The organism is Stappia sp. ABD4_338, assembly GCF_056312175.1.
This window is the reverse complement of record NZ_CM149982.1, coordinates 1,081,222-1,189,207: the sequence shown is the minus strand read 5'-3', so window position 1 is coordinate 1,189,207 and position 107,986 is coordinate 1,081,222. Positions and strand designations below refer to the sequence as shown.

General features: G+C 65.1%; 122 protein-coding genes and 5 tRNA genes (2 of these 127 running past the window's edge). 32 read left to right on the top strand and 95 right to left on the bottom strand.

Annotated features, from left to right (window positions below; all coding sequences use genetic code 11):
• From ACYX4S_RS05440 to ACYX4S_RS05375, 14 genes are all read right to left on the bottom strand, one after another.
• Positions 1 to 719 carry the 5' portion of a major capsid protein gene (locus tag ACYX4S_RS05440; protein ID WP_476362156.1) on the bottom strand. It extends 334 nt beyond the left edge of the window, so 719 of the gene's 1,053 nt are visible here — the first part of the coding sequence; it begins with the start codon at positions 717 to 719; its stop codon lies off the left edge, out of view.
• Positions 720 to 784: 65 nt separating this feature from the next.
• Positions 785 to 1,495, bottom strand: a complete 711-nt coding sequence (locus tag ACYX4S_RS05435; RefSeq protein ID WP_476362155.1) for a head decoration protein — start codon at positions 1,493 to 1,495, stop codon at positions 785 to 787.
• Positions 1,496 to 1,620: 125 nt separating this feature from the next.
• A complete protein-coding gene (locus tag ACYX4S_RS05430; protein ID WP_476362154.1) occupies positions 1,621 to 2,961 on the bottom strand; it encodes a S49 family peptidase in 1,341 nt (446 codons plus the stop codon).
• Positions 2,962 to 2,975: 14 nt separating this feature from the next.
• The gene (locus ACYX4S_RS05425; protein WP_476362153.1) at positions 2,976 to 3,224 is read right to left on the bottom strand and encodes a hypothetical protein; all 249 of its coding nucleotides are present in this window, start codon (positions 3,222 to 3,224) and stop codon (positions 2,976 to 2,978) included.
• A complete protein-coding gene (locus ACYX4S_RS05420; RefSeq protein ID WP_476362152.1) occupies positions 3,221 to 4,846 on the bottom strand; it encodes a phage portal protein in 1,626 nt (541 codons plus the stop codon). Before ACYX4S_RS05420 ends, ACYX4S_RS05425 begins: the two co-directional genes overlap by 4 nt.
• Positions 4,847 to 4,849: 3 nt before the next feature.
• Entirely contained in the window at positions 4,850 to 6,832 is a 1,983-nt protein-coding gene (locus ACYX4S_RS05415) for a phage terminase large subunit family protein (RefSeq protein WP_476362151.1), read from the bottom strand.
• Positions 6,829 to 7,557, bottom strand: coding sequence for a hypothetical protein (locus tag ACYX4S_RS05410; RefSeq protein ID WP_476362150.1), 729 nt, complete (start codon positions 7,555 to 7,557; stop codon positions 6,829 to 6,831). Before ACYX4S_RS05410 ends, ACYX4S_RS05415 begins: the two co-directional genes overlap by 4 nt.
• 184 nt (positions 7,558 to 7,741) lie before the next feature.
• Positions 7,742 to 8,257 (bottom strand): thermonuclease family protein, encoded by a 516-nt coding sequence (locus ACYX4S_RS05405; protein ID WP_476362149.1) that lies wholly within the window; start codon positions 8,255 to 8,257, stop codon positions 7,742 to 7,744.
• 214 nt (positions 8,258 to 8,471) lie between these two features.
• The gene (locus ACYX4S_RS05400; protein ID WP_476362148.1) at positions 8,472 to 9,149 is read right to left on the bottom strand and encodes a hypothetical protein; all 678 of its coding nucleotides are present in this window, start codon (positions 9,147 to 9,149) and stop codon (positions 8,472 to 8,474) included.
• 289 nt (positions 9,150 to 9,438) lie between these two features.
• Positions 9,439 to 10,056 (bottom strand): hypothetical protein, encoded by a 618-nt coding sequence (locus tag ACYX4S_RS05395; protein ID WP_476362147.1) that lies wholly within the window; start codon positions 10,054 to 10,056, stop codon positions 9,439 to 9,441.
• A gap of 12 nt (positions 10,057 to 10,068) precedes the next feature.
• Positions 10,069 to 11,334: a helix-turn-helix domain-containing protein gene (locus tag ACYX4S_RS05390; protein WP_476362146.1), complete on the bottom strand. Its 1,266-nt coding sequence runs from the start codon at positions 11,332 to 11,334 to the stop codon at positions 10,069 to 10,071.
• Positions 11,331 to 12,014 (bottom strand): hypothetical protein, encoded by a 684-nt coding sequence (locus ACYX4S_RS05385; RefSeq protein WP_476362145.1) that lies wholly within the window; start codon positions 12,012 to 12,014, stop codon positions 11,331 to 11,333. Before ACYX4S_RS05385 ends, ACYX4S_RS05390 begins: the two co-directional genes overlap by 4 nt.
• Positions 12,011 to 13,282, bottom strand: coding sequence for a DNA-methyltransferase (locus ACYX4S_RS05380; RefSeq protein ID WP_476362144.1), 1,272 nt, complete (start codon positions 13,280 to 13,282; stop codon positions 12,011 to 12,013). The genes ACYX4S_RS05385 and ACYX4S_RS05380 overlap by 4 nt, the downstream gene beginning before the upstream one ends.
• Positions 13,282 to 13,644 carry a hypothetical protein gene (locus ACYX4S_RS05375; protein WP_476362143.1) on the bottom strand — a complete coding sequence of 121 codons (363 nt, stop codon included), beginning with the start codon at positions 13,642 to 13,644 and terminating at the stop codon, positions 13,282 to 13,284. Before ACYX4S_RS05375 ends, ACYX4S_RS05380 begins: the two co-directional genes overlap by 1 nt.
• A gap of 131 nt (positions 13,645 to 13,775) precedes the next feature.
• On the opposite strand from ACYX4S_RS05375, the gene ACYX4S_RS05370 reads away from it, so the two are divergent.
• Positions 13,776 to 14,075: a hypothetical protein gene (locus ACYX4S_RS05370; protein WP_293722069.1), complete on the top strand. Its 300-nt coding sequence runs from the start codon at positions 13,776 to 13,778 to the stop codon at positions 14,073 to 14,075.
• Positions 14,076 to 14,113: 38 nt separating this feature from the next.
• Here the strand turns inward: ACYX4S_RS05370 and ACYX4S_RS05365 are convergent, their stop codons facing one another.
• From ACYX4S_RS05365 to ACYX4S_RS05345, 5 genes are all read right to left on the bottom strand, one after another.
• Positions 14,114 to 14,413: a helix-turn-helix domain-containing protein gene (locus ACYX4S_RS05365; protein WP_476362142.1), complete on the bottom strand. Its 300-nt coding sequence runs from the start codon at positions 14,411 to 14,413 to the stop codon at positions 14,114 to 14,116.
• Positions 14,410 to 14,691 carry a hypothetical protein gene (locus ACYX4S_RS05360; protein ID WP_476362141.1) on the bottom strand — a complete coding sequence of 94 codons (282 nt, stop codon included), beginning with the start codon at positions 14,689 to 14,691 and terminating at the stop codon, positions 14,410 to 14,412. Before ACYX4S_RS05360 ends, ACYX4S_RS05365 begins: the two co-directional genes overlap by 4 nt.
• On the bottom strand, positions 14,688 to 14,846 hold the full coding sequence (locus ACYX4S_RS05355) for a hypothetical protein (protein ID WP_422069189.1): 159 nt from the start codon (positions 14,844 to 14,846) through the stop codon (positions 14,688 to 14,690). Before ACYX4S_RS05355 ends, ACYX4S_RS05360 begins: the two co-directional genes overlap by 4 nt.
• Positions 14,843 to 15,301 carry a hypothetical protein gene (locus ACYX4S_RS05350; protein WP_293722077.1) on the bottom strand — a complete coding sequence of 153 codons (459 nt, stop codon included), beginning with the start codon at positions 15,299 to 15,301 and terminating at the stop codon, positions 14,843 to 14,845. Before ACYX4S_RS05350 ends, ACYX4S_RS05355 begins: the two co-directional genes overlap by 4 nt.
• A 283-nt stretch (positions 15,302 to 15,584) precedes the next feature.
• Positions 15,585 to 15,776: a helix-turn-helix domain-containing protein gene (locus tag ACYX4S_RS05345; protein WP_476362821.1), complete on the bottom strand. Its 192-nt coding sequence runs from the start codon at positions 15,774 to 15,776 to the stop codon at positions 15,585 to 15,587.
• Between the two features lie 72 nt (positions 15,777 to 15,848).
• Between ACYX4S_RS05345 and ACYX4S_RS05340 the strand changes: the two genes are divergently transcribed.
• From ACYX4S_RS05340 to ACYX4S_RS05315, 6 genes are all read left to right on the top strand, one after another.
• The gene (locus ACYX4S_RS05340; protein WP_476362140.1) at positions 15,849 to 16,451 is read left to right on the top strand and encodes an XRE family transcriptional regulator; all 603 of its coding nucleotides are present in this window, start codon (positions 15,849 to 15,851) and stop codon (positions 16,449 to 16,451) included.
• A gap of 197 nt (positions 16,452 to 16,648) precedes the next feature.
• Positions 16,649 to 16,816, top strand: a complete 168-nt coding sequence (locus tag ACYX4S_RS05335) for a hypothetical protein (RefSeq protein WP_476362139.1) — start codon at positions 16,649 to 16,651, stop codon at positions 16,814 to 16,816.
• Positions 16,817 to 16,839: 23 nt separating this feature from the next.
• Complete coding sequence (locus tag ACYX4S_RS05330; protein WP_422069194.1) at positions 16,840 to 17,100, top strand: DUF2312 domain-containing protein; 261 nt, start codon at positions 16,840 to 16,842, stop codon at positions 17,098 to 17,100.
• A 313-nt stretch (positions 17,101 to 17,413) separates the two neighbouring features.
• Entirely contained in the window at positions 17,414 to 17,836 is a 423-nt protein-coding gene (locus tag ACYX4S_RS05325) for a hypothetical protein (RefSeq protein WP_476362138.1), read from the top strand.
• A gap of 1 nt (position 17,837) precedes the next feature.
• A complete protein-coding gene (locus ACYX4S_RS05320; protein WP_476362137.1) occupies positions 17,838 to 18,047 on the top strand; it encodes a hypothetical protein in 210 nt (69 codons plus the stop codon).
• Entirely contained in the window at positions 18,041 to 19,123 is a 1,083-nt protein-coding gene (locus tag ACYX4S_RS05315; RefSeq protein ID WP_476362136.1) for a tyrosine-type recombinase/integrase, read from the top strand. Before ACYX4S_RS05320 ends, ACYX4S_RS05315 begins: the two co-directional genes overlap by 7 nt.
• 55 nt (positions 19,124 to 19,178) lie before the next feature.
• Here ACYX4S_RS05315 and ACYX4S_RS05310 read toward each other — a convergent pair.
• A tRNA-Leu gene (locus ACYX4S_RS05310) sits at positions 19,179 to 19,265 on the bottom strand.
• Positions 19,266 to 19,399: 134 nt separating this feature from the next.
• Positions 19,400 to 19,666: a FliM/FliN family flagellar motor switch protein gene (locus ACYX4S_RS05305; RefSeq protein ID WP_293722166.1), complete on the bottom strand. Its 267-nt coding sequence runs from the start codon at positions 19,664 to 19,666 to the stop codon at positions 19,400 to 19,402.
• A gap of 152 nt (positions 19,667 to 19,818) precedes the next feature.
• Between ACYX4S_RS05305 and lipB the strand changes: the two genes are divergently transcribed.
• The gene (gene lipB / locus ACYX4S_RS05300) at positions 19,819 to 20,553 is read left to right on the top strand and encodes a lipoyl(octanoyl) transferase LipB (protein ID WP_476362135.1); all 735 of its coding nucleotides are present in this window, start codon (positions 19,819 to 19,821) and stop codon (positions 20,551 to 20,553) included.
• Between the two features lie 62 nt (positions 20,554 to 20,615).
• Here lipB and ACYX4S_RS05295 read toward each other — a convergent pair whose 3' ends face one another.
• Positions 20,616 to 20,741 (bottom strand): hypothetical protein, encoded by a 126-nt coding sequence (locus tag ACYX4S_RS05295; protein WP_476362134.1) that lies wholly within the window; start codon positions 20,739 to 20,741, stop codon positions 20,616 to 20,618.
• An 86-nt stretch (positions 20,742 to 20,827) separates the two neighbouring features.
• Between ACYX4S_RS05295 and folB the strand changes: the two genes are divergently transcribed.
• Positions 20,828 to 21,202 (top strand): dihydroneopterin aldolase, encoded by a 375-nt coding sequence (gene folB, locus ACYX4S_RS05290; protein WP_476362133.1) that lies wholly within the window; start codon positions 20,828 to 20,830, stop codon positions 21,200 to 21,202.
• Here the strand turns inward: folB and ACYX4S_RS05285 are convergent.
• The 47 genes from ACYX4S_RS05285 to ACYX4S_RS05055 form a co-directional block, all read right to left on the bottom strand.
• Positions 21,192 to 23,771: a patatin-like protein gene (locus ACYX4S_RS05285; RefSeq protein ID WP_476362132.1), complete on the bottom strand. Its 2,580-nt coding sequence runs from the start codon at positions 23,769 to 23,771 to the stop codon at positions 21,192 to 21,194. The genes folB and ACYX4S_RS05285 overlap by 11 nt on opposite strands.
• A 76-nt stretch (positions 23,772 to 23,847) precedes the next feature.
• Positions 23,848 to 25,161 carry a replication-associated recombination protein A gene (locus ACYX4S_RS05280; RefSeq protein WP_293722100.1) on the bottom strand — a complete coding sequence of 438 codons (1,314 nt, stop codon included), beginning with the start codon at positions 25,159 to 25,161 and terminating at the stop codon, positions 23,848 to 23,850.
• A 15-nt stretch (positions 25,162 to 25,176) separates the two neighbouring features.
• A complete protein-coding gene (locus tag ACYX4S_RS05275; protein ID WP_476362820.1) occupies positions 25,177 to 26,577 on the bottom strand; it encodes a DegQ family serine endoprotease in 1,401 nt (466 codons plus the stop codon).
• 306 nt (positions 26,578 to 26,883) lie between these two features.
• Positions 26,884 to 29,022, bottom strand: coding sequence for a methyl-accepting chemotaxis protein (locus tag ACYX4S_RS05270; RefSeq protein ID WP_476362131.1), 2,139 nt, complete (start codon positions 29,020 to 29,022; stop codon positions 26,884 to 26,886).
• A 225-nt stretch (positions 29,023 to 29,247) separates the two neighbouring features.
• Complete coding sequence (gene rplQ, locus ACYX4S_RS05265; protein ID WP_293722106.1) at positions 29,248 to 29,673, bottom strand: 50S ribosomal protein L17; 426 nt, start codon at positions 29,671 to 29,673, stop codon at positions 29,248 to 29,250.
• Between the two features lie 69 nt (positions 29,674 to 29,742).
• On the bottom strand, positions 29,743 to 30,765 hold the full coding sequence (locus tag ACYX4S_RS05260; RefSeq protein WP_422069201.1) for a DNA-directed RNA polymerase subunit alpha: 1,023 nt from the start codon (positions 30,763 to 30,765) through the stop codon (positions 29,743 to 29,745).
• 83 nt (positions 30,766 to 30,848) lie between these two features.
• A complete protein-coding gene (gene rpsK, locus ACYX4S_RS05255; protein WP_293722110.1) occupies positions 30,849 to 31,238 on the bottom strand; it encodes a 30S ribosomal protein S11 in 390 nt (129 codons plus the stop codon).
• A gap of 72 nt (positions 31,239 to 31,310) precedes the next feature.
• Positions 31,311 to 31,679, bottom strand: a complete 369-nt coding sequence (gene rpsM / locus ACYX4S_RS05250) for a 30S ribosomal protein S13 (protein WP_293722113.1) — start codon at positions 31,677 to 31,679, stop codon at positions 31,311 to 31,313.
• Positions 31,680 to 31,840: 161 nt separating this feature from the next.
• Positions 31,841 to 32,437: an adenylate kinase gene (locus ACYX4S_RS05245; RefSeq protein ID WP_293722116.1), complete on the bottom strand. Its 597-nt coding sequence runs from the start codon at positions 32,435 to 32,437 to the stop codon at positions 31,841 to 31,843.
• On the bottom strand, positions 32,434 to 33,768 hold the full coding sequence (gene secY, locus ACYX4S_RS05240) for a preprotein translocase subunit SecY (protein WP_293722118.1): 1,335 nt from the start codon (positions 33,766 to 33,768) through the stop codon (positions 32,434 to 32,436). The genes ACYX4S_RS05245 and secY overlap by 4 nt, the downstream gene beginning before the upstream one ends.
• Positions 33,769 to 33,816: 48 nt before the next feature.
• Positions 33,817 to 34,287: a 50S ribosomal protein L15 gene (rplO, locus tag ACYX4S_RS05235; protein WP_476362130.1), complete on the bottom strand. Its 471-nt coding sequence runs from the start codon at positions 34,285 to 34,287 to the stop codon at positions 33,817 to 33,819.
• Positions 34,288 to 34,303: 16 nt separating this feature from the next.
• Positions 34,304 to 34,495, bottom strand: a complete 192-nt coding sequence (rpmD, locus tag ACYX4S_RS05230) for a 50S ribosomal protein L30 (protein WP_422069202.1) — start codon at positions 34,493 to 34,495, stop codon at positions 34,304 to 34,306.
• Positions 34,496 to 34,537: 42 nt separating this feature from the next.
• On the bottom strand, positions 34,538 to 35,110 hold the full coding sequence (gene rpsE / locus ACYX4S_RS05225; RefSeq protein ID WP_422069203.1) for a 30S ribosomal protein S5: 573 nt from the start codon (positions 35,108 to 35,110) through the stop codon (positions 34,538 to 34,540).
• Between the two features lie 41 nt (positions 35,111 to 35,151).
• Positions 35,152 to 35,514: a 50S ribosomal protein L18 gene (gene rplR, locus ACYX4S_RS05220; RefSeq protein WP_293722127.1), complete on the bottom strand. Its 363-nt coding sequence runs from the start codon at positions 35,512 to 35,514 to the stop codon at positions 35,152 to 35,154.
• 11 nt (positions 35,515 to 35,525) lie between these two features.
• Positions 35,526 to 36,059: a 50S ribosomal protein L6 gene (gene rplF / locus ACYX4S_RS05215; protein WP_422069204.1), complete on the bottom strand. Its 534-nt coding sequence runs from the start codon at positions 36,057 to 36,059 to the stop codon at positions 35,526 to 35,528.
• Between the two features lie 41 nt (positions 36,060 to 36,100).
• The gene (gene rpsH / locus ACYX4S_RS05210) at positions 36,101 to 36,499 is read right to left on the bottom strand and encodes a 30S ribosomal protein S8 (RefSeq protein ID WP_293722131.1); all 399 of its coding nucleotides are present in this window, start codon (positions 36,497 to 36,499) and stop codon (positions 36,101 to 36,103) included.
• Between the two features lie 10 nt (positions 36,500 to 36,509).
• Entirely contained in the window at positions 36,510 to 36,815 is a 306-nt protein-coding gene (gene rpsN / locus ACYX4S_RS05205; RefSeq protein ID WP_293722133.1) for a 30S ribosomal protein S14, read from the bottom strand.
• 24 nt (positions 36,816 to 36,839) lie between these two features.
• The gene (gene rplE, locus ACYX4S_RS05200; RefSeq protein ID WP_293722135.1) at positions 36,840 to 37,400 is read right to left on the bottom strand and encodes a 50S ribosomal protein L5; all 561 of its coding nucleotides are present in this window, start codon (positions 37,398 to 37,400) and stop codon (positions 36,840 to 36,842) included.
• Entirely contained in the window at positions 37,393 to 37,710 is a 318-nt protein-coding gene (gene rplX / locus ACYX4S_RS05195; protein ID WP_293722137.1) for a 50S ribosomal protein L24, read from the bottom strand. Before rplX ends, rplE begins: the two co-directional genes overlap by 8 nt.
• On the bottom strand, positions 37,710 to 38,078 hold the full coding sequence (gene rplN, locus ACYX4S_RS05190) for a 50S ribosomal protein L14 (RefSeq protein WP_293722139.1): 369 nt from the start codon (positions 38,076 to 38,078) through the stop codon (positions 37,710 to 37,712). The genes rplX and rplN overlap by 1 nt, the downstream gene beginning before the upstream one ends.
• Positions 38,079 to 38,134: 56 nt before the next feature.
• Complete coding sequence (rpsQ, locus tag ACYX4S_RS05185) at positions 38,135 to 38,377, bottom strand: 30S ribosomal protein S17 (protein WP_422069206.1); 243 nt, start codon at positions 38,375 to 38,377, stop codon at positions 38,135 to 38,137.
• Between the two features lie 10 nt (positions 38,378 to 38,387).
• Entirely contained in the window at positions 38,388 to 38,588 is a 201-nt protein-coding gene (rpmC, locus tag ACYX4S_RS05180) for a 50S ribosomal protein L29 (protein ID WP_422069207.1), read from the bottom strand.
• Between the two features lie 22 nt (positions 38,589 to 38,610).
• On the bottom strand, positions 38,611 to 39,024 hold the full coding sequence (gene rplP / locus ACYX4S_RS05175; RefSeq protein WP_293722145.1) for a 50S ribosomal protein L16: 414 nt from the start codon (positions 39,022 to 39,024) through the stop codon (positions 38,611 to 38,613).
• Positions 39,025 to 39,066: 42 nt separating this feature from the next.
• Entirely contained in the window at positions 39,067 to 39,783 is a 717-nt protein-coding gene (gene rpsC, locus ACYX4S_RS05170) for a 30S ribosomal protein S3 (protein WP_293722147.1), read from the bottom strand.
• Complete coding sequence (rplV, locus tag ACYX4S_RS05165) at positions 39,783 to 40,163, bottom strand: 50S ribosomal protein L22 (RefSeq protein ID WP_293722150.1); 381 nt, start codon at positions 40,161 to 40,163, stop codon at positions 39,783 to 39,785. Before rplV ends, rpsC begins: the two co-directional genes overlap by 1 nt.
• A 2-nt stretch (positions 40,164 to 40,165) precedes the next feature.
• Positions 40,166 to 40,444: a 30S ribosomal protein S19 gene (gene rpsS, locus ACYX4S_RS05160; protein ID WP_293722152.1), complete on the bottom strand. Its 279-nt coding sequence runs from the start codon at positions 40,442 to 40,444 to the stop codon at positions 40,166 to 40,168.
• Between the two features lie 12 nt (positions 40,445 to 40,456).
• Positions 40,457 to 41,290 carry a 50S ribosomal protein L2 gene (gene rplB, locus ACYX4S_RS05155; protein WP_293722154.1) on the bottom strand — a complete coding sequence of 278 codons (834 nt, stop codon included), beginning with the start codon at positions 41,288 to 41,290 and terminating at the stop codon, positions 40,457 to 40,459.
• 15 nt (positions 41,291 to 41,305) lie between these two features.
• Positions 41,306 to 41,599, bottom strand: coding sequence for a 50S ribosomal protein L23 (locus ACYX4S_RS05150; RefSeq protein WP_293722156.1), 294 nt, complete (start codon positions 41,597 to 41,599; stop codon positions 41,306 to 41,308).
• Entirely contained in the window at positions 41,596 to 42,216 is a 621-nt protein-coding gene (gene rplD, locus ACYX4S_RS05145) for a 50S ribosomal protein L4 (RefSeq protein WP_476362129.1), read from the bottom strand. The genes ACYX4S_RS05150 and rplD overlap by 4 nt, the downstream gene beginning before the upstream one ends.
• Positions 42,216 to 42,926, bottom strand: a complete 711-nt coding sequence (gene rplC / locus ACYX4S_RS05140) for a 50S ribosomal protein L3 (RefSeq protein ID WP_293722160.1) — start codon at positions 42,924 to 42,926, stop codon at positions 42,216 to 42,218. Before rplC ends, rplD begins: the two co-directional genes overlap by 1 nt.
• A gap of 23 nt (positions 42,927 to 42,949) precedes the next feature.
• Positions 42,950 to 43,258, bottom strand: a complete 309-nt coding sequence (gene rpsJ / locus ACYX4S_RS05135) for a 30S ribosomal protein S10 (RefSeq protein ID WP_029057583.1) — start codon at positions 43,256 to 43,258, stop codon at positions 42,950 to 42,952.
• 55 nt (positions 43,259 to 43,313) lie between these two features.
• Positions 43,314 to 44,489 (bottom strand): elongation factor Tu, encoded by a 1,176-nt coding sequence (gene tuf, locus ACYX4S_RS05130; RefSeq protein ID WP_476362123.1) that lies wholly within the window; start codon positions 44,487 to 44,489, stop codon positions 43,314 to 43,316.
• Between the two features lie 49 nt (positions 44,490 to 44,538).
• Complete coding sequence (gene fusA / locus ACYX4S_RS05125) at positions 44,539 to 46,614, bottom strand: elongation factor G (protein ID WP_476362128.1); 2,076 nt, start codon at positions 46,612 to 46,614, stop codon at positions 44,539 to 44,541.
• Positions 46,615 to 46,637: 23 nt separating this feature from the next.
• Positions 46,638 to 47,108, bottom strand: a complete 471-nt coding sequence (rpsG, locus tag ACYX4S_RS05120; RefSeq protein WP_422069210.1) for a 30S ribosomal protein S7 — start codon at positions 47,106 to 47,108, stop codon at positions 46,638 to 46,640.
• A gap of 799 nt (positions 47,109 to 47,907) precedes the next feature.
• Positions 47,908 to 48,207 carry a regulator gene (locus ACYX4S_RS05115; protein ID WP_422069211.1) on the bottom strand — a complete coding sequence of 100 codons (300 nt, stop codon included), beginning with the start codon at positions 48,205 to 48,207 and terminating at the stop codon, positions 47,908 to 47,910.
• A 100-nt stretch (positions 48,208 to 48,307) separates the two neighbouring features.
• Complete coding sequence (rpoC, locus tag ACYX4S_RS05110) at positions 48,308 to 52,507, bottom strand: DNA-directed RNA polymerase subunit beta' (RefSeq protein WP_476362127.1); 4,200 nt, start codon at positions 52,505 to 52,507, stop codon at positions 48,308 to 48,310.
• Between the two features lie 101 nt (positions 52,508 to 52,608).
• Positions 52,609 to 56,751, bottom strand: coding sequence for a DNA-directed RNA polymerase subunit beta (gene rpoB, locus ACYX4S_RS05105; RefSeq protein WP_476362126.1), 4,143 nt, complete (start codon positions 56,749 to 56,751; stop codon positions 52,609 to 52,611).
• 204 nt (positions 56,752 to 56,955) lie between these two features.
• Positions 56,956 to 57,333: a 50S ribosomal protein L7/L12 gene (gene rplL / locus ACYX4S_RS05100; RefSeq protein ID WP_476362125.1), complete on the bottom strand. Its 378-nt coding sequence runs from the start codon at positions 57,331 to 57,333 to the stop codon at positions 56,956 to 56,958.
• Between the two features lie 60 nt (positions 57,334 to 57,393).
• Positions 57,394 to 57,912, bottom strand: coding sequence for a 50S ribosomal protein L10 (gene rplJ, locus ACYX4S_RS05095; protein WP_422069215.1), 519 nt, complete (start codon positions 57,910 to 57,912; stop codon positions 57,394 to 57,396).
• A gap of 333 nt (positions 57,913 to 58,245) precedes the next feature.
• Entirely contained in the window at positions 58,246 to 58,941 is a 696-nt protein-coding gene (rplA, locus tag ACYX4S_RS05090; RefSeq protein ID WP_476362124.1) for a 50S ribosomal protein L1, read from the bottom strand.
• 4 nt (positions 58,942 to 58,945) lie between these two features.
• Positions 58,946 to 59,377, bottom strand: a complete 432-nt coding sequence (gene rplK / locus ACYX4S_RS05085) for a 50S ribosomal protein L11 (RefSeq protein ID WP_422069217.1) — start codon at positions 59,375 to 59,377, stop codon at positions 58,946 to 58,948.
• A 231-nt stretch (positions 59,378 to 59,608) separates the two neighbouring features.
• Positions 59,609 to 60,142 (bottom strand): transcription termination/antitermination protein NusG, encoded by a 534-nt coding sequence (gene nusG / locus ACYX4S_RS05080; protein ID WP_422069218.1) that lies wholly within the window; start codon positions 60,140 to 60,142, stop codon positions 59,609 to 59,611.
• A gap of 36 nt (positions 60,143 to 60,178) precedes the next feature.
• On the bottom strand, positions 60,179 to 60,376 hold the full coding sequence (gene secE, locus ACYX4S_RS05075) for a preprotein translocase subunit SecE (protein WP_422069219.1): 198 nt from the start codon (positions 60,374 to 60,376) through the stop codon (positions 60,179 to 60,181).
• Positions 60,377 to 60,480: 104 nt separating this feature from the next.
• Positions 60,481 to 60,556: transfer RNA gene (locus tag ACYX4S_RS05070), tRNA-Trp, on the bottom strand.
• A gap of 420 nt (positions 60,557 to 60,976) precedes the next feature.
• Positions 60,977 to 62,152 carry an elongation factor Tu gene (tuf, locus tag ACYX4S_RS05065; protein ID WP_476362123.1) on the bottom strand — a complete coding sequence of 392 codons (1,176 nt, stop codon included), beginning with the start codon at positions 62,150 to 62,152 and terminating at the stop codon, positions 60,977 to 60,979.
• 134 nt (positions 62,153 to 62,286) lie between these two features.
• A tRNA-Gly gene (locus ACYX4S_RS05060) sits at positions 62,287 to 62,360 on the bottom strand.
• Positions 62,361 to 62,376: 16 nt separating this feature from the next.
• A tRNA-Tyr gene (locus tag ACYX4S_RS05055) sits at positions 62,377 to 62,461 on the bottom strand.
• Positions 62,462 to 62,669: 208 nt separating this feature from the next.
• Here ACYX4S_RS05055 and ACYX4S_RS05050 point away from each other — a divergent pair.
• Entirely contained in the window at positions 62,670 to 63,464 is a 795-nt protein-coding gene (locus ACYX4S_RS05050; RefSeq protein WP_476362122.1) for a TrmH family RNA methyltransferase, read from the top strand.
• A gap of 74 nt (positions 63,465 to 63,538) precedes the next feature.
• Positions 63,539 to 63,614 (top strand) — tRNA-Thr (locus tag ACYX4S_RS05045).
• A gap of 6 nt (positions 63,615 to 63,620) precedes the next feature.
• Here ACYX4S_RS05045 and ACYX4S_RS05040 read toward each other — a convergent pair.
• Complete coding sequence (locus ACYX4S_RS05040) at positions 63,621 to 64,700, bottom strand: fatty acid desaturase (RefSeq protein WP_476362121.1); 1,080 nt, start codon at positions 64,698 to 64,700, stop codon at positions 63,621 to 63,623.
• Positions 64,701 to 64,910: 210 nt separating this feature from the next.
• Between ACYX4S_RS05040 and ACYX4S_RS05035 the strand changes: the two genes are divergently transcribed.
• The 3 genes from ACYX4S_RS05035 (at position 64,911) to ACYX4S_RS05025 (ending at position 67,380) form a co-directional block, all read left to right on the top strand.
• Positions 64,911 to 65,786: a helix-turn-helix domain-containing protein gene (locus ACYX4S_RS05035; protein ID WP_476362120.1), complete on the top strand. Its 876-nt coding sequence runs from the start codon at positions 64,911 to 64,913 to the stop codon at positions 65,784 to 65,786.
• Positions 65,787 to 65,902: 116 nt separating this feature from the next.
• Positions 65,903 to 66,346 (top strand): c-type cytochrome, encoded by a 444-nt coding sequence (locus tag ACYX4S_RS05030; protein WP_476362119.1) that lies wholly within the window; start codon positions 65,903 to 65,905, stop codon positions 66,344 to 66,346.
• 110 nt (positions 66,347 to 66,456) lie between these two features.
• On the top strand, positions 66,457 to 67,380 hold the full coding sequence (locus ACYX4S_RS05025) for a c-type cytochrome (RefSeq protein WP_476362118.1): 924 nt from the start codon (positions 66,457 to 66,459) through the stop codon (positions 67,378 to 67,380).
• A gap of 1 nt (position 67,381) precedes the next feature.
• Here the strand turns inward: ACYX4S_RS05025 and cutA are convergent, their stop codons facing one another.
• A complete protein-coding gene (cutA, locus tag ACYX4S_RS05020) occupies positions 67,382 to 67,717 on the bottom strand; it encodes a divalent-cation tolerance protein CutA (RefSeq protein ID WP_476362117.1) in 336 nt (111 codons plus the stop codon).
• Positions 67,718 to 67,948: 231 nt separating this feature from the next.
• Here cutA and ACYX4S_RS05015 point away from each other — a divergent pair, with 231 nt between their 5' ends.
• The 3 genes from ACYX4S_RS05015 to ACYX4S_RS05005 all read left to right on the top strand — a co-directional run bounded on the left by ACYX4S_RS05015 (position 67,949) and on the right by ACYX4S_RS05005 (position 70,007).
• Positions 67,949 to 68,749, top strand: coding sequence for an NAD kinase (locus ACYX4S_RS05015; protein ID WP_293724610.1), 801 nt, complete (start codon positions 67,949 to 67,951; stop codon positions 68,747 to 68,749).
• 110 nt (positions 68,750 to 68,859) lie between these two features.
• Positions 68,860 to 69,432: a response regulator gene (locus ACYX4S_RS05010; RefSeq protein ID WP_422069271.1), complete on the top strand. Its 573-nt coding sequence runs from the start codon at positions 68,860 to 68,862 to the stop codon at positions 69,430 to 69,432.
• 50 nt (positions 69,433 to 69,482) lie between these two features.
• The gene (locus ACYX4S_RS05005; RefSeq protein ID WP_476362116.1) at positions 69,483 to 70,007 is read left to right on the top strand and encodes an Hpt domain-containing protein; all 525 of its coding nucleotides are present in this window, start codon (positions 69,483 to 69,485) and stop codon (positions 70,005 to 70,007) included.
• 18 nt (positions 70,008 to 70,025) lie between these two features.
• Here ACYX4S_RS05005 and ACYX4S_RS05000 read toward each other — a convergent pair whose 3' ends face one another.
• The 3 genes from ACYX4S_RS05000 to ACYX4S_RS04990 all read right to left on the bottom strand — a co-directional run bounded on the left by ACYX4S_RS05000 (position 70,026) and on the right by ACYX4S_RS04990 (position 74,104).
• Positions 70,026 to 71,177 carry a DUF2336 domain-containing protein gene (locus ACYX4S_RS05000; RefSeq protein ID WP_476362115.1) on the bottom strand — a complete coding sequence of 384 codons (1,152 nt, stop codon included), beginning with the start codon at positions 71,175 to 71,177 and terminating at the stop codon, positions 70,026 to 70,028.
• Between the two features lie 107 nt (positions 71,178 to 71,284).
• Complete coding sequence (locus ACYX4S_RS04995; protein ID WP_476362114.1) at positions 71,285 to 72,685, bottom strand: multicopper oxidase family protein; 1,401 nt, start codon at positions 72,683 to 72,685, stop codon at positions 71,285 to 71,287.
• A gap of 261 nt (positions 72,686 to 72,946) precedes the next feature.
• Entirely contained in the window at positions 72,947 to 74,104 is a 1,158-nt protein-coding gene (locus ACYX4S_RS04990; protein WP_476362113.1) for a lytic transglycosylase domain-containing protein, read from the bottom strand.
• Between the two features lie 178 nt (positions 74,105 to 74,282).
• On the opposite strand from ACYX4S_RS04990, the gene ACYX4S_RS04985 reads away from it, so the two are divergent.
• Positions 74,283 to 74,744 (top strand): MaoC family dehydratase, encoded by a 462-nt coding sequence (locus ACYX4S_RS04985; protein ID WP_293724599.1) that lies wholly within the window; start codon positions 74,283 to 74,285, stop codon positions 74,742 to 74,744.
• Between the two features lies 1 nt (position 74,745).
• Entirely contained in the window at positions 74,746 to 75,630 is an 885-nt protein-coding gene (locus ACYX4S_RS04980) for an HpcH/HpaI aldolase/citrate lyase family protein (protein ID WP_476362112.1), read from the top strand.
• A gap of 25 nt (positions 75,631 to 75,655) precedes the next feature.
• Here ACYX4S_RS04980 and ACYX4S_RS04975 read toward each other — a convergent pair whose 3' ends face one another.
• Positions 75,656 to 76,264 (bottom strand): flavin reductase family protein, encoded by a 609-nt coding sequence (locus ACYX4S_RS04975; protein ID WP_476362111.1) that lies wholly within the window; start codon positions 76,262 to 76,264, stop codon positions 75,656 to 75,658.
• Positions 76,261 to 76,845, bottom strand: coding sequence for a nitroreductase family protein (locus ACYX4S_RS04970; RefSeq protein WP_476362110.1), 585 nt, complete (start codon positions 76,843 to 76,845; stop codon positions 76,261 to 76,263). Before ACYX4S_RS04970 ends, ACYX4S_RS04975 begins: the two co-directional genes overlap by 4 nt.
• A gap of 226 nt (positions 76,846 to 77,071) precedes the next feature.
• Here ACYX4S_RS04970 and ACYX4S_RS04965 point away from each other — a divergent pair, with 226 nt between their 5' ends.
• Entirely contained in the window at positions 77,072 to 78,145 is a 1,074-nt protein-coding gene (locus tag ACYX4S_RS04965) for a hypothetical protein (RefSeq protein WP_476362109.1), read from the top strand.
• 6 nt (positions 78,146 to 78,151) lie between these two features.
• Here ACYX4S_RS04965 and ACYX4S_RS04960 read toward each other — a convergent pair whose 3' ends face one another.
• The 8 genes from ACYX4S_RS04960 to ACYX4S_RS04925 form a co-directional block, all read right to left on the bottom strand.
• Positions 78,152 to 79,021 (bottom strand): lysophospholipid acyltransferase family protein, encoded by an 870-nt coding sequence (locus ACYX4S_RS04960; RefSeq protein WP_476362108.1) that lies wholly within the window; start codon positions 79,019 to 79,021, stop codon positions 78,152 to 78,154.
• Positions 79,022 to 79,229: 208 nt separating this feature from the next.
• Positions 79,230 to 81,215 carry a threonine--tRNA ligase gene (thrS, locus tag ACYX4S_RS04955; RefSeq protein ID WP_476362107.1) on the bottom strand — a complete coding sequence of 662 codons (1,986 nt, stop codon included), beginning with the start codon at positions 81,213 to 81,215 and terminating at the stop codon, positions 79,230 to 79,232.
• Between the two features lie 257 nt (positions 81,216 to 81,472).
• The gene (locus tag ACYX4S_RS04950; RefSeq protein WP_476362106.1) at positions 81,473 to 83,146 is read right to left on the bottom strand and encodes a methyl-accepting chemotaxis protein; all 1,674 of its coding nucleotides are present in this window, start codon (positions 83,144 to 83,146) and stop codon (positions 81,473 to 81,475) included.
• Between the two features lie 382 nt (positions 83,147 to 83,528).
• Positions 83,529 to 85,889 carry a diguanylate cyclase domain-containing protein gene (locus tag ACYX4S_RS04945; protein ID WP_476362105.1) on the bottom strand — a complete coding sequence of 787 codons (2,361 nt, stop codon included), beginning with the start codon at positions 85,887 to 85,889 and terminating at the stop codon, positions 83,529 to 83,531.
• A 121-nt stretch (positions 85,890 to 86,010) separates the two neighbouring features.
• Positions 86,011 to 87,474, bottom strand: a complete 1,464-nt coding sequence (locus ACYX4S_RS04940; protein ID WP_476362104.1) for a RimK family protein — start codon at positions 87,472 to 87,474, stop codon at positions 86,011 to 86,013.
• A gap of 5 nt (positions 87,475 to 87,479) precedes the next feature.
• Complete coding sequence (locus ACYX4S_RS04935; RefSeq protein WP_476362103.1) at positions 87,480 to 88,625, bottom strand: GNAT family N-acetyltransferase/peptidase C39 family protein; 1,146 nt, start codon at positions 88,623 to 88,625, stop codon at positions 87,480 to 87,482.
• Between the two features lie 241 nt (positions 88,626 to 88,866).
• Complete coding sequence (gene yidD, locus ACYX4S_RS04930; RefSeq protein ID WP_476362102.1) at positions 88,867 to 89,151, bottom strand: membrane protein insertion efficiency factor YidD; 285 nt, start codon at positions 89,149 to 89,151, stop codon at positions 88,867 to 88,869.
• A gap of 137 nt (positions 89,152 to 89,288) precedes the next feature.
• A complete protein-coding gene (locus ACYX4S_RS04925) occupies positions 89,289 to 89,738 on the bottom strand; it encodes an iron-sulfur cluster assembly scaffold protein (RefSeq protein WP_293724577.1) in 450 nt (149 codons plus the stop codon).
• A gap of 259 nt (positions 89,739 to 89,997) precedes the next feature.
• Between ACYX4S_RS04925 and folE the strand changes: the two genes are divergently transcribed.
• Both folE and hisI read left to right on the top strand, forming a co-directional pair.
• A complete protein-coding gene (gene folE, locus ACYX4S_RS04920) occupies positions 89,998 to 90,624 on the top strand; it encodes a GTP cyclohydrolase I FolE (RefSeq protein ID WP_476362101.1) in 627 nt (208 codons plus the stop codon).
• Positions 90,625 to 90,655: 31 nt separating this feature from the next.
• The gene (hisI, locus tag ACYX4S_RS04915; protein WP_293724575.1) at positions 90,656 to 91,120 is read left to right on the top strand and encodes a phosphoribosyl-AMP cyclohydrolase; all 465 of its coding nucleotides are present in this window, start codon (positions 90,656 to 90,658) and stop codon (positions 91,118 to 91,120) included.
• 99 nt (positions 91,121 to 91,219) lie between these two features.
• Here hisI and ACYX4S_RS04910 read toward each other — a convergent pair whose 3' ends face one another.
• Positions 91,220 to 91,651, bottom strand: a complete 432-nt coding sequence (locus ACYX4S_RS04910) for a CBS domain-containing protein (RefSeq protein ID WP_293724573.1) — start codon at positions 91,649 to 91,651, stop codon at positions 91,220 to 91,222.
• Between the two features lie 199 nt (positions 91,652 to 91,850).
• Positions 91,851 to 92,627 carry a rhomboid family intramembrane serine protease gene (locus ACYX4S_RS04905; RefSeq protein ID WP_476362100.1) on the bottom strand — a complete coding sequence of 259 codons (777 nt, stop codon included), beginning with the start codon at positions 92,625 to 92,627 and terminating at the stop codon, positions 91,851 to 91,853.
• A 298-nt stretch (positions 92,628 to 92,925) separates the two neighbouring features.
• On the opposite strand from ACYX4S_RS04905, the gene ACYX4S_RS04900 reads away from it, so the two are divergent.
• The 3 genes from ACYX4S_RS04900 to ACYX4S_RS04890 all read left to right on the top strand — a co-directional run bounded on the left by ACYX4S_RS04900 (position 92,926) and on the right by ACYX4S_RS04890 (position 95,413).
• Positions 92,926 to 93,582 carry a PAS domain-containing protein gene (locus ACYX4S_RS04900; RefSeq protein ID WP_422070243.1) on the top strand — a complete coding sequence of 219 codons (657 nt, stop codon included), beginning with the start codon at positions 92,926 to 92,928 and terminating at the stop codon, positions 93,580 to 93,582.
• A gap of 105 nt (positions 93,583 to 93,687) precedes the next feature.
• Positions 93,688 to 94,308: a PilZ domain-containing protein gene (locus tag ACYX4S_RS04895; RefSeq protein WP_422069287.1), complete on the top strand. Its 621-nt coding sequence runs from the start codon at positions 93,688 to 93,690 to the stop codon at positions 94,306 to 94,308.
• A gap of 487 nt (positions 94,309 to 94,795) precedes the next feature.
• Positions 94,796 to 95,413: a transglutaminase-like cysteine peptidase gene (locus ACYX4S_RS04890; protein ID WP_476362099.1), complete on the top strand. Its 618-nt coding sequence runs from the start codon at positions 94,796 to 94,798 to the stop codon at positions 95,411 to 95,413.
• A gap of 128 nt (positions 95,414 to 95,541) precedes the next feature.
• Here the strand turns inward: ACYX4S_RS04890 and ACYX4S_RS04885 are convergent, their stop codons facing one another.
• Positions 95,542 to 96,069 (bottom strand): gamma carbonic anhydrase family protein, encoded by a 528-nt coding sequence (locus tag ACYX4S_RS04885; RefSeq protein WP_293724565.1) that lies wholly within the window; start codon positions 96,067 to 96,069, stop codon positions 95,542 to 95,544.
• Between the two features lie 56 nt (positions 96,070 to 96,125).
• The gene (locus tag ACYX4S_RS04880) at positions 96,126 to 96,443 is read right to left on the bottom strand and encodes a DUF6949 family protein (RefSeq protein ID WP_293724563.1); all 318 of its coding nucleotides are present in this window, start codon (positions 96,441 to 96,443) and stop codon (positions 96,126 to 96,128) included.
• A gap of 230 nt (positions 96,444 to 96,673) precedes the next feature.
• Between ACYX4S_RS04880 and ACYX4S_RS04875 the strand changes: the two genes are divergently transcribed.
• Positions 96,674 to 97,384 carry a hypothetical protein gene (locus ACYX4S_RS04875; RefSeq protein WP_476362098.1) on the top strand — a complete coding sequence of 237 codons (711 nt, stop codon included), beginning with the start codon at positions 96,674 to 96,676 and terminating at the stop codon, positions 97,382 to 97,384.
• Between the two features lie 99 nt (positions 97,385 to 97,483).
• Here the strand turns inward: ACYX4S_RS04875 and ACYX4S_RS04870 are convergent, their stop codons facing one another.
• The 4 genes from ACYX4S_RS04870 to ACYX4S_RS04855 all read right to left on the bottom strand — a co-directional run bounded on the left by ACYX4S_RS04870 (position 97,484) and on the right by ACYX4S_RS04855 (position 100,947).
• Positions 97,484 to 97,699 carry a DUF3126 family protein gene (locus ACYX4S_RS04870; protein WP_293724560.1) on the bottom strand — a complete coding sequence of 72 codons (216 nt, stop codon included), beginning with the start codon at positions 97,697 to 97,699 and terminating at the stop codon, positions 97,484 to 97,486.
• A 242-nt stretch (positions 97,700 to 97,941) separates the two neighbouring features.
• On the bottom strand, positions 97,942 to 98,778 hold the full coding sequence (gene cysE / locus ACYX4S_RS04865) for a serine O-acetyltransferase (protein WP_293724558.1): 837 nt from the start codon (positions 98,776 to 98,778) through the stop codon (positions 97,942 to 97,944).
• Positions 98,779 to 99,313: 535 nt separating this feature from the next.
• Positions 99,314 to 100,183, bottom strand: coding sequence for an alpha/beta fold hydrolase (locus ACYX4S_RS04860; RefSeq protein WP_476362097.1), 870 nt, complete (start codon positions 100,181 to 100,183; stop codon positions 99,314 to 99,316).
• Positions 100,180 to 100,947, bottom strand: coding sequence for an alpha/beta fold hydrolase (locus ACYX4S_RS04855; protein WP_476362096.1), 768 nt, complete (start codon positions 100,945 to 100,947; stop codon positions 100,180 to 100,182). Before ACYX4S_RS04855 ends, ACYX4S_RS04860 begins: the two co-directional genes overlap by 4 nt.
• 243 nt (positions 100,948 to 101,190) lie before the next feature.
• On the opposite strand from ACYX4S_RS04855, the gene ACYX4S_RS04850 reads away from it, so the two are divergent.
• From ACYX4S_RS04850 to ACYX4S_RS04825, 6 genes are all read left to right on the top strand, one after another.
• A complete protein-coding gene (locus ACYX4S_RS04850) occupies positions 101,191 to 101,436 on the top strand; it encodes a zinc-finger domain-containing protein (protein WP_293724552.1) in 246 nt (81 codons plus the stop codon).
• Between the two features lie 35 nt (positions 101,437 to 101,471).
• Entirely contained in the window at positions 101,472 to 102,674 is a 1,203-nt protein-coding gene (locus tag ACYX4S_RS04845) for an FAD-dependent monooxygenase (RefSeq protein WP_476362095.1), read from the top strand.
• Positions 102,675 to 102,714: 40 nt separating this feature from the next.
• Complete coding sequence (locus ACYX4S_RS04840) at positions 102,715 to 103,470, top strand: competence/damage-inducible protein A (protein ID WP_476362094.1); 756 nt, start codon at positions 102,715 to 102,717, stop codon at positions 103,468 to 103,470.
• Positions 103,471 to 103,512: 42 nt separating this feature from the next.
• A complete protein-coding gene (gene gpt, locus ACYX4S_RS04835; protein ID WP_293724546.1) occupies positions 103,513 to 104,022 on the top strand; it encodes a xanthine phosphoribosyltransferase in 510 nt (169 codons plus the stop codon).
• Between the two features lie 114 nt (positions 104,023 to 104,136).
• A complete protein-coding gene (locus tag ACYX4S_RS04830) occupies positions 104,137 to 104,442 on the top strand; it encodes a hypothetical protein (protein WP_476362093.1) in 306 nt (101 codons plus the stop codon).
• A gap of 169 nt (positions 104,443 to 104,611) precedes the next feature.
• Positions 104,612 to 105,325, top strand: coding sequence for a L,D-transpeptidase (locus tag ACYX4S_RS04825; protein ID WP_476362092.1), 714 nt, complete (start codon positions 104,612 to 104,614; stop codon positions 105,323 to 105,325).
• 126 nt (positions 105,326 to 105,451) lie between these two features.
• Here ACYX4S_RS04825 and sfsA read toward each other — a convergent pair whose 3' ends face one another.
• The 3 genes from sfsA to ACYX4S_RS04810 form a co-directional block, all read right to left on the bottom strand.
• On the bottom strand, positions 105,452 to 106,156 hold the full coding sequence (sfsA, locus tag ACYX4S_RS04820; RefSeq protein WP_476362091.1) for a DNA/RNA nuclease SfsA: 705 nt from the start codon (positions 106,154 to 106,156) through the stop codon (positions 105,452 to 105,454).
• A gap of 32 nt (positions 106,157 to 106,188) precedes the next feature.
• Positions 106,189 to 107,613, bottom strand: coding sequence for a TrkH family potassium uptake protein (locus tag ACYX4S_RS04815; RefSeq protein ID WP_293724622.1), 1,425 nt, complete (start codon positions 107,611 to 107,613; stop codon positions 106,189 to 106,191).
• Positions 107,614 to 107,859: 246 nt separating this feature from the next.
• A protein-coding gene (locus tag ACYX4S_RS04810) for a 3-hydroxyacyl-CoA dehydrogenase (protein WP_476362090.1) crosses the window boundary here: on the bottom strand, positions 107,860 to 107,986 show its 3' end. It continues 1,376 nt past the right edge of the window; the window shows 127 of its 1,503 coding nt (coding positions 1,377-1,503); the start codon falls outside the window, past its right edge; the stop codon is at positions 107,860 to 107,862.

The window sequence follows — 107,986 nt, the reverse complement described above, 5'->3', positions numbered from 1 at the left end:
CAGTTGCCGCCAAGACGGTCACGCTCGAGCTTCATCAGGCTGCCGCCGCCGTGCTGCTCCTTTTCCCAGTGCTTCTCGACCATGGGGTGCGCGATAAGACGCCCGAAGAAGCCCGACGAGACGATCACTTCCACCTGCGAGACCGTCTCACCCCGCACATTGTTCATGACTTGATCGAAGACCTCCTGGCACTTCTCCATGACATTGGTTCCAGGCGTGCCGAGCTTGAAGTCGACCTGCTTCTTCGTGATCCCGAAGACGTTGAAGAGATCGTAGAGCGTGCGCCCCCGGCCATCCTTGATGAGCCCGCGCAGCATGCCCATGCGGATGTATTCCAGCGTCACGGAATGATGCCCCCGGATCGTGTTGAGCCGGCGCGCCGTCTCCGTTTCCAGGTCGCGCGAGCGCATCTGACCGCCCACCACCTGGATGCCGTTGGCCAGATCCCCGGTGCGGATCGTCTCCACATGCGGGAAGTGCGGGATCATCAGGATGGTGCCCTGCTCCTGCTCGGGCTCCGAGGTCTGCCCCGGGCTGCCCGGCTCATTGGCCGCCAGCACGACGAGTTCGCCGTCGCGGAAGTCCAGGCGCACATAGCGCGAGGACAGCGGGTCGACGGGCGCTAGGTTCAGCGCGTTGAGCAGCCCGAAGCGGTTGGGAATGCGGTTGACCTCCTCGGTCAGGTCCACATCCGTATAGGGAAAGAGAATGTCCGGCATGGCGGAAGTCCTTGAGTTGCGGCGTCACGCGCCGTGATGGATCGATGTGAAGGGAACAGTCCGGATCAGCTGGTGCGAACGACCACGCCGAGCGCCTCGAGATCCTCGATCGCCAACGCCTTCTGGCGATCGCTGACGCCATCGGGCCAGGCAATGCCGCGCTCCTTGACAAGCGCCAGGCGGCGCAGGCCCACAAGCCCGCCGACGAGATCCTCGCCGACGGGTGCCACCGCCTCGTTGAGCGCGATGCCCCAGATCACCTGCGACCCGTCCGAGGCCTCCGGATCCCAGGCCACCACCTTGCCGGCATTGCTTGCAGCCGACGCCCGCGCCACCGAGATCTCGAAGCGGTCGCCGGCGACGAAGTCCGCCGCCCCATCCGAGATCGTGAAGCGCACCTGCTTGCCGAAGAGCGCACCCACCGTGGCCGTGCCGACCGACTTGCCGGCCGGGTCCCGCACGTCGAACGTGCCCCCGTCGGCGGCCGGATCGATGCACACGACCACATAGACGCCCTCGCGCACCGCGCTCGTGACCGGGCTCGCCTCCATGGTGAGAACGCCGTCGCCGGTGTTGCCGGCATCCGCGCTCGCCTCGGCCGTCGCACCGGCGGCATTCACCAGATTGGCAAGGATGGTGCCGATCTCGACACGGCGCTCGCCGCCATCGCCGGCAAGCAACGTCACCGCCTCGCGGCTGTAGTCGGGATTGGCCTCCCACTGGAGCAGGGTCGAGAGCATCGCTCCCCGCGAGAGGCTGTAGAACGGCATGCTCATGGTCAGGTCCTTTTCAAGGTGAGCAGGCAACACGAAGCCGTCCGCCTGCGGGAGCCGCAGCCGGGGACCGGTCGCCATCGATTTCAGGGAAGGTGCCGGCGCGCCGCCGGCGGAACGTCAGATACTCAGCAGAAGCGGCCGACAGCCGCGGAAAGCCCCTTGCGCTGCTCCGAGGGCTGGTCGGCAGGGGCCGGAGCACTCAGGTTCGGCGCACTCTCGCTTGCCGCGCGCTCCTTGCGCTCGGAAAAGCTCTCGCCCTGCTGCCCGCCTTTCTGCTGCGTGCCCCCTTCCTGTGCGGCCCCCTGCTGCGCGGCGGACCTTTCCTCGGGCGACGCGGCAAGCACCGCCTTTGCCTGGTCGGGTGCCATGTCCGTGTGAAGCGCCAGGTGGCGCGACAGGCCCGCACGCGGACCCGCTTCCTCGCTGTCGAGAATGGCCGCGATCCGGGAGCGCTCGGCGGTTACCCCTTCGGCGCGCGCATTCGTCAGCGCCGCCGCATGCTCCGCCTCGCTGATCATGCCCTCGCGGGCATCGGGCGTCTGGTCACTGTTCGCCATGTCTGCAATCCTTTTTCCTGTGATGATGCGCCCTTGCCCGGCGCTGTTGAGGTCCGCGACCAGGCCCGCCATCGTTCCGATCCGGTCGGCGAGCCCCATTTCCACGGCAACCGGTGCCGGGAACACATTGGCTTCCATCGCCCGCACGGCCTCTCCCGAGAGGCCCCGATGGTCGCTCACAAGCCCCACGAACTGATCCATCAGATAGTCGATGCGGCCTTGAAGATTGGCGAGCGCGTCCCCCTCGAGCGGCGCAAACGGATGACCGTCCACCTTGCGCTTGCCCGCGTGCAGGACCGTCGCCCGCACACCGCGCTCCTCCAGGTACTGGCTGCGGTCGAAGTGCACGAAGACAACGCCGATCGAGCCAAGTGACGCGCTTTCCGTCGCGATGATCTCGCTCGCCCCGCTCACCAGCCCGTAGCCGGCCGAGGCCGCCAGACTGTTGACCACCGCATGGACGGGCTTGCGCTGCGCGATCTCGCGCACCTTGCGCGCGGTCTCGATCATGCCCCCCGCCTCGCCGCCCGGCGTGTTGACGTCCAGCACGATCGAATGCACCTCGTCATCCGCCGCCGCCCGGTCGAGCTGTTCCGCAAACCCCTCGTAGGAGGTGAGCCCGGAAGACGCCCCCATCCACGCGCCGCGGTTCACAAGCTCGCCAATCATGCTGATGCGCGCCACCGACCCGCTGCGCGCATAGCCCTTCCAGCGCAGCTGGTCCCCCTCCCGGTCGAACTGCTCCTCGCCGATGAACCGGTTCGCACGCGGCGCGGCCGGCTCCTCCCGCATCATCCGCCCCGCCAGATACTGGCCGATCATCAGCGCGTTGGTCTCGCAGATCAGCAACGGACGATCGAACACCTGCGAGGCGGCGCGCAGATAGGAAAGCTCAAGATCCTGTGGCATGTGCCGTCCCTCTCTCAGTACCCGGCCCGCATCGCGAAGCGCCGCCGCCGCCCCCCGCCCAGCCGCGCGCAGCGCTGCTCCAGATCGTTCACCAGACGCCGGAGCTCGGAGAGCGCGACCGCCTGCACGGTCGTGTCGAACTCCTCGTATTTGACCCGAACCTCACTCTCCCCCGCCGCCATCCGGTAAAGCGCCGAACGCAGCACCGGCAGCACCTCGCAAGGGTTCGATGTATCGATGCCGTCGAACACGCTCGCCATCACGCAGCCTCCTCTTCGTCCCGGTCGTCTTCGCCCTGATCATCTTCCGGGCCCTCTTCATCCTCGCCGAGGGCGGGCCCGCCATTGTGTCCGACCAGCGGCGAGCCCTTGGCCGCATGCGGGTCCGCCTGGCCAAGCTGCCGGTAGCGTGCGCTCTCCCGCGCGCGCTGTTCCGCGACATCCTCCCAGTCGAGCCCCATCTCCGCGCACTCATGCGCAAGCGAGGTCGTGCCCCGCTCCAGGCGCTCGCCCATGGACTTGGCGCTCTTCAGGTCGTCCGCCGTCGGCTTTGCCGGCCCGTTCCACTCCGCCTGACAGATCGCCGCCCGGTGTTTGAGGAAGGCGCCATAGCCGCCCGGCACCGCCAGCCAGCCCTGGAAGATCTCTTCCTCGAGCCACGCCTCGTAGACCGCCTGATAGAATGGCGCCGAGAGATGCAGCCGGCGGCGCGTCACCAGCGGCCACAGCGAGGCAATCCCCATCCGCACGCTCGAATAGGTCGCCTTCTCGTAGTCAAACGACAGCGCCTCGTAGGAGACGCCGATCGCCCGCGCGATCTCGCGCAACAGATTGCGCAGGAACGGCAGATAGTTGTTGTGCGGATGATTGGTGGAATGGAACTGAAGCTCCTCGCCGACGAACAGGTGATTGACCCGCCCGAAGCTGCCGAGATCCAGCTTGCTCCCCTCCCACCACAGGTTCTTCGCCTTCAGGTACTCGCCAAGCTCGCCCGTGACCTCGCCATTCGCCTCGTCGACCTTGAGCCCGTCGAAGGCCTCCTCCGACAGCGAATCCGACTTCACCGTCGCCGCGAAGATGGTCTGCAGCAGCATCGTCACCAGCGTGGCATCCGCCAGCTGGTCCGCCTGACGGAACACCTTCAGGATCGGCGCAAACGGCGAGATCCCCCGCGTCTGGTCCGCCGCCCCGTCGAAGACATGCACCAGCAACGGCGACCCGTCCCGGTCGCGCGCGGGAAGATCCACCGTGCGCTCATGTCCCCCCACCTGCGCCTTGACCCGGTAGCCGGTCGCAAGCCCGTCGCCGTCGACGAACACCCCCTGATAGAGCCCGAGCTCCTCCGCTGTTTCGTGCTGGATCCGCAAGGGTGAGAACAGCTGCACCTTTGTCGCCGAGCGGGCGAACGTGCGCTTGCGCCTCAGGATCCGCGCAGCCCCCTCCCCATAGGCGTAGTGCGACCTCAGCATCGCATCGGCCATCATGTTGACCGTCATCTTGCCGCGCGCATCGCATTCCAGCGGCCGGCGCGACCACCGCCGCCAGCGCCGTTCGATCTGGCGCGCAAAGGCCCTCGCCTCGTCCTCCGAAAGCCCCAGCGCCTTCGCATCCGGCACCGCGTTGAGCTTGAGCCCGGTCCCCAGCGTGTCGGCGATGGCCTGGTCGACAGCTCCCGCCATCCAGCCCGAGTTCTGGATCGTCTCCACTGCACGCGCGGCCACCGGCCGCCACGCAGCACGCACGTCATGCCGGCTTTCCCGCAACGCGGGCTGGGTCCAACCCGCAATGAAGCCGGTGCGGTCAGGCCGAAGATACCCGGCCTGCGGACGCACGGCGGCACCGCCCGCATCCACCGGACGCGGGATCGAAGGAACGCTGGTTGTCATGATCTATCCGTTCAGGTTGCGCGCCAGCGAGCCCAGGGACTTGCCCCGCGTGGAAGCCGCCGTCACCGGAGCCTCGCCCTCGCTCCGCACAGGCCCCTCACCCTCTTGCACCGGCACAAGCGGCAGCTCCTCAAGGTCGAGCTGCTTTTCCGGCGGCGCCACTTCACGCTCGGCCTCGAGCTTGTCCCACATGGCATCGGTCAACGAGCGCACGCCGAAGCGCATGGCCGCCGCCTCCGCCTGGTTCATCGTGTCCAGACCCTCGTTGGCCTGCCCCTTGTCCTTCTCCCACACGTAGACCTTGAAGCCGCTCTTCTGCACCTTCTCCACACGCCGCTCCGCCGTCAGCTGCCGGAAGTACTCGTCTTCCAGACCGCGCGGCAGCCCCACATAGCCCGCCTCCAGCGGGTCCTCCTTCCGCAGGTTCGCGTAGAGCGCCATTTTGAGAACCGCGCCGTTGAAGTTGTAGAAGCGGCGCGAGTAGCGCTTCAGCTTGCCGGTCTTTTCGTCCGTCTCCTTCTTCACCCGCTGCAACAGGGGCGAGGTTTCCGAACGCGCGCCACGCACCATGATCACCCGGCTTGCCGGATGCCGGCGCACCCACTCCCACACCTCCGGCGTGTAGGCGTTGCCGTCGATCGCCACCATGTCCACCGGCAGCCGCCGGCCAAAGGCATTCGGCCAGGTCTGTTTCAAAAGCGCATCGAGCCGGGCCCGCGTCGCATCCTCGCGAATGTGCCCCGGAATGACGAAGTACTGGATCACGAAGCGCTGCCGGTTCCGCCCCCAGCCAACCAGTTGCGCCTCGACGCGATCGTCCTGACAGTCGATGCCAAGCGTCGTCACCAGTGCCCCCGCCGGGATCACGCCCGGCGCATGGCCGGTCGCCTCGGCCCGGTCGCGCAAGCCCTCCCAGTCCGGCGCATCGCCATCCGTGACATAGGCTTCGCCCGCCTGGTCGTTGAAGAACACCTGCTCCGCAGCTGGCTCCCCCTTCGCGGCCAGCCACGCCCGCGCGATCCGCTCCCACGTGGTCAGGACCGAGTAAGCCGCCCAGATCCAGAACGAACGGTGGTGCCGCTTCGCCTTCGGGTTATCGGCCCGCCACTCGAGCCGCGCGAGCATGGCCTTGCGGTGATGCTCCTCGATGATCCCGCCGCAGTCGGGATCCTCGCACACGAAGTGCGCATTCTCCGGCGCGTCCTCGTCCAGGTTCTCCAGCATGTTCGACCAGGTGAGCACCTGCATGTGCCCACAATGCGGACACGGCACATGCGGCTTCTCCTGGCTTCCCGCCTCATAGCTCCGCGTGATCCGGCAACCCGGCATGATCAGCGGCGTCGACAGTTTCAGGATCTTCGCGAACTCGAACCCGTTCGACCGGCTGTCCGCCTGCCCCTCCGGATCGCCGGCCGCGTTCATCTCCCACTTCGAGAGATCGTCCTGGAACTGGCGCCGCATGCTGACCTGCGACAGCGAGGCCGGCGAGTTGGCGCCCGATATCTGGATCGCGCCGCGCCCGTCGCGCCGCTCCTTGTAGAGAACCGAATCCGACCCGTCCCGGCTCGACATCGGAAACAGGTGCCGCAGGCTCGCCGTGTTCTTCAGCATCGGCGAGAGCTTCATCTTCGACCAGCGCTTCGCGTTCGGCTCCGTCGGATGCACCACCAGGAAGTCGCCCGGGTCCATCGCAATCGACCCCAGCGTGAAGATGTTCGCCACCACCGTCTTGCCGATCTGCGCGCTTCCCTGAAGCGTCACGGTCCGGCACGGATCGTCCGGCGACAGCGCCGTCAGGATCTCGTCGAAGTACGGAAACAGCTCCCGATTGTACGGTCCGGGGAACGAGCTCTCGCGCGCCGAGAACACGATGTTGTCTCCCGCCCAGGCCAGGTAATCCACCGGCGGCGGTGGCGTCATCACCTCGATGAACGCCTGAAGCGCCACGTGTTCGGCATTCGCCGTCTCGACGATCATGTGCGTCATGACGCGTCCTCGCCCTCGACCTGCACCACCGTCTCGACCGTGGCCGGGGTTTCCGCAAGCCGCTTGCGCGCCCGCTCCGCAGCCGAGGCGCACACCTTGCGGAACTCGCCCTTCAGCAGGTGCAGAACATCACGCTGCGGGAGTTCGAACCGCTCGCCGATCGCCGTCGCCATGTCCGCAAGACCGCCCTCGAACGCCTGAAGCGTCTGCGAGACAAGCCCCGTCATCTTCGCCTGCGCCGCGTCCGTCTCCATGAGGCGGCCCTTGCGCGCCTCCTCGTCCTCAGCCGCCTTGCGGTTCGCGAACTGCACACTGCGCAGCCGCTCACGCTTGATCTGCTCCTCGATCGACGGCCCACGCCCGGCCGCCGCACGAGACCCGGGCACCTCGCCCGCTCCCGCAAACAGAGAGCCCTCGGACCGCGCTCCTTCGAACTGCACCGGCTCCGCCCCCGGCCGCTCGTCGCCCTCTTCCCCCTCGAGCGAGGTCCGCGCGTCGATGCCGTTGCCGATCTGCTGACCGATATCCAGCCGCTCGCGAAGCTGCGCCATCGCAAGTTTCACCCGGATCTTCACCCCGCGACCCGACGGCACCAGCGCCTCGCCGCTGATCTTCCCGTCCTTCACGTACCGCGTGACCTGGCTGCGATGCACCCCGCGCAGACGCGCGAACTCCGCAGCCGACACAGCACGGTCGTCTGCTGGCAAGGTCTGCGTTGCCATCATCAAGCGCCTCGGTGTTGCGGAAATGTTGAGCTCGGCGCCTTTGTTGCGCCCGTCACTGTTGCGGTGTTGCGGCTTTGGTTTTGCCGTCAGACTGGCAAACCCAAACACTAAGTCCGCCCGTATTGAGTTTGGGCCCCGTACGGTCCCTAAAAGCGGTCGGCCACAATCCTTCGATGCAAGCGCCCTACCACCAGCGACCGCACACATCCCGTTCGATCAGAATCTCGGCAATATCCCGCCCATCGGGCAGATAGCAGGTCCCGACCTCCCGGTCATACGACTTGCGACCTTCCAACTCGCAGCTCAGGACCTTGTTGGAGACCAGTTGCCGCATGAAACGTGTCGCGATCTTGCCCTTGGCCGTGAAGCGTTCGGCGCAGTCCAGGTCAGCGATCCGAATGGCAACCCTGCCGATTTCGATCGTGTCGCCATCGCGCACATGAGTGACCCGCCCCTTCACGATCTCTGGCTCAGGCAACCAGCGGAGAACAACGGAACGCATGTTTGCCAGCCGCTCGCCGATCGAAGGCTCTGTCCAATAGGCAAGGCCGAGAAGAAAACCGAGACACGCAACGCCAGCGATCGAAAGCAGAAGCACATACACATGACGGCGCGGCCTGCGAAACGGCACAACAACGCGCTCGCGCCGAAAGCCTCGCCGCCAACCACCCCGCCTCTTCCGCTTGCCAGGACGTTTCATGCGCAACCGCCCATGAAAAAGCCCGGTCGGGGTTTCCCCCGCCGGGCGCAAATCTCGAATGTGCCCAATCTATGGGAGATACCTGCTGCACGTGTCAACACATATCGTCAGCACGATCATACCAAAATCACAAACATCAGACCCAACGAGCATCCATATAGTCAATATTAAAAAACCTCAAAAAAGTCTCATAACGAGATATAGATTAGAACAATCAGCACTTTAAAGACAAATTAAAATCTCCATATGAGTCAGTTGACTTCTTCATATTATAGTAATCACCTTTCAATTTCACCTTAAATCCGCCGCTTTCGCCAGACCAGACAAGCCTCTTACTTTTAGAAATAGCGTAGAAATATATATATTCTTTAATTGTATTAACTTTTTTCCCAGAAACAGAAAGATAAATTTCTTTCTTGGGAGAGGCCGTCCACCAACCAATACTCCTCCATCCGCTCTTGCCGTCATCTACATAAATAGCTAAAAAAACGTCTTCATTACACGCGTTCTCGACCTTTATCGGACGCGACCGAGGCTTATTTATCTTCTTCTTTTCATCACACTTCCCAGACAGCGCACATAGCGCCAATAATCCTAACCCAACCCCCAATGCGACGGCTTGCCCAGCATCTTCCGCCGCCTCCTTCTCGCTCTGAGTTTTGGCCAGCAGGTTGCGAGCACTTACAAAGTCGACCTCACCCTTTCTACCCCCCTCCAAATAAACTATTTCAATACTATTACCATTTTTACTTAAAACTTTTACCCTTATGTTGTTATTCCATTGGTCATAATAATAAATCCCATTTACTCTTATTTGGGACGCATCCAAAGCTAAGGCTGGGCACGCATTTAGGACAAAAGATAACATTAGAACATAAACAACTCCCCGCATCACTCCACCCCCAGAGCCAGCACCATTCGCAAGAATATTCTTGCATCACCCGCTGTCTCTTTCAAGTATGGAGAGCGGCAGACTTTCGCCTATTGGTTGAGTTATCGCTCGCGGAAATTTGGGGTGACCTCCCCTCGATCATCCCTCGTACATAACGAGTGTCTGTGGGTTTGAGATTTGTATTCTTGCCTGTCGTTCTGGGCAAGGGCGCGGCAGGAAAGACACTCACGGCAGCACCATACCTTGCCACACCGCAGCCTCCCTCTCGCGTCAGTGGCCGACCTGCCCCTCACGCTCCCAGCACCGCGGCCACATCCCCCAGCGCCTGCCGCACCTGTCGGGACACAAAATCTCGCGTCTGTCGGCTGCAGGCGCCATTGCTGCGCGCGCCGGCGTCCTCTTCCAGGTCGCAGGCGATGACCGTCAGGCTGTCACCATCCACGATGATCCGCCGCAGGGTCGCATAGGCCCTGCCGCCGATCTCCACCCGCACCGCGTAGAGCCGGCGCTCCGCCTCGAGCGCACCGACCAGCATGTCCGGCTCGAGCACCCGCTTGCCGCCGTCGACACGCTCCAGCCGCCAATCGAGCGCCCGCACCAGCGCCCCGCCCTGTGCCGCCGTCCAGAGATCATTGAGCATACCGGCCGCCGCCACTTCCGCCTTGCCGATGGCCTTTTGCGTGTAGAGCCGCTGGATCGTCCCGCTCGACCGTAGCAGCGGATCGCGCGCCCTGCGCACGCTCGCCGCCGCCTGACCGCTCGCATGGCGGGTTTCCTTCGCCGCCGGCCGCCGGCGGATCCCCAACGGGTCGCCCTGTGCCTCCGCCCGCTCGCGCGCGGCCCTCACGCTCGCCAGCACCTTTTCTCGCCTGTCTTCCACCATTGCCCGTTCCGCCATCGCCGCCATGATCACTCCCGCCTATCCGTGCGCCATCCGCCCAGGCGGGCCGTCCCGTGCCAGCCCCAGGATGGCGCGCGCCCGCACCGCCGCCTCCTCATGCCGCTCCGCCCGCTCTTCCGCCACTCGCCGCAGGCTCGGCCCCATGACGGTCTGGCTTGAGGTCTCGACACTGCGCAGGAATGCCGCCCGGCTTTCCTGCCACTCACCGCGCATGTGCGCGTAGTCATCGAGCGATAGCAGCTTGTGCCGCTTGCGCACCTCATCAAGCAGATACGGCACCAGCTCATCCGCAGCAGCCGCCCCCAGCACCTCATGCGCATCGGCATGCTCGAGGAACTTCCAGCCGACCTCCTCGCTCAGCAGCCGCCGTTCGCCCGCCTCGGCTGCCCGCACCGGCCGCTCGCTCGGATCCGGCAACACCCGCCACGGCGCATCGGCCAGATAGCGCGCCAGAGTGCCGGGCTTCCGCCGCGCCTGGGCAACCCGGCGCAGGTAGACCGGCCCCCGCCGCGCCGCGTCCCGCTTTTCCTGAGCGGACAGCCCCTCCCATGCCGCATCGATGCGCTTGCGCCGTTCGGTCAGCCCGGAGGGCCATTGCCGCAACAGATCGTTGAGAAGCTTGGTCTCGTGCGCTTTCCGGCCCCCTGCGCTGCGGGCAGCCCCATCCACGGAGGCCGGGGCTTGCGCCGCCTCGCCCGCCTCACACGCCCCTTCCTGGCAAACGTCGCCAGCCGCTGCCACGGGCGGGGAGACCGTGTCGCCCTGCTCCCGATCCCCGCCATCCGCCGTGCCGCTCGCTGTCGAGGCGCAGCCGGTGGCGGGCCGCTCGCTGTCCGGTTCGGCAAGGGGGGGCTTTGGGGGGGATATATTACGGGTTATTATTACTGGTTCTGTGTCCGACCAGCCGGACACGGCTCGGCCCGAATTCCGGACACGGCTTTGCGGCGCCTCATCGGACCCGTGTCCGGATTTCGGACACGGCTTTTCAGCCTCCCCAGCAGCCGGAAAATCCTCCTCGAAGGGGAAGCGGTAACGCGTCGAGGCCTGACGCTTCGTGCGCGGGTCAAGCCGCGCCTCACGGTGGATCAGCCCGCGCGCTTCCAGAAGTGCCAGATGGGTGTTCAGCGTCGAGCGCGACAGCTCGCAATCGTCGGCAAGCGTGCCCTGGGATGGAAAGCAGCCATGGTCCGGGTGATACCGGTCGCACAGGTGCCACAGCACCAGCTTGGCAGCCGGCGGCAGCCCCCGCTGGCGGATCGCCCAGGTCGTCGCCTCATGGCTCATGCTGCCACCGCCATGAGCGCGGCATCGCCCCATTGGTCGGCCGCCGCCGCACACATGCCCGGCCAGCTCCGCGCGCGCAGCCGCGCCCGCTCCGGTCCCGGCGGCATCCGGTGGACCATGTTCCAGCGTTTCCATTCAGCAGTGCCGCGCTCGGGCTCGCTCAGACGATCGGTCTCGACCAGCGGCGGCAAACTGTTGAGATACCAGCCCGTCGACTTGTAGGCCGGATCGCCAAACCAGAACGGCTGCACCATCTGTGGCGCCGGCAGATCCGCCGGCATCCGGTCCCGCGCCAGATCGTTCATTTCGGGGTTTTCAATCGCGATGTGCGGGATTGGCGCCCGCCAGCACGCGACGAAGAGATCGACGCCCGCCTCGAACTCGGCCCGCAGATCCTCGACCGTCCGCCCCCTGGGCAATTTCTTCGGGGGCGTCCACTTGCCGGGCCCACTCATCCAGCGCCGGCCGGAGCGACACAGCCGCGTGCACGGCGGGTGCATGACGGCGAGCAGATCCCATCGATCATCCAGATAGTCGCGCACGTCGCCGATGATGTGCCGGTTGCTGCCGTCTTCGGCCGGCTCCAGGTCGCAGGACCACACGTCATGCCCTCGCGCCGCGAATGCGCGCCGCATGATCCCGCTGGTCTCGCAGCCGATCAGGACGCGAAGAGCGTTCATTCCGCCGCCTCCCATCCGAACAGCGGCCCGGCGTCGTCGCCAGTCCCGCCCGAGGCGGCCGCCGCGCGGCGGCGCTCGTCAGGTCCCATCCAGTCACGGCGGATGCGTTCCGCCGCGATGTCCGCATAGTCCGGATTGAGTTCGATCAGCGCCGCCCGCCGCCCGAGCCGCAATGCCACCAGCGCCGTCGTGCCGGCACCTCCGAACGGATCGAGGACCAGCCCGCCCGGCGGACAGCCTGCACGGATGCAGCGCGCGGCGAGCTCTGGGGGAAACGTCGCGAAATGCGCCTGGGCAAACGGTCTCGTCGCCATGCGCCAGACCGTCAGATCCGCGACCAGCGGGTCGCAGGCGTCGGGCGCCGCCTCGTAGTTACGCAGCAGCCGGCCGCCCGCAGTCTGCTCCGCTTTGGTCATGGCGTCCCAGCGAGCATTGAACCCGTCGTGTCGCCGGGAATGACCGCGCTGTTTGTCCACCCGCCGGTTGCCAGTGACCTGTCGCGCGCCGGGAGCACCGCCGACATAGGAGCCACCGCGATAGGTCGCCGCATCCTCGTCACCGGCCCGTCCGACGCGCACCGCCCCGGCATCGTAATAGGCGCCGAGCCGTGACCAGCGATTGGCGATCACATCCGGGCGCGTGATCAGCGCGCACGTCTCTGTCAGGTCGGGAGCACACGAGATCTCGCCCGTGTCCCGCGCCCGCCACACGTCGCCGTCCGCGCTTTTCGTCAGGAGGAAAATCTTTTCGTGCGCAGTCGCCGGACGTGCTGTGCCGCTACTGTCCGGCATGGGGTTCGATTTGCCCCACACAATTTCCGAGCGCACCCACCAGCCGGCGTCCTGAAGGGCGATCGCCAGCCTGTTAGGCAGCATGCACAAGTCCTTGGGCTTGAGCGTGCCACCCACCGTCGAGAACGGCTTATCACGAAACGTCCTGTCGTCGCGCCCGTCCGCCTTGTAGTCCGCTGCCGAGCGCCCATTGGGCGCCGTCGCATAGCAGTCGCCATAGTTGAGCCACAGCGTGCCGGTGGGTTTCAGAACACGCCGCACGGCCTCGAACACGCGCACCATGACGTCGAGATGTTCGGTGAGCGTCGGCTCGAGGCCGATTTGCCCATCGACCCCATAGTCGCGCAGACCCCAATAGGGCGGCGAGGTGACGACGCAATCGACGCTGTCAGGCTCCATTGCCGCCAGACGGTCGAGCACATCGCCCAGGTGCAGCACGCACCGCCCGTCACCGAGAATGTCGAGAACCGCCCCCATCACGCTCTCCCCTCACTGGCGAACAGGTCGCGCACGCAGGGCCCGGCATCGCGCCGCACACGCGGACGCGGCGTGATCGAGCTCAACCGGCCAAATGCCTCCACTTGGGCGACCCGCCGCGCCAGCTCCCGGTTGGCCAGTCGCAGACTGCTCTGCAGCGCCGCATTCCGCCGCGCGAGGTCCGCCACCTGCTCCCGCGCGCGCCGGTCCTCGAACGCGAGCTTCGCCTCCAGAAACCGCACATACGCGCGCTCATCGTCCGGCCGCCGCTCGTGCTGCAGCCGAGCGCGGTCCAACGCCCTCGCCAGCTCGTCGGTCGACCGCCGCACCCCCTCGCTTACCGCCTCTCGCTCACGGCTCATCGTCGCCCCCGTCTTCCACCGCCCCCGTCTTCCACCGCCCCCGCGCTTGACAGCGCCCGCCCGCTGGGGGCACCTCCTGCCAGGCACCGCGATGCGGGGCCGCAAGCCCCTGAAAGAAGAAAGGCACGCGCATGGAGTTCTCGAGCGGCAACGATCTGCGCATCCCCGTGCTTCTCTCCCTCCTCAGGGAGGTGATCGAGGCCGACGCCGCCAGGTCGCCGGAACCGCGCGACCAGGTCATCGCGGCATGGCGTGAGCGCGCGAAGCTGCTCTCCCGTGACACGCTCCGCATAGAGCCGGACACGGTCGCAACCCTGCTCGACCCGACGCTCCCGGATCAGTCCCGCGCGCTCCGGGATGAGCTTCACCGCCAGCTCGAGCAGGAGGTCGACCGCTGGTTCGCCCAAATGCTCCCCACGCCCGACGCCTGAAAATTCCCGTTTCACATCAGATAGTTTCAGAGGGGTGGTCACGTGAAACACCCCCTCTCGGCCACCGGGCGCACGTATTCCGCCGGCCTGCGGTCGTCGGGCCGCATCAGCTCGAACGGGTTCAGGTCGCACCAGATGCAGAGTTTCAGCAGCGCCACGAGCCCCACCTCATGCCCGGTGGACGCGCGGCTGATCGTGGCGCGCGAAAGCCGCACCTCGTCCGCCACCTGCTGCAGCGTGAGCCCGCGCAGGCGGATTTGCCCCTGCAGGGCACGGCCAAAGCTCAACCAGTCCAGCGCCTGAGGGCGGGTCAGCACATGGGCATAGTCACGGTTCACGCCGCCGCCCTCCGGTTGCTCCGCGCCCGGGTGAACAGCCGCCCGTCCCGCGCCGCGGCCACCGCCGCCGCGCGGGTCAGGTCGCCCCGCGTGAGCTCCAGCCACGCCGCGATCTCCAGAAGCGCCGCGTCGGAGATGAACCGCCCCGCGCGAAAATCCTCCAGCACGCCCGGCGCGTCGGTCATGTCCCGTCCGGCATGGTCGGCCCCCTGCACGAACAGCCCCAGCACCAGCCGTGCGTGTTTGCGCTCCTGAAGGGTAAAGCGTTCCGCACTCATGCCCGGCACCCCGCCAGCACGGCGGCGACAATCGCCAGCGCCAGAACACACAGGATCAGCCCCGCCAGCCGCGAACGGTCCGCCGCGGTGTCCAGCCTGTGCGTCCGCTCGGCCGTCCACCCGGCCAGCGGGTCGCATCCGCCGCGCGCGCTCATGTCCGCACCTCCTGCAGGCGGGCCCCGGCCGAAGCGCGGTCCGTCGCCATGAGCCCGTGCAGCTTGCGGATGAGCGCCTGGATGTTGCGCACATCGTCATCGGAAAGATGCTGGTCCGAGAGGTCCTGCACCGTCTGGCCAAGGGCGGCCAGAACACCGGAAAACCCCGGCCCGCTGGCCGGTGTCCGCTCCACCAGGTCGCAGCCGGCCTTGTCCGCCAGCCATTCGGCCAGCTCCCGGATGCCATAGACCTGCGTCAGCAACCCGGCCCGCAGGAGCGACAACTCGCCATCCCGGTCGGGATCGGAGGCCGCATAGAGCAGCCATTGCGACACGCCGAGTGTCGCGGCCGCCGCCGCGATGCCCTGCTCGCCGGTGCGCTGCTGGATCTCGTCGAACGCCCGGGTGATCGCATCGTGAACGGAGCCGCGCGGACGGGGCTTCACTGCGCTCATGTCATGCCTCCAGAACCGGCCCCGCCTGCGCAGGGCCTCCAAACACGGGAAGACGGTTGGATCTGTGCGGACCGGCCGCACACGGCCATTCTCCGGATCGCCGCACCGTCAGGCGGCAAGCCGGCGCAAGGGATCGCCCCCCGCCAGCCGGCAGCGGCGCTCCGCACCGCCTCGCGGGGCGCCGGCCATGGGCCGACAGGGAGGCCGGCCCGCGTGAGACACCCAATCGCGCGGGCCGGCGGGTACGCCCGACCGAAGCCGGGCGAGACGATGAGGGAGAGGTTCATGAGTCCGCTCGCTCCCCAGCAAACGCCTCATCATGAAGATTACGGAGGAAAGCAGCTGCCGGCCCACGAGGTGGCGCTCCATGCTCCCACCTCCAAACCGTTGAGAGGTTCACTCCCATCAGATCGGCTAGGCCTTGCTGTGTAAGACCACGAGCCACCCGGATTGCTCTTACATCGACCTGTTCCATGGCAAAAATATGCATAACGCACACCAACCGGTCAAGTCGAAACGCATACCGACACTATGCTTTATGCATGTTATGAAATCAGACGACAGACCTGACTTTGCCAAGCGCCTGGAGAAAGCGCGCATTGATCGCGGTTTTGAAACCGCCAAAGAGGCCGCGCGTTATTTTGGTTGGAAGTACGAAACGTACATCCAACATGAGCAAGGCGTCCGAGGCATCGTGAGGTCCGCCGGACGATATGCCAAGGCGTTCCGCGTCAGTGAGGGCTGGCTTCTCACAGGAGAAGGCAAAGGCCGCGCGGCCACGGTCCCCTTAAAAGGAAAGGTTGGCGCGGGGCAGCAAGTAATTGCCATAGATAATGGCGATATAGATGAAGTTCCAGCACCGCCAGACGCAACGCTATCAACGGTCGCTGTGCGGGTCTCAGGGGATTCAATGTTCCCAACTTATGAAGAAGGCTCCCTTCTGTATTACTCTCGCCAACTCCCCCCGTCGGAAATGGTGAATAGCCGCGCTATTGTACAATTGAGCGACGACAGAATTTTTGTGAAAATTGTCAGGCAGGGCTCCGAACCCGGCCTGTGGACACTCCAAAGCATCAACGCCCAGTATGCCGACATTGTCGATGTAAGCGTCACTTGGGCGGCGCCCATCGATTGGATCAAGCCCAAATAGCCCCACGCAAGTTCAGCAACAAGAGAGATATCGGTCGCTCGACCTGAAAATGCGCGTTACGCACATTTTTATTGACACTATATATATGCATTATGCACACTATCTCTCATCATCCGATGGGAGGACACAATGCCATTGCACGACACCAGCGCACCGCGCCTGACCTCCCACACATTCAGCTTTCGCACGAGCCGGGCATGACCGCGGCCGTCGCCCTCGTTCTCCTCGGCACCCTGCTGTGCGCGGCAACGCTGGCGCTCGTCGCCATCGCGCTTGCCGGCGCGGCCACACTCGCCATGGGCCTGCGCTGGCAGCATGCCGATGAAACCGACCTTACGCCCTGGCAGGGGCGTTCCCTGCCCTGACCAAACCTCAAGGATCCCGACACATGAGTGATGCAGGTGGAATTGCAGCCGACCAGCTCCGCGCCTTCATTGAGCGCATCGAGCGTCTCGAGGAGGAGAAGAAGGTTATCGGCGACGACATCAAGGAGGTCTACGCCGAGGCCAAGGGCACCGGCTTTGACGCGAAGATCCTGCGCAAGGTCATTTCCCTGCGCAAGAAGCAGCCGCAAGAGCGCGAGGCCGAGGAAGCCATTCTCGACCTCTACATGCAGGCGCTCGGGATGATCGGCGGCGGCAATGCGTGAGCGCTTGTCCCGCCTTCACCTCCAGGGCGACCAGCCCTCGCGCCGGAATGCCCGCTGCCAGATAGGCCAGACGGCGACCTCCGGCGCGCGGTTTCCGCATTTGACACAGCGAAACCGCACCCCGGTAAGGCTCGGGTGCTCTGATGTCGCCACCCGGCCGTCATGGCCGCAGGCGCACCGAAGGAAGACGTCGAACCGCTCGCTCATGTAAGACCCGCTCGCTCAAATGAGAACGATACAGGAACAAATCAGGGCGGACCATGTGCAGAAAACCGTGTGGCCGGTGGCGCCCTTCAACCGCAGGAAGCCGAGCATGAAAGCCCTCTCCCTTCCCCGGCCCTTTGCCTGGGCGCTGCTGACCGGCCACATCGATATTTATCGGCAGCCGGGTCTGCCCGTTCATGCAGGGCGCCTTCTGATCCACGTCGGCGGCGATGCCTCACAAGCGACCACGCGCGCCGCCCTGCGCCAGGTGGCGGAGCGTTCGGGCACCGACATGGCGCTTCTGCGCAACGCCTATGACCAGCAATGCGCCCTGCAGGCCATCACGGGCGCACTCACGGTCACCGGCCTCGGATGGGATTTCGCCAGCGGCGGCGCAGAGCCGGTCTCCTACACCGTCACCGGCGCCAGCCGGGCCTTTCGGCCCGTGTCCTGCCACGGCTGCACCGGCTTCTTCGATGTGCCGCCAGCCGTGATCGATGAGCTCGACATTCCCGGATACGTGGAGAGGTGAGATGACCATCCACCCCGCCGACACCGCAACCGCCACCCCGCGCCGCAAGAGGCTGTCCGAGGCGTCCCTGCGCACCGCCCTTCGGGCGATGTCAGGCGCCGGGCTCACGGTGGAGCGGGTCGTCATCCGCGCCGGCGAGGCCGAGATCCTGTGCACCCCGCTTGAGCGGGAGGAGACCCCGCGCAATGATTGGGACCTTGAGCAATGGTGAGAGGTCTCATGAAGGTCGACTATCCCGGGCTGCTGGTGGAAGCGCTCCCCTCCGGCAACCGCCGCTATCGCGTGCGCACGCAAGGGGATGCCTCCCGTCGCATCCGGATCCACTGCGGGCCGGAGCATGAGGATTTCCAGCGCCAGTATCTGGCGGCCCGGCGTGGCGAAACCCCGGAGCCGCTCAAGACGGCCGTCGACTATGCCAAGCCGCGGTCCATCGCATGGCTGGTCCACTCCTATCTGACCCATCTTGAAGCCCGTGTGAGCGCCGGCATGGCCAGCGCCAAGACGGTCAAGAAGAAACGCAACCTTCTCGGACGCCTGCTCGGGAGCCCGGACAAGGTGATGCTGATTCCCCGTGAGAAGATTCTCGCCATGCAGGATGAGATGGTCGCCACCCCGGCGCAGGCCGACGCCTTCATCGAGGCGCTTGGCGTCATGTACGACTGGGCGATCGAGCGCGGGCACCTGACGTCCAACCCCGCGCGCGGCATCCCCAGGATCTACGTCAAGGGCGGCGGCGCCCAGCCGTGGAAGGCGGCGGACGTCAAGACCTACCTGGCGCACCACCCGCGCGGCTCCAAGGCGCATGTGGCCATGTCGGTGCTGTTGTGGACCGGATGCCGCGTCGAGGACCTCACATACCTTGGCCGCCGCCATGAATGCGTTCTGGACGGCATAGAGGCGCTTCGCTGGACCCCGCTCAAGAAGGGATCGTCCGAGGTGACGATTCCCCTCCTCGCGCCTCTCAGGGACGCCACGCGCGCCCCCACGGTTCAGGGAGAGACCTATGTGCTCGGGCGCGGGGGAAATCCCTTCGCCAGCGGCGACAGCATGTCGGCCATGGTCAAGCGCTGGTGCCGGGCGGCCGGGCTGGCGCATCTGTCGGCGCACGGGGTTCGCAAGGGTCTTGCGGAGATCCTCGCCGAGTCGGGATGCAGCCAATACGAGATCATGGCCATTCTCGGCCATTCGGAGGCCAAGACCAGTGAGGTCTACACCCGGCGAGTCGAGCGGTGGAAACTGGCCAATGCGGCCCTCAGCCGGGTCGATGTGTCCCACGGGTGGTTCTGACGTGGGACAAAAAAAAGGCCAACCCGTTGGTTGGCCTTGTTTTTCTTACTGAAAATGGTGCGGTCGAGAAGACTCGAACTTCCACGGGTTTTACCCCACAGCGACCTCAACGCTGCGCGTCTACCAATTCCGCCACGACCGCAATTTCCAGTCAGTGCCGCAGGGCAGTGCCCTGCGGTGCGCATCCTCTATCAAAAGGAATTTTCCCGCGCAAGCGATTTGCGTGAGGATATGCACAGGCGGCGTGTTTCTCCTGTGCAAGGTCGCCCAGAACCCTCAGAGAGGCCCGGTGCGACGCGCCGGGCGCGCCTCGGGCGGGCGCATGAGAACCTCGGTGATGGACACGCCGATGCGCTCGCCCTGCAGGACCACCTGCCCCCGGGCGATGGGAATGTTGTTGGCGAGAATCTGTACATCGTCGTCCTCGCGCGCGGTAAGCTCGATCACCGCGCCCCGACCCATGCGCAAAAGCTGGTGAATCGGCATCTCCGAGCGCCCGAGCACCACGGAGATATCGATGGAAATATCGTCGAAGATGCCCACCTGATCGCTCAAGATACCGTCCGATCCTCTTGCCTTCGGGCGAAGGAATGGAAATTCGCCTGCGTTCGTCCTATACGGCGATCCGCAGGACGGAAGCCGACACTCGCACGATGGTCGGATCCTGGTTAACAAACCCCTAACGGACTTGCAAAATGACACAGCGCGCCGATCTCGCCCGCACCTTCCTCGCCCGTGAAGGCTCACCCGCCGTGGAATGGGCGATCAGCGACCGGCCGGTCGCCTATGAGGACGCGCTGGCGGAGATGGAGCAGCGCGTCACCGGGATCGCCGAGGGAACCGCGGCGGAGCGGGTCTGGCTTCTGGAGCACCCGCCCCTCTACACCGCCGGAACGAGTGCCGACCCGGCAGACCTGATCGCGCCGGATCGCTTTCCCGTCCATCGCACAGGCCGCGGCGGTCAATACACCTACCACGGCCCCGGCCAGCGGGTGGCCTATGTCATGCTCGACCTCAAGCGCCGGGAGCAGGACGTGCGCGCCTTCGTCGCCGCGCTGGAGGGGTGGCTGATCTCGACGCTCTGGGAGCATCATATTCGCGGCGAGCGGCGCGAGGACCGGGTCGGCGTGTGGGTGCGCCGCCCGGAAAAGGGTCCCGACGTCGAGGACAAGATCGCCGCCATCGGCATCCGCATGCGCAAGTGGGTGAGCTTTCACGGGATCTCCCTGAACGTGGATCCCGATCTGAACCATTTTTCGGGCATCGTGCCCTGCGGCGTTACCCAGCATGGCGTAACCAGCCTGGTCGACCTGGGCCTGCCGGTCACCATGTCCGATGCGGATCTGGTCCTGCGGCGCTGCTTTGAAGAGCAATTCGGCCCGACAACCCGCGTCGAGGCGCCGGCATTCGACACATCGCAAGCCCCCTGAGTCAGCCTTCCGGCGGCCGGTCACCGATCAACGGAGGCGACTTCGATTTTTGTCCGCCTGCTTCAGGTCACCTTCGATGACGGACGCCATTCGGGCTTCAGGCTGCAGGGAACGAGGACCGTGTTCGGTGCAACGCCCTGCACGCCATCGAGGCGGGTGGCCCGCCACGACTGACGGATCGCCGCCATCAGGGGTCGCCTTCCAGGCTGGCCCGCTCCCGGAGGCTCTGCTATGGCTGCACCCTCTCCTTCCAGACCGTCGAACGGACAATGCAATGGATGCAATCCATCTTGAGGATCTCGCCTTTTTCGCCTTTCACGGGCTGCATGACGAGGAAGCGCGTCTCGGCCAGAGATTCATCGTCGATGTGACCTGCTGGGCGGATCTCGCCCCGGCGGCCGCTTCGGACAGCTACCCGGACACGGTCTGCTATGCGGGGCTGACGCAGGCCATCGAGCAGGCTGTGACACAGACGCGCTTCAACCTGATAGAACGCCTCGCCGGTGCCATCGCGGAGGCGATCTTCGCCGCCGACGAGCGCATCGAGCGCGCACGCGTCCGGGTTCACAAGCCGGGTGCGCCCCTTCCCATCGCGGCGGGAAAGGTCAGCGTCGAAATCACCCGCGACCGCCCCGCTCTCACCAGCTAGACGCGGGGCCTGTGCGGGCGAGCGGAGCACCGCCGGGCACGGTGTCTTCAAGCCGCTCGTCCGCCTCATGCGCGAGCATGGCCTCCACCTCCGCCAGCAGGCCCGGCACAAGGTCCGGATCGCTCGTCAGATGGGGCGCTTCCTCGTCCAGGATCGCGGCGAATACCCGGCGGCGCGCCGCAAGCGCCCGCCCGGGATCCAGCGACACGACATCCGCGACCGCGCGCTCGCAGATCGTCATCAGCCTGTCGGCGGCGCTCAGGCGTCCCCACAGATAGTCGTGCTCGCGCCATCGCCGGTTGAAGAAGGCACCGAAGGCATTGAGGCTGCGCCCCTTCAGGTCGACACCGGCCGGGCGCAACGCCGTTCCGTCGCTCGGGCTGATCCGGTCGACCCGCACAGCGTTGAACTCGCTCATCATGGTGCGGCCAAGCACCGGAAACGTCACGAGGTCATAGAAGGCGAACCCCAGATAGGCGCTTTCCAGCGGCCGGCGCAGCGGGACCGGCACATTGTTGAACACCATGACGGAGAAGATGTCGTCCGCCAGCCGGTCGAGCCGGGAAAGCTCCATGCTTTCGCCCAGTCTCGCCAGGAATGCGTCGGTCCCTCTGTCGAGTTCCTCCGCCTGCCCTTCTCCCTCTTTGGCCGTCTCGCAAAGGGCCAGCAGCGCACGCGCCGCCTCGCGGGGATCCCGGCCATGAAACGTGGGCTGCCAGCACAGCGCCAAATCGTCGATCTGCTCGTAGAGCGTGCTCTTGAGTTCATCCATTCGCGCCGGGTCCATTTCCATCTCCGGCCGCACGAGACGGTAAAGCCCGTTGAGACGGCGGATGACGAAACGCAGGCGGCGAATGCGATAGTCGACGTCCAGCGCGCGCAGGAAGGCAACGACCGGCTCCGGGGTACCGGAGGGGGCCGAGGCTCCGGCGCCAATCACTGACGCCGGATCCGCCTGCGTCCGGCGGCGGCGCGAAAGCCAGGCGTCGAGCGCGGCGGCAAGGCATCTCTCGTCCACCTCGCGGTGCCGTATGGCGTCCTTCTCCGGCCCTGCTTCCTCTTGCGCAAGCTCGGCCGCCAGCCGCACGATCCGCTCGACGAGGCCCGAGAGCTTCAGCCGCTGGTAGCCATGGCTGGCGAACCCGGCAAACACATGCGCGCGTTCATTCGCCATGTTCCGGCAGCGGCGCAACTCGCGCACCGTCATCGGCCACTCCCCGTCACCGCGCAGGATGGAGCGGACCTCTTCCTCGACCACCGGCTCGGCGGCCGCCAGGACCTCCGCGACGCGCGCCGCCTCGCGATTGTGTTCGGCGACCTGGTCAAGCGCGTCCCCGATGGGTTCGTTGCGCGGGATATGGGCGAGAGAGGCAAGGATGACGCGGAAGAACCCTGCCCCGCCACCGGCGGCGGCCTCCGCGCCCGTGGGCGAGGGAAGCACGGCCGAGGACCCGTCGGCCGCGGCAAGCGGATCGACGTAGACGATGCGGCGCACCACCTCGCGCGCCGCCGGACGTCCCGCGATCGCCTCGAGGACCGGCTGGAACGGCTTGTTCATCACCACGCTGCCGTCGACCAGCACGCGCCCCGCCCCCTCACCGCCGCAATCGGCAAAGGCACGGGCCAGAAACGCCTCACGCCGGGGCCATGGCTCGCCGCGCCCGGCCAGCACCCTGTCCATCTCCGCAACCGTCATGGGCGGAAAGGCGCCCGGAAACGACGAGGTCGCACGCGCGGAGAACACGAGGTCCGGGATCGACTCGTCGGTGAAGTCGCTCTCCGTCAGGCCGTTGCCGCGCCGTCGCGCCCCGTAGTGCAGGATGCGCCGGTGTTCGATCTCCTCCACGGAACCGCCATCCTCGATGGGAAAGCGCCGCCGTGCGCCGTGAAAGTCGGTGACCGTGACGAAAAGATCCAGGGACTGTCCCTGCGGGATGAGCGTCACCGGCTCGCCAGTCGCAATGTTGCCAGTCGCCGTTTCGCCCGGGCCGCGACGCGGCGTCATGGACTGGCAGGCATCCAGCATCCAGCCGACATAGCGCTCGCCGGAGAAAGGCGGCGTGAACCAGCGCGCCTGCATGAACTGGTGCAGCTTCAGCCGTGTTTCAGGATCGGTCAGTTCCGCCTTCAGCGCCATGGACACCAACCGGTCGAGCACCGGCGCGATCGAGCCCTTCAGGTAGCGTGTGAGCCCGACCGGCTCGCCGGCAAGCCGTGTGACGTCGGCATTTTCAAGCCACAGGTCGCGATGGCTGTCGAGCGAGAGATTGTGGGCCAGCGCGCGGGCAAGCATCACGCCGTTGACGCCGCCGGCCGAGGCGCCGGCGATCACATCGACAACGACCCGCAGATCCACCGCCGGGCGAAACATCTCCAGGAAGGCCTCATAGGCCGCGATGCTGCCCTCGCCGGTCCCGGCTCCGTCATCACGTTCAGCCCCTGTCTGTCCCTCCTGCCGGCGTGCCGCGCGCACCAGCGACAGGAACTCGCGCGTGATCCCGTGCATGTAGACGGCGAGCGACACCCCACCGTAGAGGACAAGCGCCAGCCGCAGTTCGATCTGTCTCATGAACGTCCATCCGTCCCCGGCCCATGGTCTGCCGGTTCGCGCCAAAGCGCAATGCGCAAGGGCCGGACCGACGGTGTCAGCCTTCGCCCTGCCGCTCTCGGCGCAGGCGCGCCCAGTAATCGAGCCGCTTCCTCAACTCGCGCTCGAAGCCGCGCTCCGGCGGATCGTAGAAGGACTGGCGCCCAAGGCTTTCGGGAAAGTAGTCCTGGCCCGAGAAGGCGTCGGGCTGGTCGTGGTCGTAGGCGTAGCCGTCGCTGTAGCCTTCCGCCTTCATCAGCTTCGTCGGCGCGTTGAGGATATGCTTTGGCGGTAGCAGCGAGCCGTTGGCCTTGGCCATGCGCATGGCGCTCTTGTAGGCGGTGTAGACGGCATTCGATTTCGGTGCCGTCGCCAGGTAGACGACCGACTGGGCCAGCGCCAGTTCGCCCTCGGGCGACCCGAGCATCTGATAGGCATCGCGCGCGGCATTGGCCTGCGTGAGCGCGTTGGGGTCGGCAAGCCCGATGTCCTCCACCGCCATGCGGATCAGGCGCCGGGCGAGAAACAGCGGATCCTCGCCGCCATCGAGCATCCGGCAGAACCAGTAGAGCGCCGCATCGGGATCGGATCCGCGCACCGACTTGTGCAGGGCCGAGATCAGGTTGTAGTGGCCGTCGCGGGACTTGTCGTAGACCGGCGCCCGGCGCTGCACGAGATCCTGAAGCCGCGTCGCGTCGAACGTTTCACCCTCGCGCGCGGCGCGCCACACATCCTCCGCAAGCGTGAGCGCGGAGCGTCCGTCGCCGTCGGCCATGCGCAGTAGCGAGGCGCGAGCGCCCTCGTCAAGCGGCAGGGGCCGCCCCTCCTCCTCTTCCGCGCGCGCAAGCAACCGGTCCAGCGCCTCCTCGTCGAGGGTGCGGAAGGTAAGCACATGCGCCCGCGACAGGAGCGCCGCGTTGAGCTCGAAACTGGGGTTCTCCGTCGTCGCGCCGACGAGCGTGACCGTGCCGTCCTCCATCACCGGCAGGAAGCTGTCCTGCTGGGCGCGATTGAAACGATGGATCTCGTCCACGAACAGCAGCGTGCTTTTGCCGGTCAGGCGGGCGGCGCGCGCCGCCTCGAACACCTTCTTGAGTTCGGCAACGCCGGTGAAGATCGCCGACACCTGCTCGAAACGCAGGTCCGTCGCATCCGCCAGCAGGCGGGCGACCGTGGTCTTTCCCGTTCCCGGAGGTCCCCAGAAGATGAGCGATCCCAGGCTGCGCCCGGCCAGCATCCGGCTCAGCACGCCCTCGGGGCCAAGCAGGTGATCCTGACCGACCACATCCTCGAGCCGGGCCGGCCTCAACCGGTCCGCGAGCGGACGTGGAGTGTCCCCCGCAAGACCCGCCGCCTGAAAGAGATCGCTCATGTCCCGGTCCCCGGATCAGCCGCGCAGGGCGATGCGCAAAACGCGCCCGCCACGCTTGATCTCGAGCCGCCAGATCCCCGGATCGCCACTGGCGATACGGGAAAGCTCACGGGTCGAGCCCACCGCGCGGCCATTGACGCTGAGCACGATGTCGCCCGGCTGAAGCCCGACGCGCGCGGCCGTCGAGCCTGGCTGGAGTTCGCTGATGACGACACCGTCCTCGAAATCGTCGAGACGAAGTTCCATCGCGACAGCCGGCGAGAGATTGAGAACCGTCGCGCCGGCAAAGGGCGAATAGCCGTCGATCAGCCGCGAGTCGCGCGCAACGGTCTCGGGCGCCGGCTCGAGCGCCACGTCAAGCTCCACGCGCCCCCCCGGCCGCAGGACGGAAAAAGTCACGCTGGAGCCGACATTGCGGTTGGAAAACCGGTAGCCGAAGCTGTCGGGATCCATGATCTCCGCATCCCCGACACGGGTGATGAGATCCCCGACCTTGAGGCCCGCACGCTCGGCCGGCGAGCCCTCGTGAACGGAGGTGACGAGAACGCCCGTCGGACGGTCCAGGCCAAGCGCCTCGGCGATCTCGGCCCCGACGCTCTGCAGGCTTGCGCCCAGCCAGGGACGGTGAACCTTGCCGTCCCCTTCCGAGGCCGTCACGACGAAGCGGACCATGTTGGAGGGAATGGCGAAACCGATGCCATTCGACCCGCCTGACCGGGAGTAGATGGCGGAATTGATCCCCACCAGCCGGCCCTTCATGTCGACAAGCGCGCCGCCGGAGTTGCCCGGATTGATGGCCGCGTCCGTCTGGATGAAGAACTGGTAGTCGGACACGCCGACGCGTGTGCGCGCCAGCGCCGAGACGATGCCCTGGGTCACCGTCTGCCCAACTCCGAACGGGTTGCCGATCGCGAGAACGATGTCGCCGACCGCCAGTTCGTCGGAATCGGCGAAGGACAGGAACGGCAGGTCCTCGTCGAGATCCTTCACCTTGAGGATCGCGAGATCCGTGCGTTCGTCCTTGAGCACGATGTCGGCGTCGAACTCGCGACGGTCGGCAAGCGCGACGCGGACCTCGTCCGCATTGGCGATGACATGGTAGTTGGTGATGATCGTGCCGTCGGCGGAAATGATCACGCCGGATCCAAGCGACGATTCCACGCGCTTGCGCTGCTGCCCTCGCATACCGTCCGGGCCGCCGAAGAAACGCCGGAAGAAGGGATCGTCGAAAAAGGGCGAGGCCGGACGGCTCTCCACCGTGCGGCTGGCATAGACATTGACGACCGCGGGCCGGGCCTGCGCGACGACCGGCGCAAACGACAGCGTGAGTTCGGCCGCCGAACGCGGCACGCTGCGATCCTGCGCCTGCGCGCTTCCACCGACGGGCAGGAGCAAGGCGGGAACGAGCGCGAGCATCCCCAGCAGGGACAGACGGAATCCTCGCCGACGGCCTTGCACGGAAGAGCGAGGCCCCCCGGTCTTGTCCGTTGACGACATATGCAGCTTCGGCAGGTCCATGGTCGGCTAGCTCCCTCGCAATGCAGCGTATCGGGCCCGGGCACCGATCCGCCGCAGGCTCTCGCGCGTGGCGTCCGCCATACATGCCAGATTGGGGCGAAACGTGGCAATGCGGCATGTCCGAACGCGAAACGGCCGCCGGGATCCCCGGCGGCCGTTCCACATCTTCTTTTCAGCGAACGGCGGCGTACCGCCCTCCGCGGATCAGGCGGAGCGCACCTGGCCCAGGAAGTTCTTCACCTCCCGGTCGAGGTGATCGGCCTGCTCCGACAGCTCCGTAACGGAACGCGAGAACATGTTGGCCGAATCGCGGGCCTGCTCGGACATGCTGCGCACCTCGGAGATGTCGTCCGACACCTTCGACGTACCGCCGGCGGCACGCTGGGTGTTCTCGGCGATGCTCTGGGTCGCGAAGCTCTGCTCGGTGACGGCAGCCGAAACGTCGGTGACCGACTGGCTGATCTCGCCGATCGTGACCTGGATCTCCCCGATGGCGGAGACGGCCTCGTCGGTGGCACCGCGGATCGCATCGATCTGCTGCTGGATCTCGCCGGTCGCCTTGCCCGTCTGGGATGCCAGTTCCTTGACCTCGGCGGCAACCACCGCGAAGCCCTTGCCCGCCTCGCCGGCACGCGCCGCCTCGATGGTGGCATTCAGCGCCAGAAGGTTTGTCTGGTCGGCGATGTCGCTGATGAGCGTCACCACCTCGCCGATGCGGTTGGCGGCCTCGGCCAGCGAACGCACCGTGGAGTTGGTGGAATTCGCCCGCTCCGTCGCCGTCTGGGCAATGGTCGAGGACCGTTCGATGAGCGAGGAGATTTCCTGGATCGAGCTGGAAAGCTGATCGGAAGCCGTCGCGATCGACTGCACCTCGTTCATGGCATCCGACGACATGGACGCCGCACGCTCGGAGGTTTCGCCCGAAACCTCCGTCATCTGGCGCATGGTATCGGCGGAACTGCGCAGGCTCTCCACCGAACGGGCCACGCTGTCGACGACCTGACCGACGCTCGCCTCGAAGTCCGACGCGAGATCGGACAGCATCTGCTGACGCTGTTCGGCCTGGCTGCGCGCAAGCTGCGCCTCCTGGGCCGCGCGCTGTTCCTGTTCCTCAGCCGCATTCTGGCGAATGAGGACGACGGCACGGCCGATGTCGCCGATCTCGTCGCCGCGCTTGGCGGCGGCGATCTCGGTGGTGGTGTCACCGGCGGCAATCGACTCAAGCGCACGAACCAGCGCATGAAGCGGACGCGTGATCGAACGCGAGAAGAGAAGCGCCACGACAATCGCGATGCCCACCGTCACAAGGGTGAGGATGATCATCGAGTTGCGCATCTCGGTGACCGCGGCAAGCGTCTCGTCGATGTCCCGCTCGGCCACGACCGCGAAACGAGTGCCGCCAATGGAAAGCGGCGTCGCCACCGTCATGCGGTCGACGCCGCTGGCCGAATGCACCACGCCCTCGCCTTCGCTGCCGTTGAGGGCGGCGCGCACGACATCATTGTCGGCGATCGCGACCAGCGCGGTCGACTCGGCGGCACGAGGCTTGTCGGTGACAACCCGTCCGTCCTCATCGACGATATAGACCTGTCCGGTCTCGCCAAGGTCGGCCAGATCACCAGCGATGCCGCCCAGGAAGTCGGCATCGACACGGATAACGATCACGCCTGCGAGGTTGGAGCCGTTGAACTTGGTGATATAGGCGGGCTGGGCGATGAACAGCGAGGGCTTGCCGCCGGCAGGAGCATAGAACTCGTAGCTGGAAACAAACTGCTCGCCGGCCTCGGCGGCCATCGCCTGGTTGTAGACATTGGCAAGAGCGGTGTCGGCAAGCGCCGGATCCGTTACGGACAGCAGGAAGTCATCCGACTTCGTGACGCTGTAGAGCACCTGCCCCTTGGCGTTGATCGCGTAGATGTCCGCATAGCCGTTGTTCTTCCACGCCGCGTAGAAACCGCTATGCAGCTCGGAGTGGCGCCACGCATAGAGCGTCTTGTTGTTCTTGCCGGTCAGCTCCGCACGCCCGGCCGCATCGAGGCCTTCCGGCTGGAAGTAGCCAAGCAGCGTCGCGCGCTCCTGGTCGATGCTCGACATCGCCGAATCCAGCTCGGAAAAGGCGAGCGCCGTCGCAGCGCCGGAGACCGTGGTCGAAAGATCGCCCAGAAGCATGTTCATCTTGGCGTCGATCAGCCCGGTGCGTGCTTTCGAAACCATGGCCAGCTCACCGGTGGCGGAATCGGTCAGACCGCCACGCGCATTGAGATAACCACCGATTCCGACTGCCGCGCAGGCCGCGAAGACCAGACCGACCACCAGAACGGGAACGACAACGGAAAGTTTCATAAACCGATTACCGGCACGAGCCTGCGGCTCGGACGCCTCGGACGTCTCAGACATCACACCCCTCCGACTGAACGTGGGACCCCAGATGTCGCTAACGTAGGCGTGTGGTTGTTAAAAGAACGATAATCGCGCGTTGTAAATCGCGTTCAATTTCAATGTCTTAAAAAACAAAAAACGCGCCGCAAAGACTTCCCTTAGGGAAACCTTCGCGGCGCGCCGGATCAATTACGCAGCGTCTTCAGAAGCCTGCTCGGCCTCGACGCGGGCACGGTCCACGGCACCACGGGCCTCGACGTCGCGATCGACGAACTCGATCACGGCGAGCGGCGCGTTGTCGCCATGGCGGAAGCCGGCCTTGAGGACGCGGGTGTAACCACCGTTGCGGCCCTTGTAGCGCTCCGCAAGCGTGTCGAACAGCTTGCGGACGAGCACGACGTCGCGGATCTCCGCGATCGCCTGGCGACGTGCGTGCAGGTCACCACGCTTGCCCAGGGTAACAAGCTTCTCGACGATCGGACGCAGTTCCTTCGCCTTGGGAAGGGTGGTCACGATCTGCTCATGCTCGATCAGGGACGCCGACATGTTGGCGAACATCGCCTTGCGGTGGCTCGACGTCCGGTTGAGCTTGCGACCGCGATTGCCGTGGCGCATGGCTCTCTCCTTTTCTAGTGAGGGCGGATCAGGCCGCCTCTCGATACCGGGAAGACCGCGCTTGCGCGATCAGTACTGATGATCTTCGTAGCGCTTGGCGAGCTCGTCGATGTTCTCCGGCGGCCAGTTGGCGACCTCCATGCCGAGATGGAGACCCATCTGGGCGAGAACTTCCTTGATCTCGTTGAGCGACTTGCGGCCGAAATTCGGCGTGCGCAGCATCTCCGCCTCGGTCTTCTGAATGAGATCGCCAATATACACGATATTGTCGTTCTTCAGACAGTTGGCCGAACGCACCGACAGCTCGAGCTCGTCGACCTTCTTGAGAAGCGCCGGGTTGAAGGCGAGTTCGGGGACGGTGTCCTCCTTCACCTCGCGACGCGGCTCCTCGAAGTTGACGAAGATCGAGAGCTGGTCCTGAAGGATGCGCGCGGCAAAGGCCACCGCGTCCTCGGGAGCAACCGACCCGTCGGTCTCCACCGTGAGCGTGAGCTTGTCGTAGTCGAGCACCTGGCCCTCGCGGGTGTTCTCGACCTTGTAGGAGACCTTGCGCACCGGCGAATAGAGGCTGTCGACCGGGATGAGACCGATCGGCGCGTCTTCCGGACGGTTGCGCTCCGCAGGCACATAGCCCTTGCCGGTGTTGACCGTGAACTCCATGCGGATCTCGGCGCCCTCGTCGAGGGTGCACAGGACGAGATCGGGGTTCAGAACCTCGATGTCGCCGACCGTCTGGATGTCACCGGCCGTCACCATGCCAGGACCCTGCTTGCGCACGACCATGCGCTTGGGGCCCTCGCCCTGCATGCTGAGCGCGATCTCCTTGATGTTCAGGATGATGTCGGTGACATCCTCGCGAACACCCGGGATGGACGAAAACTCGTGCAGCACGCCGTCGATCTGGACAGCGGTGACCGCCGCACCCTGGAGCGACGACAGGAGAATGCGACGCAGCGCATTGCCGAGCGTCAGACCGAAACCACGCTCGAGCGGCTCGGCGACGACGGCGCCCAGAAGGCGCGGATCGTGACCGGGCTTTACCTCAAGCTTGTTCGGCTTGATCAGTTCCTGCCAGTTCTTGTGAATGCTCAATATCTTTCCTCCGGCTGTCCCGCCGGTGCCGCGTACGGTCCGGCCATGCTGTGCCATGGGAATGAAGGGAGTGCGACTGGTCCTCAGACGCGGCGGCGCTTGCGCGGACGGCACCCGTTGTGCGGGATCGGCGTCACGTCGCGGATGGAGGTCACCATGAAGCCGGCGGCCTGCAGCGCGCGAAGCGCGGACTCACGTCCCGAACCCGGGCCGCGAACCTCGACCTCGAGGGTGCGCATGCCGTGATCGGCGGCCTTGCGGGCAGCGTCCTCGGCAGCCATCTGGGCCGCGTACGGGGTCGACTTGCGCGAGCCCTTGAAGCCCATGGCGCCGGCCGACGACCAAGAGATCGCGTTGCCCTGGGCATCCGTGATCGTGATCATGGTGTTGTTGAACGTCGAGTTCACATGCGCGACGCCGGAGGAAATGTTCTTCCGTTCGCGACGACGAACGCGCGTGGTGTCTTTTGCCATTGTATTGTCCTTTGCTCGATCTCGTCACCGCCGTTGACCGGCGGCTCCACCGAACCGATCCGTGATCGGAACTTACTTCTTCTTGCCGGCGATCGGCTTCGCCGGACCCTTGCGGGTACGGGCGTTCGTGTGCGTCCGCTGGCCGCGCACCGGCAGGCCACGACGGTGACGCAGGCCGCGGTAGCAGCCAAGGTCCATCAGACGCTTGATGTTCATTGCCACTTCACGGCGAAGGTCGCCCTCGACGATGTAGTCGCGGTCGATCGTCTCGCGCATCGCCAGAACTTCGGCGTCGCTGAGCTCGTTGACGCGGCGCTCGGGGGCGATGTTCACCTTCTGGATGATCTCCTGGGCGAACTTCGGGCCGATGCCGTGAATGTACTGAAGCGCGATGACGACGCGCTTGTTCGTCGGAATGTTGACGCCTGCGATACGGGCCAATGCCGTCTCCATGTTCGGGCGCCCTTCCTGTCATGGAAGAAGCGCCGGGTTGCCCCCGCGTCCGGTGGAGCCCGGCCCTTGCGGGGAATCAGGTGCACAAACGCATCCGTGCCGCGCTGGCCGCGCGACGCGAATGCGGATCTTGTGGCAGAGCGGGAGCCTTAGCTTGCCGCCGACACTGCGTCAAGCGCGGAATCGATCTGCGCCGACACGTCATCGATCGACTTCATGCCGTCGATGGCGGTGAGCAGACCGCGCTCGCGATAGTAGGGCGCGACAACCGCTGTATCGCGATTGTAGGCCTCGAGCCGCTGCTTGAAGATCTCGGGATCATCGTCCTTGCGCACGGGCTCGCCCGCCGCCTTGGCCTCCGAGGCCCGCTTGATGATCCGGTTCACGAGCTGGGTCTGGTCGACCTCGAGTTCGAGAACGGCATCCAGCTTCAGCCCCTTCTCCTCCAGCATCCGGTCCAGGGCCTCGGCCTGGGCAAGGGTGCGGGGAAATCCGTCGAGGATGAACCCCTTGCGGGCATCCTCTTCCTCGATCCGGTCGGCAACGATGCCGACCACGATCTCGTCGGACACCAGTCCGCCGGCATCCATGACGGCCTTGGCCTTCTGTCCCACCGGCGTCTGGGCCGCGACCGCGGCCCGGAGCATGTCGCCGGTCGAGAGCTGCGGAATGCCGTGCCTTGCGACCAGACGCGACGCCTGGGTTCCCTTGCCCGCCCCCGGCGGCCCGAGAAAGATCAACCTCATCTGCGCTTCCCCCTGAGCTTCGACTTCTTCACCAGTCCCTCATACTGATGCGCGAGCAGATGGCCCTGGATCTGCGAAACCGTATCCATGGTCACGCTGACGACGATCAGCAGCGAGGTGCCACCGAAGTAGAACGGAACGCCCGTCGCGGAAATGAGGAATTCGGGTAAGAGACAGACCAGGACGATATAGATGGCGCCAACAGCGGTGATGCGCGTCAGGACATAGTCGATGTACTGCGCGGTCCGCTCGCCCGGACGAATGCCCGGAATGAAGCCGCCGTGCTTCTTCAGGTTGTCGGCCGTGTCCTCAGGATTGAACACAATCGCCGTGTAGAAGAAGCAGAAGAAGATGATCAGCGCCGAATAGAGCGCCATGTAGAGCGGCTGCCCGTGCCCGAGCAGTGCCGTCACCGTCGTGAGCCACCCGGACGCCTCCCCCGTCGTGCCGAGACCGGACAGCGTCGCGGGAACCAGCAGCAGCGAGGACGCGAAGATCGGAGGAATCACGCCGGCGGTGTTGAGCTTCAGCGGCAGGAACGAGGTGTTGCCCTCGAACATGCGGTTGCCCATCTGCCGCTTCGGATACTGGATCAGCAGGCGGCGCTGCGCGCGCTCCATGAACACGATCAGGGCGATCACGACCACCGACAGCAGCAGCAGAACGATGATGATCGGGGTCGCCAGCGCGCCCTGGCGGCCAAGCTCAAGCGTCGAGGCAAGCGCGGCCGGAAGGCCTGCGACGATGCCCGCGAAGATGATGAGCGAAATGCCGTTGCCGATGCCGCGTGACGTGATCTGCTCGCCGAGCCACATCAGGAACATCGTACCACCGACCATCGTGATGACGGTGCTGATACGGAAGAACCAGCCCGGATCCGCCACCACGTTGGTGGCCGACTCCAGACCCACCGCAAGGCCGTAGGCCTGCACCGTCGCCAGAAGCACGGTGCCGTAGCGGGTATACTGGTTGATGACCTTGCGGCCCTGTTCGCCTTCCTTCTTCAGCGCCTCGAGCGAGGGAACGACCGACGTGAGGAGCTGAATGATGATGGAGGCGGAGATGTACGGCATGATGCCGAGCGCAAGGATCGCCATGCGCGACACGGCACCGCCGGTGAACATGTTGAACAGGCCGACGATGCCATGCTGGGCCTGACCGAAGGCCTGCGCGAAGGCGTCGGGGTTGATTCCGGGAAGCGGCACGTAAGTGCCGAACCGATACACAAGAAGCGCACCCAGTGTGAACCAGATACGCTTCTTCAGTTCCTCGGCTTTGGCGAAAGCTGAAAAATTCAGATTAGCCGCTAGCTGTTCGGCAGCAGATGCCATTCCAGGCTCCGGTCAGAAGAGTACGTTCGGAAGTGGGAAAACCCAGGCTTATTCAGCCTGGGCTCCGATAATCGCGACCTTGCCGCCAGCCTTCTCGACGGCCTCGACGGCAGCCTTGGAGGCGCCGGCGATTTCGAAGGTGACCGCGGTCTTGAGCTCGCCGTCGGACAGGAGACGGACGCCGTCCTTGACGCGACGGATCACGCCGGCGGCCTTGAGGGCCTCCGCGTTGACCGCCTGCGACGCGTCGAGCTTGCCCGCCTCGATGGCGACCTGCACGCGACCGATGGAAACGGCCGTGTAGGACTTCGCGAAGATGTTCGTGAAGCCGCGCTTCGGCAGGCGACGGTGAAGCGGCATCTGGCCGCCCTCGAAGCCCTTGATGGCGACGCCCGAACGGGACTTCTGGCCCTTCACGCCACGTCCGCCGGTCTTGCCCTTGCCGGAGCCGATGCCGCGACCGACGCGCATGCGGTCCTTCGTGGCACCCGGGTTGTCCCGGAGATCATTCAGTTTCATTGTCTGTCTCCCGCACTCACGCTTCGTCGACGACGCGCACAAGGTGCTGAACCTTCCGGATCATGCCACGCACTTCCGGGGTGTCCTTCAGGGTCGAGCGCCGGCGCATCTTGTTGAGACCGAGGCCGACAAGAGTCGCCCGCTGGTCCTTCGGGCGCCGGATCGGGCTGCCCACCTGCTCGACCGTAACGGTCTTATCGTTCGCCATGGAACCAAGCCTTTCTCAAGCTGGGGTCGGCAGACGCCGGGATCAACCCTCGGCGGCCGGGATGCTGTCGTCGATGTCGCGGCGACGCGACTGGATCTGCGACACCTTGAGGCCACGGCGGGCAGCGACCGAACGCGGGCTGTCCTCGTGCTTCAGGGCCTCGAAGGTCGCCCGAACCATGTTGTACGGGTTCGCCGAACCCAGCGACTTCGCCACCACGTCCTGGACGCCGAGCGTCTCGAACACGGCACGCATCGGACCACCGGCGATGATGCCGGTACCGGCCGGAGCGGCGCGAAGCACCACCTTGCCGGCGCCGTGACGGCCGTTGACGTCGTGATGCAGCGTACGCCCCTCGCGGAGCGGCACGCGGATCATCGAACGCTTCGCAGCCTCGGTCGCCTTGCGGATCGCCTCGGGCACCTCACGGGCCTTGCCGTGACCAAAGCCAACGCGGCCCTTCTGGTCGCCGACGACGACGAGAGCGGCAAAGCCGAAACGACGGCCGCCCTTCACCACCTTGGCAACGCGGTTGATGTGCACCAGCTTGTCGACGAACTCGCTGTCGCGCTGATCCCGATCGCCGCCGCGCTCCCGATTATCCTGTCTCGCCATGATATTCGCTTTCGTTTGTCTGTGAGCGTCTTGAACGACGATCAGAATTCCAGTCCGCCCTCACGCGCTGCGTCGGCAAGAGCCTTGACGCGGCCGTGAAACAGATAGCCACCACGGTCGAACACGACCTGGGTGACACCGGCTGCCTTGGCGCGCTCGGCGAGCGCCTTGCCAACGGCCGCGGCGGCGGCAGTGTTGGCGCCCGAGGCCAGCTCGGTGCGCAGATCCTTGTCGAGCGACGAGGCGGAGGCCAGCGTGTGGCCCTTCACGTCGTCGATGATCTGCGCGTAGATCTGCTTGGAGGAACGGTGAACCGAAAGCCGCGGGCGGCCGTTCAGAACCTTTTTGATCGAACGACGGACGCGGTCGCGGCGGCGCTCGAAGAGTGTCTTGGTCTTCGCCATGATCCCGTCCGTTACTTCTTCTTGCCTTCCTTACGGACGATGTACTCGCCCGCATAGCGAACGCCCTTGCCCTTGTACGGCTCGGGCGGGCGGTAATCGCGGATCTCGGCCGCGACCTGTCCCACGCGCTGCTTGTCGATGCCGGAGATGACGATCTCCGTCGGCTTCGGACACGCAACCTCGATGCCCTCGGGCATCGCATGGACGACATCATGGGAGAAACCGAGCGCAAGCTGCAGGTTCTTGCCCTGCACCTGCGCGCGGTAACCGACGCCAGTGATCTCGAGCTTCTTCTCGAAGCCCTTGCTGACGCCCGTCACGAGGTTCTCGACCATGGTGCGGGACATGCCCCACATCGCACGCGCGGGCTTGGTGTCCACGCGCGGGTTCACCTTGATCCCCTCGTCCGTCATCTCGGCCAGGACCAGGTCATTGAGCACGAAGGAAAGCGTTCCCTTCGGTCCCTTGACCTCGATGTTCTGACCGTTGATCGTTGCCGTTACCCCGCTCGGCACGGGGACTGGCTTCTTGCCAATTCGAGACATATGACCAACCTGTCCAGTTCTTCAGCGGGATGTCCGCCGCATCAGAAGACGCGGCAGAGCACCTCACCACCAACATTGCTTTCCCGGGCGTCATGATCCGCCATCACGCCACGCGGCGTGGAGAGAATCGAGACACCGAGGCCGTTCGCGACGCGCGGGATGTTCCTCACCGAGGAATAGACCCGCCGACCCGGCTTGGAAACCCGCTCGATGGAACGGATCACCGGCTCGCCGTCGAAATACTTGAGCTCGATCTCGAGCTCGGACTTGCCGCCCTCGTACTCGACCGTCGAATAGCCGCGGATATACCCTTCCGAGGCCAGTACGTCGAGTACATGTTCGCGCAATTTCGACGCCGGAGACGTCACCTTGCTCTTGCGCCGCATCTGGGCATTGCGGATGCGGGTGAGCATATCGCCCAGGGGATCGGAAATCGCCATGGGATTCTCCTTACCAGCTCGACTTCACGAGGCCCGGGATAAGTCCCTTCGAGCCCAGTTCGCGAAGCGCGACGCGCGACATCTTCAGCTTGCGGTAGTAGGCACGGGGGCGACCCGTGACCTCGCAGCGGTTGCGCAGGCGGACTTCCGCCGAATTACGCGGAAGCTTGGCCAGCTTCAGACGCGCCGCATAACGCTCTTCGAGCGACAGGCTCTCGTCGTTGGCGGCGGCCTTCAGGGCCGAACGCTTTTCCGCATATTTCTTGACCAGCCGCTCGCGCCGCTTGTTCTTCTCGACCGCGCTTTTCTTCGCCATCGTTCTGTCCTCGTTCCTTTCCCGTTACGCCTTGCGGAACGGGAAGTTGAACGCGCGCAGAAGCTCGCGCGCCTCGTCGTCCGTCTTCGCGCTCGTGCACACGATCACGTCAAGGCCCCAGATCTGGTCGACCTTGTCGTAGTTGATCTCCGGGAACACGATGTGCTCCTTGATGCCCATGGCGTAGTTGCCCCGGCCGTCGAAGCTCTTCGCATTCAGGCCACGGAAGTCACGCACGCGCGGCAGCGCGATGGTGATCAGGCGGTCGAGGAATTCGTACATCCGCTCGCCACGCAGGGTCACCTTCGCACCCAGCGGCATCCCCTCGCGCACCTTGAAGGTGGCGATGGACTTGCGCGCCTTGGTGATCACCGGCTTCTGACCGGCGATTGCCGCGAGATCCTCGGCAGCGATCTTGGCCTTCTTGCTGTCGGCCACCGCTTCGCCAACGCCCATGTTGAGAACGATCTTCTCGAGCGCAGGGATCTGCATCGCGTTCTTGTAGTTGTACTTCTCCTGCAGCGCAGGACGGATCTTGTCGAGATATTCCGTCTTGAGCCGCGGAGCCGTTTTCGTCTCAGCCATCGATCAGATCCCCCGAGCGCTTGGCCACGCGCACCTTGGTGCCGTCTTCCTTCACCTGGAACCCGACACGGGTCGCCTTGCCGTCCTTCGGATCAGCGATCGCGAGGTTCGACAGGTGCACCGGGAGTTCCTTGCTGATGATCCCGCCTTCCTGCTGGGCCGACTGGCGCTGGTGGCGACGAACGACGTTCACGCCCCGCACCACGGCCTTGTTGTCGGCAGGAATGACCTGGAGGATCTCACCGGTCTTGCCCTTGTCGCGACCGGTCAGCACGACGACCGTGTCGCCCTTCTTGAGCTTGGCAGCCATTACAGCACCTCCGGAGCGAGCGAAATCACCTTCATGTGGTTCTTCGCACGCAGCTCGCGCGGAACCGGACCGAAGATACGGGTCCCGACCGGTTCCTTGTTGTTGTTGACCAGCACGGCCGCATTGCGGTCGAACCGGATCACCGAGCCATCGGGACGGCGAATGTCCTTCGCCGTGCGCACGACAACCGCTTTCATCACGTCGCCCTTCTTGACGCGGCCGCGCGGGTTAGCCTCCTTGACGCTGACGACAATGATGTCGCCAACGCTGGCATACTTCCGCTTCGAGCCGCCGAGCACCTTGATGCACATGACACGACGGGCGCCGGAATTGTCCGCCACGTCGAGGTTTGTTTGCATCTGAATCATGACTGGCCGCCTTGTTCTTCTTTCACCGCATGCGCTTCCGCGCCGCGGTAATCACGTCAGTCCGCGGTCGAACCCTCGACAACGGTCCAGGTTTTCGTCTTCGAGAACGGCGCGCATTCCTGGATGAAGACCAGGTCTCCAGCCTTGCACGCGTTGTTCTCGTCATGCGCCCGATACTTCTTCGTGCGGCGCACGGTCTTCTTGTACAGCGGGTGCGTGAAGCGCCGCTCCACGCGCACCGTCACCGTCTTGTCGTTGGCATCGCTGACAACGACGCCCTGCAGAACGCGCTTCGGCATCCCGTTCTCCTTACGCGCTTGTGGCCACGCGCTTTTCGCGCATGATCGTCTGAATGCGCGCGATGTCGCGCCGCACCTGGCGCACACGCGCCGTGTTCTCAAGCTGGCCCGTTGCCCGCTGGAAGCGCAGATTGAACTGCTCCTTCTTCAGCGTCTCGAGCTCGGTGCCCAGCTCGTCCAAGGTCTTAGCCCGAACGTCCGTCGCCTTCATGGCCCTGTCTCCTGGTCGTGCCTTAGTCGGCGATGCGCTGAACGAAACGGCACTTGATCGGCAGCTTCGCTGCCGCAAGGCGCATCGCCTCGCGCGCCGTGTCTTCCGGCACACCGTCAATCTCGAACATGATCCGGCCGGGCTTGACCTTGGCGGCCCAGAAGTCCGGCGAACCCTTACCCTTACCCATGCGCACTTCGGTCGGCTTCGACGAAACCGGCACGTCCGGGAAGATCCTGATCCACACACGGCCCGCACGCTTCATGTGACGGGTCATGGCACGACGGGCCGCCTCGATCTGGCGCGCGGTCACCCGCTCCGGCTCGACGGCCTTCAGGCCGAAGGCGCCGAAGTTGAGATCGGTACCGCCCTTCGCCGTGCCGTGGATCCGGCCCTTGTGCTGCTTGCGGAACTTAGTTCGCTTCGGTTGCAGCATCTCTTCTCTCTCGCTCTGCTACTGTCCGGAACGGGCCGTCGCTCACGCGGCGCGGCCACGCTCCCGACGTCCGCCACCCTGGTTCGTCCCGTCGCCCTCGACCGCGCGGCGCTCGGAAGCCATCGGGTCGTGCTCCAGGATCTCGCCCTTGAAGATCCACACCTTCACGCCGCACGTGCCATAGGCCGTGTGAGCCGTGGAAACACCGTAGTCGATGTCGGCACGCAGCGTGTGCAGCGGCACGCGGCCCTCGCGGTACCATTCGGTACGCGCGATCTCCGCGCCACCCAGACGACCGCCGCAGTTGATGCGGATGCCCTGGGCGCCCATGCGCATGGCCGACTGAACGGCACGCTTCATGGCACGGCGGAACGCGACGCGGCGCTCGAGCTGCTGCGAGATGCCGTCGGCGACGAGCTGGGCGTCAACCTCGGGCTTGCGCACCTCGACGATGTTGATGTGCACGTCGGACGAGGTCATCGCGGACAGCGCCTTGCGGAGCTTCTCGATGTCGGCGCCCTTCTTGCCGATGATGACACCGGGACGACCGGCGTGAACGGTGACGCGGCACTTCTTGTGCGGACGCTCGATCACGACCTTGGAAACGGCCGCCTGCTTCAGCTCCTTGAGGATGTACTCGCGAATGCGGAAATCCTCGTGGAGAAGCTCGCCATACTCGCCCTTGTCCGCGTACCAGCGCGAATCCCAGGTGCGGTTGATACCGAGGCGCAGGCCGATCGGGTTAACTTTGTGTCCCATCAGGCGGTCTCCTCGACTTCGCGAACGACGATGGTCAGGTTCGAGAACGGCTTCTCGATCCGGCCGACACGGCCACGAGCCCGCGGCTGGAAGCGCTTGATCACGAACGCCTTGCCGACGAAGGCTTCCGCCACCACGAGGCTGTCGGGATCGAGCTGATGATTGTTCTCGGCATTGGCGATTGCCGACATCAGGGTCTTCTTGACGTCGCCTGCAATGCGCTTGCGCGAGAAGGTCAGGTCGGCAATCGCCTTCTCGACCTTCTTGCCACGGATCGCGGCGGCGACCAGGTTCAGCTTGCGCGGCGAAACGCGCAGCATCCGGGCGATCGCCTTCGCCTCGTTGTCGGCGAGCGCGCGCTCGCCCTTCGGCTTGCCCATCGTTACTTCCTCTTCGCCTTCTTGTCCGCGCCGTGACCGTAGTACGTGCGGCTCGGCGAGAACTCGCCGAACTTGTGACCGATCATGTCCTCGGACACCAGCACGGGAACGTGCTTCTGGCCGTTGTAGACGCCGAACGTCAGACCCACGAACTGGGGCAGGATCGTCGAGCGGCGGCTCCACATCTTGATCACTTCGTTACGACCCGAGGCGCGGACTTTCTCTGCCTTCTTCAGCAGAAAACCGTCGACGAACGGGCCCTTCCAAACAGAACGTGCCATGTTCGGCCTCTCTTACTTCTTGCGCGCGTGGCGGCTGCGGACGATGAACTTGTCCGTGGCCTTGTTCGAACGGGTGCGCTTGCCCTTGGTCGGCTTGCCCCACGGAGTGACCGGATGACGGCCACCCGACGTGCGACCCTCACCACCACCATGCGGGTGATCGACCGGGTTCATCGCGACACCGCGGACATGCGGACGACGGCCCATCCAGCGCGAGCGGCCGGCCTTGCCCAGGTTCACGTTGCCGTGGTCCTGGTTGGAGACGGCGCCGATGGACGCCATGCAGGTGCCGAGGATGCGACGCTGCTCGCCCGACTGCAGGCGAACCGTCGTGTAACCCTGGTCACGACCGACGATCTGCGCGTAGGCACCGGCGGAGCGGGCGATCTGGCCACCCTTGCCCGGCTTCATCTCCACATTGTGTACGATGGTGCCGACCGGAATCGACGCCAGCGGCATCGCGTTGCCCGGCTTCACGTCGACCAGCTTGCCGGAGACGACCTTGTCGCCGACCGCCAGACGCTGCGGCGCCAGGATGTAGCTCAGCTCGCCGTCCTCATACTTGATGAGGGCGATGAAGGCCGTGCGGTTGGGATCGTACTCGATCCGCTCGACGGTCGCCGAAACGTCGGCCTTGGTGCGCTTGAAGTCGACCAGGCGATAGCGGCGCTTGTGACCGCCACCACGGTTCGGAGACGTCGTGCGGCCGGTGTTGTTGCGACCGCCGCTCTTCGAAAGACCCTCGGTCAGCGCCTTGACCGGCTTGCCCTTGTAGAGGCCAGCGCGGTCGACCATCACCAGCTGGCGGCGGCCGGGCGACGTCGGGTTAAAGGTCTTGAGTGCCATTTTTCCTCTCCGCCCTTACAGACCCGTCGTCACGTCGATCGACTGGCCGTCCTCGAGAGTGACAACCGCCTTCTTGACGTCCGACTGACGGCCGAAGCGGCCACGGAAACGCTTGGTCTTACCCTTGCGCACGAGCGTGTTGACCGCCGTCACCTTGACGCCGAACAGCTTCTCGACCGCAGCCTTGATCTCGGGCTTGGTCGCCGTCGGGGAGACGTTGAACACGACCTTGTTCTCTTCCGAGGCCATGGTCGCCTTCTCGGTGATCACCGGGGAAACGACCGTGTCGTAGTGCTTCAGGATGCTCATTTGAACCGCTCCTCGAGCGCCGTCACGGCGGCCTTGGTCAGGACGAGCTTTTCCCGGCGCAGGATGTCGTAGACGTTGATGCCGTCGATGGGCAGAACGTCGATCGCCGGAATGTTGCGCGATGCCAGGCAGAAGTTCCGGTCCAGATCGCTGCCGTCGATGACGAGAGCGTTCGACAGGCCGAGCTTGGCGAAGGAGGCGGCGAGCGCCTTGGTCTTCGCCTCGGTCGCGGCGGCGTTGTCGACGACGATCAGGCCCTCGGACTTGACCTTCGCGGACAGCGCATGACGCAGGCCGAGCGCGCGGATCTTCTTCGGCAGGTCGTGGGCATGGCTGCGAACGACCGGGCCGTGCGCCTTGCCACCGCCACGGAACTGCGGAGCCTTCTTGTTGCCGTGGCGCGCGCCGCCGGTGCCCTTCTGGCGGACGAACTTCTTCGTCGTGCCGGAAATCTCCGAACGCTGCTTCGCCTTGTGCGTACCCGCCTGGCGCCTGGCCAGCTGCCAGCGCACGACGCGGTGGATCAGGTCGGTGCGCGGATCGAGACCGAAGATCTCGTCGGACACCGTGATCGAACCGGCGGCGGCCCCGTCCAGGGTCTTCACCTCAAGTTCCATCACTCACTCTCCTTCTCGACCGCGGCCGCAGCGGTGGCTGCGCGGAACGCACCCGGCACCGGAACACCTTCCGGAAGCGCCTTCTTCACGGCATCGCGGATCAGGATCCAGCCACCCTTCGATCCCGGGACGGCGCCCTGGATCATGATCAGGCCGCGCTCCGGATCGGTGCGGACGATCTTGAGGTTCTGCGTGGTCACCTGCTCGGCGCCCATGTGGCCGGCCATCTTCTTGCCCTTGAAGACCTTGCCCGGATCCTGACACTGACCGATCGAGCCATGCGAACGGTGGGAAATCGACACGCCGTGCGAGGCGCGCAGACCACCGAAGTTGTGACGCTTCATGGCGCCCGCAAAACCCTTACCGATCGAGGTGCCCGTCACGTCGACGAACTGACCTTCGACAAAATGATCCGCCGTGATCTCAGCACCAACCTCGATCACGTTTTCCGCGGAAACGCGGAACTCGGCGAGCTTGCGCTTCGGCTCGACGCTGGCCACCGCAAAGTGTCCGCGCATCGCCTTGGGCGTGTTCTTCACCTTGGCCAGACCGGCGCCGACCTGCAGCGCGACATAGCCATTCTTCTCTTCCGTCCGGTGGGCGACGACCTGACAGTTTTCGAGCTTCAGCACCGTCACCGGCACATGCTCTCCCGCATCCGTGTAGATGCGCGTCATCCCAACCTTCTGTGCGATCACTCCAGAACGCATCGGCGTGTCCCCTTGTGAGCGCCTTACAGCTTGATCTCGACGTCGACACCGGCGGCCAGGTCGAGCTTCATCAGCGCGTCGACCGTCTGCGGCGTCGGATCAACGATGTCGAGAAGACGCTTGTGCGTGCGCATCTCGAACTGATCACGGCTCTTCTTGTCGATATGCGGGCCGCGAAGCACGGTGTACTTCTCGATCCGCGTGGGCAGCGGCACCGGGCCGCGCACCTGTGCACCGGTCCGTTTCGCCGTGGAGACGATCTCGCGGGTCGACGCATCGAGCACGCGATGATCGAACGCCTTGAGACGGATCCGAATGTTTTGACCGTTCATGTCTCAGTCCCCATGAGTGCGGCCCGCCGTGAACCGGCAAGCCGCCCCTGTTTCATTACTTGAGGATCGACGCGACGACGCCGGCTCCGACGGTGCGACCGCCTTCGCGGATAGCGAAGCGCAGGCCCTCTTCCATCGCGATCGGCACGATCAGCTCGACCTCGACCGACACGTTGTCGCCCGGCATCACCATCTCGGTGCCCTCGGGAAGGCTCACCACGCCCGTAACGTCCGTCGTGCGGAAGTAGAACTGCGGACGGTAGTTGGTGAAGAACGGCGTGTGACGGCCACCCTCTTCCTTCGTCAGGATGTAGGCCTCGGCCTTGAACTGCGTGTGCGGGGTAACAGAACCCGGCTTGCACAGAACCTGACCGCGCTCCACGTCCTCGCGACCGATGCCGCGGATCAGCGCGCCGATGTTGTCGCCGGCCTCGCCCTGGTCGAGCAGCTTGCGGAACATCTCGACGCCCGTGACGGTCGTCTTCTTCGTGTCGCGGATGCCGACGATCTCGACTTCCTCGCCGACCTTCACGACGCCACGCTCGACACGGCCCGTCACAACGGTGCCGCGACCCGAGATCGAGAACACGTCCTCGATCGGCATCAGGAACGGAAGGTCAACCGGACGCTCCGGGGTCGGGATGAAGTCGTCCACGTGAGCCATCAGCTCGCGGATCTTCTCCTCGCCGATGTTCGGGTCACGACCCTCGAGGGCCGCAAGAGCCGAACCCGCAACGATCGGAATGTCGTCGCCCGGGAACTCGTAGGACGAAAGCAGCTCGCGCACTTCCATCTCGACCAGCTCGAGGAGCTCCTCGTCGTCGACCTGGTCGACCTTGTTCAGGAACACCACAAGCGCCGGAACACCGACCTGACGGGCGAGCAGGATGTGCTCACGCGTCTGCGGCATCGGGCCGTCGGCGGCCGAACACACCAGGATCGCGCCGTCCATCTGCGCCGCACCCGTGATCATGTTCTTCACGTAGTCGGCGTGACCCGGGCAGTCCACGTGCGCGTAGTGACGGTTCTCCGTCTCGTACTCAACGTGCGCCGTCGAGATCGTGATGCCGCGGGCACGCTCTTCAGGCGCCGCGTCGATCATGTCGTACGCCTTGAAGTCGCCGAAGTACTTCGTGATCGCAGCCGTCAGCGTCGTCTTGCCGTGGTCAACGTGACCAATCGTGCCAATGTTAACGTGCGGCTTCGTCCGCTCAAACTTTGCTTTCGCCATCGGATTTCTCCGTACCTTCGTTCTTGAATATCAGTGGCGGTGTCAGTGATCAGGCGAACTTGGCCTGAACTTCCTGCGCAACGGCCTGCGGGACCTGCTCGTAATGATCGAAGACCATCGTGTACTGAGCGCGGCCCTGCGACATGGAGCGCAGGTTGTTGACGTAGCCGAACATGTTGGCCAGCGGGACCATCGCACTCACGACATTCACGATGCCGCGGTTCTCGGTGCCCGTGATCTGGCCACGGCGGGAGTTCAGGTCGCCGATCACGTCGCCCATGTACTCTTCCGGCGTGACGACCTCGACCTTCATGACCGGCTCGAGGAGCTTCGGCGAAGCCTTCGCGATACCCTCGCGGAAACCGGCGCGGGCAGCGATCTCGAAGGCCAGGACCGAGGAGTCGACGTCATGGTAGGCACCGTCGATGAGGGTCGCCTTGATGTCGACCATCGGGAAGCCTGCCAGGGGGCCCGAGGACATGACGCTCTCGATACCCTTGGTGACGCCCGGGATGTACTCCTTGGGCACCGAACCACCGACGATCGTGCTCGAGAACGTGTAACCGGCACCCGGCTCGTTCGGCTCGATCACCAGCTTGATGCGGGCGAACTGGCCCGTACCACCGGTCTGCTTCTTGTGCGTGTAGTCGATCTCGGCCTGACGGGTGATCGTCTCGCGGTAAGCCACCTGCGGCGCACCGATGTTGGCCTCGACCTTGAACTCGCGCTTCATGCGGTCGACGATGATGTCCAGATGAAGCTCGCCCATTCCGGCGATGATCGTCTGGCCGGATTCCTCGTCGGTCTTGACGCGGAAGGACGGATCCTCGGCAGCCAGACGGTTCAGGGCGAGGCCCATCTTCTCCTGGTCGCTCTTGGTCTTCGGCTCCACCGCGATCTCGATGACCGGGTCCGGGAACTCCATGCGCTCAAGGATGACCGGCTTCAGCGGATCGCAAAGCGTATCGCCCGTGGTGGTGTCCTTCAGACCCGCGATGGCCACGATGTCGCCGGCATAGGCAACGTCGATGTCCTCACGCGAGTTGGAGTGCATCTGCATCATGCGGCCGACACGCTCCTTCTTCTCCTTAACGGTGTTCTGGAGCGAAACGCCCTTGTTCAGAACGCCGGAGTAGATGCGGCAGAAGGTCAGCGAACCGACGAACGGATCGTTGGCGATCTTGAACGCCAGCATGGAGAGCGGCTCTTCATCGCCCGACTTGCGGAGGATTTCGCCCTCGGTCTTCGGGTCGATACCGCGGATCGCGGGAACCTCGACCGGGCTCGGCAGGTAGTCGACGACACCGTCGAGCAGCGGCTGAACGCCCTTGTTCTTGAAGGCGGAACCACAGAACACCGGCACGAACTCGCCGTTGATGGTGCCCTTGCGGATGAGAACCTTCAGGCCCTCGACCGTCGGCTCCTCGCCCTCGAGATACGCCTCCATCGCGGCCTCGTCAGCCTCGACGGCGGTCTCGATCAGCGTATCGCGGAATTCCTGGGCCTTGTCGACCAGGTCAGCCGGAATGTCGACCTCGTCCCAAGCGGCGCCGAGGGACTCGTCGCGCCAGATCAGGGCCTTCATCTTGAGCAGATCGACGACGCCGGCGAACTCGCTCTCGGCACCCACCGGAAGCTGCATGACCAGCGGCTTCGCACCAAGACGGGTCTTGATCATCTCGACGCAGCGGTAGAAGTCCGCACCGAGCTTGTCCATCTTGTTGACGAAGATCATCCGCGGGACGTGGTACTTGTCGGCCTGGCGCCAGACAGTCTCCGTCTGCGGCTCGACGCCGGCGTTGGCGTCCAGCAGGGCGACGGCACCGTCGAGCACGCGCAGGGAGCGCTCCACCTCAATGGTGAAGTCCACGTGACCCGGCGTGTCGATGATGTTCAGACGCTTCTCGTTCCAGAACGCGGTCGTGGCAGCGGACGTGATCGTGATGCCACGCTCCTGCTCCTGCTCCATCCAGTCCATGGTGGCAGCGCCGTCATGGACTTCGCCGATCTTGTGGCTACGGCCCGTGTAGAAGAGAATCCGCTCGGTCGTCGTGGTCTTGCCCGCGTCGATGTGGGCCATGATGCCGAAGTTGCGGTAATCTTCAATTTTGTGAGTGCGCGACATGATGCCAGCCTCTTCCGATCCGGTTACCAGCGATAGTGCGAGAACGCGCGGTTGGCCTCAGCCATCCGGTGCGTGTCCTCACGCTTCTTCACTGCGGTGCCACGGTTGTTGGCGGCATCGAGCAGCTCGCCGGACAGGCGATCGATCATCGTCGTCTCGTTGCGATTGCGCGCGGCGGCGATCAGCCAGCGAATGGCGAGCGCCTGACGACGGTCGGTGCGAACCTCGACCGGAACCTGGTAGGTGGCACCACCCACGCGGCGGGAGCGAACCTCAACCTGCGGCATGACGTTGTCGAGCGCGGCGTGGAAAACCTCGAGCGGGTTCTGACGAACCTTCGCCTCGATCGCGTCGAAGGCACCGTAGACGATGCTCTCGGCCACGGACTTCTTTCCGTGGTACATGATCGAGTTCATGAACTTTGTGACGACCGCATCCCCGAACTTCGGGTCGGGAATGATCTCGCGCTTTTCAGCCCTGTGACGGCGTGACATGACAGATCCTCAGACCTTGACCTTCCAAAGTACCAACCCGGGGCTGGCCTTTTTGCGCTCAACCTGGGGACCGGACACCGACCCCCGCGATAGGTGCGACCCGTAACCGGATCGCTGAAACCTTGCTCCGAACCCGCAGGCCCGGAATTATCCTCGGCGAAGACCCCGCACCGAAAGCCTCAGCTCATCGGACATACGGAATCGCGCCTGTTCCCGTCCGAGAAAGACAGGAAAGGCGCCCAATCGAGAGGACCACCCTTCAGAGCGGTCATGCTTGCGATTTTTTCTTCGCCTCGTAATCCCGGCAGCGTTTAAGCGACCTTTCGTTCCACGCTTGGCGCGTCGGAACGGTCAAGCGCTTACCGCCTGCCCTTGGGATGCGCGGAACCTACAGACACCCCCGCCGTCCGTCAAGCCCGGAACCCAAGAAAAACCGCGCGTTCGCGCGCCCTGCCTTCCGCCTGAGGAACCGCCCCTCCGACCCACGCACAACGCAATCTTCGGAAACCATGAAAGGCAAAACGGCAAACAATATTGCTTTGGTGCACACCAATCGGGACAACGCCCCGCACGGCCTTCGTCGGGCCCTGCCCTTTCCCGTTGACGAAACACGCAAACCGGGTGGTCCCGTAAACCATCGGGAAACCTTTTGCGCGGAACGGGAGCGGAAGCGGCTGCCCGATTCCCCCTCTCCCGATCCCGTCGATTCCATTCATCGCCCTGTCCGTGATTCCCGCTCCTCGGGACGTCACTGATTCCCAAAGATGATTCCCTCTCTGCCAGGGCGATCATGCAGGCATCACGCGCGGATGGCGATAACGGCCACCTCCCCGGCAAGGGCGTCCTCGTAGGCGGCCTCGTAGGTCGGATCGTCCGGTTCTTCCAGCACCACGCCGATGCGATCGAGCTCGGCCGTCGCATATCCCTCCCCCGCCAGGGCCTCGAGTGCCCGCCGCACGGCACTGTCCTCGTCCGGCGCCTGCAGCAGGATGTGCAGCTCGGTATCCTCCTCCGGAGTGCCAAGCTCCTCGCGCCTGCCGCGCCCGAATATGACGTAGATGGTCGGCTCGGCGGTCTCGCCCGTTCCGTTCATGCTCATGTCGTGTCCTTCGGAACCTGTGTGTCCTCACCCCATATGGGCAAACGAAAAGGGGCCGCACAAGGCGGCCCCTTCGATCTTCTGTCCGGCGATGCGACGTTTATTCGGCCGCGCCGGACATGTCCTCGAGCATCGGATCGGCGTCTTCGGCCGTGGAGGATGCGCGACGCGCATCGAGGATCAGCTCGTCGCGGTGTCCCGCGACCTGCCGGATCTTCGACATCATGGCGCCGGTACCCGCCGGGATGAGACGGCCGACGATGACGTTCTCCTTCAGGCCCTCGAGCGTGTCCTGCTTTCCGTTAACCGCCGCCTCGGTAAGAACGCGGGTGGTCTCCTGGAACGACGCGGCCGAGATGAACGACCGAGTCTGCAGGCTCGCCTTGGTGATGCCGAGCAGCACCGGAACGCCGGAAGCCGGCTTGCGGGCGTCGTCGATCGCGCGCTCGTTGACCTCGTCGAGGTCGAGCTTGTCGATCTGCTCGCCCGTGAGCAGGTCCGTGTCGCCGGCGTCGGTGATCTCGATCTTCTGCAGCATCTGGCGAACGATCACCTCGATGTGCTTGTCGTTGATCACCACACCCTGGAGCCGGTAGACCTCCTGGATCTCGTTGACGAGGTAGGCGGCCAGCGCCTCCACGCCACGAATGGCCAGAATGTCATGCGGCGCCGGGTTGCCGTCGAGGATGTACTCGCCCTTCTCGATGGTGTCGCCTTCCTGCAGGTGGAAGTGCTTGCCCTTCGGGATGAGGTACTCGACCGGATCCTGACCTTCCTCATGCGGCTCGATGACGACGCGACGCTTGTTCTTGTAGTCGCGTCCGAAGCGGATCGTGCCGTCGATCTCGGCGATGATGGCGTGATCCTTCGGACGACGGGCCTCGAACAGCTCCGCCACGCGCGGCAGGCCGCCCGTGATGTCCTTGGTCTTGGCGCTCTCCATCGGGATACGCGCCAGGACGTCACCAGCCTTGACCGCCGCGCCGATCTGCACGGCGAGGATGGCATCGACCGAAAGAAGCGAGCGGGCGTCGCCGCCACGCGGCAGCTTCTTCACCGTGCCGTTGGCGTCCTTGATGACGATCGCCGGCTTCAGGTCGGCACCACGCTGCGAGGTCCGCCAGTCCATGACGACGCGCTTGGTGATGCCGGTCGCCTCGTCGGTGGTCTCCTGCGCCGAAACGCCCTCGACCAGATCCTCGGAGTCGACGACACCGTCCACCTCGGACAACATCGGCCGGGTATAGGGGTCCCACTCCGCGATACGCTGGCCACGCTTGACCTCGTCACCCTCGTCGACGTGCAGCTTCGAGCCGTAGGCGATGCGGTGCACCGCACGCTCGTTGCCGTCGCCGTCGGTGATGACGACCGCCATGTTGCGGGCCATGGCCACCAGGTTGCCGTCGGAGTCGCGAACCGCGTTGCGATTGCGGATCGTCACCGTGCCCTCGAAGTTGGACTCGATGAACGACTGGTCCACCACCTGCGCCGTGCCACCAATGTGGAACGTACGCATGGTGAGCTGGGTACCCGGCTCGCCGATCGACTGCGCCGCGATGACGCCGACCGCCTCGCCGATGTTCACCGGCGTGCCGCGCGCAAGGTCACGGCCGTAGCAGGTGCCGCAGACGCCGCGCTTGGTCTCGCAGGTGAGCACCGAGCGGATCTTGATCATCTGGACGTTCGCGGCCTCGATGGCCTCGACTTCCTTCTCCTCGATCAGCGTTCCGCGCGGGACAATCACCTCGCCGGTGGCGTGGTTGATGATGTCCTCGGCCGCGGTACGGCCCAGCACGCGATGGCCGAGCGAGGCGATGACCTGACCGGCATCGACGATCGCCTGAACGGTGATGCCGTTCTCGGATCCGCAGTCCCGCTCGAGGATGATGGAGTCCTGCGCCACATCGACGAGACGACGGGTCAGGTAACCCGAGTTCGCCGTCTTGAGCGCGGTGTCAGCCAGACCCTTACGGGCGCCGTGGGTGGAGTTGAAGTACTCCAGAACCGACAGGCCTTCCTTGAAGTTCGAGATGATCGGCGTCTCGATGATCTCGCCCGACGGCTTGGCCATGAGGCCACGCATGCCGGCAAGCTGCTTCATCTGCGCGGGGCTGCCACGGGCACCGGAGTGCGACATCATGTAGATCGAGTTGATCTGCTTCTGCCGTCCGGTCTCCTCGTCGTGCTCGACCGACTGAATGCGCTTCATCATCTCGTCGGCGACGCGATCCGTGCACTTGGCCCAGGCATCGACGACCTTGTTGTACTTCTCGCCCTGCGTGATGAGGCCGTCGTTGTACTGCTGCTCGTATTCCTTCACGAGCTCGGCCGTCTCATCCACCAGGTTGGACTTGCTGTCCGGAATGACCATGTCGTCCTTGCCGAACGAAATGCCGGCCAGGCAGGCGTGGCGGAAGCCGATGCCCATGATGCGGTCACAGAAGATCACCGTCTCCTTCTGACCGCATGCACGGTACACCGCGTCGATCATCCGGCTGATTTCCTTCTTGGTCATCAGCTTGTTGCAGACGTCGAACGGAACCTCGTGGTTCAGCGGCAGAAGCTCGCCGATAAGCATGCGGCCCGGCGTCGTCTCGACGATGCGGGTCGAGACGTTGCCCTCCGCATCGATGGACTTCACGCGGCCGCGCACCTTGGCGTGCAGCGTCGTGACGCCCGTGTCGAGCGCGTGCTGGAGCTCGCCGACATTGCCGAACACCATGCCCTCGCCCGGCTCGCCGTCGGCGATGAGCGAGAGATAGTAGAGACCGAGAACGATGTCCTGCGACGGCACGATGATCGGCGAACCGTTGGCCGGATGCAGGATGTTGTTCGTCGACATCATCAGCGTGCGCGCCTCGAGCTGCGCCTCGAGCGACAGCGGAACGTGCACGGCCATCTGGTCACCGTCGAAGTCGGCGTTGAACGCCGCGCAGACGAGCGGATGAAGCTGGATGGCCTTGCCCTCGATGAGGGTCGGCTCGAACGCCTGGATGCCGAGGCGGTGCAGCGTCGGGGCACGGTTCAGCAGGACCGGATGCTCGCGGATCACCTCGTCGAGGATATCCCAGACCTCGGGACGCTCCTTCTCGACCAGCTTCTTCGCCTGCTTCACGGTCGAGGAATAGCCCTTCGCGTCGAGACGCGAATAGATGAAGGGCTTGAACAGCTCGAGCGCCATCTTCTTCGGCAGGCCGCACTGGTGCAGCTTGAGCTCCGGGCCCACGGTGATCACCGAACGGCCGGAATAGTCGACGCGCTTGCCGAGCAGGTTCTGACGGAAACGGCCCTGCTTGCCCTTCAGCATGTCGGACAGCGACTTCAGCGGGCGCTTGTTGGCGCCCGTGATGACGCGACCGCGACGGCCGTTGTCGAACAACGCGTCCACGGACTCCTGCAGCATCCGCTTCTCGTTGCGGATGATGATGTCCGGGGCACGAAGCTCCATCAGGCGACGCAGACGGTTGTTACGGTTGATCACGCGGCGGTACAGATCGTTGAGATCCGACGTCGCGAAGCGACCGCCATCCAGCGGAACGAGCGGACGCAGGTCCGGCGGGATGACCGGAACGACCGTCATGATCATCCACTCCGGCCGGTTGCCGGACTCGATGAACGCCTCGACGACCTTCAGCCGCTTGGCGAGCTTCTTCGGCTTCAGCTCGGTGGTCGCCTCGGCGATCTCCTTGCGGATGAAGTCCCGCTCCTTCTCCAGGTCGAGCGACATCAGCATCTCGCGGATGGCCTCGGCGCCGATCATGGCGGTGAAGGCATCCTCGCCGTAGTCGTCCTGGGCGCGCAGGTACTCTTCCTCCGACAGGAGCTGGCGCGGCTTCAGCGGCGTCAGGCCCGGCTCGAGAACCACGTAGTACTCGAAGTACAGCACGCGCTCGAGGTCCTTGAGCGTCATGTCCATCAGCAGGCCGATGCGCGAGGGAAGCGACTTCAGGAACCAGATGTGCGCAACCGGCGCGGCCAGCTCGATGTGGCCCATGCGCTCGCGGCGAACGCGCGAAAGCGTCACCTCGACGGAGCACTTCTCGCAGATCACGCCCTTGTACTTCATGCGCTTGTACTTGCCGCACAGGCACTCGTAATCCTTGATCGGACCGAAGACGCGCGCGCAAAACAGACCGTCACGCTCGGGCTTGAACGTGCGGTAGTTGATCGTCTCCGGCTTCTTGATCTCGCCGTAGGACCACGAAAGGATCTTCTCCGGCGACGCCAGGGAGATCTTGATGTGGTCGAAGGTCTGAGCGGGAACCTGCTGGTTGAACAGGTTCATGACCTCATGATTCATGGGCTCTCTCCTCGAAAGCACGGAAGGGAAGCAAGGTCGTGTCCCTGCTTCCCGAACCGTTTTTACGGCATTCTGTCTCGACGGTCACCAGCAGTGGAGTTTCACTCCGCCGCATCTGCCGCCGCAACATCCCCGTCGACCGACAACGGCGCCTTGTGATCCTTGAGCTCGACATTGAGGCCGAGCGAACGCATCTCCTTGACGAGAACGTTGAAGCTCTCCGGAATGCCTGCCTCGAACGTGTCGTCTCCGCGAACGATCGCCTCGTAGACCTTGGTACGGCCCGCGACATCGTCCGACTTGACGGTCAGCATCTCCTGCAGCGTGTAGGCAGCGCCATACGCCTCGAGTGCCCACACCTCCATCTCGCCGAAGCGCTGGCCGCCGAACTGGGCCTTGCCACCCAGCGGCTGCTGGGTCACCAGCGAGTACGGGCCGATGGAACGGGCATGGATCTTGTCGTCGACCAGGTGGTGGAGCTTCAACATGTAGATGTAGCCCACGGTGACCTGGCGGTCGAACGGCTCGCCCGTGCGTCCGTCATAGAGCTGGGACTGGCCGGACCCGTTGTAGGTCGCCTGCTCCAGCATCCTGACGATGTCCGGCTCGCGGGCGCCGTCGAAGACCGGCGTCGCGATGGGCACGCCCGTCTTGAGCTGGTCCGCGAGACGCAGCACCGACTCGTCGTCGTAGTCCTTGACCGGCTCGCCCTTCAGGTTGTCGCCGAAGACCTCGACGATCTCGCCCTTGAGCGCCTCCAGCTTGCCCGACCGCTTGTACTCCTCGTACAGCTCGCCGATCTTGCGCCCCATGCCGGAACAGGCCCAGCCGAGGTGCGTCTCGAGAATCTGTCCGACGTTCATGCGGCTCGGCACGCCGAGCGGGTTCAGAACGATGTCGACATACTCGCCATCCTCAAGGAACGGCATGTCCTCGATCGGATTGATCTTCGACACCACGCCCTTGTTGCCGTGACGGCCGGCCATCTTGTCACCCGGCTGCAGCTTGCGCTTCACCGCGACGAAGACCTTGACCATCTTCATGACGCCCGGCGGCAGCTCGTCGCCACGCTGCAGCTTCTCGACCTTGTCGATGAAACGCTGCTCGAGGCGCTTGCGGCTCTCGTCGTACTGACCGCGAAGGGCTTCCACCTCGCTCATCAGCTTCTCGTCCTCGACGGCGAACTGCCACCACTGCGAGCGCGGGAACTCGTTGAGGACGTCGCCGGTGATCTCGGCGTTCTTCTTGAAGTGCTTCGGACCGGCGACGGCCATCTTGCCGAGAAGCATCTCGGCGAGGCGACCGTAGACGTTGCGATCGAGGATCGCCTGCTCGTCGTCGCGGTCCTTGGCCAGGCGCTCGATCTCCTCGCGCTCGATGGCCATCGCGCGCTCGTCCTTCTCCACGCCGTGGCGGTTGAAGACGCGCACCTCGACCACCGTGCCACCGACGCCCGGCGGAAGCCGCAGCGAGGTGTCGCGCACATCGGACGCCTTCTCGCCGAAGATGGCGCGCAGGAGCTTCTCCTCCGGCGTCATCGGGCTTTCGCCCTTCGGCGTGATCTTGCCGACGAGGATGTCACCCGGCTTCAGCTCCGCACCGATATAGACGATGCCGGCCTCGTCGAGGTTCTTCAGCGCCTCTTCCGAAACGTTCGGAATGTCACGCGTGATCTCCTCCGGACCGAGCTTCGTGTCACGCGCCATCACCTCGAATTCCTCGATGTGGATGGAGGTGAACACGTCGTCGCGCACGATGCGCTCCGAGAGCAGGATCGAATCCTCGAAGTTGTAGCCGTTCCAGGGCATGAACGCGACGCGCACGTTCCGGCCGAGCGCCAGATCTCCGAGATCCGTGGACGGACCGTCGGCGATGATGTCGCCCTTGGAAATCAGGTCGCCCACACGCACCAGCGGACGCTGGTTGATGCAGGTGTTCTGGTTCGAGCGCTGGAACTTCATCAGCCGGTAGATGTCGACGCCGGACTTCGACGCATCGAGGTCCTCCGTCGCGCGGATGACGATACGGGTCGCATCGACCTGGTCGACGATGCCCGCCCGGCGCGCGGCGATGGCCGCACCGGAGTCGCGTGCCACGACCGGCTCCATGCCCGTACCCACAAGCGGCGCCTCGGCGCGCACCAGCGGCACGGCCTGACGCATCATGTTCGAGCCCATCAGCGCGCGGTTCGCGTCATCGTTCTCGAGGAACGGAATGAGCGAGGCGGCGACCGAAACGAGCTGCTTCGGCGACACGTCCATGAACTCCACCCGCTCGGGCGGCAGAAGCATGTTCTCGCCCGCGTGGCGGCTCGTGATCAGGTCGGAAACGAACCGGCCGTCGTCATCGATCTCGGCGTTGGCCTGGGCGATATGGTACTTCGCCTCTTCCATCGCGGACAGATAGACCGTCTCGGCGGTGACCTGACCGTCCTTCACCTTGCGGTACGGGCTTTCGATGAAGCCGTACTTGTTGATGCGGGCGAAGGTCGCCAGGGAGTTGATCAGACCGATGTTCGGACCTTCCGGCGTCTCGATCGGGCAGATGCGGCCGTAGTGCGTCGGGTGCACGTCGCGCACCTCGAAGCCGGCGCGCTCGCGCGTCAGACCGCCCGGGCCAAGCGCCGAGAGACGACGCTTGTGGGTGACCTCGGAGAGCGGGTTCGTCTGGTCCATGAACTGCGAGAGCTGCGAGGAGCCGAAGAACTCGCGCACGGCCGCAGCCGCCGGCTTGGCGTTGATGAGATCCTGCGGCATGACCGTGTCGATCTCGACCGAGGACATGCGCTCCTTGATCGCACGCTCCATGCGAAGCAGACCGACGCGATACTGGTTCTCCATCAGCTCGCCGACCGACCGGACACGGCGGTTGCCGAGGTTGTCGATGTCGTCGATCTCGCCACGGCCGTCGCGCAGCTCCAGGAGCTCGCGGATCACGGCAAGGATGTCTTCCTTGCGGATCGTGCGGACGGTGTCCTCGGCCGTGAGGTCCAGACGCATGTTCATCTTCACGCGCCCGACCGCGGACAGGTCGTAGCGCTCGCCGTCGAAGAACAGCGACTGGAACATGGCCTCTGCGGAGTCGAGCGTGGGCGGCTCGCCCGGACGCATCACGCGGTAGATGTCGAACAGCGCGTCCTCGCGCGTCTCGTTCTTGTCCACGGCCAGCGTGTTGCGGATATAGGCGCCCGTCGTCACGTGATCGATGTCGAGCACCGTGATCTCGGCATAGCCGTGATCGACCAGATCACCGAGGATCTTCTCGTTGATCTCCTCACCGGCCTCGGCATAGATCTCGCCAGAGGACGGATCGACCATGTCCTCGGCCAGATACTGGCCGTACAGGTCCTCGTCGAGAACCTTGAGCGCCTTGACGCCCTTGTCGGCGAGCTGGCGAACGGTGCGCGCGGTGATCTTGCGTCCGGCCTCGATCACGACCTCGCCGCTGTCGGCGTCGATCATGTCGTAGGAAGCCTTGGTGCCCTTCAGACGGTCGCCGTCGAAGGCGACACGCCAGGAACCCGGCTCGTCGCGCGTGTACTCGATCGTCTTGTAGAACGTGTTGAGGATCTCCTCGCCGTCGAGGCCGAGCGCCTTGAGGAGCGAGGTGACCGGAATCTTGCGGCGGCGGTCGATGCGCGCATGCACGATGTCCTTCGCGTCGAACTCGATGTCGAGCCACGACCCGCGATAAGGAATGATGCGCGCGGCAAACAGCAGCTTGCCCGAGGAGTGGGTCTTGCCCTTGTCGTGATCGAAGAACACGCCCGGCGAGCGATGCATCTGCGACACGATCACGCGCTCGGTGCCGTTGACGACGAACGTTCCGTTCTCCGTCATGAACGGCATGTCGCCCATGTAGACGTCCTGCTCCTTGATGTCCTTCACGGATTTCGCGCCGGTGTCCTCGTCGACATCGAACACGATCAGGCGCAGGGTCACCTTGAGCGGCGCGGCGAAGGTCATGCCGCGCTGGCGGCACTCCTCGACGTCATACTTCGGCTGCTCGAACTCGTAGCTGACGAACTCGAGCAGCGCCGTGCCGGCGAAGTCGGAAATCGGGAACACCGAGCGGAACACCGCCTCGAGTCCCTCCTCCATGCGCCCCTTCTCGGGCTTGTCGACCTGAAGGAACTGGTCGTAGGACGCCTTCTGGACCTCGATGAGATTGGGCATCGCGGCGACTTCGCGGATCGATCCGTAAATCTTGCGGACCCGCTTGCGACCGTTGAACGTGTGCGCCATTGTCGCTCCTCGTTTCGATCTGATACGGCTCTCCGAAAAGCCGGACCCCGGCCAAACCGCCGTCACGCAACGCGCCGCGGCCTTTCGGACAACCGTCCCCGACGGAACCTGCCGCCTGAGGGACTGATACCCCGCGCGGGGAACCCGCCGGGGTCTGGAAAAATGCGGCCCCGGCGCGAACCGGGACCGCGGGATCAAAGCTGATTACTTCAGCTCGACCTTGGCGCCAGCCTCTTCGAGCTTCTTCTTCAGCTCTTCGGCCTCGGCCTTGGCAACGCCTTCCTTGATCGGCTTCGGAGCGCCCTCGACCAGGTCCTTGGCCTCCTTCAGGCCCAGACCGGTGATCGCGCGCACTTCCTTGATGACGTTGATCTTCTTGTCACCAGCGTCGGCGAGAACGACGTCGAACTCGTCCTTCTCTTCCTCGGCCGGAGCAGCAGCGCCACCACCGGCGGCAGCGGCAACGGCGACCGGAGCAGCGGCGGACACGCCCCACTTCTCCTCGAGCATCTTCGACAGCTCGGCCGCTTCCATCACGGTGAGAGCGGACAGTTCCTCAACGATCTTCTCGAGATCAGCCATTTTCCATAGTCCTTAATTGGTTCGAACCGTTCGGTTCCGACAGTGTGTAGATGTTCCGCCTTATGCGGCTTCGTCCTTCTTGGCGTACGCGCCGAAGACGCGGGCGAGCTGCCCGGCCGGTGCGTTGACGACCTGAGCGATGCGCGAGGCAGGCGTCTGGATCATGCCCAGCAGCTTGCCACGGAGCTCGTCCAGCGACGGCATCTCGGCAAGCGCCTTGACACCCTCTGCATCCAGGTTCGTCGAGCCGAGTGCGCCACCCAGAACCACGAGCTTGCTCTGGTTCTTGGCGAACGCCACCGTCGCCTTCGCAGCGGCAACCGGATCATCGGAATAGGCGATGACCGTGGGACCGCTGAAGAGGTCGGCGATGTGCTCGAGCTCAGTGCCTTGAAGGGCAAGCTTCACAAGACGGTTCTTGGCGACCTTGACCGAACCGCCGGCCTCGCGAACCTGCGACCGCAAGGCCGTCATGTCCGCAACCGAAAGTCCGGCGTAGTGCGCAACGACGACAACGCCGGTGTTCTGCAACACCTCGTTGAACGACGCGACGAACTCTCGCTTCTCCGTTCTTTCCACTTGCCTTCTCCGTTTGGCGGCTTTCGCCGCCGGTTTGTCTCTGCCGTCCGGCTCCGGGAACCCTGAGGCTCCTTTACGGACAACACCGAGGATCCTGCCCCCTCGCGTGCCTCATCGGCGCGGCAAGGACAAACGGTTCGAACCGGCGGGATACCCCGCGAATCCGGCTCTTACCCGTCTATGCAGGCCCGCTTCGGGCTTAAGCGCCACCGGACCAAGGCCCTGGCGGCACACCTGCAGTCTCGGACAGGACACCCGCCGTTTCCGGCGGGCGATCCGTCCGGCCGAAGCCGGACGGAATTCTGTAGCCGCGGCAGACGCCGCGGCGGGCAATCAGGCCGTGACCGTGGCCGGATCGACCTTGAGGCCGGGGCCCATGGTCGAGCTGATCGCGATGCGCTTGACGTAGGTGCCCTTGGCGCCGGTCGGCTTCGCCTTCACGACGGCATCGACGATCGCCTTGATGTTCTCGCCAAGCTTGTCCGCCTCGAAGGAGACCTTGCCGACGCCGGCATGGATGATACCGGCCTTCTCGACGCGGAACTGCACGGCGCCGCCCTTGGCGTCACGCACGGCCGAAGCCACGTCCGGAGTCACGGTACCGACCTTCGGGTTCGGCATCATGCCACGCGGGCCGAGAACCTTGCCGAGGCGACCGACGAGCGGCATCATGTCCGGCGTCGCGATGCAGCGATCGAAATCGATCTTGCCGCCCTGGACCTCAGCGACGAGCTCCTCCGCACCGACGATGTCGGCACCGGCGGCCTTCGCCTCGTCAGCCTTGTCGCCACGCGCGAACACGGCAACGCGAACCGACTTGCCCGTGCCGTTCGGAAGCACGCAGACACCACGAACCATCTGGTCGGCGTGACGCGGGTCGACACCGAGGTTGATGGAGATGTCGACGGTCTCGTCGAACTTCACCTTCGAGCGGTCCTTAACCAGGGCCAGCGCCTCGTCCAGCGCGTAGAGCTTGTTGCGGTCGAGCCCCTCGCGGGACGCACGGACGCGCTTTCCAATCTTCGCCATCGACTTACTCCGTGACCTCGAGACCCATCGACCGCGCCGAACCCTCGACCATCATCATGGCCGCGTCGACGTCGTTCGCGTTCAGGTCCTTCATCTTCGCCTCGGCGATCTCGCGCACCTGATCGCGCGTGACCTTGCCGACGAAACCGCCCTTGCCCGGGGTCTTGGAACCGGACTTGAGACCGGAGGCCTTCTTCAGGAAGAAGCTCACCGGAGCCGTCTTCACGACGAACGTGAAGGAGCGGTCGGAGTAGTAGGTGATGACGGTCGGGCACGGAGCACCCTTTTCCACATCCTGGGTCTGGGCGTTGAACGCCTTGCAGAACTCCATGATGTTGAGACCGCGCTGACCAAGCGCGGGACCGATCGGCGGCGACGGCGTCGCGGAGCCGGCCGGCACCTGCAGCTTGATGTAACCTTCGATTTTCTTCGCCATTCGTCTCTCCAACTGGCGTTGCCGGATCACCGGCATCTCAGAACAGGTGGTGAGGCCATCACACCCGGCGAACCATGCGCGCCAGCCTTCCACCAGGGAGCGGAGCACTTTCGCCCCGGTCATCCACCTCTTGCGGCAAGAGACCTTCCCGCGCGGCATGGCAACCGCAAACCCGCAAGGCGTAACGCGCCCGCCCCACCGCCTTGCGGAAGAGCCGGACGCGGATACGCGTTAAAGCTTCTCGACCTGCCCGTATTCAAGCTCGACCGGCGTGGCGCGACCGAAGATCGACACCGCGACCTTGAGGCGCGCACGCTCGTCGTCGACCTCCTCGACAAGACCCGAGAAGGAGGCGAAGGGTCCGTCCGAAACGCGGACCTGCTCGCCGATCTCGAAACTGATCGAGGGCTTCGGACGCTCAACACCCTCCTGCACCTGATGCAGGATACGCATTGCCTCCGCCTCGGAAATCGGAATGGGCTTCTGGTCCGCCCCGCCGAGGAAACCCGTAACCTTGGGCGTGTTCTTGACGAGGTGCCAGGCCTCGTTCGACATGTCCATCTTCACGAGAACATAGCCCGGGAAGAACTTGCGCTCCGCGTCGACCTTCCGACCGCGACGCACTTCGACGACCTTCTCCGTCGGGACGAGAATCTCTTCGAACAGATCCTCAAGCCCCTGCTGAGCGGCCTTTTCCCGAATCGATTCCGCCACCTTCTTCTCGAAATTCGAGTAGGCGTGAACGATGTACCAACGCTTGGCCATATTCCCTCGAGCCGATTGTGAACCTGAACGAACCGCTTAGGAGCCCAGACCCAGGATCAAGCCGATTCCCTGACCCATCAGCCAGTCGGCAAGCAGAAAAAAGACGGAGGCAAGGATCACCATGATGAACACCATGACGGTCGTCACCGCGGTTTCCCGACGCGTCGGCCACGTCACCTTGGACGTTTCGCGCCGGACTTCCTGGACGAACGTGAAAGGATTTGACTTTGCCATTCAACTGCCGGTTCTGTCACGACCATGAGGCGCGGGGAACTATCCACGCGCCTTGGTCGAAAGCCCTAATTAAGGCCTAACGGCCCAACGATCAAGAGCAAAGGTGGCAGGGGCGGAGGGACTCGAACCCCCGGCCCTCGGTTTTGGAGACCGATGCTCTACCAACTGAGCTACACCCCTAGACCTTTCGCAGCCTGATCTAGAGAGTTTTCACTCGCGCTTCAAGCGCGAAATGCCAGAGGCGTGAATTAATTCACAATTCGGTAAAATTCATGACGCACGAACGTGCGCCGTCCACAGGCAGGGACGCCGGAAACGCCACTCCGATCCCCTCTGCAGCCTACCGGGTCCGACAAGGAACGCCAGGCAGGAGCGCGCCCCGTGCCGTTGTCCGTTGATCTGCCGCACGCGCCTTGCGGCACGGGCGGCAAGAGAACCAGCCTCGGCACCCCTTCCCTTTCGCTCCACCCTCCAGGCTGCATTGGCGACACCTGCGTGCCCCCCGCCTCGTGCCGGTCACAGCTCACAAATGCAAAAGGGGCGCGGCCCGAAGACCACGCCCCTTGCGAAACCTGCCGCGGGAGACCCGCGACGGAATTCTTACTTGAGGATCGACGCGACGACGCCGGCTCCGACGGTGCGGCCGCCTTCGCGGATAGCGAAGCGCAGGCCCTCTTCCATCGCGATCGGCACGATCAGCTCGACCTCGACCGACACGTTGTCGCCCGGCATCACCATCTCGGTGCCCTCGGGAAGGCTCACCACGCCCGTAACGTCCGTCGTGCGGAAGTAGAACTGCGGACGGTAGTTGGTGAAGAACGGCGTGTGACGGCCACCCTCTTCCTTCGTCAGGATGTAGGCCTCGGCCTTGAACTGCGTGTGCGGGGTAACAGAACCCGGCTTGCACAGAACCTGACCGCGCTCCACGTCCTCGCGACCGATGCCGCGGATCAGCGCGCCGATGTTGTCGCCGGCCTCGCCCTGGTCGAGCAGCTTGCGGAACATCTCGACGCCCGTGACGGTCGTCTTCTTCGTGTCGCGGATGCCGACGATCTCGACTTCCTCGCCGACCTTCACGACGCCACGCTCGACACGGCCCGTCACCACGGTACCGCGACCCGAGATCGAGAACACGTCCTCGATCGGCATCAGGAACGGAAGGTCAACCGGACGCTCCGGCGTCGGGATGAAGTCGTCCACGTGAGCCATCAGCTCGCGGATCTTCTCCTCGCCGATGTTCGGGTCACGACCCTCGAGGGCCGCAAGAGCCGAACCCGCAACGATCGGAATGTCGTCACCCGGGAACTCGTAGGACGAAAGCAGCTCGCGCACTTCCATCTCGACCAGCTCGAGGAGCTCCTCGTCGTCGACCTGGTCGACCTTGTTCAGGAACACCACAAGCGCCGGAACACCGACCTGACGGGCGAGCAGGATGTGCTCACGCGTCTGCGGCATCGGGCCGTCGGCGGCCGAACACACCAGGATCGCGCCGTCCATCTGCGCCGCACCCGTGATCATGTTCTTCACGTAGTCGGCGTGACCCGGGCAGTCCACGTGCGCGTAGTGACGGTTCTCCGTCTCGTACTCAACGTGCGCCGTCGAGATCGTGATGCCGCGGGCACGCTCTTCAGGCGCCGCGTCGATCATGTCGTACGCCTTGAAGTCGCCGAAGTACTTCGTGATCGCAGCCGTCAGCGTCGTCTTGCCGTGGTCAACGTGACCGATCGTGCCAATGTTAACGTGCGGCTTCGTCCGCTCAAACTTTGCTTTCGCCATCGGCGTCGCTCTCTTAGCTTGCGGTTAAGTCCATCAGATTCGATACAGACCCGACCGCCGCTGGGCGGTGGATACTCTGGCCTGGCAACGTGTTCTCGCGCAACCTGGTCCGGAGGGGACGTCAACTCAGCGAGTGGAGCGGGTGAAGGGAATCGAACCCTCGTCGTCAGCTTGGAAGGCTGCTGCTCTACCATTGAGCTACACCCGCCGCCGGTCGAGGGGGATGGTGGAGGAGGTTGGATTCGAACCAACGTAGGCAAAGCCAACGGATTTACAGTCCGTCCCCTTTAACCACTCGGGCACTCCTCCGAGGCCCCCACCCGACGCCGAAGCGTTCCGGATGGCTTCACGAAAACGCCCCGCAAAACAATCGCGAGGCCGTTCCCGTGGCCGGTGTTATGCAGATAGCGTCCAAGGGTGTCAACGCCCATTTGCCGCCTGTGGACACAAAAACCTCTCCCCTGCGCGGACGCTTTCCGCTTGCCCGCGCGCCGGACGCGGGATAAGCGCTCACCTCATGAGCAGACAGACCCGAAACCCGCCCCGTCCGCACGCCGGAAAGCGCCGGCCCCACGGCTCCTTCCGTTCGACACAGGGCGACGAAGGACCGCTGCATCTCTACGGTTTGCACACGGTCGAGGCGGCCTTCGCCAACCGGGCCCGCAAGCGCATACGATTGCTTGCGACCGAGAACGCCGTGCGCCGCCTCGCGGAGCGCGGCGTGACGTCCGACGTTCCTGTGGAAATCGTCTCCCCGCGACAGCTCGACCAGCTCGTGGGCCGCGATGCGGTTCATCAGGGAGCGGTGCTCGAGGCCTGGCCGCTGCCACCGCTCGGGGCGAAGGATCTGGGGCGCGCCCGTCTCGTGCTCGCGCTCGACCAGGTGACCGACCCGCACAATGTCGGCGCGATCCTGCGTTCCGCCGTGGCACTCGCCGCCGATGCGGTGGTCACCACAGAGCGTCATGCGCCCGAGGAGGGCCCCGTGCTCGCGAAATCCGCCTCCGGCGCGCTCGACATGATCCGCCACGTGCGGGTGAAGAACATGGCGCGCTTCATCGCCGAGATGCGCGAGGAAGGGTTTCGTTGCGTGGCGCTCGACAGCGCCGGCCCTGCCCGACTGGAGGAAACCGAGCTGGGCGAGAAGACCGTTCTCGTGCTCGGATCCGAGGGCAAGGGCGTGCGCCAGGGGGTGCGGGAGGCCTGCGACACGCTCGCGCGACTCGACATGCCCGGCGAGCTCGCCTCGCTGAACGTCTCGAACGCCGCCGTTCTCGCGCTTTATGTGACGCGCGCCAAGATGGGCCTTTGAGACATTTTTCAGGTGGAGCGCACGCTTGAAACGGATGCACATGCCCTGAAGGTGTGCTAAGACCCCGCGCGGTCGCCGGTATAGCTCAGCTGGTAGAGCACCTGATTTGTAATCAGGGGGTCACGGGTTCGAATCCTGTTGCCGGCACCATTCCCCTCATGCCCGTTCATTGTCTGACCGTTGGTCCTCGCGCCCTGCCCTTGAGGCCAGGAGCGACCGCTCCCGCGTGCCATCGACTCTCACGGCGCCCGCCTCGCGCAAGGGATGGGCCACGGGCTCCTTCCGGGTGAACAGATAGCGCCGAACAATCTCCAGATACGAGCGATAGACATAGCCGCCGTTTTTCGCCTGGTAGCGCGCCCGCTCGGCCCGGTAGGCGGCGGGAAGCCTGTGCCAGGCGAGCTTCGGGCGTTCATGGTGCACCGCATGCAGCGAGTTGAACAGGAACAGCCACGCAAGAGGGCCACGATCCTCGATGAGCACCGTGCGGTGTCCGGTCTCCGGCGCGGCCTGATGCTCCAGGAACGTGCGCAGGGACAGCAGCGACGCTCCGCCATAGCAGGCCGCGATGTATCCCCAGCCGGAGACTCCCGGCATCGCGGAAAGAAACGCAACGAGCACGCCCGCGAATACCAGATGCTCTCCCCAGGCCCGCAGCACGTCCCCGCGACCGGCCCGCATCAGGCGAACCTCCGCGCGCCAGAAACCGAATAGCCCGACAGCCGGTCCAAGCAGAAGACGCCCGGCCAGCGTGTTGTTCGCTTCCAAAACCTGCCTCATGAGCCATGGCAGACGTCCGCTTTCCCTGGGGTCGAGATACCAGCTTTCGGGATCCTCATAGGGGTCGGTCAGATTCGGATCGATGTGATGGGCCATGTGAAGGGCCCGGAAGCGCCAGTAGGGAACCGCAAGTCCCAATGGCAATGCCACGGTCAGCGCATTGAGGCGCGTGCCGCGAAACGGATGACCGTGCAGGACCTCGTGCTGAAGCGAGGAATGCAGCGCGATCACCACCGCTAGCAGGGCATAGGCGACGCTGCCAAGTGCGGCCGCGTTCCACACCAGCGCGAAGAACGCGCCATGAACCGCGACCAGAAGTGTCAACGTCGGCGCCTCGCCACGAATGCCGGCAGGTATCCGGAAGTCCCTCGCGGTATGTGCGCCCGCGTCGGGCGCCTCGCCCTCCACCGGTACGAATGCATGCGTATCGTGCTGCCGCTCGGCGAGACCCGGCATGGAACCTCCTCGAAATGGTTGGAAAGGCGTTGTTTTCACGCACACTTTCCACCGAGGTTCGGGCTCGGGACAATGTGTCAATCAACATGTTGAAATGAGATACTGCATGGTATTATCGACTTTCATGTATTTTCGTAATTTTCATGCGAAACAACAACACAAGGAGCAGAGCCTTGTGCTCTCCACCACATCGGCAACGGGGACCCGATCATGAGCGGAACCGACAAGCGCGAACTCGCGGCAGTGTTTCGCGAACGGCTCGGGCTTCTTCTGGCACGGCGCGGCGAGCCGCCGGCGCGCTTTGCCACGCGGGTCGGCCTCGACCGGTCCGCGCTCAGCCATTTCCTGGACACAGCCTCCACGCGAATGCCGCGCACCGAGGCGCTGTGTGACATCGCCCGGGCCGAGGGCGTGACGACGGACTGGCTGCTCGGGCTCACCCAGTCGGAAACCGACGCCGCGGACATTGCCCCGGCGCTCGAGATCGAGCGCACCGAAAACGGTCACGGCGAGACATTGTTGGCAAGCTGGCACCAGCAGGCGATCGGCTACAAGATCCGCTACGTTCCCTGCACTGTCCCCGACCTGCTGCGCACCGAGGCGGTAACCGCCTATGAGTTCGGGCAGGACGAGAGTGCGCAGGCTGCCGCCAAGGCAGATCAGGGTCGCCGGCAGCTCGACTACACACGCCGGCCCGAGACCGACATGGAGGTCTGCATGCCGATGCAGACGCTGGAGGCGCTGGCGGAGGGATCGGGTGTCTGGAGCGGCCTCGATGCGAACGACCGGCGCGCCCAGCTCGAGCACATGGCCTGCCTTGTCGACGAACTCTACCCGACATTTCGCCTTTTTCTGTTCGACGGGCGCCATCACTTCGCGGCGCCCTACACGGTCTTCGGCCCCCAGCGCGCCGCGCTCTATCTCGGCACGCTCTATCTGGTGGTGAACTCCGTGGAACACATTCGCGCCCTCACCCGCCATTTCGACGGGCTCATTCGCAACGCGACCCTGGGGCCGGACCGCGCAGGCGCGCATATCGAGGCACTGGCCCGCAACGTGCGGGAGCGTCCGGTCACGGCTTCGTGAAGCCCGGCGTCTTGAGCCCGCCCCGCTTCGAAGGGACAGTCTGTGCTGGCCTGGGGTGTGGACCCGTCTCGTTGATGAGTCCTCTCCCTGAGCCGCATTCGAGGGAGATTGAAAACATGATCAAGACCGGCCTCCGGGCTTTCGCCGTGGCGCTCGCGCTTGCGGGTGCAACCTCCATTGCCAGCGCCGATCCGATCCAGACGCGCCAGGAGATGATGAAATCCGTTGGCGCCGCCACCGGCACGCTCGCCAAGATGATCAAGGGCGAGACGTCTTATGATCCGGTCGCGGCCGGGCTGGCCATGCGCCTTTTGTTCACGACGCCGTCCGGTTTCGTCACCCAGTTTCCGGAAGGCAGCAATTCGGCCGAGAGCGAAGCCTCGCCGAAGATCTGGGAAGACATGGCCGGTTTCGAAAAGGCCGCCATGGACCTGCAGAACGCGGCGCTTGCCGCGATCCCCGCCTCTGCCCAGAGCCTTGACGCTCTCAAGGGAGAGTTCGGCTCGGTCGCCTCGAACTGCAAGGCCTGCCACGAGAACTACCGCGTGAAGAAGAACTGAGTACGGATGGCCGGGCCGGCGCCTGACATCGGACCGGTCCGGCCAACGCCCCGCTCCGCCACCGGCCCGGCGGCGGAGTGCATGTATCTGTAAACGTCCCGGATCGCCGCATGACCCGTCGCACCGTCTTCCGCCTGTTCGGCCTCGCCCTTCTTCTGGTCGCCGGCCTGATTTACCTGACGCGTCCGGAGCGGATCGGCCCGGACGCGATCCCGACGCACACGGCCGATCTTGCCAACGGCGAGCGCATGTTCTGGGCCGGCGGCTGCGCGTCATGCCACGCCGCCCCTGGCGCGAAAGGCGATGACAAGCTGGTGCTCGCCGGTGGGGTGGAACTTGACACGCCGTTCGGCCTGTTTCGTGCGCCGAATCTCTCGCCCGATCCCGAACACGGCATAGGCGGCTGGTCAGAGGCGGATTTCGTTACCGCCATGACCCTGGGCACCTCGCCGCAGGGCACGCACTACTACCCGGCCTTCCCCTACACCTCCTATCGCAACATGCGTCTGGAGGATCTGATCGACCTGAAAGCCTTCCTCGACACCCTGCCCGCTTCCACGAACGTCGTCGCGGACCACGATCTCGCCTTTCCCTTTTCCTGGCGAGGCACGCTCGGGTTCTGGAAGGCGCTCTACCTGAAGCGTGTGCCGCCGCCCGCCCCGCAGGACGCGGATGAGACGGTTCTGCGCGGACATTATCTTCTCACCGGGCCGGGACATTGCGCGGAATGCCATACCCCGCGCGGCCTCCTCGGAGGTCAGGACCTGGACCGCTGGCTTGCCGGCGGCCCCAATCCGGATGGAGAGGGCATGATCCCCAACATCACGCCGTCGCGCTCGGGGATCGGAAGCTGGTCGGCGGGAGACATCGCCTACTATCTGGAATCGGGCTTCACGCCGGATTTCGACAGTGTCGGCGGCAGCATGGCCGACGTTCAGGAGAACTGGTCGAGGGTCCCGGCCGCCGACCGGGAAGCCATCGCGGCCTACCTGAAAACGGTCACGCCAATGCCCGCGCAGGACCAGCAGGACTGAATCAGACCAGGCCCGCCGTTTCCTTCCGGATCCAGTGCAGGAAGCCGGCGCTGCCGTCTTCCACCGGCAGGCTCAGCACCGCCGGCTCGTCATAGGGATGCGCGGCCTTGAGCGCCGCGATCGCGGCGGCGGACTGGGCGAGCGTCGTCTTCGCCAGGAAGACGACCTCGTTCGCCTCCTCGATCTCGCCCTGCCAGCGATAGATCGACACCATGCCCGGCCACATGTTGATGCAGGCGGCAAGGCGCTCTCGCACCAGCGCCTCTCCGGCGGCCCTGGCGCTGTCCGTGTCGGGGAAGGTCGCGTAAATCAGGCGGATGTGACTGTCGCTTTGCATCGTCGAATGGATTCCCAAGCTGGTGGTGAGCGTGCTACGAAACCGAAGACCGGTCGCGGACAGTCCCGAGCCGGACGTGCCCCGATGGTGTAGCCCCGAATGCGGCCCGCGGCCAAGCGGTGACATTCAACAAGGTGGCTGGCGCCGGACGCGGACACGGCCCGCCGCCCGAATGTCCGCGCCATATCAAGGCAAGGCCGCCCCGTTCGCCGCCTTCATGCAGGATCCGGCATGACCGCTTCGCTTCCGCCTGCCGGCGAGATCACCCCAATCGAGCGCATTGCCTTCGTTTCGAGCGACACCGCCGAGGCGGCGGAGGCGCGCGCGACGCTGGAACGGCGCTTCGGCACCCATAACCCGAAGGGTGCGGACGTCATCGTCGCGATTGGCGGCGACGGTCTCATGCTGCAGACGCTGCATCGCTTCATGAACACGGGCAAGCCGATCTACGGCCTCAACAAGGGGTCCGTCGGTTTCCTCATGAACGAGTACCGCGAGGACGATCTGCTTGAGCGCATTCGCAATGCCGCCGTCAGCCGGATCCGTCCGCTCGTGATGGAGGCGACCGACACGCTGGGGCATATCCATTCCGCGCTCGCCATCAACGAGGTCTCCCTGTTGCGGCAGACCCACCAGGCCGCCAAGCTTCGCATCACCGTCGACGAGCGGGTGCGCATGGAGGAACTCGCCTGCGACGGCGTGATCGTCTCCACGCCCGCCGGCAGCACGGCCTACAATCTCTCTGCCCACGGCCCGATCCTGCCGGTTGACGCGCACCTCCTGGCGCTGACGCCGATCAGCCCGTTTCGGCCGCGCCGCTGGCGTGGCGCGCTGCTTCCCAACCGCGTTCAGGTGCGCATCACCGTGCTGGAAAGCGACAAGCGCCCGGTCAGCGCGGCCGCCGACTACACCGAGATCCGCAACGTGATCGAGGTTCGTGTGCGCGAGGAGGAGAACTCCCACAGTCTGGTGCTGTTCGATGCGGATCACAATTGGGACGAGCGCATTCTCACGGAGATGTTCCGCTACTGACCTCCGCAATACCACGAGTCCGGCGTTGATTTCGTGATTGCTTAACTTGTCCCGGGCAAGCTCAGGCTTCGGGCGGAACGGTCCGCCGGACAGAAATTCGCCGGGCGCTCATGTCTTTTCCCACGCTCAACCTCTCCAATCTGCGTGTTCTCGTCGTCGAGGACAACTTGCACATGCGCCGCATCCTCCGGCGGATGCTGTCGGGTTTCGGAGTAACGCTGATCCACGAGGCGGAAGACGGCGCCGAGGCGCTCGAACAGGTCGCGCGACAGGATCCGGATCTGATCATTACCGACTGGCTCATGCCCATCGTCGACGGTGCGGAGCTGACACGGCGCATCCGGTCCGGCAATTCGCCAGGCTGCTTCGTGCCCATCATCGCGGTTACGGCCCACACCCAGAAACGGCGGGTGGTCGAGGCGCGCGATTGCGGCGTCACCGAGATCCTGTGCAAGCCGGTTTCGGCGAAGGCGCTTTACCTGCGCATCGCGAATTGCGTCTTGAACCAGCGCGACTTCATTCGCTCGAAAACGTTCTTCGGCCCGGACCGGCGGCGCTTCCAGCTCCCCAACTACAAGGGGATCGACAGGCGCGGCCGGCGGAAGGAAGACGGGTATGCTCTGGACGCCGGGGGCGAAGTCACGCAGACTCCGCCCGCGGAAGAACATCGGGAATCGGCCTGACGGCCGCAGGCCGCACCCGCGCGGCTCTTCCCTGACCGGGACCTTGACACATGGCCACAGATCGAAGCGGACAGAAAGACGACTACGAGGTTGTAAAGCCTCCGCGCGACCTTCGCTCCAAGGTGCGTGTCCTGAGCCCGCGCGAGGCGGCACGGTTCGACCCGGTCAAGGCGGCCGAAGCCGCGCTTGAAAAGCTCTCCGCCGACTTCGACGACTGGATGGCCAACGAGGCCCTGGCACTGTCTTCCGCCTACACCGACATCCAGGAAAACGGCATGAGCGACGAGCGTCGCGACACGCTGTTTCGCGCGGCCCATGACATCAAGGGACAGGCGGGAACGCTCGGCTATCCGCTCGTCGGCGGGGTGGCCGCAAGCCTGTGCCACCTGATCGAGCATGTCGACGCCGCGACCTTGCCGCTTACCCTCGTCGGCCAGCATGTGGACGCCGTGCGCGCCATGGTGGCAGAAACGGGTCAGAAGGAAGACAATCCCACCGCGCGGGCGATCGTCGACCGGCTTGCCGACGTCACCGAGGACTACGTGTCCCGCAACGGTACGCCGGACAGCGACTGACGCCGTCCGCGTCGCCGATCAGGCCGCCAGTGTGCGGTCGCGATAGGCGCGTGCCGCGTCCCGCGCGATCTCGGCGGAAAAGCGGCGCAGCATGACGACGAGATCGTCGGCCTCGACCCCGTCCTGTTCCTGATAGCGGGCCAGAACCTCCCCGATGAGGAGGCGCGACACCCTAGCGCTGCCGGCGAGCGCCGGCGCGTTCGGCGTCGCGGAAAGCAGGTCGCGCCACACCGAAACCGCGACACAGAACAGTGAGTGGGTGCGCGAGGGCAGGCCAGCCCGGCCAAGGAGCGCACGCAGCGGCAGGGAACGCCCGCCCGAAAGGACGGCGGCCACGCGTTTGCGCGACAGGCCCGACAGGCGAACCAGAGCCGCCTCGAAAAGCACGGCGTTGCCCGTGCACACCGCGCGCAACATCAGGCCCGCGGTGAGCTGTCCCGACTGCAGGAGGTGCTCCACCAGGGATTCGGTCTCGTGCGGAGCCGCTCCGTTGGCGAGCGAAACGGTCGCGCGTTCACGCGCCTCGTTGACGACGGCCCTGGCGCGTGCCTCGTTGAGGCCCCGTCGCACCAGCGGATGATCGCTCAGCAGGTCGCCCACCTGCTTCAGAAGCATCTGGCGGATCTCGATGGGAACCCCATCGCGCTGCAGCAGGGCCTCGCGCACCGCCGGCTCGCGGCCATGGCGCTCCACCAGCGCCACGAGCAGCGTCGGTGTCAGATCCGCCCCCTCGTTGGCGAGCAGAACCGCGCAGGCGCTCGCCGAGCCGTGTGTCACAAGCGCCCGGCAGACCGGCTCGGACAGCTCGGACCGCTCGGCGATCGTGCGCGGAAGGGGATCGGTATAGCCCTCGACGAACTCCACGAGTTCGGCATCCAGAAGCACGGGGGAATGTCGCAGGATCGGCAAGGCGATCTGAGGCAGGTCACCGACAAGCGCCAGAACCACCTCGCGAGGGGCATCCCCGCTGCGCGCCAGGGCCTCGGCAAGCGCGCGGCGCACGCTCACACAGGGGTCGTCCAGGAGCAGGGTCAGCGCGGCGTCGGCCGCCTCGCGTTCGTCTTCCGAAAGGTCCGAATAGAGATACGCGCGAGCCAGCGCGCTCGTTGCCTCCGCCCGCCGGTCATCGGGCGCATCCGCCATCCATCGCAAGAACTGCTCTACGATCATCGTGCCACTGTCCTGTCAGGCGCCGCGAACCACCACGACGCGCCGACAGACAGTGTGCGCCAGAAACGCTTAATGCTTCGTTCACCATAAACGGACGCCGGTCCGCCTCAGGCCTCGACGCGCAGGAATCCCGCGAGCCCGGTCTTCTGGTGCTCGATGACATGGCAGTGAAAGGCCCAGTCCCCCGGGTTGTCGGCCACAAGCACGACCTCCATCGTCTCCTGGGCCTGCAGCAGGGCCGTGTCGGTCCACAGTGGCGGCACCTTGCGTTTGTCGGAGCGCAGCAGGCGGAACGTGTGGCCGTGAAGGTGAATGGGATGGTCGTTCTGCGTTTCGTTTCGGAACCGCAGAACATAGGTCTTCCCCTGTTTCAGCGTCGCGAGCGGATCGAGCGGCCCCGGAACGTCCCCCTTCCAGGCGATCCGGTTGATCGACCAGAAGGTATAGCCGAGGCTGCCGCAGATCGAACGCTGAGGCGCATCGCCGTCCGGTGTCCAGCCGAAGAGAAACTCGACCGTCTCCGCGTTGGCCAGATCCGGCTCGGCGAACGGATTGGGCGAAAGCGGCTTCAATTCGGCAAGCGTTCGGTTTGCGCTCGCGCCAACCGCGCGGAAGGTCGCGATGGCCACCGGGCCGGTTGGTGTGTCGCGCAGAAGCGCCACTTCCTCGCCCTCACGGTCCGGCACGCGAAGGGCGAAATCCGCCCTCTGGCCGGGCGCCAGAAGCGCCTCGTTGTGATCCTGCGGCACCGGCAGGGGATTTGAATCGAGCGCAAGAAGCCGCACCCGCGCTCCCGCGTCCTCATCACCAGACACCCGGTACGTCGCGACACGGGTGAGATCCGTCACCGCCAGGCGCAGGCGCACCAGGCCGCCCGCCGGCACGTCATGGCGCGGCGTGACCTGCCAGTTGACCGTGGAGACGGTACCGAGCGTCCCGCCACGCGCGGCGTTGCGCGGTTTGTAGAACTCGATGAAGGCGCCCTCACCGTTCAGGCGGAAGTCACGGATGTTGAGCGGAATGTCGGCATCGAAGCCCGGATCCTCGTCGTCTTCGACGATGAGAACCCCGGTCAGCCCGCGCGCGATCTGCTCCAGCGTGTTGCAATGGGGATGATACCAGAAGGTGCCCGCATCCGGAGGCGTGAAGGAATAGCGGAACCGCTCCTTCGCCTCGATGGGGTTTTGGGTGAGATACGGGACACCGTCCATGGCGTTGGCGATCCTCAGCCCGTGCCAGTGCACCGTCACCGCCTCGCCCAGGCCATTGTCCACGTCGACGTTGAACGTCTCCCCGCGCCGCATCCGCAGCACCGGCGGCGCGCCGGTCGAGACAAAGCTCATCATGTCCCGCGTGAGGGTGCCGGGCAGGATCTCGTGTGACAGGCGCGAGAGATCGAGCAGCGTATCCGCTGCATGGGCCTGCCGGGCGGCCAGCCCGCCCATGAGCGGTGCCGCGGCCACCGCCGCACCGCCAAGAAGAAGTTCCCGCCGCGAGATCATCGCCATGACCGCACACCCCGTTCGCGTAGCCTGAATGGACGGACGAGACCTCACCCGGCCTCGCCACCGGGCCACCATACGCCTGCCCGCCGCCACGGGTGAACCCGCGCACGCCATTTTTCTTGAGTTAAACCGTCATGTTTTAAGCGTGAAGTTTTCCGCCCGGATGCGGATACAGGAAAACCGGCGGAATACCGCCGGTTTCAAAGCCCACTTCAAGCGTCCGTGCGTTCCTGCGACCGACCGTCACAGGGCACCTGCCGCGCCTCATACGGGCGGCAAAAGGTCTTTCTGCTCAACCGCCGGGCGATAGCTGAGAAAGCCGGTCAGATCCATCGGCTGGCCGCGAACCAGGCTCGCGGTCCGGATCTCCGCGCGCTCGGGAACGGGCACCGCGGCCCGCGCTTCCTCGCGCGCCCCGCCGCCTTCGGCCGGGCGCAGTTCCGCCACACCGCTCAGAATGCGGGAGCGGCGTTCCGAATAGGCATCCGTCCCGGAAGCATCCACGACGGATTCGCGCCTTGCGGCGGCACGCAGCAGCGCTTCTTCCTGGCCGGCTTCCTGAGCCGCGAAGGCCGTGACGAAGCGCGAATCGAAGGAGGCCTTGCGTGCCTCGACGCCATTGCTGAACAGCGCATGGAAGGGTGAGGACACATCGGCGGTGGCCGACCAGGCCGAAAGGACGCGGCTGGTAGGATCGCCCATGGCAAGCGTCTGCTCGCCGCCCTGCGTTGCCGCAGCGACTGCCGTCTCCGCCCCCGGCTTGGAAGCGGGAACGGCGGCAAAGCGGGTGGCTCCGGGCAACGCGGGAGCCGTTCCCCCGTGCTTGGAAATCAGGTTGGCGTAAACCTCGCTCACCGAGCGCGCGCCACCGCGATCGTAGAAGATCGGCTTGTTGGCACGTGCCTGGCGCGAAAACACCTTGTCGGCGGCGAGTTCGGGATTGCTCTCGGCAAGCGAGATGAGCTTGCTCGCCCCGCCCGCACCCAGGAAATGGGCGATGTAAAGCTCGCCCTCGGACGGCTGACGACCGAGCTTGTCACTCAGGTAGGCCGCATTCTTCTGGGTCAGCTCACCGGCCATCGCCGAGGCGATCTCGGCATTGTCGCGCATGGCCAGGATTTCCTGGCGCATCTGCGGATCGCGAACCCGGTAGCGGCCACCGGAGGTGCGCTCGATCTGGTCGGCATAGGTGCCGAGCCCGTGCTTGTGCCCGGACTCCTTCATCGTCTCGAGCCAGGTGCTCTCGATGAACTGGAACAGGCCCGACGCGCTGGAGGTGCGTGCCTTGGCGTCCTCGTCGAAATTCGATTCGCGCTTGGCCGTCTTCACCAGATACTCGAAGGAGGCGCCCGTCGATGTGCTGGCGGACTGAAAGGCCTGCTCGATGCGCGAGGCAATCGAGAACGGTTCCCCGACTTTCATGTTCCGAAGCTCCCAGGCTGGATGCCGCAATCCTTACGATGCGGTTAAGACTCCCGCCCAAGTGGTTAACGAGTGGTTAACATGAACTAACTTCCCTTGCGAATTGCGATTTATGGGCTAAACCGGCAAGGGCGATTCGCCGGGCACGGCCGGCGGACACGAAACGGGAGGAGATAAAATGGCCGGATTGCACTTCGAGGAGTTCGAGATCGGGCATGTCTTCCATCACGCGCTGACGCGCACGGTCACCGAGATGGACAACATGCTTTTTTCCAACATGACGCTCAATCCGCAGCCGCTACACATCGACCGCCATTTCTGCGAGACGCAGACCGAGTGGGGCCAGCCCCTGGTCAACAGCATCTTCACCCTCGGCCTGATGATCGGCATCTCCGTCCACGACACCACGCTTGGCACCACCATCGCCAACCTGGGCATGAGCGACGTGAAGTTCCCCGCCCCCGTGTTCCAGGGCGACAGCCTGCATTGCACGACGGAAGTGATTTCGAAACGCGAGTCGAAGTCCCGTCCCGATGCGGGAATCGTCGAGTTCGAGCACAAGGCGTTCAACCAGCACGATGCGCTCGTGGCCGTCTGCCGCCGTCAGGCGTTCATGCGCAAGACCGCCGGAGGCGCGTGACATGCGCTCGCTTCTCTTCGTTCCCGGCGACAGCGAGCGCAAGCTCGAGAAGGGCCTTGCAAGCGGCGCGGACGTGCTGCTCATCGACCTTGAGGATTCCGTCGCACTGGAAAACAAGCCGCGCGCGCGCGAGGTGGCGGCCGCCTTCCTGAAGGCTCAGACAGGTACGACGGGAAGCCGCCCGCGCCTTTATGTACGCGTCAACGCGCTCGATACGGGCGTGACCGAGGACGACCTTGCGGCGATCATGTCCGCACGGCCCGAGGGCATCATGCTCCCGAAATCCGTCTCGGGCCGCGACGTGGAACATCTCGATGCCAAGCTCGCCGTCCACGAGGCGGAAGCCGGTTCCGACGACGGTTCGACGCGCATCCTCTGCGTCGCGACGGAAACCGCCGCATCGCTGTTCAATCTGGGAACCTATCAGGGCGTCAGCCAGAGGCTTGAAGGCCTGACCTGGGGCGCGGAGGATCTCTCGGCCGACCTCGGCTCTCTTGCCAACCGCGATCCGTCGGGAAACTTCACCGAGCCCTTTCGCATGGCCCGCAACCTGTGCCTCTTTGGCGCGGTCGCGGCCGCGGTGGTGCCGATCGACACGGTCTTCACGAATTTCCGCGACATGGAAGGGCTGGAGCGCGAGGCACGCGAGGCCCTGACGGACGGCTTCACCGCCAAGATGGCGATCCATCCGGCGCAGGTGCCCGTCATCAACACGGTCTTCACCCCCTCGAGTGAGGACATCGCCCGCGCGCGTGCCATCCTTGCCGCGTTCGAGGCCGCCGGCAATCCGGGCGTCGTCGGTCTTGAGGGCGAGATGCTCGACCGGCCGCACCAGCGCCGAGCCGAGAAACTGCTCGCCCGCGCCGCCGCCGCCGGCCTGACCTAGGTCGCGCCCCCGCAAACGACTATGTTCAGGCCTTGGGCCTGAACATCTCGAACACATCGCTCACGACCGCATAGTCCATGTAGCCAAGACGCGCGAGCGGACGGGCTCTCGTCACGTCGAAACGCCCGTCGACGATCGCGTCCTTGTCCAGATGGACGGCGACGACCTCGCCAAGCACCAGCCAGTTGTCGCTCTCGGCGCCATCCAGTCCGGTCATCCGGATGGTCTGGAGATGCTTGCACTCGAGCGCCGCCTTCGCCTCGCCGACACGCGGCACCGACACGCACATCGACTCCGTCGCGGTGAGCCCCGCCTTTTCGAACTCCGACACGCCATGCGGATAAGGCGCGGAACTGGTGTTCATCGCGTCCTTCAGGTCCTCCGTGGCGAGATTGAAGACGAACTCCCCCGTCGCATCCACATTGGCGACCGTGTCCTTGTAGCCGGACGAGGAGAACGCGAGGATCGGCGGCGTGTCGCAGACCGCGTTGAAGAAGCTGTAGGGCGCCAGGTTGATCGTTCCGTCCGCCCCGCGCGACGAGATCCAGCCGATCGGGCGCGGCGCCACGATCGCCTTGAAGGGATTGCGGGCCAGCCCGTGCCCCTCGCTCACCTTGTAGGAATGGGTGCTCATTGAGGGCTCCACTCGCTGACGATATCGGAAAGCTCCGGACGCGGGCGCTCCGCCGGTGTTTCGCTCGGCGTGCCAACGTGGATGAAGCCCGCGACGCGCTCCGTCTCGGCGAGGCCGAGCAGGGCGGAGACCTCATCGTCGAAAGCCATCCACTGGGTCAGCCATTGGGCCGCGAAACCACTCGCGTGAGCCGCGACGACAAGGTTCATGCAGACAGCGCCGACGGCAAGCTGCTGTTCCCAGACCGGGATCTTGGGGTGCACGCCTGCCTTTGAAACGACGGTGATCACCAAAGGGGCAAGCGCAAACCGGGAAAGCTCCTGCGCCTTGCGCTCGTCCGACAGCGGGCCGTCGCGCCGCTCGAGGATCTCGACCAGCTTTTCGCCAAGCCGCTCGCGCGCCTCGCCGCGAATGAGCACGAAGCGCCAGGGCGCGAGCTTGCCGTGATCGGGAACCCGCGAGGCGGCGGTCAGCATTGCCTCGAGCGTGTCGCCTTCGGGTGCCGGAGCCTTGAGCGTCACGGCCGGATGGGAGCGCCGGGCGAGAAGCAGGCGCATTGTCTCGGGAGAAGTCTGTATCATGATGAAATGTCTATCCTGGGAAGAACTGCCCGGATGTCACCGGGCCGGATATGGAGCCGAAGCCCCCATTGTGGCGCCATGAGGACGCCTTGGAACGCCCTTGTCAATCTCCCCTAGCCCCGCCACCCGACCGGGAATCCCGGCGTTCCGCCGTCGGTAGGACTCCTTTCACGTCCGCGCGACTTGAAATCGCCCCAGTTTCGGGGTTTGAAGCAGGTCTGACGAAATGGAATTCACGGGAATCAGGGCAGGCTTGATGCTGGGCACATGGAAACTTGTGGCGGTCGGTGCCGCGCTTTGCGTCGGCATGGCCTCCGCGGCCGCGCAGGAAGTCGTGACGCCACCGGTCAAGCCCGAGACCGGACTTGGCGAGGCGATCGATGCCCCGCTTGTCGAAAACCCGCTGGAACGCACGCCCGATTCCGTCGACCCGCTGATCTCCGGTCCGGTGCCGGGCCTCGAGGCACCGGCGGTCCCCTATGCCCCCTATGCCACGCCCGATACGGGCATGCCCGACCTCGGGCACGAGGCGCCGGTCTATCTGGTCGCGCGCCTTTCCGAGGACGGGCCCGCACTGACGCGCGGATTGACCTGGCGTGTCTATGCCGACAAGCCCGCTCCCGACGGACGGCTCGACCTGGTGGCAACGGCCAAGGGCGGCGACGCGGATCTGAGGCTGAAGCCCGGCGACTATCTCGTCCACACCGCTTTCGGTTACGCCGGGCGCACGAGCCGCATCCACGTGCGTGGCGGCGTCACCAGCCAGACCATCCTGCTCAACGCCGGCGGGCTGAAGCTCGATGCGCAGTTCTCCGGCCATCAGCCGATCCGCACCGGCCCGGTCGTCTTCGACATCTACGAGAGCGAATTCAACAGCCGCGGCGAGCGCAAGCTCGTGGCCGGCAACGTCAAGCCCGGCGAGATCGTGCGCCTCAACGCGGATACCTATCATGTGGTGAACCGCTACGGCGCGGTGAACGCGGTGGTGCGCGCCGATATCCGCGTCGAACCGGGCAAGCTGACCGAGGCGACCGTCTATCAGAATGCCGCTCGTGTCACCCTCAAGCTCGTCAGCCAGGAAGGCGGCGAAGCCATCGCCAACACCCGCTGGTCCGTCCTGACGCCCGGCGGCGACATGGTCGTGGAAGCGACCGGCGCCTTCCCGGCCTTCGTTCTGGCCTCGGGTGAGTACCAGGTGATCGCGCGCAACGAGAACAAGCTCTATTCGCGCGAGTTCGCGGTCGCGACCGGCAACCACGGCGAGGTCGAGGTCCTGACCTCCCAGCTTCTCAAGCAGTAAAACCGCTCAGGCCGCGATACGCGGAACGCGGCGGCGCTCCAGCCGCAACCGGCGACGGCGGCGCGACGGCGCCATCGAGACCACCCGCTCGTGCAGATGCGCGATCATCGCCTTCTGGTCGGAAAAGGCGGCAAGCTCCTCGAAGGGAATCGCCGCCCCAACACGCACCGGCAGATCACGCCCCATCATGCGCCGAAACTCGCGGATATAGAGCGACAGGCGCAACGTCAGAGACACGCGCGACACCAGATGGAACAGCGCCGAGTTCTGGCCCTCGAAATGCAGCGGGATCACGGTCGCGCGCGCCGAACGGATCATCTTGGCCGTGAAGGTCTTCCATGGCAGTTCACGCGCCGGACCGAACGGCTTTTCGGCCGTGGCGACACCGCCTCCCGGAAACACGATGATCGTCACGCCTTCACCCAGGAGCCGCAGCGCCTCCTTGCGGGTGCGCATGTTGGTCCTCAAGGCCTCGGCCGTTTCCTCAAAATCCACGGGCAGGGCATAGGGCCGGATCTCCGGCGCCTTGAGCAGTTCGTTGTTGATGAGGATCCGGTAGGGGCGCCCGAGACGTTCCGCCATCGACAGGATCGCGAGACCGTCGCTCAGGCCGAAGGGGTGGTTGGCGATCATCACCAGCGGACCGTCGGGCAGGTTCGCCGGCGGCCAGACGCCCTCCTGCACGACGACATCGACGCCGACAAGGGCGAGAAGGTCCGTCCACTTGGACTGCGAGGTCGCCGCCACGGCATCGCGCCAGTAACGGTAGTAGCCAAGCAGGTACCCCCGCCCGGACAGGGTCTCGATGGCGCGGATCACCCCGCGCTTGAGCCAGGTATGGCCCTCGTTGGCGTAGCTCAGTTCGGTGTCTGTCACCCGTCGGCCCTCGTGCCGATATGCGCCCGATGCGAGACAGGCGGCGAACGTTGTCTTCCGATCAACCGGATTTCTAGCCGCCGTTTCATGACGATCTTGCGACAGACCGGCTGACACCCCCGGCAAACGCGACGGCAGATCGCAAAACGGACCGGCGCGGCATCCCGCGTCGGCCCGTGCTTGGTCTTGTTCCAGTGCGGCGCGAATCTCAGGCCGCGTCGCCGTCCCGCAGATCCGGCGCGACCGCTTCGGCCACAAGGCTCGCGATGGCATCGTCGAGACCCATTGCGCTTTGCTGCTGCGACCCGAGCCGGCGGATGTTGACGGTCCGCTCTTCCGCCTCGCGCTTTCCGCACACGAGAATGACCGGGGTCTTGGCGAGCGAATGCTCACGGACCTTGTAGTTGATCTTCTCGTTGCGCAGGTCGAGTTCGGCGCGAAGCCCAACCTTCCTCACCGCCTGGAACACCTCCTCGGCGTAGGAATCCGCCTCCGAGGTGATGGTGGTCACCACCACCTGCTGCGGCGCGAGCCAAAGCGGGAAATGTCCGGCGAAGTTCTCGATCAGGATGCCGAGGAACCGCTCCATGGACCCGCAGATCGCGCGGTGGATCATGACCGGCGTCTTCTTCTCGCCGTCCTTGTCCACGTAGAAGGCGCCGAAGCGCTCCGGCAGGTTGAAGTCCACCTGGGTGGTGCCGCACTGCCAGTCACGGCCGATGGCGTCCTTCAGGGTGTATTCGAACTTCGGTCCGTAGAAGGCGCCCTCGCCCGGCAGGATGCCGGTCTTGATGCGCCCGCCCGACTGTTCCTCGATCTGCTTGAGGACGCGGGTCATCACCTCCTCGGCATGATCCCACATGGCATCCGATCCAACCCGCTTTTCCGGGCGGGTCGAGAGCTTCACCACGATCTCCGAGAAACCGAAGTCCTCGTAGACCGAGAGGATCAGGTCGTTGATCTTCAGGCACTCCGCCGCCATCTGCTCCTCGGTGCAGAAGATGTGGGCGTCGTCCTGCGTGAAGCCTCGCACGCGCATCAGCCCGTGCATGGCGCCGGACGGCTCGTAGCGGTGCACCGCGCCGAACTCCGCCATGCGCAGCGGCAGATCGCGATAGCTCTTCAGCCCGTGCTTGAAGATCTGCACGTGGCCGGGGCAGTTCATCGGCTTCAGCGCGAAGAGGCGCGTGTCCTCGGCCTCCGGGTCGGCACACTGCACGGAGAACATGTTCTCCTTGTACCAGGTCCAGTGACCGGAGGTCTCCCACAGCGAGGTATCGAGGATCTGCGGCGCGTTGACCTCGTCATAGTCCTCTTCCAGGCGACGGCGCATGTAGGCGACGAGGCTCTGGAACAGGCTCCAGCCCTTGGCGTGCCAGAACACGACGCCCGGCCCCTCCTCCTGGAAATGGAAGAGGTCCATCTCGCGGCCCAGCCGGCGATGGTCGCGCTTTTCCGCCTCCTCCAGCATGTGGAGATAGGCCTTGAGATCCTTCTCGTTGCCCCAGGCGGTGCCGTAGATGCGGGTCAGCATCTCGTTGTCGGCGTCGCCCCGCCAATAGGCACCGGCCACCTTCATGAGCTTGAAGGCATCGCCGATCTGGCGCGTGGTGGCCATGTGCGGGCCCCGGCACAGGTCGAGCCACTCGCCCTGGCGATAGATCTTCACGTCCTCGCCAGCCGGGATCGCGTCGACCAGCTCGACCTTGTACGCCTCGCCCTTGTCGGCGAAATACCGCTTGGCCTCGTCGCGCGACCACACCTCGCGGGTGAACGCGTCGCCGCGCTGGATGATCTCGCGCATCTTCTTCTCGATGACCGGCAGGTCCTCGGGCGTGAAGGGCCAGTCGTCGCCACTGTCCGGGTCGACGCGCTTGAAGTCGTAGTAAAAGCCGTTCTCGATCACCGGGCCGATGGTGACCTGGGTGTCCGGCCACAGGGCCTGCACGGCCTCGGCCATCACATGGGCGGCGTCATGGCGGATGAGCTCGACCGCGCGCGGATCGTCGCGCGTCACGATCTCGATGCGCGCGTCGGCCTCGATGGGAAGCGAGAGATCGGCAAGCTCGCCGTCAAGCGTCACCGCCACGGCCTTCTTGGCCAGTGACTTGGAAATGCCTTCGGCGATCGCGGCGCCAGTCACGCCGGGCTCGAAATCACGCACGGAATTGTCGGGAAAGGTCAGGTGAATCATGGTTCTCTCCGGCTCACTCCTGCAAACGGAGCAGGTAAGCGATGTATTTTCGGATCGCCGTTAAATAGTGGATTTGCGCCAGTGCGGCAACCGTTGCGACGCGGTGGCGTGCACCGCCCCCGGCTCCCATGCCCGTGTTGTACTCCGCGTCGGACAGGCACCCGGTGAAACACCATTCGAACGTACCGCGAAAAAAAGCGGGCCGGACCCTAAGGTCCAGCCCGCCCTGCTTCATTCGCTCCGGAAGCGCTCGTGGCTCAGGCAGCCCTGAGGGTCCGGAGGAACTGGCTCACCTCCTGCTCCAGCGTGCGGGACTGACCCGAGAGCGCACTGGACAGTCCCATGAGCTGCGTCGAGGCCGCGCCGGTCATTTCAGCCGCCGTGCCCACGCCGGAGATATTCTCCGTCACCTCGTTCGCACCCGACGCCGCACGATTGATGTTCGTGGCAATCTCGCTCGTTGCCGCGCCCTGCTGCTCGACGGCGATCGAGATGGCCTGAGCCGCGTCCTGGATCGTGCCGATGGTGCCGACGATCTGCGAAATCGAGTCGACGGTCGTGCGGGTCGCGGCCTGGATCTCCGTGATCTTGCCCGAGATTTCCTCGGTGGCCCTGGCCGTCTGGCTCGCCAGTCCCTTGACTTCGGCGGCGACCACGGCGAACCCCTTGCCTGCCTCACCGGCCCTGGCGGCCTCGATGGTCGCGTTCAGCGCCAGCAGGTTGGTCTGTTCGGCAATCGTCGTGATCAGTTCGACCACTTCCCCGATCTTCTGCGCCGCTTCAGACAGGGAATTGACCTGATGGCTCGTCATGTCGGCGGTCGTCGCGGCATCCTTCGAGATCGACACGGAACGCTCGACCTGTGAGGTGATCTCGTTGATGGAGGCCGAAAGCTCTTCCGCACCGACGGCAACAGTCTGGACATTGGTCGAGGCTTCCTCGGCTGCCCCCGAAACCGCCTGCGCCTGGCGCGAGGTTTCTTCGGCGTTAGCTGACAGCCCCTCGGCGGCGCTGGCGACTTCGCCGGAAGCGCGGACCAGGGACTCGACCAACTGGCCCATCGAGGACTCGAACTGGTCGGCAAGGGCGCGACGCTGGCTCAGAGCCTTCTCGGCGTTGCGTGCCTCCGTTTCAACCTGCTCCGCACGCAATCTCTCATTCTCCCGCAGGCTGTCGCGGAATGTCTGCAGCGTGTTCGCCATATCGCCGAGCTCATTCTTGCGCCCTGCGCAAGGAATGTAAGCGTCGAAGTCACCGCCGGCGATCTGGCTCATCGCGCCGGAAATCCCGACGATGTTCCGGGTCACGTGGGCGACGATGTAGTAGATGTAAACGAGACCAATCAGCCCTGCGATCGATGCCGCGATCGTGAAAACCCAGAAAATCTTGGCGTATTCCGCTTCGGCCTGCGTTGCAGAGGCACGCGATCCTTGCTCGTTGAGTTCTATCAAAGTCGCAAGGTCACGGGACAGGCTATCGAAATCGGTGCGAATTTCGTCACGAAGGATAACCGTTGCTTCCGCGTTCTTGTTCTGGCGCGACAGCTCGACGACCTCGTCGCTGCGCTTCAGATAGTGATCCCACTTTTCCTTGAAGCCGTCATAAACGCCCTGCTCTTCCGCGGACGAAATGAGTTTCTCATATTTCCGGGTATTTGAATCGATGCTGGCCTTGATATCTGCCAACATCTTTTCAGCGGCGCGCATTGACGCCTCATCGACCGAGATGATGTGCTCAGCCTGATAGATACGAAAGTCGGATGTCGATGTATTGATAGCGTTTACGACGCTGACGCTTGGCAGCCAATTCTTGGCCATTTCCTCGGCGCTGCTGTTCACAGCCGCCAAACCCGAGAGACCAACCCACACAAGAGACGCCACTGCGGTCAACAGCGCCACAGTGAACGAAATCAAAAGTGTCCGCAAACTCATTTCCGTCACGCCTCCAAAAGCGGATTACTTCCGATATCTACATTCAAAATAATTAAAGGAAGTTGAAATGCGACATGAAGAAATATTTTTATTCGAAATTCTTCGCTCCATTACCTATATTTCAGGTTTATGTTACGCAACTCTAGGTGAACCGCGGCCCATGGAGGAAGGCTGCGACATCGGAGCAGGCGGCGGCCGGGGAACAGACAGGCAGCCACGCGCCACGAAAATTCCTCCTCTGCACCGGACCCTGTGGTCCGCGTGCAAGGCTCCCTCTTTTTCCAGGGGTGGAAATTCCTGGGAGGTCGCTCCCGCTCTCGCGCCAGGAAAGTCCGCCGATCAGTCGTGCGACGCGTGTCCCGTCTCGTTGTGAGACCAGACCCTAGGAAATCTGACGCAAATGGGCGACCACGCCGCTACCGTCGTTCTCTTCCGGCTCCGCAACCTGGATGCGGTTCCGGCCAGCCCGCTTGGCGGCATACAGGGCCTTGTCGGCGGCGGCAAAGGCCCGCTTCACCGGTTCACGTGCCGGCGCCCATACGCAAAGTCCGGCCGAGAAGGTGAGCGGAACGCCAATGCCGTTCACAACCACCTCGTCTTCCACATGGCTGAGGCGCAACGCCTCGAGCTTGGCAAAGGCCTCACCCTCGACGCCTCCGGTGAACAGCACCGCGAACTCCTCGCCACCGATCCGGGCGCACAGGTCGTTTTCTCCCATGCCCGAGCGCAACCGGGACGCGAAGGAGCAAAGCACCTCGTCGCCAACGCCATGGCCATGCCGATCGTTGATCTCCTTGAAATGGTCGAGGTCGATGATAGCCAGATAGGCGGGGCGAGAGTCTTGCGCGCGCTCGGCCGCAGCATCGGCAATGAACGCACGGCGATTGAGCAAACCGGTCAGATGGTCGAGCGTTGCGAGACGCTGCATTTCCTGTTCAGCCTCCGCTCGCTGTGTCTCCAGCCGGCGCGCGTGCAGCAACAGGCCCAGCGCCATCGGCAACGGCGCAAGAAGCTCAAGCAGTTCTGCTTCGTATTCCTCCGAACGGTTGGCCAGCCCGATCATGCCGAGCAGTTCGTCGCCATACTTGATGGGAAGGCCGAGAAACCGGGTAAGGACCGGATGGCCGGGAGGCACCCCGCGTGCAAGTGGATGGGAGGCCACGTCGTTGGCCACGACGACACCCTCGCTCGTGATGGTCAGGCCGAGCAGATTATCCAGATTCTCGAAAACGAGCTCGCCACTTTGATGCAACTCGTAGAGCCTTGCGCTTTCCGCGTTCCATGAAATATCGGAGATGGACTTGATGACGAGGGTCTTGTTTCCGGTGTCCTTGTGCCTTCCCACCTCACCGATGAAGCCGAACTGGCTTTCGGACAGTTCGATGATGGGTCCGAGCAGCATGTCGCAAGCCTTGCGCACGTCCTTTTCGAGCAGAAAGGCCTGCTGACAGCGGTTCAGAAGGTCGAACAGCTCGCTTTGCTTGCTCTGGCGGAAGAAGGCCTTCTGCCGCTCGCTGACATCGCGACTGGCTCCGATGATGCGTGAGGGCATGCCCTGCGCATCCTTGTCGGTCGTTCGCCCGAAACTCTGCATCCAGATCCAGTGACCGTCGTCATGACGCACCCGGCACTCGACGCTGAAGACCTCCGTGCGTCCCTCGATGTGGTCGCGCCAGCGGCGTTCGAACTTCGCGCGGTCGAGCGGGTGGATCGCCTGCTTCCATGACAGGAGCGAAGGTTCGAGATGGTCGTAGGACTTTCCAACGAGCGCGGCCCACTGCTGGCTGCGATGCAGCTCGCCGGTCGCGAGCGTGCACTCCCAGGACCCGAGCTGCCCGGCGTCCATGACCAGGTTCAGCCGGCCCAGCGCGGTGCGAACCTGCTGGGCGAGTTGCTTCTGGTCCGTCTGGTCGACAAGCAGCCCCTCGACGACGATCAGCCTCCCATCGCTACCGTAGAAGCCCTGGGTGTACTGATGAACCCAGACCTCACGACCGTCCGGGCGCAGGAGCCTGTACTCGTACTCCTGCTTTCCTTCCTCGCCGGCGTTGCGCTTCTGGTGACTGTTGAGGACGTGGATCAGCCCGTCCCGGTCATCCGGGTGCACGAACGAGAGAAACCCGAACCGCGCCGTGTCGGCCGGATCCTTGAGGCCCAGAAGCCGCGCCAGTGCCAGGTTTTCTCCCGCGAGCGGCCACGCCGGCTTGCCATGCCAGCGCATCCGCACGATGGGCCCGTCATTGCTGAATTGCGTGAGCCGTTCCGCCGAACGTCTTGCCTGGGTTGCCTTGAGCAGCTCGGCGGCGACATCGGCAAACCCCTCCAGATCGGAGAGCGCGTCGTCGGCAAGCGCTCCGACGCGATGATCCTTGACGCAGACAACTCCGATAACCTGGCCGTCAACCCGGATCGGCGCACCGGCGTAGGTTCGGAAACGCGGGCCCTCCACCACGCTCCTGAACGACTGGAAACGCTCGTGACAAGCCAGATTGTCTATGAGAAGCGCGCTCTGGGCGGAGATGACCTGGTCGCAGATGGCATCGTTGCGCCGGCGCGTTCCGCAAGCCTCGCCCGCCGAGGCCTTCAAATATTGCGTCGTCCGATCCATGATGGAGATGGTTGCGACATCAACCTTGAACTGGCGCCGCATGAGATCGACAAGCCGGTCAAGCCCCTGATCGCGCTCAAGGAAGATCAGTTCATACCGATCCAGTGCCTGTTGACGTTCAATCTCCTGCGGCATGCGCCTCGCAACCCCGGATCCTCAAGTTCTCATGGGTATTGTGCCGATCATTGGTAACTGAATGAAAAATACTTTGAACCGGATTCGAAATTCCACAACCCCTCTGCGTAAGGAATTCGCCTTACCTCCCCTCGATACGCCGCACGAACCAGCGCACGAGCCGTTCCCATACAGCGTCCTTTTCCGCTGAATCCTCAACGCCGTGATCCAGGTTCGGGTTGTCGTTCACCTCGATGACGACAACCCGGTCCCCGAAGGATTTGAGATCGACGCCATAGAGCCCGTCCCCGATCAGCCGCGCGGCGCGAACCGCCGTTTCCACCACCGCGGGAGGTGTCTCGGCCAGGGAAACGGAGCGGAACGATCCTTCAAGGGACTGCTTTCCGTCCTCGTGCTTGACGATCTGCCAGTGCTTCTTGGCCATGAGATACTGGACGGCGAAGAGCGGTTCGCCGTCGAGTACGCCAATGCGCCAGTCGAAGTCCGTCGGGCAGTATTCCTGCGCGATGATGATGTCGCTGTCGTCCAGAAGCTCCTTCAGCTTTGCCGCGATCGCCGCCTCGCCTTCCAGACGGTAGACGCCCCGGCTGAACGAGCCGTCCGGGATCTTGAGAACCACCGGCGATCCGAGCCGCGCCTCCAGGCTCGCCGCTTCCTTGACGCTCGACAGGATCGCCGTCTTCGGGATCGGAATGCCGTGGGATTCCATCAGTTCCGCCAGATAGACCTTGTTGGTGCAGCGGATCATGGACACCGGATCGTCGATGACCGGCATGCCCTCCTGCACCGCGCGCCGGGCGAAACGGTATGTATGGTTGTCGATGTTCGTCGTCTCGCGGATGAACAGCGCGTCGTGCTGCGCCAACCGGTCGAGGTCGCCCTTGCCGATCGGCACGAGTTCCACTCCCTGGCGCGCCGCGACCTTCGCCATGTGCTTGAGCGAGGCGATGCTGGAGGGCGGCAGCTCCTCCTTGGGATTGGACAGGACCGCGAGCGAATATTTCATCGGCACGCGCTGCTTCGGCGCCCGCCAGGCCCGATGGGTATACCGGTCCAGGCTTTCCATCATGAAGGCGCGCTCTTCGGCGGCAAGCTCCGAGACCGGAACGACGCGAATGCGGGTGATGCGGTTCCACTCGCCCTCGGCGTAGCGCACTTCCAGGATCGGCGCCCTGTACCAGTCGAAGAGAAGCCGTGCGAAAGGCTCGAGAGCGGCGGTTCTCGTCATGCCCAGGCACACCAGCACGCGCGGCCCCGCCTCATCCGCCTTTCCGCCCTTGGCGAGGCACCGGTTCAGGCTGTCCTCGAGTTCGGGAAGGGCGTGACGGTAGAGCCCCTTGCGCGAGAGCTCGATCATCGTCTCCACCGCCGGCAGCACGCGGTGCTGGCGCGCCTCCGCCAGAAGCGAGGCGTAGTAGCCCGCGCCCTGGTAGGCGTAGGACCGCGACAGGTTGATGATGTTCGGATAGCTGCCGGTGAAGAGCTTGGGGCGCATGAGGTACTCGCGCACGCTCATCACCTTGTGCGGCGTATCGGCGTTGGAAACGTCCCGGGGGTTGTCGACGAGAACGACCCATGTGGCCATCGAGGTCAGTCCTTCCTGTGATCGGGTGCATTGAGGATGATCTGGGCGCGCACTGGCGGCTTGCCCCAGCGTGCCATGCGTTCGAACTCGGCGTCCGGGATCGGCAGGTGCGCCGCGTCCTGTGCCGTCTCGTAGCCCTCATAGCCAAGCCACGGATCGTGAATGAACAGGTGGCGCGCGTCCTCGCCCTCGACAAGGATCCAGTGAGGCCCGCGCCTGCCGAGCATCCGGTATTCCGAGATCAGCACGATCGCGAGACCGCCGCCCCGCACGACCGCGGCGAGATCGCGGGGCGCAAGCTGCTCCTCCATCGAGACGATGCCGAGCCGGTTCGCCTCCTCTCGGTAATCGTCCTGGGTCACCTCCATCACGCGGCGCTTGTCGGCGTCGCGCACAGAGGACAGGAACAGGTGCCCGGGCGGCGACAGGCGCACCTCGGCGCGCAGCCCCCTGCGCGCGGCGGCAACCGCGAGCCCGAACGGCCCGCAACCGCCATGCCCGGAAGCCAGGTAGATCGTCGTTGCCTCGCGCCACAGCCGCAGTTCCAGCCGCTCTCCCGGCTCCCGCTCGACGCCGAAGTGTCCGAGCGCCATCATCAGGGCGCAGGGACCGCAGGTGAAATCCGTGGTCTGGGCGAAAAAGGGCACGCGCGAGACCGGGGCGGCCGCGTCATGCAGGACCTTTTCCATCCTCAGCGCCGCCATGCCGTCGGCGTAGTAGTCGGAAACGCGCCCATGTTGACGATAGCCGGCCCTTGAATACAGCGCGCGCGCCGGCGCGTTGTCCTCGCGAACCTCGAGACGCAGCACGATGCGGTCGCGGGCATAGGCGTCGCGCTCGGCCGATGCCAGGAGTTGCGCCGCGATGCCCCGCCCGCGCAGCCCTTCCAGAACGGCGAAGGAATAGAGCCTGGCCAGCGCCGTGCCGGTCCGGAACAGTAGCAAGGCGTAGCCGACCAGCTCGCCGCCCGGCAGTTCCGCCACGAGGCACGACGCACCGGGGCTTTCCAGAAACCGGCGGAACGAACGCCGCGAGATCCGGTCGGTGCTGAAACACGCCGTCTCGATGACGACCAGGGCGCCAAGGTCCTCGGCCCGCGCCGGGCGCACATGGATACCGGGAGATGTTTCCAGGGGAAGATGCGGGATCACGGGACCGGCCGCTCCACGACTTCACGGACGGCACGGACACAACCCGGCAACGCTCCGCTTCAAACGACAGGGAAGACTGAAACGCCCTTTTCCCCGTGACCGTCGCGGTAAAACCCGCAAGCGGCGCAGGCGCGGCACGCAACTCGCTTCATACGCCCGTTCGCGGGCCGCGTCTCGTGACGCTTTCGCATGGCTGTGACGGGTTTTGCATGGGCGCGGCGGAGAGCCCCAGGATGTGGCCTCAGTCGAGCCGTGTGGCCGGGTCGATGTGATCGCTCGTCCACTGGCCATAGCGCCAGGGTGTGTACCAGCGCGCGGTATCCGGAAGCCGCTCGGGGATCGGATCGAAGCCGCTGCCCCCGCCCGGGCGGCAGCGCATGATGCGCGCAAGCCCGACCCAGCCGCCTCTCCACAGCCCCCACCGCGCGATGGCGTCCGATGTATAGGACGAACACGTGGGCGCGTACCGGCAGGACCGTCCGAGAAAGGCGGAAAAGGTCAATTGGTAGACACGGATCAGCACCATCGCCACCCGTGCGACCGGCCCCGGCGACCGCCTTCGCTCCTGTGCGGATGGAGACGGGGGCGGGTCACGATGACCGCAACTGCCGCACATGGCACGTCCCCCGTTTCAGCTACGCCGCACCTGCATCGATGCCGACGTCAGGCCACGGCCTCGGCGGCGCGTTTCGCGCGGATCTGGTCGAGCGCGTCGACCACCGCGTCGAAGACCAGAAGCGTGGACGCATGACGTGCCTTGAAGTCGCGCACCGGCTCGAGCACGGCGCAATCGGCGAAGCGCCCCGTCGGTGCCGGACCGTTTTCCTTCAGCATGGCGCGCATTTCCTCGCGCACCTGCCTCAGTTCCGCCTCGCTCGCGCCGATGATGTTGCGCGCCATGAGCGAGGCCGAAGCCTGGCCCAGCGCGCAGGCTTTGACGTCCTGTGCGAAATCGGTCACAACATCGTCTTGCAGCTTCAGGTCGACAAGGACCGTCGAGCCGCACAACTTTGAGTGGGCCTTCGCCGAGGCATCGGGGGCCTCGAGACGACCGATACGGGGGATATTTCCGGCCAGTTCCAGGATCCGGGCGTTGTAGATGTCATCAAGCATGGATGCCTCTTCAAGAACGCGTGAACCGGTTTCAAGCCATTCACGGCTCCGACAAAGACTATATATAGGTCCGGGCCGGGGAAGGAAACGTGTCCGCCCGTCACAGGCGGGAACGAAATGGGGAGGGGCCAAAATCCTCCGCATTTCGAGCGTTTTGACTTGCGGCCCCGGCCGGGGCCGAACTGGTGGCCGGCACTGGTCCGAAGCCGCGGGGACAGCGTAAGCGATGCGACAGACAATACAATCGGGAGAGTCCTCCATGGATGCCATCTTGAATCCGGTCGGCGACAACGGCCAGGCCACGCGGCCCGAGCGTCCGACGCGCGAGGAAGCCGAGGCCGCCGTTCGCACCCTCCTTGCCTGGGCGGGCGACGACCCGACCCGCGAGGGACTTCTGGACACGCCCAAGCGGGTCGCCAAGGCCTATGGCGAGATTTTCGCCGGCTACGCCCAGGATCCGGGCGAGCACCTGGAGCGCACCTTCGAGGACGTTGGCGGATACGACGATATCGTCCTGGTGCGCGGCATTCCGTTCTTCTCGCACTGCGAGCACCATATGCTGCCCTTCGTCGGCACGGCCCATGTCGCCTATTATCCCTCGGAAGGCGTGGTCGGCCTGTCGAAGATCGCCCGCGTGGTCGACATCTTCGCCAAGCGTCTGCAGACCCAGGAGAACCTCACCGCGCAGATCATCGGATCGCTCGACGAGCACCTCTCCCCGCGCGGCATCGCGGTGATGCTGGAAGCCGAGCACCAGTGCATGACCATGCGTGGTGTGCAGAAGCAGGGCGTTTCCACCATCACCACCCAGTTCACGGGCGTCTTCCGCGACGACCCGTCCGAACAGGTCCGCTTCATGAGCCTGGTGCGCGATCCCCGCCGTTGAGGCGACGCGCCCGGCCCCACCGGAATTCGACATGACCGAAACGCTTTTCGCTCCGCGCGGCACCGCCGCGGAGATCGAGGAAGGCACCGCCTTCCAGCCGAAATTCGACGCCGACGGGCTCATTGCCTGTGTCGTCACCGATGCCGGCGACGGCACCGTCCTGATGGTCGGCTACATGAACGCCGAGGCACTTGCGCGCACAATCGAGACCGGCGAAGCCTGGTTCTGGAGCCGCTCGCGCAAGGGCTTCTGGAAAAAGGGCGAGACCTCGGGCCAGGTTCTGGTCGTCGACAGGATCCTCACCGACTGTGACCAGGACGCGCTCGTGCTGAAGGTCAGGGTGGGCGGCAACGGCGCGACCTGTCACGTGGGATACCGCTCGTGCTTCTACCGCCATGTCGTGCGCGACGCCTCCGGCAACGTGTCGCTGGCGCTCAACGGCGACGACAAGGTCTATGACCCCGAAGACGTCTACGGGCACAAGCACTCGCACTGATCATCATGGACCTGTGAAACATGCGGAACGGGCCGGAGCGCGATCGCTCCGGCCCGTTTTCATTTTCCGTTCCCCGCTCCGGCGCAGCGCCGGACTCGGTCAGGTCATGGCGATGTAGTTGCGCATGTCTTCCGCCTCGCGCTCGATCTGGGCGATGCGGTACTTCACCACGTCGCCGATGGAGACGAGGCCGTCGAGCTTGCCGTCGCGAACGATCGGCACATGGCGGAAGCGTCCGCCGCTCATGCGCGCCATGACGGAGTTGATGGATTCCTGGGCCTGGCAGGTGACGACCTTGCGCGTCATGAACTCGCCAACCGGCTTGTCGAGCGCCTCCGGCCCGTCCTGGGCGATGGCCCGCACCACGTCGCGCTCGGAGATGATGCCTTCGATAGTGCCGCTCGCCTCGGTAATGACGATGGCGCCGATCTTCTTTTCGGCCAGCGTCGCGCAGATTTCGCGCAAGGTGTCCCCGGCCGCCTTCGTGGTGACCTCACGCCCCTTCTCGTTCAAAATCGCTGCAACCGTCATGAGCCGCTCCTCCGCTGGCTTGCCGGTCCCGCCTTGCGCCTCGTCGAAAACCGCCCTCCCGAGGGATTCGACCGGATGGCGGGCCGTGCAGGCTGTGGCCAAACGACCGGCATGATGCGCCGATCGAAACGTCATCATGCCATGTTGACGCATCATGTCCAGCAGCACGACCCCGGCGCGGCAATGCCGCCGCAGGTCGTCAGGCGCGTCTGGCCGAAAGCGGATCGAACAGTGAAAACAGTACGAAGCCGGCAACGAAGCCGCCGATATGCGCCTCCCAGGCGATCGCGCCGCCCTCACCCAGGATCCCTGGCGTCACCAGGCCGAACAGCAGGTTGATCCCGAACCAGACGCCGAGGAAACCAACCACCTGACGATGCGCGAGCGCCTCGCGGAAGCCCGCCGCACGCACCCGGTACGCGCCGGGGTCGCTGCGCCGGATCGCGCCCAGCGGGCCACCCATCTGGAACACGAAGCGCGTTGCCGCCGCCATGTGACCGGAAATCGCGGCCGAGGCGCCAACCATGGGCGCCACCTCGCCAATGTGGAACAGGAGATAGAACGCCGCCCCGGCCACCGCGCAGGTGGCCGAGAGCAGCAGGAAGCGCAAGGCACCGAAGCGCCTTGCAACCGCGCCGCCGAAGATGACCATCCAGAGCATGTTGAAGATGAGGTGCGTCCAGCTTCCATGCAGGAAGGCATAGGTGAGGAAACTCCACACCCGCGCGCCCTCGCCGCCGGGAATGCTCTCCGCCGCGCCGGCAAGGTAGCGGGCCGGCAGAAAGGCGAAGGTCAGGAGCATGGTGACCGTCTCACGCTGGGACAGGACCAGGGCGTCGACCGCATGGATCGCCGTCATCAGTCCCGCCAGCGCGACGATCACGCCCGGCAGGTTGGAAATCGGCTCGGACCGGGGCGGTGGGGGCGGCGGCGGTGTGTGATCGAAGGGATCGCGGGAGGGTTCCGGGGTCGACACGAGCGGCATTCTCCCTGACGCGGCAGCCCTTTCGGACCGAGGGATGGATACGGGAAGGGATGGGTAGCACGCCCGCCCCGCATGCCCAACCCCATCACTCACGGTCTTTTGTCGCGGGCATCCGCCCCCCGTGCCGGCGGGGTTTCCGCGCGTCCCTTCGCCCTTTTGAGCCGTCTGGCACGCTGCGTGCAGCCTTCTGGTCAGGCGCCCGGTCAGGGGCCCGGATCTGTCCCGCATGGGGACAGACACGGGTGGAAGGGGATCGGGCGTCCCGAAACGAGGAACGAAGGGCGTGGAAATGAAACACCCGGTGACACAGAGGCTCTACGGCTACTGGGACGGACTGCGTGGCGACCGCCCCGCGCCGGACCGCAACGAGATCGAGCCGGGCGCCATTCGCGGACTTCTCGGCGACACGTTCATTCTCGAACTGATCGACCGGGACACCTACCGTTACCGCCTTGCCGGAACGCGTCTTTGCTCGCTGCATTGCCGTGAGCTGAAGAACCGCAACATCCTGCGCGGCTGGAACGACGAGGACCATGAAGCCCTCTCGACGCTCCTGGCGGCCGTGACCGAGGATGCCGCGGCGGCGGTCCTGGGCATTGCCGGCTACACGGAACGCAAGCAGGCGGTGGAGATGGAAATGCTGCTTCTGCCGCTGCACATCCCCGGCGAGGGCTGCTCGCGCGTGCTTGGAAGCTGTGTCGCCCTGGAACAGCCCTACTGGGCGGGAATGCATCCGATCCTGTCACAGAGCATCAAGAGCGTGCGCCTGCTCTGGCCGGACGAGCGCCCCTCGTTCCTGGACCTTCGTGGCAGCGCTGCCGCCTCCCCCGTTCCCCAGATCCGGCGCTCCATGGCCTCGGTCTCTCCGGCGGCCCACGCCGCCCATGCGGTGGCCGGCGCGCGGCAGGTCCAGCACCTGAGGGTCATCGAGGGCGGCAAGTCCTGACAGCAGGCGGCGATTACGCTATCTTAACGCTCCCGCCATAGGGTGAAAGCTGCAGCGTTCCGGCGGCTTTGACCGTCCTGGTGCTCAAGGGAAGGTCGTTGACGGATGGCGCAGGCCACTGCACTCACATACAAGACACCAGCCGCAACGAAGAGTTTCGACCGTCGCCGCCATTCGCGCGTGAAGGTGAACATTCTCGGGCGCTTCATGCGTGAGGATCGGCTGGAGTATCCTTGCCAGGTCGTGGACATGTCGCCCGGTGGCGCCGCGATGATCGCGCCCGTCGCCGCGCGCATCGGCGAACGCATCATCGCCTACATCGATCATATCGGCCGTGTCGAGGGCCAGGTCGTGCGCGAGATCGAGGGCGGCTTCGCCATCTCCATCAACGCGCCGCTGCGCAAGCGCGACAAGCTTGCCAACGTTCTCACGTGGCTGGCCAACCGCGACGTCCTCAACCTGCCGGAAGACCGGCGGCACGACCGCTTCACGCCGAAGAACCCGCTCACCCAGATCGTCCTGCCCGACGGGCGACAGTACCAGTGCCGGATCATCGACCTGTCGCTGTCGGGTGCGTCGCTGCGGACCGACGTCAAGCCGGAGATCGGTGTGTCCATCGACATCGGCAAGATGCGTGCCCGTGTCGTGCGCCACACCGAGGAAGGCATCGCGGTCGAGTTCGCGAACGTGCAGAACCGCGACCTGCTCGAGCACCACATCTCCTGATATCCTGCGGACCGCTTCCCATCGTCTCGCCTGACATCGCCTCGCCCACACGTCCCGTGTGACGGGGCGCGACGACACGTAGCCGCGTCCCTGCCCGCACCTGCCCGCTCCGGCGCCTGACTGCTCCGGCGTCCGGCTGTTCCGGATCGCGCCGAAAATGCGTCGCCCGCCACCTTGAGGCTTGCGAACCGGGCACCCGGGGTCTCCCCCACGCCTTCCGCCATCTCCCGTGAATGCGATTTTTCGACTTTTTTTCGCGCCCGCATGGCGGTCATTCGCTGGTCGCCAGACGTGCTTGACGAGCCCATGCCCGCGCTGCAGGCCGCAGTATTCCGGGATCGATAAAATTTGAATCAATTTAAGATCAAAACAAGAAAAAAACTTCCTCAAATTCAATTCTACTTCGCTTCAAAACCGGATGCGGGGCTTATCCCGCGCTAAAATCGCGTCTGGCAATGTCGTTTCAACCTTGGGGAAGGGAAACGACATGAACAAGACATACAAAGTACTTGGAGCCATCGCCGCCGTCACCATGCTCATGGGCTTCGCGGAGGCTCGTGCGGACGGAGACACCGGCCGTTTCATGAAGGTCGGATCGGTCGCGAGCGCTCCGGCCGGTCACACGGGCTTCTGCATGGAGTTCCCGGACGAGTGCCGGTCACGCGGCGACCAACCGGTCGTGGTCAAGATTGACTCCGACCGCTGGGACGAGCTGATCGCGATCAACGCCGAGGTAAACCGCCGGATCCGGCCGGTGACCGATATGGAGCTCTTCGGCGTCGAGGAATACTGGACCTACCCGACCGACGGGGCGGGCGACTGCGAGGAATACGTTCTGGAGAAGCAGCGGGTGCTGGAAAGCCGGGGCTGGCCGCGCAGCGCGCTTCTGATCACCGTCGTGAAGGACACCAACAACTCGGGGCACGCCGTTCTGACCGTCAGGACAGACAAGGGCGACGTGATCCTCGACAACCAGATCGAGGCCGTCCTGCCGTGGTATTCGGCTCCATACCGTTTCGTGAAACGGCAGTCGGCCTCGAACCCGGCCCGCTGGGCCGCTATCAGCGACCTCCGTGTCAGCACGGTGGCAAGCCTGAAGAACTGACCTGAACTGAACCTGTTTAACTGCGCTTCATGCCTTTCGGCACCTGTCCGCCCCTTCCCCACCCATACGGGCGGGTGCCGTCGGCCGGTCCCTCGTGGACCGGCCGTCTTTTTTTGTGACATCACGCCTCAGAGCGCGACGAGCCCCTCGGCGAAGCGCTTCCAGTTGCGCACGTACGAGCGCGCGCCCTCGGTCAGGCCGGCGGCCGCCGCCTCGTCCAGGCTGCGCGCCACCCGGCCCGGCATTCCCACCACGAGCGAGTTGTCCGGGATCTCCTTGCCCTCGGGGATCAGCGCATTGGCGCCGACGATGCAGTTGCGGCCGATTTTGGCGCCGTTCAAAACGGTGGCGCCCATACCCACCAGGCTGTTGTCGCCGATGATGCAGCCATGAAGGATCGCCTTGTGCCCGATGGTGCAATCACGGCCGACCGTGAGCGGGAAGCCCTCGTCCGTATGCAGCACGCAGCCGTCCTGCACGTTGGAGCCCTCGCCGATGGTGATGGTCTCGTTGTCCCCGCGAAGCACGGCGCCGAACCACACGCTGGCGTCCTCGAGCAGGACAATGTCGCCGATGAGGGTAGCGCAGGGAGCGATCCAGTGACGGTCGGCGGCCGGAAGCCGCGGTGAACGCTCGCCGAGACGGTAAAGGGGCATGTCTTGTCCTTCCTGCTGAAGCTCTCGCGCGGACGCTCTGCCGCGCCCGCCATACGTCAGTTCAGGATGACGAGTAGCACATGGATCACCATCACGCCCGAGCAGATGCTCCACATTCCCGCGATCGTTGACGAGGCGACGAGCCAGCCGAAAGGACGCTGCTCGATGCGCCGGCCGCGAATCGCGTTGCGCATGATGATGAAAGGCCCGGCGAAAACGCACATCAGGCAGGACGCAAGCCCGGCGAGCCAGGTCTCTACGGAAAACACGAAACGGGGCGGCTGCCCCGTCACAAGCTGATAGAAACTGCCAAGAATGCCGGCAATCACAAAGCCCGCGCACCCCAGATAAACCGCGAGCACCAAATCAACCATAGGCCCGTTAACCCCTCGTTAACCAATATTGTCCGAGCCTGTGCGACAAGCCCGTACCCTCACGCCTGCCAAGCAGCAAGTTGCGTGCCGGTTCGGATTGGCTGTTAAGGAAACGGTAACCAAGCAATGGCGCTGACGCGGCTCTCCATTCCGCCTCGAAACGGGACACCTGTCCCGTCGCGGAACAGCCGTGCCCGTCTCGTCCCGCCGCCGGGCAAGACGGGGAGCGCATGATGATGCCGCTCACCCTTCCCAGCGGCACGGGAATGCGGGCGCGCCACTTCGCCGCCATCGTCCTGGCCCTGGCCCTGGTGGGAACCGCCTATGTCGCCCACACGGTCGGCAACTGGATGAATTTCGCCCGCGCGCCCAGCACGTGGAGCGAACGCGACGTCCCCCTTCCCGTCACGCTTGGAACGCTGGAACTGTCGGTTCCGGCCAATCTCATGCGCCGCGTCGAGGAGCGGGTCGCGGGCGGTGCGCTGGAGCGGGTCAATCTCGCCGTCCTGTGGCCCTCGCTCGAGGGATACAGCGAGCTGCGTTCGCGGATGTTCTCGGACTCCGGCGACATGTCGCCGGTGTTTCACATCGCGCTTGCCGACGATGCCACGACCATGGAGACAAGCGAGCGGCTGAAGCGGGTCTGGCTGTCACTGGCCAGCGGCGAGGCGCTCCCGGGTCCCGACGGGCTCGCGCTGCTTCCCCTGCCCGGCGACACCTCCTCGGGCACCGACTTCGTGGCCCACAACGTGTCCGGCGACGGCGTATTCGCCGCACGCTGCTTCACGCCCCGCGACCGGGCCCTTGCCGCCAACTGCGAACGCTCGATCCGCGTCGGCGAACGGCTTTTCGTGACCTACCGCTTCCGCCAGGCCTGGTTGTCCGACTGGCGCAGCCTGGACGCACGCATCTCGGCGCTCGCCGGTTCGCTGCTGCGCTGAGGCTCCCCGCGACGTCGCGGTTTCCCCCTGGAAACGCAAAAAGGGCGCCGAACCCGCGTCCGGCGCCCTTTTTCTCAAGGCTCTCGCGTCCCGAAGACCTCACACCTCGTCGAGGTCGATCTCCAGGATGGCCATCTGGAAATTCCAGCTCAGATCGTCGTCGTCGTCGTCGCGATACAGAACGCCGATGAACTCGTCACCGATGTAGACCTCGGCGGAATCGTCCTTCTTCGGCCGCGCCCGGACGGACAGCTTCGGAAGCTCGAACTTGTGCTGCAGGTAGGCTTCGAGCTTGCGGATTTCGTCTGCCTTCACGGTGGGCTCCTCTTCTCGGCCGGCCTGCGACATGCGGGCGGCATTCATCGGTTGCGTCTTTCCGGTCCCTTTCGGGCGAAACAAGGGCATCGCGCCCGACCGAAGCACTTCGGCCGGGGCGACGCCGGCTGGGGAGACCCTACACATTCGCAGGGCCGAACCAACCCGCTAGCCGGCGTTCTCCCCATGCGCCTCCGCTCCTGGGGAGAACAGCCCTCGCGCGGACGGGGAACCCGGCGCGATCAGCCGCCGGCGCCGCCGGTGTCCGCCAGAAGCTGGTTCATGCTGCGCGACGGCTCCGCGCAGCCCGCCTGGCCGACAACCCTGGCCGGCACGCCAGCCACGGTGGAGTTCTCCGGCACGTCCTGCAGCACCACCGAGCCGGAGGCCACCTTGGAGCAACGCCCGATCTCGATGTTGCCGAGCACCTTGGCGCCGGCTCCGATCAGCACCCCGTTGCGGATCTTGGGATGGCGGTCGCCCTCCTCCTTGCCCGTGCCGCCCAGCGTCACGTTCTGCAGGATGGAAACATTGTCGCCGATCTGCGCCGTCGCACCGACGACGATGCCCGTTGCGTGATCGACGAAGACGCCCTGCCCAACCGGCACCGCCGGATGGATATCCACCTGGAACACCTCCGAGCAGCGGCTCTGCAGATAGAGCGCGAAGTCCTTGCGCCCGCGCTTCCAGAGCCAGTTGGCCAGCCGATGCGTCTGCAGCGCATGGAAGCCCTTGAAGTAGAGCAGCGGCTCCAGGAAGCGTGTGCAGGCCGGGTCGCGGTCGTGAACGGCGACGATGTCGACGCGGAAGGTCTCGGCCAGTTCCCGGCTCTCGGCGAGCGCCTCGAGATAGGTCTGCCGGATGAGCGAGGCGGAGACGACCACATGACCCAGCCTGTCGGCCAGACGGTGGACGACGGCCTCTTCCAGGCGGTCGTGGTTGAGAACGGTTTCATAGACGAAGGAGGCGAGCGCAGGCTCACCCCTGACCATCGCCGAGGCCTCTTCGCGAAGACGCTCCCAGACGGGGTCGTGGCGCGGCAGGGACGCCGCCTCCGTGGCATTCGTGGATTGCGGCATTCCTGCCTCCTTGCCGCTCGGGGGCTCCAAAGGGGAGCGCGGAGCGTGCGTTCAAGCTGCGGTCTCGTTGATGATCATATAGCGAACGGGGGCTGGAAGACCATAGATCGCGACCGGGACCGCAACGTCATGTCCGCTCCGGGCTCGCACCGCCCGCGCATCGCCGCGACGGAGTCGGTTTGTTAACCGATTCCGGCCAGTCTCGGGATGAATGAAACGCCCGGCCCCGCATCTGTAGGGGGCCGCTTGACGACAAGGGCAGGAGCTGATTCCCTGCGCCCGTCAAGTCCGCTTGATTCTGCATCTGAAGATGCGGATTCAACACTTCAAGCACCTGAATCACCATCTCAGGCGCGACGCGCGGCCAGACCCAAGTTAAAGCAGGAAAATAAAAATAATCACAAGCATCTGCTACCATTCCCTGATGCGGTGACTTAACGCGAGCTCATGCTCCGCGTTAAGTTTCAGTTTACCATGTAAACCACTGAATTGACTCATCTCATCTCACTTCAACGATAAGCGGAGCGAAAAGCGGTCAGGCCGCCTCCACACGCTCCAGGAACCCCAGCACCTCATCGGCGAAGGCATCGTTCCTGTCCCCTGCCACCATGTGGCCCGCGCCCTTGACGTCCGCGTGACTCGCATGGGGAACGAGTTCCAGGAACTCCTCGACATGGGCGTCGGTGACGAGTTCCGAACGTGCGCCGCGCACCAGCAGAACCGGAAGCTTGAGCGCCGCCGCCGCCGCGATCAGCTCGCCCTCGATGTCCGCCGGTGTGCGGTCGTCGTGAGCCCGGGCGCTGATGAAGGCCGGGTCCCAGTGCCAGCGATATCGCCCGTCCTCGTGCAGGCGCAGGTTCTTCGACAGCCCGTCCAGATTGTCCGGCCTCTTGCGATGCGGCAGGTAACCGGCGATGGCATCGGCGGCCTCTTCCACGGTGGCGAAGCCCTCGTGCATCCGGTCCGACATGAAGGAGATGATGCGCTCCACCCCGCCCCGGTCGAGCCTCGGCGTGACATCGACCAGCACCAGCCCGGACAGCGTGCCGGGCCGCAACCGCCCCTCGGCGAGCATGGAGGCCAGCCCGCCGAGCGAGGCGCCGATGGCGATGGGGCGCCTCCCCGCCTCGGCGGCGATCGCGTCGCTCACGGCGATCACGTCGCGACCGAAGTCGGCAAAGGCATAGGCCCCGCCGGGAATCCAGTCGCTGTCGCCATGGCCGCGCTGGTCGATGCTCCAGGCCCTGAGCCCCCGCTCCGCGAGCCTCTTGCCCGTGGCGCTCCAGGCGTGACGGGTCTGACCGCCGCCGTGCAGGAGCAGCGCGGGTCGCCCCGACGCACCATGCAGGTCGCCGACGAGCCGGTTGCCATCGGCCCCGGCGATCTCGACGCGCCGCCCGCTCATGCGACGCCCTCGCGCGCCACCCCTTCCAGGAACTCGAGCACGCCGGCCTTGTAGACCTTGTCCCCCACGGCGACCATGTGATCGCGGTCGGGAATCTCCAGCACCCTGGCGCGCGGCAGCAGCCGGGCAAGCTGCTCCGGCGAGCCGGCGATGTCGTCCCTGGTGCCCACGGCCACGAGCACGGGCTGGGCGATGCGCCCAACATCCGCCTCGGAGATCTTCTGCCGCGAGGAGCGCATGCAGGCCGCCAGGGCCAGCCGGTCGGACTTGGTCTGGTCGGCGAAGGCGCGGAAGGCCCTTCCGGTGCGGTCCGTCACGTCGGAGAGCTTCTCGGCCTCGAGCGCGCTGGCGATCGGCTCAGGATCTCCGACGCCCGTGACCATCCCGTATCCGAGCCCGCCGAAAATGACGCTGCGCACGTGTTCGGGATGGTTCAACGCCAGAAAGGCGGAAATGCGTGCGCCCATGGAATAGCCCATGACATCGCAGCGCTCGATGCCCAGGTGCGCAAGCAGCCGCGCAGCGTCTTCCGCCATGACCGGTGCGCCATAGTCGTCCGGGTTGTGGCTTCCCTGGCTTTCGCCATGCCCGCGGTTGTCGATGGCGATGACACGCCGCCCGGCCTCGGTCAGAAGCTTCACCCAGCCCGGGTAGACCCAGTTGACGCCCTTGTTGGACGCGAAGCCGTGAATGAGCAGGATCGGCTCTCCCCGCCCCTCGTCGAGGTAGGCGAGACGCAGGCCGGCGGAATCGAAGAAGGGCATACTGTTTTACCTTTACGTAAAGGTCATATATCGGAGTCCTACGATAGGCGTCCCGCGTTCTCTTGAAAAGGCCCGCGACCACTCTCCCACGGGGCTCCATGTCGCGGGGACATGCGCAGTTTTGCCCTGTTCAAGCCTCGCCTTCCTGCGTATGGTCCGCCCCGAAACAAAGTGAAAAGGCCCGTGAGGGCAACGGTACAGGTGCCCGCAGATCACGGGCGTCCCAAGGCAAGGATGATAGCGATGGCGGATGCAGTGATCCCCCATTTCCAGAACGACGGCGGTCATGACGTGGTCGAGATCGGCGCGAAGGAGTTCCAGTGCGTCGGCGCCCGTCCGCCCTTCGATCACCCGCATGTCTTCCTCGACATGGGTGACGAGACCGAGATCGTCTGCCCCTACTGCTCGACGCTTTACCGCTACAATTCCTCGCTCGGTGCGCGCGAAAGCAATCCGTCCGACTGCATCTGGTCGCCCGCCGCCGCCTGACGGCGTCTCGTCCCGCCCCGCGCCCGGAGAGGCACATGTCGACCCTTTCGCCGGCCCGTGAGCCGCTGCTGATCGCCGGCGCCGGCATCGGCGGGCTGACCACGGCCGTCGCCCTGTCGCGACGCTCGATTCCCTCCGTGGTCGTCGAGCAGGCCGAGGAACTCGCCCCGGTGGGGTCCGGCCTCCAGCTTTCCCCCAATGCGGTTCATGTCCTGCGACGGCTCGGACTGGAAGAGGCCCTGCTGCGCCATGCCGTCGCCCCGCGCGCGGTGTCCATCCAGGGCGGCGAAAGCGGGCGCACGATCGCCGAAGTCCCCCTTGGCGCCACCGCCGTCGAGCGCTACGGCGCGCCCTATCTGGTGATCCACCGCGCCGACCTGCAGGGCGTCCTTCACGAGGCCGCCAAGCTTTCGGCCGGCATCACGCTGACCTTCGGAACCGGGCTCGTCGATGCGCGGCAGACCGAAGGGCGCGTGCGCCTGACCACAGAGCGCGACGGCCTGTCCGACATTCTCGCCGGCAGTGGTCTCGTCGCCGCCGACGGCGTGTGGTCGACGGTGCGGCGCAAGGTCATGAACATCCGCCAGGCGGTCTACAGCGGACGCACCGCCTATCGCGCCGTGATCCCCATTGACGACGTTCCCCCGGAATGGCGTGACGTCACCGGCCTCTGGATGGGGCGCGACGCCCATGTGGTCCACTATCCGGTGAGTGCTGGAACCCGGTTCAACATCGTGGTGGTCGTCAAGGAGGACTGGCGCGAGGAAACCTGGTCGGGGCCCGCCGACCGGGGCGCGCTTCTCGCCCGCTTCGCGCGCTGGTCGCCGCGCTGCCGGGGGCTGCTGGAACGCCCCGAAAGCTGGCTCAAGTGGGCCCTGTGCGGCATGGATCCGGGCATGCGCTGGGTTGATGGCCGCGTCGCGCTGCTGGGCGATGCCGCCCACGCCATGCTGCCCTTCGCCGCCCAGGGCGCCGCCATGTCGATCGAGGATGCCGACGCCCTGGCCCGTGCGATGGAAACGGCCGGGGACGTGCCCGAGGCCTTTGCCGCCTATGAGGCGGCACGGCACGGCCGCGCCGAACGCGTGCTGCGCCTTGCCCGCGAAAACGACCGCATCTATCACATGAGCGGACCGATGGCCTTCGCGCGCGACATGGTCATGCGCACGCTGTCGCCCGAACGGCTTCTCGCCCGCCTCGATTGGCTGTATGGATGGCAGCCGCCGCGGGACGCATGAGCGCGTGGCCGCAGATCAGCACGAATCCGGGACCGACACCATGAGCGGCGAAAGCAAGGACAAGATCGTCACCGCGGCGTTTCTCGTCATCGGCGACGAGATCCTGTCCGGGCGGACCAAGGACAAGAACATCGGCTATCTGGCCGACTTCCTGACCGCACTGGGCATCGACCTGTCCGAGGTGCGCATCGTGCCCGACGAAGAGGACAGGATCGTGGAGGCGGTGAACGCGCTGCGCGCCCGCTATACGTATGTCTTTACCTCAGGCGGCATCGGACCGACCCACGACGACATCACCGCCGATTCCATCGCCGCCGCCTTCGGCGTGCCGATCGACCATGATCCGCGCGCGGTGAAGATCCTCACCGACTTCTACCCGCAGGGACAGGTCACCGAGGCCCGGCTTCGCATGGCCCGCATTCCCCAGGGCGCCGACCTGATCGAGAATGCCGTCTCCAGGGCGCCGGGCTTTCGCATCGGCAACGTGCATGTGATGGCCGGCGTGCCGTCGGTCATGCAGTCCATGCTCGACGCCATCGGCCCCACGCTGGAGACCGGCACCAGGATCCTGTCGCGCGCCATCGACGCCGATCTGCCGGAAAGCCGTATCGCCGGCCCCTTGCGCGAGATCCAGGAAGCCTACCCCGGCACCATGATCGGGTCCTACCCGCGCTCGATCGATGGCCGCTTCTCGACCCAGATCGTCGTGCGCTCGCGCGACGAGAACCTGCTCGACACGGCTGCCGAGGCCGTGAGCGCGGCGGTTGCCGCGGCCATAGCCGCCCGTTCCGCCTGATCCAATCCAACCCGCCGCCCCGGCACCGACGACGAGACTGTGATGGAAAACCCGACTCAGCCGAAAGCCTTTCCCGTTTCCTGGGACCAGTTCCACCGCGATTCACGCGCGCTCGCCTGGCGCCTGTCGGGACAGGGCAAGTGGGAAGCCATCGTGTGCATCACCCGTGGCGGTCTGGTTCCGGCGGCCATCGTGGCACGCGAGCTCGGCATCCGCATGATCGAGACGGTCTGCATCGCCTCCTATCACGATTACGAGAGCCAGGGAGACCTGCAGGTGATCAAGCCGGTCGACCCGGCCGTCATCGATCTCGACGGCGGCAAGGGTGCAAGCGTGCTCGTGATCGACGACCTGGTCGACACCGGCAAGACCGCGCGCGTCGTGCGCGAGATGCTGCCCGACGCCCATTTCGCCACCGTTTACGCCAAGCCCATGGGGCGCCCGCTGGTCGACACTTTCGTCACCGAGGTATCCCAGGACACCTGGATCTACTTCCCCTGGGACATGGGCTGGCAGTTCCAGCCGCCGATCGCCCATTCCACCCAGGGCTGAGCCGGCGCGCCCCCCATTTTCCGCAAACGTGGAATCCGCCGCGATTTCGGCGCAATTTGCGATACACAAGGGGACATGAGCGGTCTTCTCGCCAGATGTCGCCACGGCCTGACCGTGTGCCTTCTCCTTGCCTTCGCGCTTCACGCGGGCGGGGCGTTTCCCCATGCGGTGGCAAACCGTGCGGCCGAGGCCGCGCGCCAGCTTGCCATGCAGAAGGGAGCGGATGGCCAGACGAGCCGGGCGCCCGCGTCACGTCCCTGCCAGCAGATCTGGGCCAAGTGCGCGCCCTACCTTTATCCGGCTGCCGCCGGTCTCGACACACCGGAGCCGGTCGTCCACCCGCGCCCGCGCGGAACACTGCGACTTCTGGCACTCGCCGACCCCGGTTTCGACGGTCCGCCCCCTCGCGTTCGGGCCTGAAAACCTCTCGTTAGAACTTTTCGAGGGAACCTGACCCGCGTCTTGCGGGTTCTATCAAGGCCCGCATGCGGAAACGGACCTCGCCGACGGCGGGGCATCGCCTGCCCGGCCGCACCCGCCTCTCGACCGGCGGCGTGACCGACCCAAGTGACACGACATGAAGAGAACAATGCCAGAAACCCTTGCCGCGCCGTCGCGGCGCGCCGTGCTCGCCGGTTTCGCCGGCCTTTCCGCGCTCACCCTCGCCGGTTGCCAGACCGGGCGGAACCCGCGTATCGCGCAGGCGGGGGCCGTGGCGCCGCGTCGCGTGATCGATCCCTATTACCTTCAGATGTACGCGGCCATGCCCGAGGAGAAGTACCCGGTGCCGGCGGTGGATCTGAGCAAGCTGGATCCCGTGTACTTCCGCCAGGTCGTGCCCTATCGCACCACCGAGCGCCCGGGCACCCTGGTCGTCGACACCCCCAACCGCTTTCTCTATCTCGTGATGGAGAACGGAGAGGCCCTGCGCTATGGCGTCGGCATCGGCCGTGCGGGCTTCTCCTGGGGCGGACGCGCGCGCATCGCCTACAAGCGCGCCTGGCCGCGCTGGACGCCGCCGTCCGAGATGATCGAGCGTCAGCCGGAGCTGGAAAAATACCGCAACGGCATGGAACCGGGTCTGGAGAACCCTCTCGGCGCGCGCGCTCTCTACATCTTCGAGGGCGGGCGTGACACGCTGTACCGCATCCACGGCACGCTTGAGACCTGGTCCATCGGCCGCGCCGTGTCCTCGGGCTGCGTGCGCCTGCTGAACCAGGACGTCATCGATCTGGCGAACCGGGTGCCAAACGACACGCCGATCACGGTGATCCAGGGACCGTCCGAGGCACCGGCCACCTGACGGCTCCGGTTACAGGCGCCAACTCACCATGGCGCCAACGCACGCCACCCAACGCTATAATGGCCCGCGCCCGCATGGAGCGCGGGCTTTTTCGTTCGGGCGGGTGCGACCGTCAGAGCGCGAACATCAGATCGCGAGCGTCACCGGCCGGTCGGCGACGATCTCGTCCTCGGTGATACGGCACCCTACCGCATAGGCCTCGACCCCGGCGGCCCGCGCCGCCTCGAAGGCACGCGCATAGGCCGGGTCGATGTCGTCGGCAAGCGACAGGCGCTCGCAGTCGGGCCGCTGCACCAGGTAGACCATGGCGGCCCTCGCGCCCTCGCCCACCATCGTCGCCATCTCGTCCAGATGCTTGGCGCCGCGCGCCGTCACCGAATCGGGAAACTCCGCAAGGCCCGGCCGGCGCATCAGGTGGACGTTCTTCACCTCCACGTAGACGGACCGACCGTCGGCCTCCTCCAGCAGGATGTCGATGCGCGAGTTGCGGCCGTATTTCACCTCGCGCCGCAGCGACGTGAAGTCCGCAAGCTCCGGGATCGCACCGGCGCGCAACGCCTCCTCGACAAGCGTGTTGGGATGCGCGGTGTTGATCCCCACAAGCACCCCGTCGGCTTCCACCAGTTCCCAGGAGAAGGCGAGCTTGCGCTTCGGATTGTCGGAGCGCGACAGCCACACACGGGCGCCGGGCTCCTTGAGGCCGGTCATGGCGCCGGGGTTGGCGCAGTGGGCGGTCACCTCCTCGCCGCTGCCGTCGAGGACGACATCGGCGAGAAACCGCTTGTAGCGCTTCACCAGACGCGCGGACACGAGCGGGGCGGGAAAACGCATGGGCAAGCTCCTGGCGGGCTGTTGATGCCGGCTCAGCGCGACCAGAAGTCGGGGTCGAGCAGCACGATGACGGTGAAGAGTTCGAGCCGGCCCATCAGCATGGCGAAGGAGAGGATCCACTTCGCACCGTCCGGCAGCGAGGAGAAGTTGCCCGCCGGGCCGATGATCGGACCGATGCCCGGTCCCACGTTGCCGACCGACGTCGCCGCCGCCGACAGCGCGGTCAGCAGGTCGAGGTCGAAGGCGGCGAGCGCCAGCGTGATCACGCCGACCGTGCCCATGTAGACCACGAGGAAGGCAAGCACCGAGAAGGAGAGCTCCTGCGTCAGCCGCGTGTTGCCGTAAAGCTCCGGCACGACGCGGTTCGGCCGCACCATGCGGCGCAGGTGGGCGCGCACGGTGCCGAAGAACACCAGGAAACGGAAGATCTTGATGCCGCCCGTGGTCGAGCCCGTGCAGCCGCCGACGAACTTCAGCAGCAGCGCCAGCACGACGATGGGCGCCCCCCAAGTGGTGTAGTCGCCATAGGCGTAGCCGGTGCCGGTGACCACCGCGATCATGTTGAAGGCGGACATGCGCAGGGCATCCTCGAACTCCACCCGGTGCACGAGGCCGATGTAGACGGTCACGGCGAGCGACACGATGACGATGAAGCCGAGGAAGGCGCGCACCTGCGGATCGCGCCACAGGGCCATGGGTTCGCCGCGCAGGCCCTGGATGATGAGCACGAAGGGCAGCGCGCCGATCACCATGAAGACGATGGCGATCCAGGCCGTCGCCGGCGCGGTGAAATAGGCGAAGGACGCGTCATGGGTGGAATAGCCGCCCGTGCTGACGGTCGTGAACGCGTGGTTCACCGCGTCGAAGGGCTCCATACCGCTCGCCCAGTAGGCGAGGCCGCAAAGCGCCGTCAGGAACAGGTAGGACACGCCGATGAGGCGCACCAGCTCGATGGAACGGGCAACGATCTTCTCGCTGCGGTCGGAATTCTCGCTCTGGAAAAGCTGCATGCCGCCGATGCGCAGGAACGGCAGCAGAACGATGGCCATGACGATGATGCCGACGCCGCCCATCCACTGCATGAGCGAACGCCACACGAGCAGTCCGGGAGGCAGGCCGTCGAGACCCGAGAGCACGGTGGAGCCGGTCGTGGTGAAGCCCGACACGGCCTCGAACACCGCATCCGCATAGCCCACGCCCAGCCACAGGAACGGCAGCGCGCCGAAGGCCGGCAGCGTGACCCAGGACAGCGTGGTGAGGATGAACGTCTGGCGCATGTTGAGCCCGTCGCCCAGCGATCCGCCAACGGCGACGGACAGCAGCAGGCCGATGAGCCCGGTGATGAGCGCGGACATGACGAAGGCCTGCCAGTCGGCATTGCGCGCCGCGACATCGACCATCGCCGGAATCAGCATGGCCGTGGCAAGCCCCACGTGGAGGAAGCCGAGAACGTTCAGAACGGGGCGCAGCGAAATCACGTGCCGGGCGTCTCTCGTCGTCAATGACTCGGCAAAGCCTTAGCCCATTTCCGGCCCGAACCCTACCCCGATTTGAAAGGATCGGACCCGGCCTTCACGGATCGCCGCCCGGGATGTGCCGACATGGGACCGGGCGCGTTCAAGCCCCCGTGTCCGCCCGCACCGCCATGCCGGACCGTTCGCCCCCCTCGCCCGTTCGCGCGATGCGCCTGGCGAGGGGCGTCGTCACCCTCTCGCGATCCTGCGCAACTTGACCGATGCACGATAGCGGTCATCACCATAGCTTTCGTACATGCCATCGAGGATCGCCAGCAGCCGGCCCGCGCCGAAATGCCCTGCCCATTCGAGCGGC

What these genes read in the sequence shown, in the direction of transcription:
- ACYX4S_RS04890 (WP_476362099.1), top strand. Translation starts at nt 94,796, where the DNA reads ATGAACAAGACATACAAAGTACTTGGAGCCATCGCCGCCGTCACCATG.
- rplK (WP_422069217.1), bottom strand. Translation starts at nt 59,377, where the DNA reads ATGGCGAAGAAAATCGAAGGTTACATCAAGCTGCAGGTGCCGGCCGGC.
- secE (WP_422069219.1), bottom strand. Translation starts at nt 60,376, where the DNA reads ATGGCAAAGTCAAATCCTTTCACGTTCGTCCAGGAAGTCCGGCGCGAA.
- ACYX4S_RS05370 (WP_293722069.1), top strand. Translation starts at nt 13,776, where the DNA reads ATGGAGTTCTCGAGCGGCAACGATCTGCGCATCCCCGTGCTTCTCTCC.
- ACYX4S_RS04860 (WP_476362097.1), bottom strand. Translation starts at nt 100,183, where the DNA reads ATGAGCGGGCGGCGCGTCGAGATCGCCGGGGCCGATGGCAACCGGCTC.
- tuf (WP_476362123.1), bottom strand. Translation starts at nt 62,152, where the DNA reads ATGGCGAAAGCAAAGTTTGAGCGGACGAAGCCGCACGTTAACATTGGC.
- rplL (WP_476362125.1), bottom strand. Translation starts at nt 57,333, where the DNA reads ATGGCTGATCTCGAGAAGATCGTTGAGGAACTGTCCGCTCTCACCGTG.
- ACYX4S_RS05375 (WP_476362143.1), bottom strand. Translation starts at nt 13,644, where the DNA reads ATGAGCCGTGAGCGAGAGGCGGTAAGCGAGGGGGTGCGGCGGTCGACC.
- ACYX4S_RS04965 (WP_476362109.1), top strand. Translation starts at nt 77,072, where the DNA reads ATGGAATTCACGGGAATCAGGGCAGGCTTGATGCTGGGCACATGGAAA.
- ACYX4S_RS04925 (WP_293724577.1), bottom strand. Translation starts at nt 89,738, where the DNA reads ATGCTTGATGACATCTACAACGCCCGGATCCTGGAACTGGCCGGAAAT.
- ACYX4S_RS05000 (WP_476362115.1), bottom strand. Translation starts at nt 71,177, where the DNA reads ATGATCGTAGAGCAGTTCTTGCGATGGATGGCGGATGCGCCCGATGAC.
- ACYX4S_RS04855 (WP_476362096.1), bottom strand. Translation starts at nt 100,947, where the DNA reads ATGCCCTTCTTCGATTCCGCCGGCCTGCGTCTCGCCTACCTCGACGAG.
- ACYX4S_RS04940 (WP_476362104.1), bottom strand. Translation starts at nt 87,474, where the DNA reads ATGGCCACATGGGTCGTTCTCGTCGACAACCCCCGGGACGTTTCCAAC.
- rpmD (WP_422069202.1), bottom strand. Translation starts at nt 34,495, where the DNA reads ATGGCGAACGATAAGACCGTTACGGTCGAGCAGGTGGGCAGCCCGATC.
- ACYX4S_RS05275 (WP_476362820.1), bottom strand. Translation starts at nt 26,577, where the DNA reads ATGCTCGCGCTCGTTCCCGCCTTGCTCCTGCCCGTCGGTGGAAGCGCG.
- ACYX4S_RS05415 (WP_476362151.1), bottom strand. Translation starts at nt 6,832, where the DNA reads ATGACGCACATGATCGTCGAGACGGCGAATGCCGAACACGTGGCGCTT.
- rpsK (WP_293722110.1), bottom strand. Translation starts at nt 31,238, where the DNA reads ATGGCAAAAGACACCACGCGCGTTCGTCGTCGCGAACGGAAGAACATT.
- ACYX4S_RS05150 (WP_293722156.1), bottom strand. Translation starts at nt 41,599, where the DNA reads ATGAGCATCCTGAAGCACTACGACACGGTCGTTTCCCCGGTGATCACC.
- ACYX4S_RS04985 (WP_293724599.1), top strand. Translation starts at nt 74,283, where the DNA reads ATGGCCGGATTGCACTTCGAGGAGTTCGAGATCGGGCATGTCTTCCAT.
- hisI (WP_293724575.1), top strand. Translation starts at nt 90,656, where the DNA reads ATGACCGAAACGCTTTTCGCTCCGCGCGGCACCGCCGCGGAGATCGAG.
- rplO (WP_476362130.1), bottom strand. Translation starts at nt 34,287, where the DNA reads ATGAAACTGAATGATCTCCGGGACAACCCGGGTGCCACGAAGGACCGC.
- rpsC (WP_293722147.1), bottom strand. Translation starts at nt 39,783, where the DNA reads ATGGGACACAAAGTTAACCCGATCGGCCTGCGCCTCGGTATCAACCGC.
- tuf (WP_476362123.1), bottom strand. Translation starts at nt 44,489, where the DNA reads ATGGCGAAAGCAAAGTTTGAGCGGACGAAGCCGCACGTTAACATTGGC.
- ACYX4S_RS04850 (WP_293724552.1), top strand. Translation starts at nt 101,191, where the DNA reads ATGGCGGATGCAGTGATCCCCCATTTCCAGAACGACGGCGGTCATGAC.
- ACYX4S_RS05385 (WP_476362145.1), bottom strand. Translation starts at nt 12,014, where the DNA reads ATGAACGCTCTTCGCGTCCTGATCGGCTGCGAGACCAGCGGGATCATG.
- ACYX4S_RS05330 (WP_422069194.1), top strand. Translation starts at nt 16,840, where the DNA reads ATGAGTGATGCAGGTGGAATTGCAGCCGACCAGCTCCGCGCCTTCATT.
- ACYX4S_RS05270 (WP_476362131.1), bottom strand. Translation starts at nt 29,022, where the DNA reads ATGAAACTTTCCGTTGTCGTTCCCGTTCTGGTGGTCGGTCTGGTCTTC.
- ACYX4S_RS05030 (WP_476362119.1), top strand. Translation starts at nt 65,903, where the DNA reads ATGATCAAGACCGGCCTCCGGGCTTTCGCCGTGGCGCTCGCGCTTGCG.
- lipB (WP_476362135.1), top strand. Translation starts at nt 19,819, where the DNA reads ATGACACAGCGCGCCGATCTCGCCCGCACCTTCCTCGCCCGTGAAGGC.
- rplC (WP_293722160.1), bottom strand. Translation starts at nt 42,926, where the DNA reads ATGCGTTCTGGAGTGATCGCACAGAAGGTTGGGATGACGCGCATCTAC.
- ACYX4S_RS05400 (WP_476362148.1), bottom strand. Translation starts at nt 9,149, where the DNA reads ATGCGGGGAGTTGTTTATGTTCTAATGTTATCTTTTGTCCTAAATGCG.
- ACYX4S_RS05315 (WP_476362136.1), top strand. Translation starts at nt 18,041, where the DNA reads ATGGTGAGAGGTCTCATGAAGGTCGACTATCCCGGGCTGCTGGTGGAA.
- nusG (WP_422069218.1), bottom strand. Translation starts at nt 60,142, where the DNA reads ATGGCCAAGCGTTGGTACATCGTTCACGCCTACTCGAATTTCGAGAAG.
- secY (WP_293722118.1), bottom strand. Translation starts at nt 33,768, where the DNA reads ATGGCATCTGCTGCCGAACAGCTAGCGGCTAATCTGAATTTTTCAGCT.
- folB (WP_476362133.1), top strand. Translation starts at nt 20,828, where the DNA reads ATGGATGCAATCCATCTTGAGGATCTCGCCTTTTTCGCCTTTCACGGG.
- rplN (WP_293722139.1), bottom strand. Translation starts at nt 38,078, where the DNA reads ATGATTCAGATGCAAACAAACCTCGACGTGGCGGACAATTCCGGCGCC.
- rplR (WP_293722127.1), bottom strand. Translation starts at nt 35,514, where the DNA reads ATGGCGAAGACCAAGACACTCTTCGAGCGCCGCCGCGACCGCGTCCGT.
- rpsE (WP_422069203.1), bottom strand. Translation starts at nt 35,110, where the DNA reads ATGGCGAGACAGGATAATCGGGAGCGCGGCGGCGATCGGGATCAGCGC.
- rplE (WP_293722135.1), bottom strand. Translation starts at nt 37,400, where the DNA reads ATGGCTGAGACGAAAACGGCTCCGCGGCTCAAGACGGAATATCTCGAC.
- ACYX4S_RS05050 (WP_476362122.1), top strand. Translation starts at nt 62,670, where the DNA reads ATGAGCAGACAGACCCGAAACCCGCCCCGTCCGCACGCCGGAAAGCGC.
- ACYX4S_RS05405 (WP_476362149.1), bottom strand. Translation starts at nt 8,257, where the DNA reads ATGAAACGTCCTGGCAAGCGGAAGAGGCGGGGTGGTTGGCGGCGAGGC.
- rpsG (WP_422069210.1), bottom strand. Translation starts at nt 47,108, where the DNA reads ATGTCACGCCGTCACAGGGCTGAAAAGCGCGAGATCATTCCCGACCCG.
- ACYX4S_RS05380 (WP_476362144.1), bottom strand. Translation starts at nt 13,282, where the DNA reads ATGGGGGCGGTTCTCGACATTCTCGGTGACGGGCGGTGCGTGCTGCAC.
- rplV (WP_293722150.1), bottom strand. Translation starts at nt 40,163, where the DNA reads ATGGGCAAGCCGAAGGGCGAGCGCGCGCTCGCCGACAACGAGGCGAAG.
- ACYX4S_RS05035 (WP_476362120.1), top strand. Translation starts at nt 64,911, where the DNA reads ATGAGCGGAACCGACAAGCGCGAACTCGCGGCAGTGTTTCGCGAACGG.
- ACYX4S_RS05285 (WP_476362132.1), bottom strand. Translation starts at nt 23,771, where the DNA reads ATGAGACAGATCGAACTGCGGCTGGCGCTTGTCCTCTACGGTGGGGTG.
- ACYX4S_RS04980 (WP_476362112.1), top strand. Translation starts at nt 74,746, where the DNA reads ATGCGCTCGCTTCTCTTCGTTCCCGGCGACAGCGAGCGCAAGCTCGAG.
- ACYX4S_RS05390 (WP_476362146.1), bottom strand. Translation starts at nt 11,334, where the DNA reads ATGAGCCATGAGGCGACGACCTGGGCGATCCGCCAGCGGGGGCTGCCG.
- ACYX4S_RS05345 (WP_476362821.1), bottom strand. Translation starts at nt 15,776, where the DNA reads ATGGAACAGGTCGATGTAAGAGCAATCCGGGTGGCTCGTGGTCTTACA.
- gpt (WP_293724546.1), top strand. Translation starts at nt 103,513, where the DNA reads ATGGAAAACCCGACTCAGCCGAAAGCCTTTCCCGTTTCCTGGGACCAG.
- ACYX4S_RS05335 (WP_476362139.1), top strand. Translation starts at nt 16,649, where the DNA reads ATGACCGCGGCCGTCGCCCTCGTTCTCCTCGGCACCCTGCTGTGCGCG.
- ACYX4S_RS05015 (WP_293724610.1), top strand. Translation starts at nt 67,949, where the DNA reads ATGACCGCTTCGCTTCCGCCTGCCGGCGAGATCACCCCAATCGAGCGC.
- rplA (WP_476362124.1), bottom strand. Translation starts at nt 58,941, where the DNA reads ATGGCGAAGATTGGAAAGCGCGTCCGTGCGTCCCGCGAGGGGCTCGAC.
- rpsN (WP_293722133.1), bottom strand. Translation starts at nt 36,815, where the DNA reads ATGGCGAAGAAAAGCGCGGTCGAGAAGAACAAGCGGCGCGAGCGGCTG.
- ACYX4S_RS05245 (WP_293722116.1), bottom strand. Translation starts at nt 32,437, where the DNA reads ATGAGGTTGATCTTTCTCGGGCCGCCGGGGGCGGGCAAGGGAACCCAG.
- ACYX4S_RS05430 (WP_476362154.1), bottom strand. Translation starts at nt 2,961, where the DNA reads ATGCCACAGGATCTTGAGCTTTCCTATCTGCGCGCCGCCTCGCAGGTG.
- rpoC (WP_476362127.1), bottom strand. Translation starts at nt 52,507, where the DNA reads ATGAATCATGAGGTCATGAACCTGTTCAACCAGCAGGTTCCCGCTCAG.
- ACYX4S_RS04825 (WP_476362092.1), top strand. Translation starts at nt 104,612, where the DNA reads ATGCCAGAAACCCTTGCCGCGCCGTCGCGGCGCGCCGTGCTCGCCGGT.
- ACYX4S_RS05325 (WP_476362138.1), top strand. Translation starts at nt 17,414, where the DNA reads ATGAAAGCCCTCTCCCTTCCCCGGCCCTTTGCCTGGGCGCTGCTGACC.
- ACYX4S_RS04895 (WP_422069287.1), top strand. Translation starts at nt 93,688, where the DNA reads ATGGCGCAGGCCACTGCACTCACATACAAGACACCAGCCGCAACGAAG.
- rpoB (WP_476362126.1), bottom strand. Translation starts at nt 56,751, where the DNA reads ATGGCGCACACGTTCAACGGTCGCAAGCGGGTCCGCAAGATTTACGGA.
- rplD (WP_476362129.1), bottom strand. Translation starts at nt 42,216, where the DNA reads ATGGAACTTGAGGTGAAGACCCTGGACGGGGCCGCCGCCGGTTCGATC.
- ACYX4S_RS05320 (WP_476362137.1), top strand. Translation starts at nt 17,838, where the DNA reads ATGACCATCCACCCCGCCGACACCGCAACCGCCACCCCGCGCCGCAAG.
- ACYX4S_RS05410 (WP_476362150.1), bottom strand. Translation starts at nt 7,557, where the DNA reads ATGATGGCAACGCAGACCTTGCCAGCAGACGACCGTGCTGTGTCGGCT.
- yidD (WP_476362102.1), bottom strand. Translation starts at nt 89,151, where the DNA reads ATGGTGCTGATCCGTGTCTACCAATTGACCTTTTCCGCCTTTCTCGGA.
- ACYX4S_RS05340 (WP_476362140.1), top strand. Translation starts at nt 15,849, where the DNA reads ATGAAATCAGACGACAGACCTGACTTTGCCAAGCGCCTGGAGAAAGCG.
- ACYX4S_RS04975 (WP_476362111.1), bottom strand. Translation starts at nt 76,264, where the DNA reads ATGAGCACCCATTCCTACAAGGTGAGCGAGGGGCACGGGCTGGCCCGC.
- ACYX4S_RS04970 (WP_476362110.1), bottom strand. Translation starts at nt 76,845, where the DNA reads ATGATACAGACTTCTCCCGAGACAATGCGCCTGCTTCTCGCCCGGCGC.
- rplF (WP_422069204.1), bottom strand. Translation starts at nt 36,059, where the DNA reads ATGTCTCGAATTGGCAAGAAGCCAGTCCCCGTGCCGAGCGGGGTAACG.
- ACYX4S_RS04845 (WP_476362095.1), top strand. Translation starts at nt 101,472, where the DNA reads ATGTCGACCCTTTCGCCGGCCCGTGAGCCGCTGCTGATCGCCGGCGCC.
- thrS (WP_476362107.1), bottom strand. Translation starts at nt 81,215, where the DNA reads ATGATTCACCTGACCTTTCCCGACAATTCCGTGCGTGATTTCGAGCCC.
- ACYX4S_RS04950 (WP_476362106.1), bottom strand. Translation starts at nt 83,146, where the DNA reads ATGAGTTTGCGGACACTTTTGATTTCGTTCACTGTGGCGCTGTTGACC.
- ACYX4S_RS05350 (WP_293722077.1), bottom strand. Translation starts at nt 15,301, where the DNA reads ATGAGCGCAGTGAAGCCCCGTCCGCGCGGCTCCGTTCACGATGCGATC.
- ACYX4S_RS05395 (WP_476362147.1), bottom strand. Translation starts at nt 10,056, where the DNA reads ATGGCGGCGATGGCGGAACGGGCAATGGTGGAAGACAGGCGAGAAAAG.
- ACYX4S_RS05435 (WP_476362155.1), bottom strand. Translation starts at nt 1,495, where the DNA reads ATGAGCATGCCGTTCTACAGCCTCTCGCGGGGAGCGATGCTCTCGACC.
- rplQ (WP_293722106.1), bottom strand. Translation starts at nt 29,673, where the DNA reads ATGCGCCACGGCAATCGCGGTCGCAAGCTCAACCGGACGTCGAGCCAC.
- ACYX4S_RS05355 (WP_422069189.1), bottom strand. Translation starts at nt 14,846, where the DNA reads ATGAGCGCGCGCGGCGGATGCGACCCGCTGGCCGGGTGGACGGCCGAG.
- ACYX4S_RS05280 (WP_293722100.1), bottom strand. Translation starts at nt 25,161, where the DNA reads ATGAGCGATCTCTTTCAGGCGGCGGGTCTTGCGGGGGACACTCCACGT.
- sfsA (WP_476362091.1), bottom strand. Translation starts at nt 106,156, where the DNA reads ATGCGTTTTCCCGCCCCGCTCGTGTCCGCGCGTCTGGTGAAGCGCTAC.
- ACYX4S_RS04885 (WP_293724565.1), bottom strand. Translation starts at nt 96,069, where the DNA reads ATGCCCCTTTACCGTCTCGGCGAGCGTTCACCGCGGCTTCCGGCCGCC.
- rpsH (WP_293722131.1), bottom strand. Translation starts at nt 36,499, where the DNA reads ATGGCGATTTCCGATCCCCTGGGCGATATGCTCACCCGCATCCGCAAT.
- rpsQ (WP_422069206.1), bottom strand. Translation starts at nt 38,377, where the DNA reads ATGCCGAAGCGCGTTCTGCAGGGCGTCGTTGTCAGCGATGCCAACGAC.
- rpmC (WP_422069207.1), bottom strand. Translation starts at nt 38,588, where the DNA reads ATGAAGGCGACGGACGTTCGGGCTAAGACCTTGGACGAGCTGGGCACC.
- ACYX4S_RS05295 (WP_476362134.1), bottom strand. Translation starts at nt 20,741, where the DNA reads ATGGCGGCGATCCGTCAGTCGTGGCGGGCCACCCGCCTCGATGGCGTG.
- ACYX4S_RS05040 (WP_476362121.1), bottom strand. Translation starts at nt 64,700, where the DNA reads ATGCCGGGTCTCGCCGAGCGGCAGCACGATACGCATGCATTCGTACCG.
- rplP (WP_293722145.1), bottom strand. Translation starts at nt 39,024, where the DNA reads ATGCTGCAACCGAAGCGAACTAAGTTCCGCAAGCAGCACAAGGGCCGG.
- ACYX4S_RS04840 (WP_476362094.1), top strand. Translation starts at nt 102,715, where the DNA reads ATGAGCGGCGAAAGCAAGGACAAGATCGTCACCGCGGCGTTTCTCGTC.
- rpsS (WP_293722152.1), bottom strand. Translation starts at nt 40,444, where the DNA reads ATGGCACGTTCTGTTTGGAAGGGCCCGTTCGTCGACGGTTTTCTGCTG.
- ACYX4S_RS04875 (WP_476362098.1), top strand. Translation starts at nt 96,674, where the DNA reads ATGATGATGCCGCTCACCCTTCCCAGCGGCACGGGAATGCGGGCGCGC.
- ACYX4S_RS05005 (WP_476362116.1), top strand. Translation starts at nt 69,483, where the DNA reads ATGGCCACAGATCGAAGCGGACAGAAAGACGACTACGAGGTTGTAAAG.
- rplX (WP_293722137.1), bottom strand. Translation starts at nt 37,710, where the DNA reads ATGGCTGCCAAGCTCAAGAAGGGCGACACGGTCGTCGTGCTGACCGGT.
- rplB (WP_293722154.1), bottom strand. Translation starts at nt 41,290, where the DNA reads ATGGCACTCAAGACCTTTAACCCGACGTCGCCCGGCCGCCGCCAGCTG.
- cutA (WP_476362117.1), bottom strand. Translation starts at nt 67,717, where the DNA reads ATGCAAAGCGACAGTCACATCCGCCTGATTTACGCGACCTTCCCCGAC.
- ACYX4S_RS04910 (WP_293724573.1), bottom strand. Translation starts at nt 91,651, where the DNA reads ATGACGGTTGCAGCGATTTTGAACGAGAAGGGGCGTGAGGTCACCACG.
- ACYX4S_RS04990 (WP_476362113.1), bottom strand. Translation starts at nt 74,104, where the DNA reads ATGAAAGTCGGGGAACCGTTCTCGATTGCCTCGCGCATCGAGCAGGCC.
- ACYX4S_RS05420 (WP_476362152.1), bottom strand. Translation starts at nt 4,846, where the DNA reads ATGACAACCAGCGTTCCTTCGATCCCGCGTCCGGTGGATGCGGGCGGT.
- fusA (WP_476362128.1), bottom strand. Translation starts at nt 46,614, where the DNA reads ATGTCGCGCACTCACAAAATTGAAGATTACCGCAACTTCGGCATCATG.
- ACYX4S_RS04900 (WP_422070243.1), top strand. Translation starts at nt 92,926, where the DNA reads ATGAAACACCCGGTGACACAGAGGCTCTACGGCTACTGGGACGGACTG.
- cysE (WP_293724558.1), bottom strand. Translation starts at nt 98,778, where the DNA reads ATGCCGCAATCCACGAATGCCACGGAGGCGGCGTCCCTGCCGCGCCAC.
- ACYX4S_RS04995 (WP_476362114.1), bottom strand. Translation starts at nt 72,685, where the DNA reads ATGGCGATGATCTCGCGGCGGGAACTTCTTCTTGGCGGTGCGGCGGTG.
- ACYX4S_RS04945 (WP_476362105.1), bottom strand. Translation starts at nt 85,889, where the DNA reads ATGCCGCAGGAGATTGAACGTCAACAGGCACTGGATCGGTATGAACTG.
- ACYX4S_RS05115 (WP_422069211.1), bottom strand. Translation starts at nt 48,207, where the DNA reads ATGAGCATGAACGGAACGGGCGAGACCGCCGAGCCGACCATCTACGTC.
- rpsJ (WP_029057583.1), bottom strand. Translation starts at nt 43,258, where the DNA reads ATGAACGGTCAAAACATTCGGATCCGTCTCAAGGCGTTCGATCATCGC.
- ACYX4S_RS05025 (WP_476362118.1), top strand. Translation starts at nt 66,457, where the DNA reads ATGACCCGTCGCACCGTCTTCCGCCTGTTCGGCCTCGCCCTTCTTCTG.
- ACYX4S_RS05010 (WP_422069271.1), top strand. Translation starts at nt 68,860, where the DNA reads ATGTCTTTTCCCACGCTCAACCTCTCCAATCTGCGTGTTCTCGTCGTC.
- ACYX4S_RS04880 (WP_293724563.1), bottom strand. Translation starts at nt 96,443, where the DNA reads ATGGTTGATTTGGTGCTCGCGGTTTATCTGGGGTGCGCGGGCTTTGTG.
- ACYX4S_RS05360 (WP_476362141.1), bottom strand. Translation starts at nt 14,691, where the DNA reads ATGAGTGCGGAACGCTTTACCCTTCAGGAGCGCAAACACGCACGGCTG.
- folE (WP_476362101.1), top strand. Translation starts at nt 89,998, where the DNA reads ATGGATGCCATCTTGAATCCGGTCGGCGACAACGGCCAGGCCACGCGG.